Origin of the sequence: Sulfitobacter sp. G21635-S1 (assembly GCF_027213915.1) — a bacterium.
Lineage (GTDB): Bacteria > Pseudomonadota > Alphaproteobacteria > Rhodobacterales > Rhodobacteraceae > Sulfitobacter.
The window spans coordinates 112,090-225,666 of sequence record NZ_JAPWGV010000001.1 but is presented as its reverse complement, the minus strand read 5'-3'; the positions used below and the strand labels follow the sequence as shown (position 1 = coordinate 225,666).

103 protein-coding genes and 1 riboswitch (1 of these 104 only partly in view) are annotated in these 113,577 nt (G+C 62.5%); of the genes, 47 read left to right on the top strand and 56 right to left on the bottom strand.

Annotation, left to right across the window (positions count from 1 at the left end; translation table 11 throughout):
• The 5 genes in view from O4H53_RS01085 to O4H53_RS01065 are tightly spaced (at most 34 nt apart) and all read right to left on the bottom strand, a layout consistent with a single transcriptional unit that may run on beyond the window.
• Nucleotides 1–115, bottom strand: partial view of a DUF6505 family protein gene (locus O4H53_RS01085; protein WP_269360666.1) — the start only. 383 nt of this gene lie to the left of the window's left edge; the window shows 115 of its 498 coding nt (coding positions 1–115); its start codon is at nt 113–115; its stop codon lies beyond the left edge, outside the window.
• The gene (locus O4H53_RS01080) at nt 112–828 is read right to left on the bottom strand and encodes a biotin/lipoate--protein ligase family protein (protein WP_269360664.1); all 717 of its coding nucleotides are present in this window, start codon (nt 826–828) and stop codon (nt 112–114) included. Before O4H53_RS01080 ends, O4H53_RS01085 begins: the two co-directional genes overlap by 4 nt.
• Nucleotides 825–1,895, bottom strand: coding sequence for an Mrp/NBP35 family ATP-binding protein (locus O4H53_RS01075; protein WP_269360663.1), 1,071 nt, complete (start codon nt 1,893–1,895; stop codon nt 825–827). The genes O4H53_RS01080 and O4H53_RS01075 overlap by 4 nt, the downstream gene beginning before the upstream one ends.
• Nucleotides 1,896–1,898: 3 nt before the next feature.
• Nucleotides 1,899–2,102: a DUF6494 family protein gene (locus O4H53_RS01070; RefSeq protein ID WP_114276803.1), complete on the bottom strand. Its 204-nt coding sequence runs from the start codon at nt 2,100–2,102 to the stop codon at nt 1,899–1,901.
• Between the two features lie 34 nt (nt 2,103–2,136).
• Nucleotides 2,137–4,089, bottom strand: coding sequence for a 4Fe-4S binding protein (locus tag O4H53_RS01065; protein WP_269360661.1), 1,953 nt, complete (start codon nt 4,087–4,089; stop codon nt 2,137–2,139).
• Nucleotides 4,090–4,457: 368 nt separating this feature from the next.
• On the opposite strand from O4H53_RS01065, the gene O4H53_RS01060 reads away from it, so the two are divergent.
• From O4H53_RS01060 to O4H53_RS01020, 9 genes are all read left to right on the top strand, one after another.
• On the top strand, nt 4,458–5,009 hold the full coding sequence (locus O4H53_RS01060) for a DUF3305 domain-containing protein (RefSeq protein WP_269360660.1): 552 nt from the start codon (nt 4,458–4,460) through the stop codon (nt 5,007–5,009).
• Nucleotides 5,006–5,623 carry a DUF3306 domain-containing protein gene (locus O4H53_RS01055; RefSeq protein WP_269360659.1) on the top strand — a complete coding sequence of 206 codons (618 nt, stop codon included), beginning with the start codon at nt 5,006–5,008 and terminating at the stop codon, nt 5,621–5,623. The genes O4H53_RS01060 and O4H53_RS01055 overlap by 4 nt, the downstream gene beginning before the upstream one ends.
• On the top strand, nt 5,620–6,225 hold the full coding sequence (locus O4H53_RS01050; protein WP_443069503.1) for a TorD/DmsD family molecular chaperone: 606 nt from the start codon (nt 5,620–5,622) through the stop codon (nt 6,223–6,225). The genes O4H53_RS01055 and O4H53_RS01050 overlap by 4 nt, the downstream gene beginning before the upstream one ends.
• 50 nt (nt 6,226–6,275) lie before the next feature.
• Nucleotides 6,276–6,488, top strand: coding sequence for a twin-arginine translocation pathway signal protein (locus O4H53_RS01045; RefSeq protein WP_269360657.1), 213 nt, complete (start codon nt 6,276–6,278; stop codon nt 6,486–6,488).
• A 119-nt stretch (nt 6,489–6,607) separates the two neighbouring features.
• A complete protein-coding gene (locus O4H53_RS01040; RefSeq protein ID WP_269360655.1) occupies nt 6,608–9,595 on the top strand; it encodes a formate dehydrogenase subunit alpha in 2,988 nt (995 codons plus the stop codon).
• 11 nt (nt 9,596–9,606) lie between these two features.
• Entirely contained in the window at nt 9,607–10,200 is a 594-nt protein-coding gene (gene fdh3B / locus O4H53_RS01035) for a formate dehydrogenase FDH3 subunit beta (RefSeq protein ID WP_114276808.1), read from the top strand.
• A 99-nt stretch (nt 10,201–10,299) separates the two neighbouring features.
• Nucleotides 10,300–11,502 (top strand): formate dehydrogenase subunit gamma, encoded by a 1,203-nt coding sequence (locus O4H53_RS01030; protein WP_269360653.1) that lies wholly within the window; start codon nt 10,300–10,302, stop codon nt 11,500–11,502.
• A gap of 34 nt (nt 11,503–11,536) precedes the next feature.
• The gene (locus tag O4H53_RS01025) at nt 11,537–11,662 is read left to right on the top strand and encodes a hypothetical protein (protein ID WP_269360651.1); all 126 of its coding nucleotides are present in this window, start codon (nt 11,537–11,539) and stop codon (nt 11,660–11,662) included.
• A 21-nt stretch (nt 11,663–11,683) separates the two neighbouring features.
• A complete protein-coding gene (locus O4H53_RS01020) occupies nt 11,684–13,039 on the top strand; it encodes a sigma-54-dependent transcriptional regulator (RefSeq protein WP_269360650.1) in 1,356 nt (451 codons plus the stop codon).
• A gap of 519 nt (nt 13,040–13,558) precedes the next feature.
• On the opposite strand, the gene O4H53_RS01015 is transcribed toward O4H53_RS01020, so the two are convergent.
• Entirely contained in the window at nt 13,559–14,038 is a 480-nt protein-coding gene (locus tag O4H53_RS01015; RefSeq protein WP_205388301.1) for an Lrp/AsnC ligand binding domain-containing protein, read from the bottom strand.
• Nucleotides 14,039–14,258: 220 nt separating this feature from the next.
• Between O4H53_RS01015 and O4H53_RS01010 the strand changes: the two genes are divergently transcribed.
• Nucleotides 14,259–15,278: a 1-aminocyclopropane-1-carboxylate deaminase gene (locus tag O4H53_RS01010; protein ID WP_269360648.1), complete on the top strand. Its 1,020-nt coding sequence runs from the start codon at nt 14,259–14,261 to the stop codon at nt 15,276–15,278.
• A 51-nt stretch (nt 15,279–15,329) separates the two neighbouring features.
• Here O4H53_RS01010 and O4H53_RS01005 read toward each other — a convergent pair whose 3' ends face one another.
• Both O4H53_RS01005 and O4H53_RS01000 read right to left on the bottom strand, forming a co-directional pair.
• The gene (locus tag O4H53_RS01005) at nt 15,330–16,847 is read right to left on the bottom strand and encodes a malonate--CoA ligase (protein WP_269360647.1); all 1,518 of its coding nucleotides are present in this window, start codon (nt 16,845–16,847) and stop codon (nt 15,330–15,332) included.
• Between the two features lie 4 nt (nt 16,848–16,851).
• Nucleotides 16,852–18,105 carry a malonyl-CoA decarboxylase gene (locus O4H53_RS01000; RefSeq protein ID WP_269360646.1) on the bottom strand — a complete coding sequence of 418 codons (1,254 nt, stop codon included), beginning with the start codon at nt 18,103–18,105 and terminating at the stop codon, nt 16,852–16,854.
• A 220-nt stretch (nt 18,106–18,325) separates the two neighbouring features.
• Between O4H53_RS01000 and O4H53_RS00995 the strand changes: the two genes are divergently transcribed.
• The 9 genes from O4H53_RS00995 (at nt 18,326) to O4H53_RS00955 (ending at nt 30,081) form a co-directional block, all read left to right on the top strand.
• Nucleotides 18,326–18,982, top strand: coding sequence for a GntR family transcriptional regulator (locus O4H53_RS00995; protein WP_114276819.1), 657 nt, complete (start codon nt 18,326–18,328; stop codon nt 18,980–18,982).
• A gap of 263 nt (nt 18,983–19,245) precedes the next feature.
• Nucleotides 19,246–20,760: an ABC transporter substrate-binding protein gene (locus tag O4H53_RS00990; protein ID WP_269360643.1), complete on the top strand. Its 1,515-nt coding sequence runs from the start codon at nt 19,246–19,248 to the stop codon at nt 20,758–20,760.
• A gap of 69 nt (nt 20,761–20,829) precedes the next feature.
• Nucleotides 20,830–21,747 carry an ABC transporter permease gene (locus O4H53_RS00985; RefSeq protein WP_269360641.1) on the top strand — a complete coding sequence of 306 codons (918 nt, stop codon included), beginning with the start codon at nt 20,830–20,832 and terminating at the stop codon, nt 21,745–21,747.
• A gap of 8 nt (nt 21,748–21,755) precedes the next feature.
• Nucleotides 21,756–22,667: an ABC transporter permease gene (locus O4H53_RS00980; protein ID WP_269360639.1), complete on the top strand. Its 912-nt coding sequence runs from the start codon at nt 21,756–21,758 to the stop codon at nt 22,665–22,667.
• The gene (locus O4H53_RS00975) at nt 22,667–24,304 is read left to right on the top strand and encodes an ABC transporter ATP-binding protein (protein ID WP_269360637.1); all 1,638 of its coding nucleotides are present in this window, start codon (nt 22,667–22,669) and stop codon (nt 24,302–24,304) included. The genes O4H53_RS00980 and O4H53_RS00975 overlap by 1 nt, the downstream gene beginning before the upstream one ends.
• Nucleotides 24,301–25,890, top strand: coding sequence for a gamma-glutamyltransferase (locus tag O4H53_RS00970; RefSeq protein WP_269360635.1), 1,590 nt, complete (start codon nt 24,301–24,303; stop codon nt 25,888–25,890). Before O4H53_RS00975 ends, O4H53_RS00970 begins: the two co-directional genes overlap by 4 nt.
• Nucleotides 25,891–27,279 (top strand): M20 family metallopeptidase, encoded by a 1,389-nt coding sequence (locus O4H53_RS00965; protein ID WP_269360633.1) that lies wholly within the window; start codon nt 25,891–25,893, stop codon nt 27,277–27,279.
• A 4-nt stretch (nt 27,280–27,283) separates the two neighbouring features.
• On the top strand, nt 27,284–28,594 hold the full coding sequence (locus tag O4H53_RS00960; RefSeq protein ID WP_269360631.1) for a D-serine ammonia-lyase: 1,311 nt from the start codon (nt 27,284–27,286) through the stop codon (nt 28,592–28,594).
• Nucleotides 28,591–30,081, top strand: a complete 1,491-nt coding sequence (locus O4H53_RS00955) for an amidase (RefSeq protein WP_269360630.1) — start codon at nt 28,591–28,593, stop codon at nt 30,079–30,081. Before O4H53_RS00960 ends, O4H53_RS00955 begins: the two co-directional genes overlap by 4 nt.
• Before the next feature lie 20 nt (nt 30,082–30,101).
• Here the strand turns inward: O4H53_RS00955 and O4H53_RS00950 are convergent, their stop codons facing one another.
• Entirely contained in the window at nt 30,102–30,860 is a 759-nt protein-coding gene (locus tag O4H53_RS00950; RefSeq protein WP_269360628.1) for an IclR family transcriptional regulator domain-containing protein, read from the bottom strand.
• Between the two features lie 100 nt (nt 30,861–30,960).
• Between O4H53_RS00950 and O4H53_RS00945 the strand changes: the two genes are divergently transcribed.
• Nucleotides 30,961–31,668 (top strand): 3-oxoacid CoA-transferase subunit A, encoded by a 708-nt coding sequence (locus tag O4H53_RS00945; protein WP_269360627.1) that lies wholly within the window; start codon nt 30,961–30,963, stop codon nt 31,666–31,668.
• Nucleotides 31,665–32,354: a 3-oxoacid CoA-transferase subunit B gene (locus O4H53_RS00940; RefSeq protein ID WP_269360626.1), complete on the top strand. Its 690-nt coding sequence runs from the start codon at nt 31,665–31,667 to the stop codon at nt 32,352–32,354. Before O4H53_RS00945 ends, O4H53_RS00940 begins: the two co-directional genes overlap by 4 nt.
• 131 nt (nt 32,355–32,485) lie before the next feature.
• Here O4H53_RS00940 and O4H53_RS00935 read toward each other — a convergent pair whose 3' ends face one another.
• Both O4H53_RS00935 and O4H53_RS00930 read right to left on the bottom strand, forming a co-directional pair.
• Complete coding sequence (locus O4H53_RS00935) at nt 32,486–34,168, bottom strand: amidohydrolase (protein ID WP_269360624.1); 1,683 nt, start codon at nt 34,166–34,168, stop codon at nt 32,486–32,488.
• The gene (locus tag O4H53_RS00930) at nt 34,165–34,866 is read right to left on the bottom strand and encodes a TetR/AcrR family transcriptional regulator (protein WP_269360622.1); all 702 of its coding nucleotides are present in this window, start codon (nt 34,864–34,866) and stop codon (nt 34,165–34,167) included. The genes O4H53_RS00935 and O4H53_RS00930 overlap by 4 nt, the downstream gene beginning before the upstream one ends.
• Nucleotides 34,867–35,206: 340 nt before the next feature.
• On the opposite strand from O4H53_RS00930, the gene O4H53_RS00925 reads away from it, so the two are divergent.
• The gene (locus tag O4H53_RS00925) at nt 35,207–36,442 is read left to right on the top strand and encodes a serine hydrolase domain-containing protein (protein ID WP_269360620.1); all 1,236 of its coding nucleotides are present in this window, start codon (nt 35,207–35,209) and stop codon (nt 36,440–36,442) included.
• A gap of 73 nt (nt 36,443–36,515) precedes the next feature.
• On the opposite strand, the gene O4H53_RS00920 is transcribed toward O4H53_RS00925, so the two are convergent.
• On the bottom strand, nt 36,516–37,472 hold the full coding sequence (locus tag O4H53_RS00920) for a LysR family transcriptional regulator (RefSeq protein ID WP_269360619.1): 957 nt from the start codon (nt 37,470–37,472) through the stop codon (nt 36,516–36,518).
• Between the two features lie 102 nt (nt 37,473–37,574).
• Between O4H53_RS00920 and O4H53_RS00915 the strand changes: the two genes are divergently transcribed.
• The 4 genes from O4H53_RS00915 (at nt 37,575) to O4H53_RS00900 (ending at nt 41,808) form a co-directional block, all read left to right on the top strand.
• Nucleotides 37,575–38,015, top strand: a complete 441-nt coding sequence (locus tag O4H53_RS00915) for a tripartite tricarboxylate transporter TctB family protein (RefSeq protein ID WP_269360617.1) — start codon at nt 37,575–37,577, stop codon at nt 38,013–38,015.
• A 7-nt stretch (nt 38,016–38,022) separates the two neighbouring features.
• Nucleotides 38,023–39,540, top strand: a complete 1,518-nt coding sequence (locus O4H53_RS00910; RefSeq protein WP_269360615.1) for a tripartite tricarboxylate transporter permease — start codon at nt 38,023–38,025, stop codon at nt 39,538–39,540.
• Nucleotides 39,541–39,563: 23 nt separating this feature from the next.
• Nucleotides 39,564–40,520 carry a tripartite tricarboxylate transporter substrate binding protein gene (locus O4H53_RS00905; protein WP_269360613.1) on the top strand — a complete coding sequence of 319 codons (957 nt, stop codon included), beginning with the start codon at nt 39,564–39,566 and terminating at the stop codon, nt 40,518–40,520.
• 79 nt (nt 40,521–40,599) lie between these two features.
• Nucleotides 40,600–41,808 carry a CaiB/BaiF CoA transferase family protein gene (locus O4H53_RS00900; RefSeq protein WP_269360611.1) on the top strand — a complete coding sequence of 403 codons (1,209 nt, stop codon included), beginning with the start codon at nt 40,600–40,602 and terminating at the stop codon, nt 41,806–41,808.
• 224 nt (nt 41,809–42,032) lie between these two features.
• On the opposite strand, the gene O4H53_RS00895 is transcribed toward O4H53_RS00900, so the two are convergent.
• Nucleotides 42,033–42,833: an IclR family transcriptional regulator gene (locus O4H53_RS00895; protein WP_269360609.1), complete on the bottom strand. Its 801-nt coding sequence runs from the start codon at nt 42,831–42,833 to the stop codon at nt 42,033–42,035.
• A gap of 177 nt (nt 42,834–43,010) precedes the next feature.
• Between O4H53_RS00895 and O4H53_RS00890 the strand changes: the two genes are divergently transcribed.
• A complete protein-coding gene (locus O4H53_RS00890) occupies nt 43,011–44,330 on the top strand; it encodes an aromatic ring-hydroxylating dioxygenase subunit alpha (RefSeq protein ID WP_269360608.1) in 1,320 nt (439 codons plus the stop codon).
• 68 nt (nt 44,331–44,398) lie between these two features.
• Nucleotides 44,399–45,856, top strand: a complete 1,458-nt coding sequence (locus tag O4H53_RS00885; RefSeq protein WP_269360607.1) for a glutamine synthetase family protein — start codon at nt 44,399–44,401, stop codon at nt 45,854–45,856.
• 70 nt (nt 45,857–45,926) lie between these two features.
• Here the strand turns inward: O4H53_RS00885 and O4H53_RS00880 are convergent, their stop codons facing one another.
• The 15 genes from O4H53_RS00880 to O4H53_RS00810 form a co-directional block, all read right to left on the bottom strand.
• Nucleotides 45,927–47,399 carry an NAD-dependent succinate-semialdehyde dehydrogenase gene (locus tag O4H53_RS00880; protein ID WP_269360605.1) on the bottom strand — a complete coding sequence of 491 codons (1,473 nt, stop codon included), beginning with the start codon at nt 47,397–47,399 and terminating at the stop codon, nt 45,927–45,929.
• Nucleotides 47,396–48,448 carry a tartrate dehydrogenase gene (locus O4H53_RS00875; RefSeq protein ID WP_269360602.1) on the bottom strand — a complete coding sequence of 351 codons (1,053 nt, stop codon included), beginning with the start codon at nt 48,446–48,448 and terminating at the stop codon, nt 47,396–47,398. The genes O4H53_RS00880 and O4H53_RS00875 overlap by 4 nt, the downstream gene beginning before the upstream one ends.
• Before the next feature lie 17 nt (nt 48,449–48,465).
• Nucleotides 48,466–48,705, bottom strand: a complete 240-nt coding sequence (locus tag O4H53_RS00870) for a hypothetical protein (protein WP_269360600.1) — start codon at nt 48,703–48,705, stop codon at nt 48,466–48,468.
• A gap of 208 nt (nt 48,706–48,913) precedes the next feature.
• Nucleotides 48,914–50,224: an NAD(P)/FAD-dependent oxidoreductase gene (locus tag O4H53_RS00865; RefSeq protein ID WP_269360599.1), complete on the bottom strand. Its 1,311-nt coding sequence runs from the start codon at nt 50,222–50,224 to the stop codon at nt 48,914–48,916.
• Nucleotides 50,225–50,355: 131 nt separating this feature from the next.
• On the bottom strand, nt 50,356–51,267 hold the full coding sequence (locus tag O4H53_RS00860; protein ID WP_269360598.1) for a 2-hydroxyacid dehydrogenase: 912 nt from the start codon (nt 51,265–51,267) through the stop codon (nt 50,356–50,358).
• Nucleotides 51,267–52,640 carry an aspartate aminotransferase family protein gene (locus O4H53_RS00855; protein WP_269360597.1) on the bottom strand — a complete coding sequence of 458 codons (1,374 nt, stop codon included), beginning with the start codon at nt 52,638–52,640 and terminating at the stop codon, nt 51,267–51,269. Before O4H53_RS00855 ends, O4H53_RS00860 begins: the two co-directional genes overlap by 1 nt.
• Before the next feature lie 17 nt (nt 52,641–52,657).
• On the bottom strand, nt 52,658–53,503 hold the full coding sequence (locus O4H53_RS00850) for a GNAT family N-acetyltransferase (RefSeq protein ID WP_269360596.1): 846 nt from the start codon (nt 53,501–53,503) through the stop codon (nt 52,658–52,660).
• A gap of 135 nt (nt 53,504–53,638) precedes the next feature.
• Nucleotides 53,639–54,751, bottom strand: a complete 1,113-nt coding sequence (argE, locus tag O4H53_RS00845) for an acetylornithine deacetylase (RefSeq protein ID WP_269361056.1) — start codon at nt 54,749–54,751, stop codon at nt 53,639–53,641.
• Nucleotides 54,752–54,756: 5 nt separating this feature from the next.
• Nucleotides 54,757–55,137: a cupin domain-containing protein gene (locus O4H53_RS00840; RefSeq protein WP_269360595.1), complete on the bottom strand. Its 381-nt coding sequence runs from the start codon at nt 55,135–55,137 to the stop codon at nt 54,757–54,759.
• A 230-nt stretch (nt 55,138–55,367) separates the two neighbouring features.
• The gene (locus O4H53_RS00835) at nt 55,368–57,545 is read right to left on the bottom strand and encodes an FAD-dependent oxidoreductase (RefSeq protein WP_269360594.1); all 2,178 of its coding nucleotides are present in this window, start codon (nt 57,543–57,545) and stop codon (nt 55,368–55,370) included.
• Nucleotides 57,546–57,559: 14 nt separating this feature from the next.
• Nucleotides 57,560–58,873, bottom strand: coding sequence for an NAD(P)/FAD-dependent oxidoreductase (locus O4H53_RS00830; RefSeq protein WP_269360593.1), 1,314 nt, complete (start codon nt 58,871–58,873; stop codon nt 57,560–57,562).
• A gap of 11 nt (nt 58,874–58,884) precedes the next feature.
• Nucleotides 58,885–59,763 carry an ABC transporter permease gene (locus O4H53_RS00825; protein ID WP_114276850.1) on the bottom strand — a complete coding sequence of 293 codons (879 nt, stop codon included), beginning with the start codon at nt 59,761–59,763 and terminating at the stop codon, nt 58,885–58,887.
• Between the two features lie 31 nt (nt 59,764–59,794).
• Nucleotides 59,795–60,745 (bottom strand): ABC transporter permease, encoded by a 951-nt coding sequence (locus O4H53_RS00820; protein ID WP_269360592.1) that lies wholly within the window; start codon nt 60,743–60,745, stop codon nt 59,795–59,797.
• 79 nt (nt 60,746–60,824) lie between these two features.
• Nucleotides 60,825–62,492, bottom strand: a complete 1,668-nt coding sequence (locus tag O4H53_RS00815) for a peptide ABC transporter substrate-binding protein (protein WP_269360591.1) — start codon at nt 62,490–62,492, stop codon at nt 60,825–60,827.
• A 73-nt stretch (nt 62,493–62,565) separates the two neighbouring features.
• On the bottom strand, nt 62,566–64,230 hold the full coding sequence (locus tag O4H53_RS00810) for an ABC transporter ATP-binding protein (RefSeq protein ID WP_269360590.1): 1,665 nt from the start codon (nt 64,228–64,230) through the stop codon (nt 62,566–62,568).
• A gap of 390 nt (nt 64,231–64,620) precedes the next feature.
• Here O4H53_RS00810 and O4H53_RS00805 point away from each other — a divergent pair, with 390 nt between their 5' ends.
• Nucleotides 64,621–65,100, top strand: coding sequence for an Lrp/AsnC family transcriptional regulator (locus O4H53_RS00805; RefSeq protein ID WP_114277533.1), 480 nt, complete (start codon nt 64,621–64,623; stop codon nt 65,098–65,100).
• Between the two features lie 200 nt (nt 65,101–65,300).
• Here O4H53_RS00805 and O4H53_RS00800 read toward each other — a convergent pair whose 3' ends face one another.
• The 9 genes from O4H53_RS00800 to O4H53_RS00760 all read right to left on the bottom strand — a co-directional run bounded on the left by O4H53_RS00800 (nt 65,301) and on the right by O4H53_RS00760 (nt 76,834).
• Nucleotides 65,301–66,098 carry an SDR family NAD(P)-dependent oxidoreductase gene (locus O4H53_RS00800; RefSeq protein WP_269360589.1) on the bottom strand — a complete coding sequence of 266 codons (798 nt, stop codon included), beginning with the start codon at nt 66,096–66,098 and terminating at the stop codon, nt 65,301–65,303.
• The gene (locus O4H53_RS00795) at nt 66,095–67,045 is read right to left on the bottom strand and encodes a phosphotransferase enzyme family protein (protein WP_269360588.1); all 951 of its coding nucleotides are present in this window, start codon (nt 67,043–67,045) and stop codon (nt 66,095–66,097) included. Before O4H53_RS00795 ends, O4H53_RS00800 begins: the two co-directional genes overlap by 4 nt.
• Nucleotides 67,042–68,331: an aspartate aminotransferase family protein gene (locus O4H53_RS00790; RefSeq protein WP_269360587.1), complete on the bottom strand. Its 1,290-nt coding sequence runs from the start codon at nt 68,329–68,331 to the stop codon at nt 67,042–67,044. Before O4H53_RS00790 ends, O4H53_RS00795 begins: the two co-directional genes overlap by 4 nt.
• 131 nt (nt 68,332–68,462) lie before the next feature.
• Nucleotides 68,463–69,947: an aldehyde dehydrogenase family protein gene (locus O4H53_RS00785; RefSeq protein WP_269360586.1), complete on the bottom strand. Its 1,485-nt coding sequence runs from the start codon at nt 69,945–69,947 to the stop codon at nt 68,463–68,465.
• 5 nt (nt 69,948–69,952) lie between these two features.
• Nucleotides 69,953–71,479, bottom strand: coding sequence for a tripartite tricarboxylate transporter permease (locus O4H53_RS00780; RefSeq protein ID WP_269360585.1), 1,527 nt, complete (start codon nt 71,477–71,479; stop codon nt 69,953–69,955).
• 7 nt (nt 71,480–71,486) lie between these two features.
• Nucleotides 71,487–72,026: a tripartite tricarboxylate transporter TctB family protein gene (locus O4H53_RS00775; RefSeq protein ID WP_269360584.1), complete on the bottom strand. Its 540-nt coding sequence runs from the start codon at nt 72,024–72,026 to the stop codon at nt 71,487–71,489.
• A 63-nt stretch (nt 72,027–72,089) separates the two neighbouring features.
• Complete coding sequence (locus O4H53_RS00770; protein ID WP_269360583.1) at nt 72,090–73,025, bottom strand: tripartite tricarboxylate transporter substrate binding protein; 936 nt, start codon at nt 73,023–73,025, stop codon at nt 72,090–72,092.
• A gap of 80 nt (nt 73,026–73,105) precedes the next feature.
• Nucleotides 73,106–74,344 carry a Tm-1-like ATP-binding domain-containing protein gene (locus O4H53_RS00765; RefSeq protein WP_269360582.1) on the bottom strand — a complete coding sequence of 413 codons (1,239 nt, stop codon included), beginning with the start codon at nt 74,342–74,344 and terminating at the stop codon, nt 73,106–73,108.
• Between the two features lie 27 nt (nt 74,345–74,371).
• Nucleotides 74,372–76,834 (bottom strand): FAD-dependent oxidoreductase, encoded by a 2,463-nt coding sequence (locus O4H53_RS00760; RefSeq protein WP_269360581.1) that lies wholly within the window; start codon nt 76,832–76,834, stop codon nt 74,372–74,374.
• Nucleotides 76,835–77,081: 247 nt separating this feature from the next.
• Between O4H53_RS00760 and O4H53_RS00755 the strand changes: the two genes are divergently transcribed.
• The 6 genes from O4H53_RS00755 to O4H53_RS00730 all read left to right on the top strand — a co-directional run bounded on the left by O4H53_RS00755 (nt 77,082) and on the right by O4H53_RS00730 (nt 83,971).
• Nucleotides 77,082–77,864: an IclR family transcriptional regulator gene (locus O4H53_RS00755; RefSeq protein ID WP_269360580.1), complete on the top strand. Its 783-nt coding sequence runs from the start codon at nt 77,082–77,084 to the stop codon at nt 77,862–77,864.
• Between the two features lie 318 nt (nt 77,865–78,182).
• Nucleotides 78,183–78,971: an IclR family transcriptional regulator gene (locus O4H53_RS00750; RefSeq protein ID WP_269360579.1), complete on the top strand. Its 789-nt coding sequence runs from the start codon at nt 78,183–78,185 to the stop codon at nt 78,969–78,971.
• 144 nt (nt 78,972–79,115) lie between these two features.
• Nucleotides 79,116–80,471, top strand: a complete 1,356-nt coding sequence (locus O4H53_RS00745; RefSeq protein WP_269360578.1) for an aspartate aminotransferase family protein — start codon at nt 79,116–79,118, stop codon at nt 80,469–80,471.
• Nucleotides 80,472–80,723: 252 nt separating this feature from the next.
• A complete protein-coding gene (locus O4H53_RS00740) occupies nt 80,724–81,392 on the top strand; it encodes a haloacid dehalogenase type II (RefSeq protein ID WP_269360577.1) in 669 nt (222 codons plus the stop codon).
• A 98-nt stretch (nt 81,393–81,490) separates the two neighbouring features.
• Nucleotides 81,491–82,612, top strand: a complete 1,122-nt coding sequence (locus O4H53_RS00735; RefSeq protein WP_269360575.1) for a phosphotransferase enzyme family protein — start codon at nt 81,491–81,493, stop codon at nt 82,610–82,612.
• Between the two features lie 9 nt (nt 82,613–82,621).
• Nucleotides 82,622–83,971 (top strand): aspartate aminotransferase family protein, encoded by a 1,350-nt coding sequence (locus tag O4H53_RS00730; protein WP_269360572.1) that lies wholly within the window; start codon nt 82,622–82,624, stop codon nt 83,969–83,971.
• A gap of 40 nt (nt 83,972–84,011) precedes the next feature.
• Here O4H53_RS00730 and O4H53_RS00725 read toward each other — a convergent pair whose 3' ends face one another.
• Together O4H53_RS00725 and O4H53_RS00720 are read right to left on the bottom strand one after the other, a co-directional pair.
• Nucleotides 84,012–85,436: an amidase gene (locus tag O4H53_RS00725; RefSeq protein WP_269360570.1), complete on the bottom strand. Its 1,425-nt coding sequence runs from the start codon at nt 85,434–85,436 to the stop codon at nt 84,012–84,014.
• Between the two features lie 4 nt (nt 85,437–85,440).
• Nucleotides 85,441–86,073 carry a helix-turn-helix domain-containing protein gene (locus O4H53_RS00720; protein ID WP_269360568.1) on the bottom strand — a complete coding sequence of 211 codons (633 nt, stop codon included), beginning with the start codon at nt 86,071–86,073 and terminating at the stop codon, nt 85,441–85,443.
• Between the two features lie 76 nt (nt 86,074–86,149).
• Between O4H53_RS00720 and O4H53_RS00715 the strand changes: the two genes are divergently transcribed.
• The 4 genes from O4H53_RS00715 to O4H53_RS00700 are packed head-to-tail and all read left to right on the top strand — an operon-like array spanning nt 86,150 to nt 89,942.
• Nucleotides 86,150–87,469, top strand: a complete 1,320-nt coding sequence (locus tag O4H53_RS00715) for a TRAP transporter large permease (protein ID WP_269360566.1) — start codon at nt 86,150–86,152, stop codon at nt 87,467–87,469.
• A 30-nt stretch (nt 87,470–87,499) separates the two neighbouring features.
• Complete coding sequence (locus O4H53_RS00710) at nt 87,500–88,492, top strand: TRAP transporter substrate-binding protein (protein ID WP_269360565.1); 993 nt, start codon at nt 87,500–87,502, stop codon at nt 88,490–88,492.
• An 8-nt stretch (nt 88,493–88,500) separates the two neighbouring features.
• Nucleotides 88,501–89,004, top strand: a complete 504-nt coding sequence (locus O4H53_RS00705) for a TRAP transporter small permease (protein ID WP_269360564.1) — start codon at nt 88,501–88,503, stop codon at nt 89,002–89,004.
• The gene (locus O4H53_RS00700; protein WP_269360563.1) at nt 89,001–89,942 is read left to right on the top strand and encodes an ornithine cyclodeaminase family protein; all 942 of its coding nucleotides are present in this window, start codon (nt 89,001–89,003) and stop codon (nt 89,940–89,942) included. Before O4H53_RS00705 ends, O4H53_RS00700 begins: the two co-directional genes overlap by 4 nt.
• A gap of 35 nt (nt 89,943–89,977) precedes the next feature.
• Here the strand turns inward: O4H53_RS00700 and O4H53_RS00695 are convergent, their stop codons facing one another.
• Nucleotides 89,978–92,350, bottom strand: a complete 2,373-nt coding sequence (locus tag O4H53_RS00695) for a transketolase-like TK C-terminal-containing protein (RefSeq protein ID WP_269360562.1) — start codon at nt 92,348–92,350, stop codon at nt 89,978–89,980.
• 135 nt (nt 92,351–92,485) lie between these two features.
• On the opposite strand from O4H53_RS00695, the gene O4H53_RS00690 reads away from it, so the two are divergent.
• Nucleotides 92,486–92,959, top strand: a complete 474-nt coding sequence (locus O4H53_RS00690) for an Lrp/AsnC family transcriptional regulator (protein ID WP_269360560.1) — start codon at nt 92,486–92,488, stop codon at nt 92,957–92,959.
• A gap of 120 nt (nt 92,960–93,079) precedes the next feature.
• On the opposite strand, the gene O4H53_RS00685 is transcribed toward O4H53_RS00690, so the two are convergent.
• The 4 genes from O4H53_RS00685 to O4H53_RS00670 form a co-directional block, all read right to left on the bottom strand.
• Complete coding sequence (locus tag O4H53_RS00685; RefSeq protein WP_269360558.1) at nt 93,080–93,952, bottom strand: alpha/beta hydrolase; 873 nt, start codon at nt 93,950–93,952, stop codon at nt 93,080–93,082.
• Between the two features lie 63 nt (nt 93,953–94,015).
• Complete coding sequence (locus O4H53_RS00680; RefSeq protein WP_269360557.1) at nt 94,016–94,798, bottom strand: ABC transporter ATP-binding protein; 783 nt, start codon at nt 94,796–94,798, stop codon at nt 94,016–94,018.
• Entirely contained in the window at nt 94,795–95,739 is a 945-nt protein-coding gene (locus tag O4H53_RS00675) for a FecCD family ABC transporter permease (protein WP_269360555.1), read from the bottom strand. Before O4H53_RS00675 ends, O4H53_RS00680 begins: the two co-directional genes overlap by 4 nt.
• On the bottom strand, nt 95,736–96,725 hold the full coding sequence (locus O4H53_RS00670; RefSeq protein ID WP_269360554.1) for a FecCD family ABC transporter permease: 990 nt from the start codon (nt 96,723–96,725) through the stop codon (nt 95,736–95,738). Before O4H53_RS00670 ends, O4H53_RS00675 begins: the two co-directional genes overlap by 4 nt.
• Nucleotides 96,726–96,898: 173 nt before the next feature.
• Between O4H53_RS00670 and O4H53_RS00665 the strand changes: the two genes are divergently transcribed.
• Complete coding sequence (locus O4H53_RS00665) at nt 96,899–97,840, top strand: ABC transporter substrate-binding protein (RefSeq protein ID WP_269360552.1); 942 nt, start codon at nt 96,899–96,901, stop codon at nt 97,838–97,840.
• Nucleotides 97,841–97,951: 111 nt separating this feature from the next.
• On the top strand, nt 97,952–100,105 hold the full coding sequence (locus O4H53_RS00660; protein ID WP_269360551.1) for a TonB-dependent siderophore receptor: 2,154 nt from the start codon (nt 97,952–97,954) through the stop codon (nt 100,103–100,105).
• Between the two features lie 51 nt (nt 100,106–100,156).
• Here O4H53_RS00660 and O4H53_RS00655 read toward each other — a convergent pair whose 3' ends face one another.
• The 11 genes from O4H53_RS00655 to O4H53_RS00605 all read right to left on the bottom strand — a co-directional run bounded on the left by O4H53_RS00655 (nt 100,157) and on the right by O4H53_RS00605 (nt 108,719).
• Entirely contained in the window at nt 100,157–100,906 is a 750-nt protein-coding gene (locus O4H53_RS00655; RefSeq protein WP_269360550.1) for an ABC transporter permease, read from the bottom strand.
• Nucleotides 100,903–101,628, bottom strand: coding sequence for an ABC transporter ATP-binding protein (locus O4H53_RS00650; RefSeq protein WP_269360548.1), 726 nt, complete (start codon nt 101,626–101,628; stop codon nt 100,903–100,905). Before O4H53_RS00650 ends, O4H53_RS00655 begins: the two co-directional genes overlap by 4 nt.
• Nucleotides 101,625–102,305: a thiaminase II gene (gene tenA, locus O4H53_RS00645; protein ID WP_269360547.1), complete on the bottom strand. Its 681-nt coding sequence runs from the start codon at nt 102,303–102,305 to the stop codon at nt 101,625–101,627. Before tenA ends, O4H53_RS00650 begins: the two co-directional genes overlap by 4 nt.
• Nucleotides 102,305–103,243: an ABC transporter substrate-binding protein gene (locus O4H53_RS00640; RefSeq protein ID WP_269360546.1), complete on the bottom strand. Its 939-nt coding sequence runs from the start codon at nt 103,241–103,243 to the stop codon at nt 102,305–102,307. Before O4H53_RS00640 ends, tenA begins: the two co-directional genes overlap by 1 nt.
• Before the next feature lie 5 nt (nt 103,244–103,248).
• Nucleotides 103,249–104,235, bottom strand: coding sequence for a HesA/MoeB/ThiF family protein (locus O4H53_RS00635; RefSeq protein WP_269360545.1), 987 nt, complete (start codon nt 104,233–104,235; stop codon nt 103,249–103,251).
• Nucleotides 104,232–104,828 (bottom strand): thiamine phosphate synthase, encoded by a 597-nt coding sequence (locus tag O4H53_RS00630; protein ID WP_269360544.1) that lies wholly within the window; start codon nt 104,826–104,828, stop codon nt 104,232–104,234. Before O4H53_RS00630 ends, O4H53_RS00635 begins: the two co-directional genes overlap by 4 nt.
• A complete protein-coding gene (locus O4H53_RS00625; protein WP_269360543.1) occupies nt 104,825–105,598 on the bottom strand; it encodes a thiazole synthase in 774 nt (257 codons plus the stop codon). Before O4H53_RS00625 ends, O4H53_RS00630 begins: the two co-directional genes overlap by 4 nt.
• A gap of 3 nt (nt 105,599–105,601) precedes the next feature.
• Entirely contained in the window at nt 105,602–105,799 is a 198-nt protein-coding gene (thiS, locus tag O4H53_RS00620; RefSeq protein WP_067298097.1) for a sulfur carrier protein ThiS, read from the bottom strand.
• Entirely contained in the window at nt 105,783–106,778 is a 996-nt protein-coding gene (locus O4H53_RS00615) for an FAD-dependent oxidoreductase (protein WP_269360539.1), read from the bottom strand. Before O4H53_RS00615 ends, thiS begins: the two co-directional genes overlap by 17 nt.
• Entirely contained in the window at nt 106,775–107,584 is an 810-nt protein-coding gene (gene thiD, locus O4H53_RS00610; protein WP_269360536.1) for a bifunctional hydroxymethylpyrimidine kinase/phosphomethylpyrimidine kinase, read from the bottom strand. The genes O4H53_RS00615 and thiD overlap by 4 nt, the downstream gene beginning before the upstream one ends.
• Before the next feature lie 58 nt (nt 107,585–107,642).
• Nucleotides 107,643–107,743: riboswitch (TPP riboswitch) on the bottom strand.
• Nucleotides 107,744–107,864: 121 nt separating this feature from the next.
• Nucleotides 107,865–108,719: a LysR family transcriptional regulator gene (locus O4H53_RS00605; RefSeq protein ID WP_269360535.1), complete on the bottom strand. Its 855-nt coding sequence runs from the start codon at nt 108,717–108,719 to the stop codon at nt 107,865–107,867.
• 94 nt (nt 108,720–108,813) lie between these two features.
• Between O4H53_RS00605 and O4H53_RS00600 the strand changes: the two genes are divergently transcribed.
• Together O4H53_RS00600 and O4H53_RS00595 are read left to right on the top strand one after the other, a co-directional pair.
• Nucleotides 108,814–109,230, top strand: a complete 417-nt coding sequence (locus O4H53_RS00600; protein WP_269360534.1) for an ester cyclase — start codon at nt 108,814–108,816, stop codon at nt 109,228–109,230.
• 1 nt (nt 109,231) lies between these two features.
• A complete protein-coding gene (locus O4H53_RS00595; protein WP_269360533.1) occupies nt 109,232–110,287 on the top strand; it encodes an SDR family oxidoreductase in 1,056 nt (351 codons plus the stop codon).
• 30 nt (nt 110,288–110,317) lie between these two features.
• On the opposite strand, the gene O4H53_RS00590 is transcribed toward O4H53_RS00595, so the two are convergent.
• Nucleotides 110,318–111,121 carry an NAD(P)H-binding protein gene (locus O4H53_RS00590; RefSeq protein ID WP_269360532.1) on the bottom strand — a complete coding sequence of 268 codons (804 nt, stop codon included), beginning with the start codon at nt 111,119–111,121 and terminating at the stop codon, nt 110,318–110,320.
• A gap of 71 nt (nt 111,122–111,192) precedes the next feature.
• On the opposite strand from O4H53_RS00590, the gene O4H53_RS00585 reads away from it, so the two are divergent.
• From O4H53_RS00585 to O4H53_RS00575, 3 genes are all read left to right on the top strand, one after another.
• The gene (locus O4H53_RS00585) at nt 111,193–111,597 is read left to right on the top strand and encodes a winged helix-turn-helix transcriptional regulator (protein ID WP_269360531.1); all 405 of its coding nucleotides are present in this window, start codon (nt 111,193–111,195) and stop codon (nt 111,595–111,597) included.
• A gap of 223 nt (nt 111,598–111,820) precedes the next feature.
• Nucleotides 111,821–112,405, top strand: a complete 585-nt coding sequence (locus O4H53_RS00580; RefSeq protein WP_114276893.1) for an ANTAR domain-containing response regulator — start codon at nt 111,821–111,823, stop codon at nt 112,403–112,405.
• Nucleotides 112,402–113,508: an ABC transporter substrate-binding protein gene (locus O4H53_RS00575; RefSeq protein WP_269360528.1), complete on the top strand. Its 1,107-nt coding sequence runs from the start codon at nt 112,402–112,404 to the stop codon at nt 113,506–113,508. Before O4H53_RS00580 ends, O4H53_RS00575 begins: the two co-directional genes overlap by 4 nt.
• The last annotated feature ends 69 nt before the right edge of the window (nt 113,509–113,577 follow it).

Sequence of the window (113,577 nt, the reverse complement as noted above, 5' to 3'; positions counted from 1 at the left end):
CGAAGCCGCCCGACACGCACCATTCCCCGGTTCGCGCGGGGCTGGAAAACACGTTCATGTCGCTTTCGTCGAAATGAATCGCGCGGGCAAGTTTGCGCAGGTCGGGATGTGTCACGGGCTGGGCTCCAATATGGCGGTCAGCGGGATCAGATGGGTGGTGTCGGCGTCGCGCAAGAGCAGGCCAAAGTGCTCATCAACGCCAAGGTAGGTGCCGGTCTTGCCGCCCTGGGTTGTTTCCTCCCCGATGCCACAGGCCAGCCCGCGCCATGTGCTGTGCAGCGGGGCCACGCCCTCGCCGTCCCAGCGGCTGATCCAGTGCAGGCAGTGGCGCGCCCAAGCCTCGACCAATGCAGGCGGGGAGACCTCCGCGCATCCTTCGGCATATAGGGCGGTCTGATCGGGGCGCAGGCCGGTTTCGGCAAGGTCGGGATCGTCCGGCGGGTACAGCGGCAAGGTGAAGCCCACAACCAGCCAGTCGGGCACCGCGTCGGGGTCGGTGGTCGAGGCCATGCAGCGGAACCGCCCGCAGGAAGCATTGTTGATGCGAATGCCGCCGTCCCAGTCCAGATGCACGGCAATCTCGGGCGGGGCCAGCGCGCCCAATGCGTTCTGAAAGCCGATGCCACAGAGCGGCAGCATCGCCATCGCGTCGCGCAACGGCACCTCGGGAGCAAAGACCAGCGCCGCCTCGACCGTGTGACCGGCCAGCGCATAGACAACCAGCCCCGCGTCACAACCCGCCGCCGCACGTTTGGCGGCGTGGGCAAAGGCTTCCGCCGCCACGGGTTCACCCCACATCAGCGGGGGGAAGCGCAGCGCCTCGCTCATGCGGCGCCGCTTTCGATCAGCTGCTTTGCGATGGCCTGAAAGCTGGCCGCCTGTGCGCTGTCGGGCTGGCTGACGGTGATCGGCGCGCCACCGTCCGAGGCAAGGCGGATCTGCAGGTCCAGCGGCACCTCGGCCAGCAGGGGCACGCCCATCTTGGCCGCCTCAGCCGCCACGCCGCCGTGGCCGAACACATGTTCCTCATGGCCGCAGTTGGTGCAGATGTGCGTGGACATGTTTTCAATCATGCCGATGATCGGCACCTTGAGCTGGTTGAACATATCAATGCCCTTGCGGGCATCCAGCAGGGCGACATCCTGCGGGGTAGAGACGATGATCGCCCCGTCAACCTGCGCCTTTTGCGCCAGCGTCATCTGCACGTCGCCGGTGCCGGGGGGCAGATCGACGATCAGCACATCCAGCGCGCCCCATTGCACCTGCGTCATCATCTGTTGCAGCGCGCCCATCAGCATCGGGCCGCGCCAGACCACGGCCTGATCCTCGTTGGTCATCAACCCGATCGACATCATCGTCACACCGTGGTTGCGCATCGGCAGGATCGTCTTGCCATCGGGCGAGGCGGGCCGGCCGGAGACGCCCAGCATCCGTGGCTGGCTGGGGCCGTAGACATCGGCATCCAGCAGGCCGACACGCCGACCCTGTTGCGCCAAGGCGCAGGCCAGGTTGGCGGATACGGTGGATTTGCCCACCCCGCCCTTGCCCGAGGCGACGGCCAGGATACGGTCGATGCCGGGGATTTTCTGCGGGCCTTTCGGCTCGGCGGCACGCTGCGGCTTCAGGTCGGGCGGCGGGGCCTTTTCGCTGTGGCCGGTCAGCACGATGGAGACTTTGCCGATGCCATCGACCTGCGCCAGCGCGGCCTCGGCCTGTGCTTTGGCCTCGCTGTAGGCGGCGGCCTGGGCGGGCGGGATCTCCATGACAAAGCGCACCGCGCCCGTGGCATCCACGTTCAGCGCGCGCATCACGCCGCTGGCGACGATGTCGGTGTCGGTCGCCGGATCATTGACGGTCTTGAGCGCGGCCAGAACCGCCTCCCTGCTGGCTGGCACTTTTTATTCCTGCTCTGCTTCTGGGGCGGTGATGGTGCCGCTGACCTCATGGGTCAGGCCGAGTTCGGGGATGGTGATCACGGCCTTGACCGGCACGGACTGTCCCGCAACGGCCCCCTCGCGCATGGCCTTTTCGATGGCCTGCTGAGAGGTCACGCCGACCTGTTTGAGAAACTTGCGCATCGACATGTTGAAATCATCGCTCATGTGGGGCTCCTTTGGTTCTGGGAGAGGGGGCGGATCAGTGATCGCGCCGTTTGGAAAGGTAATCATCGGTGGTGCGGGGCCGGGGGCGCTCACCACCCGCCAGCGGGTTGTCGGTGGCATGATACTGCGCGTTGATGCGGCAATCATCACACATCTGGATCATGCGCAATTTGCCTTCGTCAGCAAACATCGAATGGTTGCGCAGCTTGTCGGTGATCCGGTCGATAGTGGATTTGACGCCAAAAAGCGTGCCGCATTCGACGCAGGGGAAGGGCTCCTCCTCGTGCAGCACGCGCTGTTCCAGTGCGGCACCTGTCAGGTTCAGCTGAGGGGCCAGGGTGATCGCATCTTCGGGGCAGATGTTGGCGCAGAGGCCGCATTGCAAACAGGCGTCTTCCTGAAAGCGCAGTTGCGGCAGGTCCGGGTTGTCCCCCAGCGCGCCGGAGGGGCAAAGCGAGACGCAGGACAGGCACAGGGTGCAGGCCTCGCGGTCAACCAAGACGGCCCCATAGGGTGCGCCTGCGGGCAGGGGCAGCACCTCGGCCTCCGGGTGCAGGGCACGGGCGGCCTGGCGGGTGATCTGGCGGCGGGTGCCCATGGGTCGGACCGGTGTGGCCACCGGGGCAGGGGCCGCGCTGTCGTACAGCGTGTCGGACATGGTGTCCGGGTCGGGCGTGTCGATCAGCAGCACGCGGGTGTCACCCGCAATGGCGCGGGCCAGTGCGATTTGCGTTTCAATCGCGTCGCGGTCGGATTTTGGACCCAGCAGCAGGCTGACCTCGGCAAAACCGGCGGCCAGCGCCGCCAGCGCCTCGGCATGACCAAAAGCCGCCAGCGCGGGCAGGGCCATGGGGATCACATCGGCAGGCAAGCCGCGCCCGTGGCGGGCCGACAGGCGGATCATCTCGGCCCCGTGGCTGTCGTCATGTACCATCAGGCGCGGGGCGGTGCCGCCCGCCTCCAGATAGGCGCGGGCCAGTGTCTGCACCCGCAGCATGGTGAAATCGACCGGCGGCGCGTCATAGCTGATGGCACCGGACGGGCAGGCGGCGGAACAGGCGCCGCAGCCTGCACAGATCATCGGATCGATGCTCACATGATCGCCGTCAGGCGTGATCGCCCCTGTCGGGCAGAGGTCCAGACAATTGGTGCAGGCGGTCTGCCCGGCGCGGCTGTGGGCGCAAAGCAGGGGCTCGGTACGCACATAGAGCGGCTTTTCAAAGGTGCCTACCATATGTGACGCGGCGAGTGTCGCGGCGGCCACTGCCGGAGGATGCGCAGGATCGGCGCGCAGGTAGCCTTCGCGTTTCTCGGGGGCGGGAAACAGTGGCTGGCCGCCGCGCAGATCGAGGATCAGATCACATTGGCTGACAGCCCCGTCCCGGGGCGCGCTCAGCCGCAGGGGCCCGCGGCCGGTGGGATCAACCTGTTGCAACGCGTCAATCACCACTTCGAATTGCCCCAAAGCGCCTTTGGCCCGGCGCAACCTGCCGGTGATGACGTCATAATCGCGGGTGTCCGGCATCTCTGCCGCGTCCTCAAGCAGCAGGGTAACGCCCAGAAAATCCTTGAGCTGTTCTGCCGCTGCAAAGGCCACATCACCCTGCCCAAGGATCAGGCACAATCCCTGTGAGGCAACATCGAGCGATTTTTCCACCGGGGCGGCCAGCAAGGCCTCGGCGGCGAGGGCGGACATTTTGGGCAGTTTCGACGCCGGGTCATCGGACCATCCGGCCCGGTCGCGCAGGTCCAGCAGGGGGGCAGGGGGCAGGCCCAGCTCATCTGCCAGTTCGGCAAATACCCGTGCTTCCTGGGTGCAGCATAAAATTGCATCCCCCGCCTTCAGGGCCTTGGCCGCGACATCAATCTGGCGGGTACACAGGGCGGAACAGGCTGCGGGGACCACCAGACCGGTGGCTTTGGCAAGTGCGGGGGAATCGATGGTCTGAGAGCCTTCGCAATCACATGTTATCAATGCCTTGGCCATGGATTTTCCCTTGTTGGGTCTGCGATTTCAGGGGCGCCGCTGCCGCTGATCAGGCCCTAGGCTAGACGGCTTTCGGCCACCGCCACAACCGCAATTTTCCAAGCCCGCGTCCGCAGCTGCGGTGCATGAGGAAATGCCGCGCAGCAGCATCGCATCGGGGTGATTCGTTTTCGGGTGCAGCATTATTTTCCTATAAAAACAGTCAGGTTGGACAATTCGTCCAAGAGGCACAGCAAGGGCCAGGTTGGCGGGCCAAACTGTCTGGCGACACAGGTTTTTCCGGCGATCCCCCTGTTTGACCTTCACAGGGGGCGGGCGGCTGGCGAAGGATGGTGAAAGGGAGGCGCGACTTGATTCACAATCCAGCCATGTACCGGACAATACCACTGGGTATCGTGCTGCGGCGCGCGCCCGGTGTGACCCGTTGGGCCAGGTGGAGCTGGAAGGCGACGGCTGTCCTGCCCGGCGCGCCGGATGCATCCTGGCGTGTGCTGCGCGAGAGTGACGGGACCACGGAATATCACGCGGCCACGGTGCCGCTGGACCTGCATGGTGCGGAGACTGAAGCCTATGTGCATGGGCTGGGGGCAGAGGTGCCTTGCGTCTATGTGGTGATGCGCCCGATTGCGGGCGCGCAGGATCACCCCTTTCAGATCCTGCTGGTCACCGCATCGCCCTATGAGGCGCAGGATTACTGCGACAGCGCTGAAGAGGTGGTTGAAAAGGTTGCCATGCCCGAGGGGCTGGAGGCTTGGGTCCGCGAATTTGTGGACCTGTTCCACGAGGAAGAGGCCTTTGTGAAGCGGCGGCGGAACAAGCAGACCGAAGGCGCCCGGCAGGATGGTATCGGCGATCCGCGTATCCATACGGGTGCGGATGTCTATGCCTCGCCGGGGCTGAAACGGGGGCGTGTCCTATGAGCGGTTTCTGGGATCGTCGCCGTGCTGCCGTTGCCGCCGAGGCGCAGGCCGAAGTTGCAGCCGCGCAGGAACAGGCGGCACAGGCGCAGGAAGCCAGCCTTGCCGCGCGCGATGACGACGAATTGCTGGCGGAACTTGAGCTGCCGGCACCGGAGGATCTGGTCGACGGCGAACAATTGCGGGCGTTTCTGCGGGCGCAATTGCCGCAGCGGCTGAAGCGGCGGGCCTTGCGCGCGTTCTGGCGCAGCAATCCGGTTCTGGCCTGTCTGGACGGGCTGAACGACTACGATGATGATTACACCGCCGCCGCGACGGCGGGGAAGGCCGTCAATACGCTTTATCAGGTGGGCAAGGGATTTGCCGCGCCGCTGACCGAGGTGCTGGACGGCATCGCACTTGAGGAAGAGCCAGAAGGTGAGGCGGCATTCGCCGCGCCGGTCGACACGCTGTCGGTGCCGGATGTGGTGCCACCCGCCGCCACATCGCCGGTCGCGACAGAGGTGCAGGCATTGGGCGATCAGGATGAACCTGACGACATGGTAGACAGCCCTGCGCCGGTCCTGCGGCGGATGCGGTTCAGTTTTGCAGCGGATGCGGAAAGCACAGGCGTATGAACCAGATGACATCCTCCCCCCTGCCCGAAGAAGACCGCCTGCGCGCGGACCTGTATAATTTCATCGGTTTGATCCTTTCTGGTCCGCCGGACCAGATGCTGCTGGGCCAATGCAGTGAATTGCAGGGGGATGGCACCGAGCTGGGGCAGGGGTTTGTTGCCCTGTCCAAGGTGGCACGGCTGAGCAAGCCCGCCGCCGTGGAAAGCGAATTCAACCGGTTGTTCATCGGGCTGGGGCGTGGCGAATTGCTGCCCTATGCCAGCTATTATCTGACCGGATTCCTGAACGAGAAGCCCTTGGCGCTGCTGCGGCAGGACATGGCCGCGCGCGGGTTGGCGCGGGCGGACAATGTGTTCGAGCCGGAAGACAATATCGCATCCCTGATGGAGATGATGGGCGCGATGATTGTCGGGCGGTTCGGTGTGGCAGCGTCGCTGACCCAGCAAAAGACCTTCTTTGGCAAACATATTGCGCCCTGGGCGGGACATTTCTTTGCCGATCTTGAGGGGGCGAAGAATTCGGTCTTTTTCGCGCCCGTGGGCAAGATCGGGAGGGCCTTCATGGAGATCGAGGCCGAGGCATTTCGACTGAGTATCAACTGACGGCTGGCAACGAACCAGCGCGAAACCGAGACGTAAAAGAGGAGGCATTGATGACACGCAAACCTGACGCGAAGCCCGAAAAGGCGGTCCGCAAGGACAGGCGAGACTTTTTGAAATTTGCGGGCACCGCCGCGCCATTGGCCGCCGTTGCCGTCGCCACCGGCGGGACCGAGGCCGGGGCCGCAAGTGTTCCGGATCTGTCATCGGACAAGATGCAGGACACCGAACACACCCGGGCCTATTACGCCAGCGCCCGTTTCTGACGGCGCCACCCATCGATGGCCCGGCACCGGGCCATGGACACCGGCACGCGCAGCACCCGCGCCCTGCCATCCATTAGCCACCAGATGCGGGTCTGATCCCGCGTTCAGGGAGTGAAGATATGTTGAGGAAAAAGACCAACGGTGTTGCACGTAGCGCCCAACGGGGGAGCATCCTGTCGGATGTCGCCCGTTCCAGGATCGACCGCCGTGCGTTTCTGCGCGGGTCGGGGCTGGCGATTGGCGGGCTGACGGCGATTGCCGCCACAGCAGGCAGCGTCAAACCGGCAACGGCGGCTTCGGCTGCGGGAACTGGCGCGATCGAGATCAAGAAATCCGTCTGCACCCATTGTTCGGTCGGCTGTACGGTAATTGCCGAAGTCTCGGGCGGTGTCTGGGTCGGGCAGGAGCCGGGATGGGACAGCCCCTTCAACCTTGGCGCCCATTGCGCCAAGGGCGCGTCGGTGCGCGAACACGCCCACGGCGAACGCCGCCTGAAATACCCGATGAAGAAAGTCGGCAGCGAATGGCAGCGCATTTCCTGGGAACAGGCGATCAACGAGATCGGCGACAAGATGATGTCGATTCGTGACACATCCGGCCCCGACAGCGTCTATTGGCTGGGCTCGGCGAAACACTCCAACGAACAGGCCTATCTGTTCCGCAAGTTTGCCGCCTATTGGGGCACCAACAACGTGGATCACCAGGCGCGTATCTGCCATTCGACGACCGTGGCGGGTGTTGCGAACACATGGGGCTACGGCGCCATGACCAACAGCTACAACGACATCCACAATTCCAAGGCGATCTTCATCATCGGCGGCAACCCTGCCGAAGCGCATCCGGTCTCGCTTCAGCACCTGCTGAAAGCCAAGGAACAGAACAACGCGCCGCTGATCGTCTGCGACCCGCGCTTTACCCGCACGGCGGCCCATGCGGATGAATTCGTACGCTTCCGGCCCGGTTCGGACGTGGCGCTGGTCTGGGGCATTCTCTACCACATCTTCGACAACGGCTGGGAGGATCAGGAGTTCATCCGCACCCGTGTCTGGGGCATGGACGAGATCCGCAAGGAGGTGGCCAACTGGACACCCGACGAGGTCGAACGTGTCACAGGCGTGCCCGAGGCGCAGCTGAAACGCGTGGCCCGCACGCTGGCCAACAACCGTCCCGGCACCGTGATCTGGTGCATGGGCGGCACGCAGCACACCAATGGCAACAACAACACCCGCGCCTATTGCATCCTGCAGCTTGCGCTGGGGAACATGGGTGTGGCCGGGGGCGGCACCAACATCTTCCGCGGCCATGACAACGTGCAGGGGGCAACCGATCTGGGTGTTCTGGCCGATACGCTGCCGGGCTACTACGGATTGTCCGATGGCTCATGGGCGCATTGGGCGCGGGTCTGGGAAGAAGACCTGGATTGGCTCAAGGGCCGGTTTGCCACGATGAAAGGCGCCGACGGCAAAGATGTGCCGATGATGGGGCTGACGGGCATTCCGGTGTCGCGCTGGATCGACGGCGTGCTGGAAGCGCGCGAAAATCTGGAACAGCCCGACAATACCAAGGCGATGGTGCTTTGGGGTCATGCGCCCAATTCGCAGACCCGCCAGAAGGAAATGAAAACGGCGATGGAAAAGCTCGACCTGCTGGTCGTGGTGGACCCCTATCCAACCGTCTCCGCCGTTCTGCACGACCGTACCGATGGCACCTATCTGCTGCCTGCCTCGACGCAATTCGAAACGTCGGGCTCTGTCACCGCGTCGAACCGGTCGCTGCAATGGCGCGAAAAGGTGGTCGAACCGCTGTTTGAATCGCTGCCGGACCAGACGATCCTGTACAAGTTCGCCGCCAAGTTCGGCTTTGCGGACCGCATGTTCCGCAACATCGAGGTGAACGGGGAGGAACCGCTGGTCGAGGATCTGACCCGCGAGTTCAACCGCGGCATGTGGACCATCGGCTATACCGGTCAAAGCCCGGAACGGCTGAAGATGCACATGGCAAACCAGCACACCTTCGACAAGACCACGCTGCGGGCCAATGGCGGCCCGGCGGATGGTGATTTCTATGGCTTGCCCTGGCCAAGCTGGGGCACGCCCGAGATGAACCACCCCGGCACGGCAAACCTCTATGACATGTCGCTGCCGGTGGCCGAAGGCGGTTTGACCTTCCGCGCCCGGTTCGGGGTGGAACGCGACGGGGACAACCTGCTGGCCGAAGGCGTCTATTCCAAAGGGTCCGAAATTCAGGATGGATACCCTGAATTCACCATGCAGATGCTGATCGACCTCGGCTGGGATGGTGATCTGACACCGGAGGAACGCAAGTCCATCGAAATGGTCGCGGGCTACCAGCGCCCGGAGGACGCCGGAGAAGGCACCGAAGAGGTGGGGGAAACCTCGCAACAGGGTGAAATGCCATCGGACTATGTGGAGGCCGTTGGCGGTGTGAACTGGAAGACCGACCTGTCGGGCGGCATCCAGCGCGTCGCGATTGCACATGGCTGTGCCCCCTTCGGCAACGCCAAGGCGCGCTGCGTGGTCTGGACCTTCCCCGATCCCGTGCCGCTGCACCGTGAACCGCTTTACAGCAACCGCCGCGACCTGGTGGCGGATTATCCGACCTATGACGACAAGACATTCTGGCGGGTGCCGACGCTCTATGCCTCCATCCAGAAGAATGACTTTTCGCAGGACTTCCCGATCATCCTCACCTCCGGCCGCTTGGTCGAATACGAGGGCGGCGGGGATGAAACGCGGTCGAACCCCTGGCTGGCCGAGCTGCAACAGAACATGTACATCGAGGTCAACACCCGTGATGCCAACAATCTGGGCGTCCGCGACGGTGCCGACGTCTGGGTCGAAGGCCCGGAAGGCGGGCGGATCAAGGTCATGGCCATGGTCACCGAACGGGTGGGCGAGGGGGTAGCATTCATGCCCTTCCACTTTGGCGGTCACATGGAAGGGGTCAGCCTGCGGGACAAATATCCCGATGGGGCCGATCCGATCGTGCTGGGGGAATCCACCAACACGGTACAGACCTATGGCTACGATTCAGTCACCCAGATGCAAGAGACCAAAGCGACTCTTTGCAAAATCATGCCAGCGTAAGGAGATAGACAATGGCCAGAGCAAAATTTCTCTGCGATGCCGAACGCTGCATCGAATGTAACGCCTGTGTCACGGCCTGCAAGAACGAGCACGAGGTGCCCTGGGGCATCAACCGCCGTCGGGTGGTGACCATTCAGGACGGCAAGCCGGGCGAACGCTCGATCTCGGTTGCCTGCATGCATTGTTCGGATGCGCCCTGTATGGCGGTCTGTCCGGTGGATTGCTTTTACCAGACCGACGAAGGTGTGGTGCTGCACTCTAAGGATCTGTGCATTGGTTGCGGCTATTGCTTCTATGCCTGCCCCTTTGGCGCGCCGCAATATCCGCAGGCGGGCAACTTCGGCTCGCGCGGCAAGATGGACAAATGCACCTTCTGCGCCGGTGGTCCGGAGGAAAACAATTCCCAGGCGGAGTTCCAGAAGTACGGGCGCAACCGGATTGCGGAAGGCAAATTGCCGATCTGCGCCGAGATGTGTTCAACCAAGGCACTGCTGGCGGGCGATGGCAATGTGGTCTCTGACATCTACCGCGAACGTGTGGTGGCGCGGGGCTTTGGCTCTGGTGCCTGGGGCTGGGGCACGGCCTACGAACAGAAGGGTCAGTAACCCGGGCGGCACGGGCCAGGTGCCCTTGCCGATGACAGATCTGGTGGCCCGCGTTGCTGCGGGCCGTCGCTTCACCGTTTTTCATGCGGGGGATTTCCCATGCTGCGCCATCTGATGGCATTGTTTGTTCTTGTACTGCTGGCCTTGCCCGGCGTCGCCTCTGCACAGGATGTGCGACCCCCCGACAACGCAGTCAATGTCGATGCGCCCCGCGCCTCGACCGGCGGGGCGCAAACGCTTCAGGACGTGCTGCGCCGTCAGCAGGGCCTTGCGGTTGACGACAGCTTCCGCCGCAACAACATCGGCGGCGATGCAGGCACCGCACCCGGGCTGGGGCCGCTGGGTGGCACCTCGGACGCCGAACAATGGCGCGCGCTGCGCTATAACGAGGCGGATGTGCGCGTGACCACCCTGAACACCACCGGCAAAGTGCTGGTGCAGGATGGGGGCATGTGGTGGCTGGATATCCGACGTGGTGCCTTGCCGACCTATGGCGGCTGGCTGCTGCTGGGCACGTTGGGCATTCTGGCGGTGTTTTTCCTGCTGCGCGGCCGCGTGCGGGTCGAGGACGGCATGTCGGGACGCACTGTCACCCGGTTCAAGGCGATTGAACGCTTTGCCCACTGGATGCTCGCAGGGTCCTTCATCCTGCTGGCGGTTACCGGGCTGCTGTCCCTGTTCGGCCGCAAGGTGTTGATTCCGGCCTTTGGCCACGGCTTCAACTCGGTCCTGCTGACGGGAACAAAATACATCCACGACAACGTCTCATGGGCGTTCATGATTGCGCTGGTGATGGTTTTCGTGATGTGGGTCTGGCACAATCTGCCCGACCGCACTGACCTGACCTGGGTCCGCTATGGCGGCGGCATCATCGGCAAGAAACACCCGCCCGCCAAGAAATTCAACGCAGGGCAGAAGCTGATCTTCTGGTCGGTGATCCTGCTGGGCGCATCGGTCTCTGTATCGGGCCTGTCGATGCTGTTCCCCTTCGACATGCCGCTGTTCGGACATACCTTTGCCGTGCTGAATGACACCGGCCTGCCGCAGGCCCTGGGGTTTGGCACATTGCCCGTCGATCTGGCCCCGCAGGAAGAGATGCAATATGCCCAGCTGTGGCATGCCATCATCGGTTTCGTCATGATGGCGATCATTTTTGGCCACATCTATATCGGGACGCTGGGCATGGAAGGCGCCTATGACGCGATGGGGTCTGGCGAGGTTGACGTGAACTGGGCCGAGCAGCACCACTCGATCTGGCTGGAAAAGGTCAGAGAGACCGAGCATCGGAGCCCTGCGGAATGATTGCCCCCGGGACCTACGCAAAAGGAAACAGGCGATGAAAGTGATGTTTGCAGGCTTTGCCGGGATCATGGTGATCGGTGTCGTGGCCTATTTCGGCCTGCACGAGATGGGCTTTTCCTCTCAGGACGTTTATTCCAGTGGCAATGTCAGATTGGACTGACCTGCGGGGATAAATTACGCCATGGCGGTACGGGACGAATACGGCGGCACGCTTGAGGGCGCGTCGGTTCTGATTATCGACGACGAGCCGGGCATGCGGCATTTCCTGACCAAGATTCTGGAACCGCGAGTGAAACGGGTGGCGCAGGCGGCCTCGCCGGCCGAGGCGACAAAGCTGCTGGATGCGGCGCATTTTGACGTGGTGGTGCTGGACAATGTCATGCCGGGCAAGACCGGGCTTGAGTGGGTCAACGAACAGCGCCGCAAGGGGTTCTATGCTGACACGATCCTGATCACCGCCTATGCGGATCTGGAAACCGCGATCGCCGCACTGCGGGCGGGCGTCAGTGACTTTGTGCTCAAACCGTTTCGGACCAATCAGATTCTGGGCGCGGTGTCGCGCACGCTGGACCGCAAGAACCTGCGCCGGGACAACACATTGCTGCGCCGCGAGCTGCATGCGGGAACAGCGGTGCAGATGCTGGGCAAATCGCAGGCCCTGGGGGCGGTGCGCCGCATGTTGACCCGTCTGGCGCCGCTGCCGACACCGGTTCTTTTCACCGGGGCCAGCGGCACCGGCAAAGAACTGGCAGCGCGCCAGTTGCACCAGATGTCAGACCGCAGCGACAAGCCCTTTGTCGCCGTGAACTGCGCCGCCATTTCACCGGACCGGATCGTGCCGGAGCTGTTCGGGTCGGTGGAGGGCAATGAGACGTTAAAGCCGGGGCTGTTACTGCTGGCGGACGGCGGCACGTTGTTTCTGGACGAGGTCGCGCAGATGCCGGAGGCATTGCAGGCGGCGCTCTTGCGGGTGCTGGAAGACCAGACCATCCGCCCGCAGGGCGGCGAGCGGGAAATACCGCTGGACCTGCGGTTCCTGTTTGCCACCAACGCAAACCTGGAAAAAGCGGTGGCAGAGGGCCGTTTCCGCGCCGATCTCTATCACCGGATCAATGTGGTCGAGATCGAGATGCCGCCATTGAAAGACCGGTCCGAAGACATCGTCGAACTGGCGGCATTGTTCATGGAGCAGTTTTCGACGGTCCTGGGCATGCCCGCGCTGCGGCTTGATGCGGAAACCCTGCTGAAACTGCGGCGCTATGACTGGCCCGGAAATGTGCGCGAGCTGCGCAATCTGATCGAACGGTCGGTCATCCTCGGCGCTTTCCCCGAGGGTTTTTCGGGCCATGGTTCCGTCGCCGGGACGCGGGCAATCGAAGATCTGGACCTGGTGATACAGCGGCATGTGTTACATGTGCTGGATCTGTGCAAAGGAAACCGGGCAGAGGCCGCACGGCGGCTGGGGGTGTCGCGCAAGACCATCGACCGCAAGATGGCGGTATGGGGTGAGGCGGGTATTGATATCGACCTTGCCTGAACCGGATTGCGCGGCGGCCTGCGGCCCTGGTTCCGCGCTTGGGAAAGGTGGAAAGGGCGCTGTCCGGACCTCCGCCGCGCTGGCCACGAAGCATAGTTTTGCATTCTGTAAGGCTGGTAATCTGAATTATGTAAAATTGATTCCGCTGCACAGCGTTTATATCCATCCCCGCCGCGACCAGTGACGCCAGTCAATTGGCGCTCCGGCCCGACGCTTGCGCGCCTGCATATGGGATTTGGCATTGTTTACTGTTTCCACCGCAGAAAGCCTGTCACCGGCAAAGCGCCAGACCGTGCCTGTCAAGGCTTGGTCGTCAGGTCCGGCAAGGCCTGCAATCTGCTGCTGGTATGGACCGTGTTAAACCTTCATTCAGAAATGCTGAAATGGGCTTGCGAAACGATCGCTGCATCCATCAGATCGGCTGAGGGCGCTACAGCACAGGGGCGGCAGAATGATCCAGGCAAGGATCAAGGCCGATGATCAAGGGTGTCGGCGTTGGGCCTGCCCGCCGCTGACATTTCAAAAATCCATCGGCGCATTCGCCTTTACTTCCTTGATCACAAAAAAGGTCCGGGCTTGCCGGACACCGGGAAGCGAGATCAGCTTTTGGGTGTGGAACCGATTGAAATCCGCAATGTCAGACACCCTGATCCGCAACAGGTAATCGAAATCCCCGGCCACCAGATCACAATCCAGGATCGACGCCTCCTTGGTGATCGCAGCCTCGAAGGCGGCAAAGCTTTCGGGGGTGGAACGGTCCAGGACGATGCCGACCATCACCAGCGCCCCAAGGCCGACCTTGTGTGGGTCAACCATGGCCCGCACGCCGGTAATGTATCCCTCATCGAACAGGCGCTGGGTCCGGCGGTGGCAGGTTGCGGGGCTGACATTGGTTCGCTGCGCCAGTTCTGCATTGGTCAGCCGTCCGTCCGCCTGCAGCAGTTGCAAAAGCGCCAGTTCAGTCCGGTCGAGCGCGCGGGATGGGTTATCTTTCAACATGTTACCTCTGAAACTCGGCGGAACGCACAGGGGTGCCGCCGCAGGCGGTGATTCGCTGGAATCACTGGATGACGTATTCTTTCAGAATGATCGAGATTTTTGAAGATTTTAGGAGGCTGTGATGGCTTCGGGCGCAAAAGTGTAGAAATGAGCCATATACTTTGAAAGGACATTTCACAAATCCGTTGCTATCACGGGGCGACCCAAACTGGAGATAGCCATGTCACTACTTGAAAAATTCGAACGGTATCCGCTGACCTACGGCAAGACCCCGATTGACCACCTGCCCCGGCTGACCGCCGCTCTGGGTGGCAAGGTCGAAATCTATGCCAAGCGCGATGACTGCAATTCCGGTCTGGCCATGGGCGGCAACAAGCTGCGCAAGCTGGAATATATCGTGCCGGATGCCATCGCATCGGGTGCTGATACGCTTGTGTCCATCGGTGGCGTTCAGTCAAACCACACCCGGATGGTGGCGGCAACCGCGGCCAAGATCGGCATGAAATGTGTTGTGGTGCAGGAAAAATGGGTGCCCCATTTCGACGCCGTTTACGACCGTGTCGGCAACATCCTGATGACCCGTCTGATGGGCGCGGATTCGCGACTTGTCGACGATGGTTTTGACATCGGCATCCGCGAAAGCTGGGAAAACGCGATGCAGTCGGTCCGCGATGCGGGGGGCAAGCCCTATGGCATTCCGGCGGGCGCCTCCGTGCACAAATACGGCGCTTTGGGCTATATCGGCTTTGCCGAGGAAGTGGCGGAGCAGGAAGAAGAACTGGGCTTCAAGTTCGATTACATCGTGGTCTGCGTCGTCACCGGCTCGACACAGGCCGGCATGATCGTGGGCTTCAAGAACCAGGGCCGCGCCGACCGCGTGATCGGGATCGACGCCTCGGCCACCGTGGAACAGACCCGCGCACAGGTCACGGAGATTTCCCGCAAGACCGCCGAACTGGTTGGACTTGGCCAGGAAATCACCGAGGATGATATCGTGATCAACCCCGATTACGCCTATCCCGCATATGGTGTCCCGTCGGATGAAACCAATGACGCAATCCGGCTTGCAGCACAGACCGAGGCGATGATGACCGACCCGGTTTACGAAGGGAAATCCATGCAAGGCATGATCGACCTGACCCGCAAGGGGTTCTTTCCCGAAGGATCGCGGGTGCTTTATGCCCACCTTGGCGGCGCACCGGCCCTGAACGGCTACAGCTATTATTACAAAGACGGCTGAACCGGCCGCGAATGCCCGATGTGGGCGGTTCTTGCCGCCCACGTCACCCCCTCAGCCGGAGACGAACATGTCCTTGTAGGTGTCCCGCAGCAGGTTTTTCTGGACCTTGCCCATGGTATTGCGCGGCAGGCTGTCGACCACAACCAGCCGGCGCGGGTGCTTGAAGCGCGCCAGCGGACCCTTGACCGCCTCCATGATCGCATCCGTATCGGGCGTCTTGCCCTGCTTTGATACCAGTACACCAACCACCGTTTCGCCAAAGTCCGGATGTGGCACGCCGATGACCGCGCTTTCCAGAACGCCGTCCTGCTCATCCAGCACCAGCTCGATTTCCTTGGGATAGATGTTGTAGCCGCCCGAGATGATCAGGTCCTTGCCCCGGCCTACAATGCTGACATAACCGTCGGCGTCGATCATCCCCAGATCCCCGGTGATGAAAAAGCCGTTGTCCCGCAGTTCCTCGGCGGTTTTTTCGGGCATGTTCCAGTAGCCTTTGAACACATTGGCGCCCCTCACCTCGATGACGCCAACCTCACCTTGCGGCAGGGCTTCGCCGCTGGCCGGATCGCAGACCTTCAGCTCGACCCCCGGCAGCGGAAAGCCGACAGTGCCGGCGCGGCGTTCACCCACATAAGGGTTGGAGGTGTTCATATTCGTCTCTGTCATGCCGTATCGTTCAAGAATTCGCTGGCCGGTGCGGGCCTCGAACTGCACATGTGTCTCGGCCAGCAGGGGCGCAGACCCCGATATGAAGACCCGCATATGATCAGCGGACTGCCGGGTGAAGCGGGCATCGTCCAGAAGTCGTGTGTAGAAAGTGGGCACACCCATCATCGTTGTGGCGCGGGGCATCAGGGACAGCACCTGATCCACATCGAAGCGGGGCATGAATATCATGCTGCCACCGGCGATCAGGGTCACATTGGTGGCAACGAACAGACCGTGGGTGTGAAAGATCGGCAAGGCATGCAGCAGCACGTCCTGCGCGGTGAACCGCCATTCCTTTGCCAGGGTCGCGGCATTCGACAGCAGGTTGGTCTGCGTCAGCATCGCCCCTTTCGATCTGCCCGTGGTGCCGGACGTGTAAAGAAACGCGGCCAGGTCATCTGCGCTGCGCTCAACGGTGTCAAAGCGATCCGTCGCGCTTTCCGCCTTTGTAACAAGCGACCCGGCACCTTCGGCATCCAGCGTCTCGACCAGCGCGCCCAGTTCATCTGCGACGGGCGTCAGCGCCGAAACCGCGCTCGGGTCACAGACCACCAGCGCCGCGCCGCTGTCCTTGATGAAATAGGTCAGTTCAGATGTGGTGTAGGCGGTGTTCAACGGCAGGAACACCAGCCCGGCCTGAGCGCAGGCCGCAAACAGCGCCAGTGCCTGGGGTGATTTATGCACCTGTGCCGCCACGCGGGCCCCCGGCTGCAATCCCAGTCCGGTCAGCACATGGGCGATCTGCGCGCTCTGTTTCAGGAATTCCGAATAGCTTAGCGTTGTACCGTCGATCAGGTGCAGAAAAGCTGCGTCGCGCCCCAGATGAGCACCGAACAAAGTATCGTAAAGCGGGTTTGGCATGGCGTTATCTTTCCGAGGTCGTCGCGTTGACAAATGTCTTCGCCAAGGCGGTGACTTCCGCGCTGGCAACGATCTTGCCCTTGGTGGCAAAGTTTTCGAGGTTCTGTGAGACGGCTGACAGGTCATAGAGGTAATTGACCATCACACCGCCTGAATTGGCCACCCCGTTGGCCGAGGAATCGGCATCGGCATGTACCGCATGGACAAGCGCGCCATTGCCCAGATGAAACCGCGCCACCGGATCATAGGGTGCATCCCCCCTGCCCTTTGCATCCAGCAGGTAATGCGCCGCCAGCGCGCGCCGCATTGCGGGCGTCTCAGGCATCTTGATGTCGTTCAGGGCCGCCCATTTGGTCAAAAGTGGGATCGGCGAGAGGGTGACAAAGGTCTTCAGCCCTGCCTGTTCCGCGGCAAGGTCCGCCGCCACCTGCTTGATCAGCGAATTGCCGAAGGAAATGCTGGCCAGCCCGGCCTGGCAGTTCGAGATCGAATAGAACACTGCCGTGTCGCAAGCCTCGGGGTTCAGCGCTGCGCGGTCTTCGGCCAGCAGCGCCTGTATGGATCCGGGAATGCCTTTGGTCAGCGCCACCTCGACAAAGATCAACGGCTCATCCGGCATGGCGGGATGGAAGAAGGCAAAGCAGCGGCGGTCCTTGGGTTGCAACCGGCGGCGCAGGTCGTCCCAGCTGTGAATGGCGTGGACCGCCTCATAGGCGATGATCTTTTCCAGGATATGGGCGGGGCTTTCCCAGCTGATCGGGCGCAGCACCAGAAAACCGCGGTTGAACCAGGATGCGAAAAGGTGCCGGAAATCCAGGTCAAGTGCCGCCAGTTCCGGGTCATCACCGGCCAGCGACAGCAGGTCGGCCCGCATCCTGACCAGTGCGCCGGTGGCACCCGGCGCGCGGTTCAGGCGACGGATCAGCTCCTGCCGCTGCGGCTCTGCCGCGTTCAGGAAGGCCCGGTAGGTCGCTTTTGACGGCGCCTGTTCATAGGCATCCAGCGCGGACCGCACGATTTCGGGGTCGATGTTCATGTCACGCGCCAGGTGCTGCAGGAAGGCCAGTTTGCCTGCATCATCAAGACTTGCGAATTTTCCCAGAATGTCCTGGGCAAGCGCCTGTTCCGTTGTTTCGCCGGCACTGCCAAGCAGATCGGCGGTGAGGGCCGCAATCGGGCGGGTTGACGGGCGATCCTGACCAAAGGGGCGGTAGCGCCTTTCGAACATGGTCGACAGCAAGTCAGCAAGTATCGTCATGGTGCAAGTCCTTATGGCGGAGTGCCGCAAGCGATGAGGTGCCGCGCGTCAGGGGCGGCGTGAGAAGTGCCTGTATTTTAGTCGCAATTTCTGCGCCTGACGGGGTAAACCGCCGGAGGTGATGGGTGGATCATAGACGCATCATGTTTTTCAGGTCAATTATTTTGTATACAAGATATAAATTATTGCGTTCTTCGGAGTGCCAAGCTAGTTTTTCTACATGGAACAACGCAGTGCGGTGAACATCGCAAACTCTTTGGAACAAATGATTTTCGACGGCACCTTTGCCGACGGTGATCGTCTGGACGAGGTGCGGCTGGCCGAACAATTCGGCGTGTCACGCACGCCGCTGCGCGAAGCGCTGCAACGTCTGGAAAGTTCAGGGCTGGTCACCCTGATCCCGCGACGTGGCGCATTTGTGCGTCAGCCCGGGCCCCTTGAACTGCTGGAGATGTTCGAGGTGATGGCCGAACTGGAAGCGGTCTGCGCCAGACTGGCTGCGCGGCGCATGTCCGATGATGCATTGGACGAGCTGCGATTGGCCAATACGCGCTGCCAGGCGGCTTCGGATGCGCAGGACACCGACCTGTATTATATGGAAAACGAAAAGTTCCACGCCACGATCTACCGCGAATCGGGCAACAGTTTTCTTGAGCAGGAAAGCCTGAAACTGCAAAAACGCCTGCGCCCCTTCCGCCGCCAGCAACTGCGCCTTCGCGGGCGGATGCCGCAATCGCTGACCGAACATGAGGCGATTGTGGAGGCGCTGACGGCAGGCGATTCCAACGCAGCAGCCAATGCGCTGCGCGACCACGTGAACGTTCAGGGCGAGCGGTTTCAAAGCCTGATGGCGGGCCTGAAAGCGGCTGCATCTTAGCGACCTGTCACGAGAATTTCATTCCGGCCTGCAAGAACTGCCTGTCTGAAAGGGGTGGAGACATCCTTACCATTGCCCCCGGGCAACGGGTGTACCAGCGATGCCCTGCCGACAAAGCCCAAATAAGCATCAGGCGGGTTGTTGCCGGGGATGTGTCACATGAAAATGCAGTATTTGCTTGACCAATTACAATCAGCCGATGTTGTATACAAAAACAAGAATAAAAATACATCATCCCGAACAACGTAACAGCGAGGACTACCATGACATTGAAAAACCTGATGACCGGCACTGCGCTGAGCCTGTTGGCCGCCGCACCCGCATTTGCGGACAAAGCCGACGACACGCTGCGTGTGGCCTTCACCAAGGAACTGGAATCGGTCGACACCTATTACAATTCTGCGCGCGAAGGGATTCTGTTCACCCGTGGCGTCTGGGACGCCCTGTTGTTCCGCGATCCGATCTCGGGCGAAATCTCGGGCAACCTTGCGACCGAATGGACCTGGATTGACGATGTCACCGTCGAATTCAAACTGCGTGAGGGTGTGACCTTTCACAACGGCGAGGTCTTCAACGCCGACGATGTGGTCCATACAGTCAATTTTGTCACCAACCCGGAAAACGGCGTCAAGGTGATGACCAACGTCAGCTGGATGAAGAGCGCGGAGAAGGTTGACGATTATACCGTCCGCATCATTCTGAATGCGCCCTTCCCGCCGGCCGAAGAATATCTGGCAAGCGTTGTGGTCATGTATCCCGACGAATATTACGCCGAAGTTGGCCCGACCGGCATGAACACCAATCCCGTGGGCACCGGCCCCTACAAGGTCGACAAGGTCGAAGCCGGCAAACTCTACGAGCTGAGCCTGAACGAAAACTATCACGACAGCCCCAAAGGCAAGGGCAAGATCGGCAAGATCGAGGTCAAGACGATCCCCGACATGAACACCCAGGTGGCCGAGCTGTTCAACGGCGGTCTGGATTTCCTGTGGAACGTGCCCGCCGATCAGGCAGAGAAACTGGCCGAGATGGACGACCGTTTTGACGTGGTCAACGCGCAGGCGATGCGCATCGGCTATATCACGATGGACGCCCAGGGCGCTGTCGACCCAGATGGCCCGATGACCAAGAAAGCGGTCCGTCAGGCGATCTATCACGCCATCGACCGTCAGGCGATTGTCGATGCGCTGGTCAAAGGTTCCTCCGAAATCGTGAACGCAGGCTGCGCACCGATCCAGTTCGGTTGCGACCTTACCGTCAAGTCCTATGACTATGTCCCGGAAAAGGCCAAGGCGCTGCTGGCCGAAGCCGGTTATCCCGATGGTTTCGAGATCGACTTCTACGCCTACCGCGACCGGCCCTATGCCGAAGCGCTCATGGGTTTTCTGAATGCGGTCGGGATCAAGACCAACTTCAACTACCTGCAATACGCCGCCCTGCGCGAGAAACGCACAAAGGACGAGGTGCCGATTTCCTTCCAGACATGGGGTTCCTATTCGCTGCCCGACGTCTCGGCGATCACCGGTGAATTCTTTACCGGCGGCGAGCTGGACGATGCGCATGACCCGGAAATCATCGAATGGGTGAAAGAAGCAGGTTCCATCACCGACCGTGCCAGGCGTGAAGAGCTCTACAGCAAGGCACATGCCAAGATCGCCGAAGAGGCCTATTGGGTGCCGCTGTGGACCTACAACGTGAACTATGTGCTCAGCAAAGAGCTGGACTACACACCCACAGACGACGAAGTCATCCGTTTCGCGGACTTCGCCTGGAAATAACCTTTGACGGGCCGCGCGGCATCTGTTGCGCGGCCCGTGCCTGTTTCTTTGCCCGGAAGGTGACGCACGATGGCCGTCTACATACTCAAACGTTTCGGTCTTGCCCTCTTGGTGGCCCTGACCGTTTCATTCATCAGTTTCAGCCTGTTGTTCATGGCAGGCGATCCGGCTGTTGCCATTGCGGGCGAAAACGCCACTTCGGAAGATATCGCGCTGGTCAACGAACGTTACGGCTTTGACCGGCCGATGATCGTGCAATACGGCGACTGGCTGGGCTCGGCCGTGAGAGGTGACCTGGGACGTTCGTGGTACTTTGACATGTCGGTGACCGAGCTGATCGCCGACCGCCTGACCGTCACCATGAAGCTGGGCCTCTTTGCCATCACGCTTGCGCTGGCGGTGGCGATCCCGTTGGGCGTGGCGGCGGCGGCCAATCCGAATTCGATAATCGACCGCTTTGCCCTGTTTCTGTCGGTGGTCGGCCAGGCCATCCCGTCCTTCTGGTTCGGCCTGATCCTGATTGTCATCTTTTCCATCAAGCTGCGGCTCTTGCCCGCCTCGGGCAACGAGACATGGCAGCACTTTGTCCTGCCCACCGTCGTGCTGGGTTATTACGCCACCCCTGCCATCATGCGTCTGACGCGGGCGGGGATGATGGAAGTGCTGTCCTCCGACTATATCCGCACCGCGCGGGCCAAGGGGCTGCGCACCCGCAAGGTGATGTTCAAACACGCCCTGCGCAATGCGATCATTCCCGTGGTCAGCCTGGCGGCGGTCCAGATGGGATTCATGCTGGGCGGCTCGATCGTGGTCGAAACCGTCTTTGCCCTGCATGGGGCCGGCTATCTGGCCTGGGAATCCATCGCCCGCAACGACCTGCCGACCATGCAGGCGCTGATCCTGATTTTTTCCACCTTCTATATTCTGTTCACCTTCCTGGCTGACGTTCTGAACGCATGGCTGGATCCACGGCTGCGCGTGGGCTGAGGATAGACATGACCGATACAACCACACCCACCGACCAGCCCCTGCAGGCCCCCCGCAACAAGCCACTGACACCCGGACAGGCGATGCGCCGACGCGCCCTGCGCCACAAGGGCCTGATGTTCGGTGCCGTTGTCATGCTGATTGTCCTGTGCGTTGCAATCTTTGCCCCGCTGCTGACCCAATATGACCCTTACCAGCAAAGCCTGCTGGCGCGAATGAAACCTCCGGTCTTTCTGGGCGGCACATCCGAACACTGGCTGGGCACCGACGGGCTGGGCCGCGATTTCTGGGCGCGGCTGGCCTATGGCGCGCGTATCTCGCTGATGATCGGCATTCTGGCCGCCGTCATCTCGGGCATCATCGGCTCGACGCTGGGCATTCTGGCCGGCTATTTCGGTGGCAAGGTCGACATGGTCGTGACCTTTCTGATCAACGTGCGTCTGGCCATGCCCGTCGTGCTGGTGGCTCTGGCCGTCGTGGCGCTGTTCGGCGGCTCGCTGGTTGTCGTCGTTTCGGTTCTGGGTCTGCTGCTTTGGGACCGCTTTGCCGTGGTGCTGCGCTCTGCCACGATGCAGGTGCGCGAACAGGAATATGTCGCCGCAGCCGAAGTGCTGGGCGCATCCTTGCCGCGCATCCTGTTCAAGGACATCCTGCCCAATGTGATGAACCACCTGATCGTGATCTTCACGCTGGAAATGGCCCATGCCATCATCCTTGAGGCGGCGCTGTCCTTCCTCGGGCTTGGCGTGCAACCGCCCACCCCCTCCTGGGGCCTGATGATTTCCGAAGGCAAGGACATGCTGTTGTTCGAACCCTGGCTGATCACCATTCCCGGCGTCGCGCTGTTCTTTCTTGTTCTTGCCATCAACATGCTGGGCGATGGCCTGCGCGATGTCACCGCACCGGAGGGGCGCAACTGATGACCGATCCTATCCTGTCCATCCAGAACCTGACCGTTGACCTGCCCAAGGCCGCCGACCGCGCCCATGCCGTCGAAAACCTGTCCTTGCAAGTGATGCCCAAGGAAATTGTCTGTATCGTGGGCGAAAGCGGCTCGGGCAAGTCGATCACCGCCTTCACCACCATGGGTCTGCTGCCGCAGGCGCTGTCGCCTTCGCAGGGAGAAATACGTTTTGACGGGCACGACCTGCTGAAACTGTCAAAACGCGCCCACAGCGACCTGCGGGGCCGTCGCATGGCAATGATTTTCCAGGAGCCCATGTCGGCCCTGAACCCCTGCTATTCCGTGGGCGACCAGATCGAAGAGATGTTCCAGCAGCACACCGATCTGGGTGCCGCCGAACGCAAGGCCCGCACGATCAGGCTGCTGGAAGAGGTGCACCTGCCCGACCCGCCGCGCATCTACAACTCTTACCCGCATCAGCTGTCGGGCGGCCAGCGCCAGCGCATCGTGATCGCCATGGCTCTGGCCCTGGACCCTGCGCTGCTGATCGCGGACGAACCGACAACCGCGCTGGACCTGTCGACGCAGCAGCAGATCCTGCACCTCTTCAAGGAGCTGCGCGAAAAGCATGATGCCGGCATCATGTTCGTCACCCACGACTTTGACGTGGTGGCCGAGATTGCCGACCGCGTCGTGGTGATGCAGCATGGGCGTATCGTCGAACAGGGCAGCGCCGAAGAGGTCCTGAACCGCCCGCAACACCCCTATACCCGCCTGCTGATCGACGCTGTCCCCCGCCGCACCCGCGATGTGCCCGCACCGATCACCAGTCACGAAGTGCTGAAGGTGTCGAACCTGAACAAGACCTATCACGTCGCCGGCGGCATGTTCCGTCCCGCGCGTACCGTTCATGCCTGCAAGGATGTGAACTTTACCGTCCATCAGGGCGAAACCCTGGGCATCGTGGGCGAAAGCGGCTCGGGCAAGTCGACACTGGTCAAATGCCTGATCCGTCTGGAAGACCCCGAAAGCGGTGTGGTCTCGGTCGAGGGCAAGGACATTGCCCTGATGTCGCGCCACGACCTGCACCCCTACCGCAAACACATCCAGATCGTGTTTCAGGACCCCTACGGCTCACTCAACCCGCGCCGCACCATTGGCGACCAGCTGGTCGAGGGGCCGGTGAACTTTGGCGAGAACCGCGCGAAGGCAATGGAACGGGCTCGCGAGCTGATGAAGATCGTGCGGCTCGATCCCGAGGTGCTGAACCGCTATCCCAACCAGTTCTCGGGCGGTCAACGCCAGCGGATCTGCATCGCACGCGCCCTGATGGTCGAACCGAAAATCCTGATCGCGGATGAAGCTGTGTCGGCGCTGGACGTTTCAGTACAAAAAGAGGTGCTGAAACTGCTGAACGAAATCCGCGACCGGATGGGGCTGACGGTCCTGTTCATCACCCACGACCTGCGTGTCGCGGCGCAGGTTTGTGACACGCTGATCGTCATGCAGCAGGGCGATGTGGTGGAACGCGGCACCGTGGAAGAGGTCTTTGGCGCGCCATCGCACCCCTACACCAGGATGCTGCTGGATGCGCAGCCGGGCAAACATTGGGATGTGCCCGACATCGCAACCCTGCCCCCGGCCGTCGCATGAGCGGGTCGTTTTCGCGCAGCCAGCAGACCCGCAAGCCGGGTGTCACCGCCACCTCGGGCGGTGTCGTCGCCGCCCAGCATGTGCGCGCCGCCGAAGTCGGGGCCGAAGTCCTTGCCGCAGGCGGTGACGCGGTCGACGCCGCCGTCGCCGTCAGCTTTGCCATCGGCGTGGTCGAACCCTGGATGTCCGGCCCCATGGGCGGCGGTGCCATGATGCTGTGGCGCGAAGGCGAAGGTCGCGCCCATGCGCTGAACTATGGCATGCGGTCCTCCGCTACACTCGATGTGGGCCACTATCCGCTGTCTGGCGCGGGCAAGGCCTCTGACCTGTTCCCATGGGAAGCCGTGGTTGAGGACCGCAACGTCACCGGTGCCACATCGGTCGCCGTGCCCGGCACGATGGCCGGCATTTCCGCCGCACACGGCCGCTTTGGCCGGATGCCGTGGGATAGGCTGCTGGCCCCTGCCGTGGACCTGGCCAAACAGGGCCTGCACGTAGATTGGTATGCCGCCCTCGTGATTGCCTCCAGCGCGCGTGATCTGGCGTTGGACCCCGATGCCGCCGCGCTTTATCTTGATGACGGCGTCTGGCCCAAGGGCTCCGGCTGGACCGCGCTGGCCGATCAGCGGCTGGACCAAAGCAAGATGGCCGAAACGCTGGAACAGCTGGCCCGGGAAGGCGAAGAGGCGTTCTATCGCGGCGACATCGCCGCCGCCCTCGTGCGCGATGTCACCGACAAGGGCGGCTTCCTGTCGATGGACGACATGCGCGATTACCGCGTCACTTGGTCCGACCCTCTGGCAATCCCTTTCCGTGATGGCACCATCCACGCCATGCCCGGCCTGACCGCTGGCCCCACGCTGGCGGACGCCCTGACCCGCTGGCAGAAAGGCTATGCCGCCACCGATGCAGACAGCCCCGCCGCCTATGTCGCCCGTGCCAACGGGCTGCGCGCGGCCTATGCCGAACGGCTGACCAACATGGGCGACCACGAAAGCGCCAAGGCCCCCGGTTGCACCACGCATTTTTCCATCGTGGACAGCGCGGGCAACATGGTGTCGATGACACAAACGCTGCTGTCGATCTTCGGCTCCAAGGTGGTGTCGCCCTCGACCGGCCTGAGCCTGAACAACGGCATCATGTGGTTCGACCCCGAACCGGGCAAGCCCAACTCTCTGGGTCCCGACAAAGCCTGTCTGATGAACGTCTGCCCCGTCATCGGCGAAACGCCCACCCGCCGCTTTGCGCTGGGGGCCTCGGGCGGGCGCAAGATCATGCCTGCGGTGGCGCAGATCAGTGGTCACCTGATGGAACAGGGCATGTCGATGCAGGACGCCATCGAAGCGCCGCGCATCGACGCCTCGGGCGGTGCGCAGGTTGTGGCGGACGAACGCCTTGCCGGTCCCGTGGCCGACGCGCTGGCGGACAACTTCCCGCTGGCGCTGGCGCAACGGCTGCCCTTCCCCTTTGCCTTTGCCTGCCCCGCAGGGGTGATGCGCGAGGGCACCAGCAACTCCGGCACCACCGAAACCATGTCCCCCTGGGGCGATGGCGTGGCTGAACCTGAAACCAAAAAGGCTCCTTGAATGACCCTGCAAGATTCTGCCCGCGCCAATATCGAAACCTATTTTGACAGCGGTGATTTCCAACGCGATCTGGCCACGCTGGTGTCCCGCCCGACCGAAAGCCAGGATCCGCGCGGCAAGCCGCACCTGCACGCCTATCTGCACGACGACATGGCCCCGATGCTGGGAGTCATGGGGTTTGCCTGCCGGTTCCACGACAATCCCGTGCCCGACGGCCCGCCCATCCTGACCGCCGAGCGGATCGAGGATGCAAGCCTGCCCACGGTCCTGACCTATGGCCACGGCGACGTGGTGCGCGCGCAAGAGGGCCAGTGGCGCGAGGGGTTGACCCCGTTCGAGCTGATCGAGGAAGGCGACCGCCTGTACGGGCGCGGGTCGGCGGACAACAAGGTCCAGCACCTGATCAACCTGCGCGCGATGCTGGCGGTGCTGAAGGCACAGGGACATCTGGGCTTTAACGCCAAGGTCATCATCGAAATGGGCGAAGAGGCCGGATCCCCTGGCCTGAAAGAGTTCTGCACCGCCAACGCCGACCTGCTCAAGGCGGATGTGTTCATCGCGTCCGACGGCCCGCGCCTGCGCCCTGCCGCGCCCACGATCTTTACCGGATCACGCGGCGGTGCCAGCTTTGACCTTGAGGTCAAGCTGCGCGAGGGGGCCAATCACTCGGGCAACTTCGGCGGTCTGCTGGCCGATCCCGCGATGATCCTGTCGCACGCCTTGGCCAGCATCACCGACGCGCGCGGCCAGATCCGCATCCCCGAATGGCGTCCCACCAGCCTGACACCCCGCATCCGCGAGGTTCTGGCCGCCCTGCCCGCCCATGACACCGGCATCGACCTTGACGCCGATTGGGGTGAAGCGGACCTGACCCCCGCCGAACGCGTGTTCGGCTGGAACAGCTTTGCCATTCTGGCGATGACAGCCGGCGTCCCCGCCGCACCCGTCAACGCCATCGCAGGATCGGCCCGCGCCACCTGTCAGTTGCGGTTCGTGGTCGGCACCGATGTGGACGACATCCTGCCCGCCCTGCGCCGCCATCTGGACCGCGAAGGGTTCGACAAGGTCAAGATCGTCGCACACAGCCGCAACAGTTTCCCCGCGACACGGCTGGACCCAGATCACCCGATGGTCCGTTTCGCCAGTGCGTCGATTGAAAAAAGCGTGGGCATCGCACCGGACATCCTGCCGAACCTTGGCGGCTCGCTGCCCAACGATTGCTTTGCCGAGGTGCTGGGCCTGCCGACGATCTGGGTGCCGCATTCCTATGCGGGTTGCTCGCAGCACGCGCCCAACGAACATATCCTGAAATCCCTGTCGCGTCAGGCGCTGGTGGCAATGACCGGGTTGTTCGCCGATCTGGCCGAACAAGGCCTGCCAAAGGATTGATCCGGTGCCCGTTGCCCCTCAGGACATGATCGCCCTGCGCGACACCCTGCGTGCGGGGCAGTCCGTTCTGTGGGTCAATCCCGCCTATGTGCCCGCCCCCGATCCCATGGCGCGCGCCGATCTGGACCAGGCCTGCGATGACTGGGCCATGCCGGCCCCGCTGTTGGCGCGCCTGTTCCCTGAATTGGAAGCCTCGGGCGGGCGCATCGCCTCGGACCTGATCGCGGCACCTGCCGGAGCCTTTGGCGATCATCCAGGCACCCTGTTGATCAAGGGCGACCACGCCCTGCCGGTGGCCGGGTCCATCAAGGCACGCGGCGGTCTGTTTGAGGTGTTCATCTGCGCCGTCACACAGGCCCGCGCGGCTGGAATACTTGGCCCTGACGATCCCGTAACCCGTCTGGCCGAGATGCGCGATTTCTTTGCGACCCGCACGATTGCGGTCGGCTCTACCGGCAATCTGGGTCTCAGCGTCGGCATCGCCGCCCGCGCGCTGGGGTATGCCTGTGTCGTGCATATGTCGAGCGACGCCAAGCCGTGGAAGGTCGACCGCCTGCGCAAGCTGGGGGTCGAGGTGGTGCTGCACAGGGCGGATTACACCACCGCCGTTGCCGCCGCGCGCGATGCCACGGCGGATGATCCCGACAGCTATTTCGTTGACGATGAATCCTCGGAACTGCTGTTTCGCGGCTACAGCGCGGCAGCGGCGGAACTGGCCGCACAACTGGATGCGATGGGCATTGCCATCGGCCCCGACCGCCCGCTGTGCCTCTACCTGCCCTGTGGTATCGGCGGCGCGCCGGGTGGCATCGCCTATGGCGCGCGGGCGATGTTCGGCCCCCATGCCCACAGCTTCTTTGTCGAGCCGCAGCAATCCGCCTCGGCCCTGTGCCAGATGGCATTCGACGCGCCATCGGTCCACGATCTGGGCCTCAGCAACCGGACCGAGGCCGACGGCATGGCGGTCGCCACCCTGTCGCCGCTGGTGCACGCGCGCATGCACGACCGTCTGGCGGGTGTCTGCACCGTTGGTGATGCCGACATGCTGCGCTGGGTCGCGGCGGGTCATGACCACGGGCTGCATTTCGAACCCTCCGCCACTGCCGGCTTCGCAGGGCCGCACCACCTGATGCACAGTGCCATGGGCAAGGCGTTCCGCGCGCAGCACATGGCCCATGTCGCGCCCGAAAACATCACCCACGTCGTTTGGGCCACCGGCGGCCTGTTCGTCCCCGACGCTGCCCACCGCGGCTTTCTGGAGGCTGCTGCCGCTTTGCCCGCGGCCTATGACCTGCCACAGGAGATCACCCCATGACCAACCCCGCCAGCCTTGACGCCATCGAGGCACGCCGCCTGATCGCGCGCAAACAATTGTCGCCGGTCGAGCTGGCCGAGGCGTGCATCGCGCGGGTCGAGACGCTGGACCATGCGGTGAACGCCCTGATCGCACGCGACTTTGACGGGATGCTGGAGGGGGCGAAAAAGGCGGAAACCGCCGTGATGTCGGGCGCGCCGCTCGGGGCGCTGCACGGGCTGCCCTTTGCGGTGAAGGACATGATCGACGTGGCGGGCCTGCCCACCACCTTCGGGTCCGAAGCCTTTGCCGACAACATCGCCACCGGTGACGACGCCATTGTTGCAGCGATGCGCGCAGCGGGTGGCCTGCCGATGGGCAAGACCAACACGCCGGAATGGAGTGCCGGTGCCAACACCCGCAACCGCGTCAACGGGGTGACAGCCAACCCCTACGACCTGACCCGCACCTGCGCGGGATCCTCGGGCGGCTCGGCGGTGGCACTGGCCTGCGAATACGCCCCTCTGGCCACAGGATCGGACACCGGCGGCAGCCTGCGCAACCCGGCGGCCTATTGCGGGGTTGTCGGCTACCGGCCCAGCCCCGGTGTCGTGCCGGGCAACAACCGTGCGGCGGGGCTGATCCCCATGCCCACTTCCGGCCCGATGGCGCGCAGCGTGGCGGATGCGGGGCTGATGCTGTCCGTGCTGGCACGCCCCGACCGCAACGATCCATTCACCACCGTGATCGACGGACGCACCCCGTGGGATGCGGCAAGCTTTGCCAACCTGCCGCGCCGCGATCTGACATCCCTGCGCATCGCGGTCACCGAAGATTACGGCTTTGCCCCCACCGAACGCCTGATCCGCGACCACTTCCGCGCGATCCTGCCCAAACTGGCACCCTTCATGGGCGACATAACCGAAGCCAACCCCGATTGCACCGACGCCGACCGCATCTTTTCGGTGCTGCGCGGGGTGCAGTTCCTTGGCGTCCATGCAAAACTTTACGACGAAACCCCCGATCAGGTCGGCCCCAACGTCGCCGACAACGTCCGCGAAGGCCGCAGCTATTCCGCCGAGGACGTGGCACAGGCGATCTTTGCCCAAGGGCGCTATCACCGCGACTGGCAGGCGTTCTTCGAGTTGCACGACTTTATCATCTCGCCCGCCGTCACCCTCAGCCCCCGCCCCTGGCGCGAGCTCTACCCGACCGAAATCGACGGAACGCCCACAAAAAGCTATTATCACTGGCTGGCAATGGCCTATGCCTCCACCATTCCGGGGCATCCGTCGATCACGATCCCCTGCGGGATGGACGCGAATGGCATGCCCTTTGGTCTGCAAATCGTCGGGCGTCGTCACGACGATCTGGGCGTGATGGCCGTCGCCGCTGAGCTGGAGGCGATCATCGCAGGCACCGATCTGGCCGTGCCTGCCCCCGACTTTGCCGCCCTGCGCGCCGCCCCGCCGCTGTCGCAGGCGGATGAATTCCTGACCTTCAGCTGACCGGGTGCCAGGTGGCTGGCCTATTGCAAGACCCGCCGCAGCCCTGACTGGGCTTCCCGCAGCGGGGCGATAAAGCGTTCGGCCAATTCCGACGCGGGCGCATCTGAGGCCGCGATGCCAAGGTTCAGCGCTGCGACGACGCGGCCGCGAATGTCGTAAAGCGGCACGGCGATTGACCGCAGACCGATTTCAACCTCCTGGTCGATCACCGAATAGCCCTGCGCGCGCACGACAGCCAGTTCCGCCATGATCGCATCAGGATCGGTGCGGCTGCGCATCGTGCGCGGTGCGAGGTCGGAAAGGTCGACCCATTTGAGTGCTTCCTCCTCGGGCAACGCGCTGAGCAGCACCCGACCCATGGAGGTACAATGCGCAGGCAGGCGCGACCCCGGCATCAGCCCGATGGACATGATCCGGGTGGCCGCCGAACGGGCGATGTAGACGATTTCGGTCTCATCCAGGATCGACACCGAAGAGGATTGCCCGGTGCGCGCGGAAAGCTGATCTAGCCAGGGTTGCACGATCTGCGGCAGCGGCAGGGCTGCCAGCGCCCCCATCCCCAGCCGCAGAACACGCGGCGTGAGCTGGAAATATTTGCCATCGTATTCCGCGTATCCAAGTTCGGTGAGCGTCAGCAAACAGCGGCGGGCAGTCGCCCGGTCAAGCCCTGTCGCGGCGGCTATTTCAGATACGGATTGGCGCGGCGTCTCGGCCCGGAAGCATTCGAGCACGCGCAGCCCCTTGGCAAAGGAGGCGATGAAATCGGTTCTGTGCACCATGCGAACAACTGATGGCAGCATGTGAACAAATGTCAACATGTGAACATTGAATCTGGTGCCGGTTCCGGTTCAGCGCGTATCAAAAGCCGAGGAGACATCAATGGACAAGACTTTCCCATCGCTTGCCGATGCAGTGTCGGTCATCCCGGATGGGGCGACCGTGATGATCGGCGGTTTTGGCGGCTCCGGCGCGCCAATCGAATTGATCCATGCGCTGATCGACCAGGGCGCGCGGCATCTGACGGTAATCAACAACAATGCGGGTAACGGCCATGTCGGCCTTGCGGCACTGATCGAACAGGGCCGTGTCGACAAATTGATCTGTTCCTTTCCGCGCTCGGCTGACCCCACCGTCTTTGCCGAAGCCTACAAGGCGGGGCGGATCGAGCTTGAGATTGTGCCGCAAGGCACCCTGGCAGAGCGGATCAGGGCAGGTGGTGCGGGCATACCCGCCTTCTACACGCCCACGGCCTTTGGCACCCAGGTGGCGGAAGGCAAGCCGACAGAGGTTTTTGAAGGCCGGTCCTATGTGCGTGAGCGCTGGCTCAAGGCGGATTTTTCCCTGATCAAGGGCGAGCTGGGTGACCAGCATGGCAATATGACCTACCGGATGGCGGCGCGGAACTTCAATCCGATCATGGCGACGGCAGCCACAACCACCATTGCCCAGGTATCGCGGATCGTGCCGCCGGGCGGGATCGACCCGGAACATGTCGTCACGCCGGGCATCTTCGTTCGCCGACTTGTCGAGGTGTCCGCGCCCGCACAGGAAGAAGAGCTTAACCGGGCGGAGGCCGTCTATCCATGACCGAAGTTTCCCACGCAAAGCTGAGCAATGCCCAGATCGCATGGCGCGCCGCGCAGGACATCGAGGACGGAGCCTATGTCAATCTCGGGATCGGATTTCCCGAAATGGTCGCGCAGTTCCAGCCTCCCGGACGGCAGGCCATCTTTCATACCGAGAATGGCATCCTTGACTTTGGCGCCGCCCCGGCCCGCGGCGAGGAAGACTGGGACCTGATCAATGCGGGAAAAAAGGCCGTCACGCTGAAACCGGGGACAGCCTTCTTTCACCATGCCGACAGTTTCGCGATGGTGCGGGGCGGGCATCTGGATGTTGCAATCCTTGGTGCCTACGAGGTTGCGCAGAACGGCGACCTGGCGAACTGGTCCACCGGCAGGGGCGGCATTCCGGCCGTTGGCGGTGCCATGGATCTGGTACAAAGCGCAAAGCGCGTTGCGGTGCTGACCGACCATGTGACCAAGGACGGCTTGCCCAAGCTGGTGTCTGAATGCACCCTTCCCCTGACCGGCGTTGCCTGCGTGACGCGGATTTACACCTCTCTTGCGGTGGTGGATGTGGTCGACGGGCGCTTTGTCCTACGGGAGAAAGTGCCCGCCGTGACCCTGGAAGAGCTGCAATCCGTCACCGGTGCGCCGCTGCATATCGACGGCGCTGTCGCTGACCTGATCTGCCCTGACGAACCAGCCTAAAGCGCCCCGCCTTAAACTTGAAACGCCGATACCCTGCCGCGCTTCGCGCTCTCGGGACATCGGCGATACTGAGTGTATCAGGTTAAAGGCGGGACGCTCCAGCCTCGGGATGAGGCGCGGCAATCAGCCAGTTACGCCCCTGGCCCCTGCGTCGCCTCAAAGGTGATCTGGCCATCGCAGATGGTCATCACCGGCCCGAGGCCAGGTATCTCTTTCGGGTCTGTTGCCGCGATATCGCCGCCAAGTATCACCAGATCGGCCAGCATCCCGGTGCAGATCCGCCCGGTGCGGTCATCCATGTGACCTGCAAACGCACCGCGCCAGGTAAAACCTTCGAGCACTTGCATGAGCGGTACGCGCTGATCCGGAACGCCGGGGTGGAAGGGTTCACGCGTGAGCGCTGCCGAAATCCCGACCAGCGGTTCCACGCGCACCACGGGCCAGTCCGAGGAAAAGGCATAATCGGCACCCGTTTCGATAACGTCGCGCCAGGCATAGGCAAAGGGCAAGCGGGCTTCGCCGATAACGGAAACAGCCGGTTCAAGGGGCAGACCCATAACCCCCGGCACGTGCAGCGGCTGCATGGAGGCTATGACGCCAAGTTCGCGAAACCGGGGCAAATCCTCGGGGTGGACCACTTCGAGGTGTTCGATCCTGTGGCGCGCGTCGCGTTTGCCGTTGGCTTCCTGTGCGGCCTGGACACCGTCAAGAACGATCCGCACAGCGCCATCCCCGATGGCATGTACGCTGATCTGCAGGCCGCGCGCGTCAATGTCGGTGGCAGCCTTGTTGAAATGCGCCGCTTCAAAGATCGGCTCACCCCGGTGACCGGGCTGGTTCGCATACTCATCCACAAGCACCCCGGTGCCGCTTTCCAGTACACCGTCGCAGAAAATCTTCACCCGGCCGGATTTCAGCTTGTCGCTGTTGAAATCTGCTGCAAGGCGGCTGGCCTCGTCGAGCGAGGACAAAGGTTTCTCACGCGTGAGGTGAAAGGGCACTTCAACACGGACCGTCAGTTCCCCGGCATCCTCGATCTCTTTCAAGAGCTCAAGAAGATATCGGTTTCCGTCCATGTTATGGATCGACGTAATCCCTTGCGCCGCACAGAAGGCCAGACCTTCCTTCAGCACCGCAATGTCCTGCGCGCGTTCTTCGGGCGTTGGCGGCGTTTCCGGCTCCAGCCCGTAGTTGCCCAGCATCTCGCGCCCGCCGCTGGTCCGCAGGGCACGCACCGGTCCGATGGCATTCTTTTCGCGCAGCTCTCCGGTGGCCATTCCGTCAGGGCCCACCACCACTTCGCTGCCCGCCCCGACATCGCGGCCCCGGGAGAGTCCTGCCTGCTCCAGCGCGGCGCTGTTGGCCCAGCCGGTGTGAAAATCAAAGGACAAGACAAGAACCGGGCGGTCGTGAACCATCTCGTCGATCAATTGCCGGGGATCCTTGCCGTGACCGGCAAGAAGCTCGTAGGTCGTGCCCTGCGCGACGAGCAATCCTTCGTCGGGATTGTCGGCAGCAAACTGGCGCAAGGCGGTTTTCGCGGCTTCAAGATCGGCGATTTCAGACATCTGCAGGAACCGTCTGCCATAGGCCCCGCTGAAAAGATGCAGGTGCGATTCCACAAAGCCGGGCAATACCGTCGCGCCGTCAGCGTCGATCACGCGGGTCTTTGGCCCGATCAGATCAGTCGTGTCTTCATGGCGCCCCACTGCCGCGATCTTGTTGCCCAGTAGGGCCAGTGATTGCGCGGTCGGCGCGCGCTCGTCCATGGTCAGGATCTGCGCGTTCCTGATGACAATATCTGCCTGGGTCATGTGGGGTCGCCGATTGTTGTTTTCAAAGTTGGCTCCGCGAGAAAATCAGGTGCAAATATCATTCTGCACAACGGCTCCAACCGCTGTGTCAGCGCGATGCGGTGATCCGCGATTGTCATGTCTTCTGATTTGATCAGGTCGAAGAAGGCCCCGCCCCAGATGTCGTAGAGGATCTGCACAAGATGATCGACATCCGCCGGATTTCCGTCGTGCAGCGTAAGGTCATAAGAGGAGAGCACCTGCCGCAACGCGGACATCAACTCGGTGTTCACGATCTGGTAGGATTGCGCCAGCTCTGTTGTCGGATAGCGGATTGTGTCAGCCTCGGCATAGCGCCAGATGCGTTTGCTGGCGATGCGCAATGTACCCTCCGCGAACTCGGAAAAGATGGTGACGAGCAGCGTGGCAAAGTCCAGATCCGTGCGCGGCACCAAGATCTTGCTGTGCTGACGTTCGCGGGCCGCACCCTCATGGATCAAGGCAATCAGGATGCCACCCTTGTTGCCGAAATAATTGAAGACGGTGGGCTGAGACACACCAACGGCCTCGGCGATGTCGGCCATTGTCGTTGCATCGACACCCTGGCTTGCAAACAGCCCTTGTGCCGCTTCGAGAATTTCCTCGCGGCGCCGGGCCTTCTTGCGGTCCCGCAGGCCTGGCGCGCCCTGCGCTGCCTCAATGCTTGTCGTTTGACCCATGGCATAAAGTCCTTCATGTAGTAAAAAATTTTATTGACTAAAATATTATTGTCAATACCAATTGGCCCACCTTAATTTGAACGGACGGAAACCGCGATGATCGAAACGCAGTCCCTTTCGGAAGCCTGTGCCGTGACCGCGCTTGCACGCATCGCGCTTAATTCTCTTGTCCCGATGGCACCTCGTCCGTGCCGGATGCGCAACTGGCAACCGCTGCCGCCTTTGCCGAGGCATCCAAACTGAGCCTGCCCAAAAAGCTTGTGGCGGCAGGGCCATCGTTGGCCCCCGCCTTCCCGCAGAGGCGAAAGAAATGAACCCCATGTCAAAAGGAATGAACACCATGTCCAAACTTCCCCGCCTGGCAGCAACGCTGTCTGTCACTACGGCCTGTGCCTGCCTTGGCTTTGCATCCTGGGCCCAGGATGCAGCCGATCCGGCGCGCTGGCTTTCGCCCACGATGATCAATGCCCGTGCCAGCATGTTCACGCCCACGCTGAACTATCTGACCTTTCAGCACATGGACCAGATGTTCGCGACCCGCACGGTTCCGGCAGGGTCCGAAACCTGGGAGCTGTCCGAAAACCCGATCTCGCTGGAAGGCAGCTACACCATCCTTGGCGAGACCTATGACCTTGAAGGCGCGCTTGAACAGACCCGGACCAATGCTTTGGTCGTGCTGAAGGATGGCGAGCTGGTCTATGAACGCTATCGCAACGGCAGCGGCCCGACGACGCGCTTCCTGACCTTCTCTGTCGCCAAGTCCTATACGTCGACGCTGATCGGCCTGGCCTTGCAGGATGGGCTGATCGAAAATCTTGACGATCCGGTCACCAAGTATCTGCCGGAAATGGCAGGCACCGGCTATGACGGCCCAAGTGTGCGCGATCTGTTGCGGATGCGGTCCGGTGTCGACTGGGAAGAGCGTTACGAGTTCGGCAGCGATACCCAGCTGACCAAGGTGCACGACAATGCGCTTGTCGCCTACAACTACCGCTGGTGTGATTACGCGGCGAATGAATCCGTCAAGGGCGCTACAGCGCCTGACGAACGCTTCAACTATGCCACGCTTGATACCAGCGTCCTGGGCTGCATCGTCGAGCGTGTCACCGGGCGGACTGGCGCCGAATACATGGCCGAAAAACTCTGGCAGCCGATGGGGGCGGAGTCTGACGCCTATTGGATCATGGATGGCCCTGATGACATCGGGCGTGAATTCTATGGGGCTGGCCTTGCTGTCACGGCAAGGGATCATGCGCGCTTCGGCCAGATGTTCCTGCAGGGTGGCATGGCCAATGGCACCCGCGTTCTGCCCGAAGCCTGGGTGACCGAGGCGACCGTGCCTGACGCCGGATATTCGCCAATCGAGGAAGGATCGCCACTTGGTTATCAGTACCAGTGGTGGACGGAAGCCGACAGCGACGTCTACATGGCGATGGGCCTGTTCCATCAATTCATCCGTGTCGATCCGAGCAACAAGATTGTCATCGTCAAGACAAGCTATACCGAAGCGCCGATTGGCAATGATGCGGAAAACGCAGAGCTTTTTGCGCAGATCACCGCGAAACTGACGCAATAAGGGGTTGGGGTCGGCCCCCTGCCGGCCCTTCCCTCCGCCTGGCATTTGTGGCGGCGCGTTTCGCCGGGCGTTGCTACCCTTCGCTGCCCGCGATCCATGCCTTTGCCGCATCCAGCATCGCCTCGCGCAGGTCGGCGACTTCGGGCATTTGCTGCAGTTCCGCCGTGGTCGCAAAGCCGATGTGGATCGACGGCAGCGCGAGGTCTGCCACCTCCAGCACCTTGAAATCCTGCGCATTGGCATGTTCGTTCAGCGCCACCCGCGGCACGCAGGTCAACATCCCCAGGGCCAGCGCCAGGTTGATCAACCCGTTCGGGTCCGCCGACACTTCCACCGCCGCCGTCAGTTCCGGGGCACCTGTGCTGCGCATCGCGGATTCCAGCACGATCCGGTTGTTCGACTCCCGCGAGGGCATGGCCCAGGGCCAGCCAACCAGATCCCGCGCTCTGGGTGCGTCCAGCCGGGCAACCGGATGGCCGGTCGGACAGATCAGGATCAGGTCCGTTTCCAGCAAGGGATCATAGGTCAGCAGCCGCGCGATGCGGGTTGGCACCTGATCCCAGTCCAGCCGCCCGACATAGCAATCCAGATTGCCCTCGCTCAGCGCCTCGACCATATCGCCGACCAGGCCGGTCTTGAGCTGGAACCGGGTTTCGCTCTGGCCCACGTTCAACCGGCGCAGCGCTTCGGGGATGATGTTGTACATCAGGGCCGAATTCGTGCCGATCCGCAGCGAAAGCGTCTGCCCCGCGTCCAGCTCGCGCACAAGCTGGTCCAATGTCGCCAGCCCCGACCGCGACCGCCGCAGCGCCAGCAACCCGGTATCGGTCAGCACCACCCCCCGCACCGAACGTTCGACCAACGGCACGCCCATGGCGAATTCGAGATCCTTCAACATCTGCGAGACTGCGGGCTGCGTCAGGTTCAGTTCCGCCGCCGCCGACCGCAGCGAACCGTGTTCATCAATCAGCTGCAACAGCCTCAGATGCCGCAGGCGCAGTCTTTCGTAATGAAGGGGTGAATGAGCCATCAGTAAAAGTTATCATATTCCAAGAAAGTTTAGAGTACTTCTTTCATCGGCAAGTGGATAGCCTTTGCGAACATTCGCGGAATGTGAACTCTGGGAGGGGCCATGAAACGCGCAAACGCCATATCGGGCATCATTCTGTGCGTGTTCTCGCTTGTCATGCTGGCTTTTGTCATTCCGGGCCAGATCAGCACCGGGCCATCCGGCATGATGTCACCACGGCTGGTGCCGCAAATGACGATGATCGGCATATTTGGGCTCTCCCTTCTGCTGGTGCTGGGCAACCTGCGCGGGGGCGAGGATGACCATCCGCCGCCCTTCTCGCGCAAGGAGTTGCTGGCGCTTTTGCGGATCTCCGCAGTCTTTGCCATAGCGATTGTACTCTATGAATTCTTCGGCGCGCTGATCGGCGCCTCTTCCCTCGTGATATTCGGGCTTCTTGCATTGGGCGAACGCCGCCCGCTGGTGATTCTGGCGCTGACCGTGGTGCTGCTGACCGGACTCTGGACCTTGTTCTACAAGGTCCTCGGCACGGCGATCCTGTGAGGGTGCAATGGAATATCTGATCCTGGGCATCGGGGATGTGTTCGGCGGCACCACGCTGCTTTGGGTCGCTGTCGGTGTGACCCTCGGCTATGTGCTGGGTGCCATTCCGGGGCTGGGCAAGGCCATCGGCGTGGCTGTTTCGATCCCGCTGACCTTCTACCTCGAACCGGTCAGCGCATTGGGCCTGCTGATCGGCATCGCCAAGGGCAGCGCCGCAGGCAGTGCAGTCTCCGCCATCCTGCTCAACACGCCGGGCGAGCCTTCCTCCGCACCAACCGCCTTTGACGGCTATCCGCTTGCCCGGCAGGGCAAGGCGCAGAAGGCGCTGAAGATGGGCCTTTTCGCCTCGGTCATCGGTGATTTCGTCTCCACCATCATCCTGATCCTGCTGGCAGCCCCCCTCGCCCGCTACGCCTTGCTGATCGGCCCGGTGGAGCTTTGCGCCATCCTCGTGTTCTCCCTGGTCTTCATCGGCGGCCTTTCCGGCAATTCGCTCACCAAAGGTCTGATTGCTGCCTGTTTCGGCATCTTCTTTGCCACCGTGGGGCTGGAAACCGAAACCTTTGTTCCGCGCCTGACCTTCGGCTACCTCGAACTCGAAGACGGCATTTCCCTGGTGCCCATGGCCATCGGCATGCTGGCGGTGGCCGAAATGATCGTACAGGCCGGAAACCTCGACACGCTGGACCGCGAAACGGCCGAGTTGCGCGACAGCAGCGATCCCCGCGACCGCAGAGTGACCCGCGAGGAATGGCGCCGCTGTGCGCCGGTCATCGCGCGCGGCACCTTCATCGGTGCCGCGATCGGCATCCTGCCGGGCCTTGGCGCCAGCGTCGGCTCCTTCCTGTCCTATGGCGAAACCCGCCGCGTCTCTGCCACGCCGGAAAAATACGGCACCGGCATGATCGAAGGGGTCGCCGCCGCCGAAAGCGCGGACAATGCCGTGGTCCCTTCCAGCCTGATCCCGCTCTTTGCCCTGGGCATTCCCGGCAGCGTCATTGCCGCAATCCTGATCGCCGCCTTCATCCTGCACGGGCTGACCCCGGGCCCCCTGATGTTCCAGCAACAGCCCCGGATGGTCGCGGGGCTTTATGTCTCCATGCTCTGCGCCAGCGCCATCCTTCTGGTGATCGGGCTGCTGGGCCAGCGGCTGTTCTCGTTGATCGTGCATGTTCCGCTGCGGCTGGTGATCCCCGGTGTCCTGCTGTTCTGCTGTGTCGGATCCTACATGGAAACCGGCAGCATCTTCTCGATCTTCATCATGCTCGGCTTTGCCCTGATCGGCTTCGTGGCGCGCAAGCTCGACTTTTCCTTCGTCACATTCCTGATCGGCTTTGTCATCGGACCCAAGCTGGAGCTCAGCTTTCGGCAGTCCCTGCAACTGCTGAAACACGACGCGTCGAACCTGCTGGGCCATCCCATCGCGCTGGTCTTTCTGTTTGCGGCGCTTGTCTTTGTCGTCATGTCCGGCCGCTCCTCGGTCACGCGCCGGGTGCAAATGCCACCAACAACCCAGGAACACTGAAACTGAAAGGGAGGAAACCAACCATGAAATGCTTTGAAAGACGCGCGATACTCGGTCTTGCCGCGAGCCTGGCCATCGCCTCGGCGGGCCTGCTGCCCGACCTGGCCGCAGCGCAGGATTATCCGACGAAACCTGTCACCATGCTGGTGGGATACGGTGCGGGCGGCCAGACGGACCTTGTTGCACGCGGCGCGGCGCGGGTCCTTGCGGAACAGCTTGGCCAGCCCGTCAACGTGGTGAACAAACCCGGTGCCGGCGGCGCTGTCGCCGCGCGCGAACTGACGCAGGCGGCCCCCGATGGTTACACCATCCTGTTCCATTCCAACTCCGTCGTGAACTCCGCGCCCTTCATCATGGATCAGGTGAATTTCACACCGGATGACTTTGAATATGCCGGCATGATCACCGCCTATCAGACCGGGCTGGTCGCCCATGTCGACGCGCCCTTCGACGATCTGCAGGGCTTCATTTCCTGGGCCAGGGAAAACCCGAACTTCGCCTATGCGGCGCTCAGCCCCGAAGCGCGGATGTACATGGACACCCTGGCCGAAGCCAACGGGCTGGAACCGAATGCCGTCCCGGTGCAAAGCGGCGGCGAGATGATCACCGCCTTGCTGGGCAAGCAGGTGGTCGCGGCCTTCTCCGGCGGGATCCACTACCGCTATCCTGATGAGCTCAAGACGATCTCTGCCACGACGACCTTCCGCCATCCTTCGGCACCCGATGTCGCCTCGATCGAGGAGGACGGCTATCCCATCGGCATGGACACGCGCACCACGCTGTTTCTGCCCAAGGGGACGCCGCGCGAGGTGCTGGAGAGGATCTCTGACGCGCTTTCCGCCGCCGCGGACGATGCCGACTTCAAGAAGGTCACGGACGGGGCAAACATCCCCATCATGTACATGAACCTCGATGAGGCGCGTGCAGAAATCGAAGCCACCTATGCAAAGCACAAGGGCATCCTGACCGACGGTTCCTGAACCCCATCGCACAGCGCCGCCCGGGCCAAAGCCGGCCCGGGGCACCCGCAACATCCTCTCAAACAGCATCAGAGGCCTCATGTTTCAGCCACTCAAAGGATTGAAGGTCATCGACCTGAGCCAGGTACTTGCCGGACCCTATGCCACCTACCAGCTTGCGCTCATGGGGGCGGAAGTCATCAAGATCGAAAAACCCGGCGAAGGTGACTGGACCCGCGTGCTGGGCCCCTTCCCGGACCTGATCGCGCGGCGCATGGGGCTGGGCTACATGACCCAGAACGCAGACAAGAAATCCGTCGCCATCAATCTCAAGACTGCAGAAGGGATCGAATTGATGCGCGGGCTGATTGCGGGTGCCGACATCTTTGTCGAGAATTTCAAACCCGGTGTCGCGGAACGGCTGGGTTTGGGGTTCGAGGCGGTGCGCGAGATGCAGGACCAGATCGTCTATTGCTCGATCTCCGCCTATGGTCAGACCGGCCCGCTGAGCGAACGGCCCGCCTATGACCACATCATCCAGGGCATGTGCGGCATCATGAAGACCACCGGCACAAAGGGCAGCGGCCCCACCAAGGTCGGCGCACCCTATATTGATTATGCCACCGGGATGAACGCGGCCTTGGGCATCATCGCAGGCCTGCGCGAGGCGGAGCGGTTGAAAAAGGCCGTGCACATCGACGTCGCCATGCTCGACACCGCGCTGATGATGATGGCCTCTCTCGCGACGCAACACCTGTCGTCCGGCTGGTTGCCGGAGCAGAATGGAAACGAAGCCTGGAGCGCCAGCCCCTCCTCCGGTGCGTTTGAAACCTCCGACGGTATGCTGATGCTTGCCGCGAACAACGACCCCCAGTTCCATCTGCTGTGTGCCGCCCTGAACCGCAAAGATCTTTCGGTAGACAGCCGCTATGCCAGCACCGCCGCGCGGGCGCGGAACAGCGGCCAGCTGCGCCGGGAGCTCGACGATATCTTCCTCACCAGACCGGCCGCCGAATGGGAACTGCTGCTTGCCGAATGGAAGGTCCCCGCCGCCAGAGTCCGTGGCCTCGAAGAAGTCCTGGCCGAGGATCACATCCAGTCACGCGGCATCATCAGCAGCATGAACATCAAGGGCGACACAGATCACGAGGTCTTTGTGCCGGGGCTCAGCTTTCTGGCCAACGGGGTGGCGCAATCCCCGGTGAACATCCCCAGCGCACTTGGCGCAGATACCGACGCCGTCCTGTCGGGCCTGAACCTCAGCCTGGAAAAGCTGGCGGAATTGAGAAAGAGCGGCGTCATCGAGTGAAAGTGGCGACCCTGACCCGGCGCCTTCGGCTTGTTCCGGGCCCTGGCTGGCATCGACTGACAGCAGCTTGATTCCGCTACAGCGTTTCGGGATTAACTTGAAACATCCAACATCACTTTTCGCGTTCGACCGCAGGGAGAGGCAGCGAACAAGTGATTCAGGTATATCCCGAAGCGCTATAGCAGACACCCGCGGCATTCGACACATGTTCCGAGCTGCCCCGATCAGCTGGCAGAAAACAGCCGTGACCGGCCCAACTCCTGCGCGACCTGCTGCAACAGGCTGATCGTCTGCAACCGGTCACCCTCGCTGCGGATGCCAAGGGTCGACATCGACGTGCCGACCACGGCTTTCAAGGCATTCACCCCGCCAATGGGGGCTGCAAAACCTGTCACCCCCGGTTCGAACTCGTTCTCGACGATGGCATAGCCAACTGCCCTGCAGTGCTGCACCCGGTTCAGAATTTCGGTGCGGTCCATGGTGGTATCCGGCGCATATTGTTCAAACGGAAGGCTGCGGATCGTCTCCTCCGCCCGGTCCTGCGGCGCAAAGGCCAGTATCATCCGGCCAATGGCGGTGTGGAGCAATGGCAAGCGGCTGCCGACGGTGAATCCGAAGGAAACCGCATCCTCCTGCGCTGTCGACTGTGCAACATAGACCGCCGAATTGCCGTCGGGAATGGCAAGCGAAACCGTTTGCCCGATCCGGGTGGAATAGCGGTTCAGCAGCGGCTGGATATGCGTGCCGAACTGATTGCCGCGCAGAAAACTGCCCGCAAGTATCAGCACCTGCGGTGACAGGGAAAAATGCCGCCCCTCCCGTTCGGCATAGCCCAGATGGACCAGCGTCAGGGTCAGCCGCCGCACCGACGCGCGGTCAAGCCCGGTCAGCTGCGCGATCTCGGCCAGCGTAAGCCTGGTATGGGTATCGTCAAAGGCTTTCAGGACGGCCATGCCCTTCACGAAGGTCGAGGAAATATCCCTGTCCGCAATCTCATGTTTCAATGGGTCTGGACGAAGGGTCACGGGCGACTCCTGGATTTCGCTTGGTTCTTTCAGATGACACATCCGTGGGCGCTATTAAACCAAAAGCCAAGATATCACCCGGGATGTCGCCATGAGGATTGTTAATGTAACATATGTGCGTTATTTAACCAAATGGAGCAAAGATACACCCAGCCGCCAATCTGAAGGAGACTTCCCATGATCAGCCAGGAACTGAACGAAACGCTCACAAGAACTGGTCCCGGGACAGAGGCGGGCGAGGTCATGCGCCGCTATTGGCAGCCTGCCGCGCTGACCGACGAACTGGCGGGCAAACGCCCGGTTGTGCCGGTCCGCCTGCTGGGTGAGGATCTGGTGCTGTTCCGTGACAGCGAAGGCGAACTTGGCCTGATCGCACGGGGCTGTCCGCACCGCGGGGCCGATCTTTGCTATGGTCGGCTGGAAGACAACGGATTGCGCTGCCCCTTCCATGGCTGGCACTTCAACCGCAATGGTCAATGCGTGGAACAACCCGGTGAACCCGAAGGGTCGCGGATGCATGAACAGATCCGGACGACATCATATCCGGTGATCGAAAAGAACGGGATCGTCTTTGCCTATATGGGGCCGGGCACGCCACCGGCCTTCCCGAATTTCGACTGTTTCCGCGCGCCGGAAAGTCACGTATTTGCTTTCAAGGGTCTGTGGGAATGCAACTGGCTGCAGGCGATGGAGGTGGGCATCGACCCTGCGCATGCCTCTTTCCTGCATCGTTTCCTGCAGGACGAAGACCCCGCCGACAGCTATGGCAAGCAGTTCCGCGACATGGCCGCCAACACAGAGATCCCGATGACCAAGCTGCTGCGCGATTATCCGCGCCCCGACATCACGGTCGAGGAAACCGATTACGGCATGCGCATCATCGCCCTGCGCCACATGGAAGACGGCCGCACCCATGTGCGCATCACCAACCAGATCTTCCCCGAGGCGATCTCGATCCCCATGTCGCGGGAGATGATCATCACCCAGTGGCATGTGCCGGTGGATGACGAGACCTGCTATTGGTATTCGATGTTCACCAGCTTTGACAAACCCGTCGACAAGCAGAAGATGCGCGATCAGCGGCTCAGGGAACATCGCCTGCCCGATTATGCCCCGATCAAGAACAAGCGCAACAATTACGGTTTCGACCCCGAAGAGCAGGCCCGCGAAACCTATACCGGCATGGGGCTCGACATCAACGTGCACGATCAATGGGCGGTCGAAAGCCCCGGCCGGATCTTTGACCGGACCAGGGAACATCTGGGCAAGACCGATGTTGCCATCATCAAATACCGGCGCATGATGCGCGCCGCGATCAGCAGCCTCAAGGATGGAAACACCGATGCGCTGCCCATGTGCAACGGCGTCGATGTCAGCAAGATCTACGGCCCGATCTCAAACGACACCATCGGCACGCGGGACAACTGGCAGGATGTCTTCACGCAAAGCGATGCCGAACGACGCGAGGCTTGCAAGGGATGGGATGCAAAGGTCTGATGGCCACAAGATGAATCGTACCGGTGGTTGACGCGCGGTTCCCTGATGCCGCCACCTGAAGGGCAGATATGAGCCAGTTACACGAAAAGATCGCCAGCGGCGCGCTTGCCCGGATGGGTCTGCTTGACGAGGATGCCATCGGCGCCGCCGCCGCCCTGGTCGAACGGGTCAGCGGCTCCGATGTCGAGACGGTGAGGGTGCTCTTTGCCGACCAGCACGGCATCCTGCGCGGCAAGACCCTCGTGGCATCGGCCCTGTCCTCGATCTTCACCTCCGGGGTTGCGATGCCCTCCACCCTTCTTCTGAAGGACACATCGCACAAGACTGTCTTTCCGGTGTGGTCGGATGACCCCGACATTCCCGGGGGCATGACCGGTGCGGGCGATATCCTTTTGCTGCCCGACCCTGCCACGTATCGCGAGTTGCCGTGGTCGTCGAACTCCGCCTGGATCTTCTGCGATCCGCATGGAAAAGACGGCGCCACCCTGGATTTCTCGCCGCGTGACGTGCTCAAGCGTGCGATTGCGCGCCTGGCCGAGCATAACATCGCATTGGTTGTCGGGCTGGAGGTCGAATTTCAGATCTATGCGCTGGTCGCGCAAAAGCTCGACCATGGCGATGCGACGATGCCCGGCCAGCCGCCTCAGACCCGCAACCTCACCCAGGGTTACCAGTTCCTGACCGAACAGCTTTATGACCTGGTGGAACCGGTGCTGGACGATCTCCGCCGCCATTGCCAGGCGCTCGGCCTGCCGGTGCGCTCGATGGAGATCGAAATGGGGCCCAGCCAGTTCGAATTCACCTTCGACCCTGCCGAACCGCTGACCCATGCGGACAACATGATGATGTTCCGCGCCATGGTGAAAGAGACCTGCGCGCGGCGTGGCCTGCATGCGACCTTCATGTGCAAGCCGAACCTCGCCAATGCCGCCGCCAGCGGATGGCACCTGCACCAGTCCCTTGTTGACATGACAACCGGAGAGAACCTGCTGGTGCCACCTGCCGCGGGGACGATCACCGATACGGCCAGTGGCTGGATTGCGGGCCTGCTGGAACACGCCCGCGCATCCTGCCTGCTGACTACGCCGACGGTGAACGGATACAAGCGCTACCGCCCGCATCAACTGGCCCCCGACCGCATCCAATGGGGCCGCGACAACCGTGGCGCTATGATCCGCGCCCTGATGGCACCCGGTGACCCCGCTTCGCGGATCGAGAACCGCGTGGCAGAGACAACGGCCAACCCCTATTATTTCTTTGCCAGCCAGATCCTGTCAGGCCTCGATGGTCTGAACCGCAATCTGCGCGCGCCCGACCCGGTGGAAACCCCCTATGACGGCCCGGCAACGCAACTGCCCGAAAGCCTGCTCAGCGCGATCCAGCATTTCGAAAACTCGTCCTTCTACCGTGAGGTGCTGGGCGATGCTTTTGTCGATTACCTCGCCTTCATCCGGCGCGCGGAATGGGACCGTTACCACCTGACCATCTCGGAATGGGAACAGGCCGAATATTTCGGGATCTACTGAAACGCCGCTGACGCGGGCCTGCCCGCTTTCCACCAGTTAACGGCAGGAAAGTGGGCAGGCCCCGGTGCGCTCACAGACCAGCGAAATGGAACGCCTTGGTTTCAAGGTATTCCTCGATCCCTTCCTGCGCGCCCTCACGCCCCAGACCGGAGGCTTTGACGCCGCCGAAAGGCGCCTCTGCATGGCTGACCACGCCGGTGTTCAACCCGACCAGACCCGCCTCCAGCGCCTCGCCGAACCGGAAGGCACGGGCCATGTCCGTGGTGTAGAAATAGGCCGCCAGACCAAAGGGCGTACCATTGGCCAGCGCCAGCGCCTCGGCCTCCGTCTCGAACCGGAACACGGGCGCGACGGGGCCAAAGGTTTCCTCGTCTGCCAGCTGCATGTCCACCGTCGCTTCCGACAGCACGACCGGATCGGCAAATTGCGCGGGAAGATCGCGCGCCTTGGTGGCACGCCGGGCCCCCTTGGCCAATGCATCCGCCACATGGGCGTTGATCTTGGTGATGGCGCTGGTGTTGATCATCGGACCAATGGCAATGCCCTCGGCTGTGCCGGGACCCACCGTCAACGCATCGACCCTGGCCGCCAATGCCGCGACAAAGGCATCGTAGATGCCGGATTGCACCAGAATGCGGTTGGCGCAGACACAGGTCTGACCGCCATTGCGGAACTTCGACTGCATCGCGCCTTCGACAGCGGCATCCAGATCGGCATCGTCAAAGACGATAAACGGCGCGTTGCCGCCCAGCTCCAGCGATATTTTCTTGAGCGTCGGGGCGCATTGCCCGGCCAGCAGCGCGCCCACGCGGGTCGAGCCGGTGAACGACAGCTTGCGCACCACGGGGCTGGCGGTCAGCGTTTCGCCGATCACCTCGGGGCGACCGGTCAGGATGTTCAGCACACCCCTGGGCATGCCCGCCCGTTCGGCCAGAACGCCAAGCGCCAGCGCCGAATAGGGGGTGAAATCGGACGGCTTGATGACCATCGTGCAACCTGCCGCCAGGCCGGGGGCCACCTTGCGGGTGATCATCGCGATGGGGAAATTCCACGGCGTGATGATGGCACAGACGCCAACCGGCTCCTTCATGGCAAAGATCTTCTTGCCCGGCACCGGAGAGGGGATGATATGGCCGTTGATCCGCCGCGCCTCTTCCGCGAACCAGCGGACAAAGGATGCGCCGTAAACCACCTCGCCGCGCGCCTCGGCCAGCGGTTTGCCCTGTTCGGCGGTCAGGATCCGCGCCAGGTCTTCGGCGTGGTCGTACATCAGTTGGTACCAGCGCATCAGGATGTCGGCGCGGTCGACATGGGTGCGCGCGCGCCAGTCTTTCATCGCCTCTTCGGCGGCGGCGATGGCGGCGCTGGTTTCAGCCGCCGTACAGTCTGGCATATGCCCGATCGCGTCACCGGTGGCCGGGTCGATCACCGGCATGTCCGCGCGCTCGATCCAGTCGCCGTCGATCAGCGCCGCTTCGCGCAGCAGGTCGGGATCGGACAGCTGGTCGCGCAGGTTGGTGGATGGTGTGTCGTGAACGGTCATGCTTTTCCTCCAAGCGCGGCAACAACTGCCGCCGTGATATCGTCTGTGGTGTTCTGACCGGGACGGGTGCCAATGCCCTGTGCGGTCGCTGTTTCGACGGCCTCCAGCACAGCGGCAGCGGCTTCGCCCTCGCCCAGATGCTCCAGCATCTGCGCCCCCGACCAGATCGCGGCGATCGGGTTGGCAATGTTCTTGCCCGCAATATCCGGTGCTGAACCATGCACCGGTTCGAACATCGAAGGCGCGCTGCGATCGGGGCAGATGTTGGCGGATGCGGCAAAGCCCAGCCCGCCCTGAATGGCCGCGCCCAGATCGGTCAGGATGTCGCCAAACAGGTTCGAGGCAACCACCACGTCCAGATCCTGCGGGTTCATCACCATCTTGGCCGCCATGGCGTCGATATGCATGTGGCTGACCGTCACCTCGGGATATTCGGCGGCCAGTTCGCGGGTCACCTCATCCCAGAACACCATCGAATACTTCTGTGCATTCGACTTGGTGACCGACGTCAGATGCTTGCGCCGGGCCTGTGCCTGCTCGAAACCAAAGCGCAGGATACGTTCGACACCTTGGCGGGTGAAAATCGACGTCTCGACCGCCACTTCGTTGTCACGTCCCTGATGCACGCGCCCGCCGGCACCGGAATATTCACCTTCGGTGTTTTCGCGGATGCACAGGATGTCGAAACCTTCGGCCTTCAGCGGGCCTTCGACACCGGCCAGCAGCCTGTGGGGCCGGATGTTGGCATATTGGTCAAAGGCCTTGCGGATCGGCAGCAGCAGACCATGCAGCGACACCGAATCCGGCACGCTTTCGGGCCAGCCGACCGCACCCAGAAAGATCGCGTCAAAGCCGCGCAGCGTTTCAATGCCATCGTCCGGCATCATCGCACCTGTCTTGGCGTAATATTCGCAAGACCACGGAAAGGTCTGTGTTTCCAGGGCAAAGCCAAAGCGGCCGGCGGCCGCGTTCATGACCTCCATGGCGGCGTCGGTGACATCGACGCCAATGCCGTCTCCGGGGATCAAAGCAAGATTATATGTGGTCATATCAGTTTCCTTGGTCTTCACAGGTCGATCAGGACCGATTTCATTCTGCGGCTGGCGGCACCGGCACTGCATCCCGGGCCGCAGGTCTTCAGCCCCGCACAGAGCCCATAGCCGGGATGGCCGACAAGAGCCAAGGCCACTTGCGCGCCCCCAAAACTCCGAAAGCGCACCACCCGTCCGGCATCGGCGCCATCGGCACCCCCGATAAACCGACAGGCTGGCAAGGCGGTCTGGTCTGCATCAATGGCAAGGTTCATGGCGCACCCTGAGAAGGAATTCTGCCTGCAAGATCGCGCGTTCGATGCGGCCAAAGCTGCCGAAAGCGCCGGATCCTCAGCATTTTACGCTGCACTCCCGGATTTCTCAGGCAGAAGATTTTGGCGCTGTCGGGCCCGAACCTTCAGATCGGCGCGGCCTGTATCCTGCCGCCCTGCATTGGGCAGAGCCATGGCCGCACAGCCACAATCAAAACTTGGATACTCTGCCCCATTGGGCATGATCAAAGCGGACCAGCCGGTACTGCGCCGTCTCGGTGATGGGGGCGCGGGCAAGTACCAGATCGGCGACCAGATGGCCCACCCCCGGCCCGATGCCAAAGCCGTGGCCAGACAGCCCCGCCGCCAGCGTCAGACCCGCAATGCCGATATCATTGTCGATCACCGGCACGCCATCCGGCGTGCTGTCGATATAGCCTGCCCAACGTGCCTGCACCGGTACAGTCGCAAGTACGGGCAAGAGCTTGCGCGCATTGGCCAGCGTCTGGTTCACCGTCGCAACCGAGGGGCGCGGGTCAAGGATGCGGACCCGTTCCATCGGGGTTTCCCGGTCCAGATCCCAGGTTGCCATGGTCTCGAAACCCGCCCGCCAGGCCTGCAACCCGCCTGGCAGCAGCGACCGCCAGCGTTTGGTGAACATCGGCAGGAAATGCCTGGCTTTGCGGATCATCCGGGGGGTCGGATCAACGTTGCCCTTGCCCGAAATCGCCAATGTATAACCGCCATCGCCACGCCGGGTCAGCGACACCGCAGAGGTATGCAGCGCAGGCGGCAAACCCTCGGCACCCGGGGCCACGGAGAGGATCGAACTGCGCACCGAGGCCTGGGGAAAGAAGATGCCCGACTGGTGCAGGAAACTGCCCGCCCAGGCGCCACCCGCCATCACCACCTGCGGCGTGCGGATCACGCCACGCTCGGTCACCACCGCCGAGACGGCCCCCGCTTCGGTTTCGATACCGCGGGCGGCACAGCCCTGCACCACGACACCGCCATGCTGCATCACGCCGCGTGCAATCTGCGGTGCGGCACTGGCAGGGTCGGCAATGCCATCGCTGGGCGACCAGACCCCACCGGCCCAATTCTGCCCCGTCGCAGCGCCCCTTTCGGTGGCCTCGGCGGCGCTCAGCATCCGGGTGTCGACACCTTCGCCCCGCGCAAACCGGCCCCAGCTGGCCCAGCCTTCGATTTCTGCGGCATCGTTGGAAAGATACAGCAACCCGCAGCGGCGAAAGCCCAGATCAACACCGATGTCCTGCGCCATGTCTTCCCACAGCGCCAGGCTGCGGGTGGAGAGCGGAAGCTCGCGCGCATCGCGGTTCTGCTGGCGGCACCAGCCCCAGTTGCGGCTGGATTGTTCGGCCCCCACGCGGCCTTTCTCCAGCAGCACCACTTTCATGCCCGCACGCGACAGCCAATAGGCGGCACATACGCCGACGATGCCTGCCCCGATCACCACGCAATCGGCAGCATCTGGAAAGGTGTCATTTGTCGTCAAATTCATCAACGGGGCAGGCATTGTATTCTCCGTACTTCTAGCCAGACCTTCATCATATCGCCTGCTGCGCGGCGTCGCAGGATATGGTCTTGTAATTGTTCATAAAAACGAAACCTGCGCGGCGCCGCCGGTTGCGCTCAATACCCCCGGTTCTGATCGACACACCCTGGAAGCGGGCTTTTGGTGCGCGTGGCGCGGACCACCTCCAGCGCATGCAGCGCGCCAGCGTGGTGATCGGTCACGGCCGCGATATGCGGCGTGACGATCACCCGCGGATCGCGCCAGGCCCAATGATCGGCAGGCAGCGGTTCAGGGTTGGTCACATCCAGCATCGCATGCCGCAGCGCGCCACTGTCCAGCGCGTCGCGCATTGCCTGCATGTCCAGCTGCGCCCCGCGCCCGGCATGCACCAGCGCCGCCGCTTCCGGCAGTTTCGCAAACAGAGCGGCGTTCAGAATGCCGCGCGTCTCGGCTGTCAGCGGCAGCAGGCAGATCAGAATATCGCTCTGGCCCAGAAACCTGTCCAGATCCTGCAGGCCATAAACCGGAACATCTGCCACCGCCCGCCCGGAGCGTGACCAGCCGCTGACCCTGAAACCCATGCCGCCGAGCGTCTGTGCCGCCAATGTGCCGATCCGGCCCATGCCCATGATCCCGACGCGGGCGTTCCGCGCATGCGATACCGCCTGCGGCTTCCATTGGCCCTGCCCTGCCTGTTCCAGATAGGTCGGCATCGTGCGGTGCAGCATCAATGTTGCCATGACCACCCAGTCGCGCACCATCTCCTCGATACCCGGATCAAGGGCGCGCACCAGTTCCATGCCTGCGGGCAAGGCAGGCATCTGGTCCACCCCGGCCCCGGAACTGATCACGACCTGCAAGTTGGGATAGCGCTGCAGATCTTTCGGGGGTGTCCAGCACAACAGATGCGTGACATCGGCCGGGTCGGTGACGGCCTCTTCGCCCACGATGATCTTTTCACCCGCCGCCTCAAAGGCCGCGACCCAGACCGCTGCGCGTTCGGCGCTGGACAGGAACAGCAATGCCATCAGCGCAACGCCTCGCGAATTTCGGGATCGTCCAGGGTGATATCCAGAACCTTGCGGGTCCGCGCCACGATCTCGTCTATCTCGTCTTCGGTGCAGCACAGAGGCGGCGCATAGGCAAAGATGCCCTGCGGGAATGACCGCACCACCAGCCCCTGTTCCCAGGCCCGGTCAAACAAGCGCGTTGCAGGCTGCACTTCGGGCGGCAGGGGTGTCTTGCGCGCCTTGTCGGTCACCAGTTCCACCGCCGCCAGCATCCCGCGTCCGCGCACATCGCCAACCAGGGGATGATCGCGCAGGGTTTCCAGCCCCGCCATCAGGCGTTTGCCTGCGCGTATGCCGTTCTCGAACAGCCCGCCCTCATAAAGCGCCAGCACCTCAAGCGCCACCGCCGCCGAGACCGGATGCGCGGAATAGGTGAACCCATGCCCCACAGCCTTGGCCCCTGCACCATCGGCAATCACCTCATAGACATGATCCGACATCAAGACCGCCCCCATCGGGACATAGCCCGAGGTCAGACCCTTGGCGCAGGTCAGCAGGTCGGGCACGATGCCCTCGTCGGCGCTGGCAAAAATCGGGCCGGTGCGGCCAAATGCCGTGATGACCTCATCGACGACAAAGAGAATGCCAAGTTCAGTGCACAGATCCCGCATCGCCTTGATCCAGCCCGGCGGCGGCACCAGCACGCCACCCGATCCCTGGATCGGCTCGACATAGAAGGCCGCAACGCGGTCCTCTCCGATCTCGGCCACCTTGGCGCGCAGCTCGGCCACCGAGGCCTCGATCACCGCCTGCGGATCATCGCCCCGCGGATTGCGATAGAGGTAATGCGAGGAAATCTTGTGCTGCCAGGCATAGGGCACGCCGAACCCGTCATGGAAACCGGGCAGCGCGGTCAACCCCGCGCCCATCGTGGTTGAGCCGTGATAGCCCTGCTCGACCGAGATGAACTGATCGCGCCCGGGCTTGCCCCTGGCCTGCCAGTAGTAGCGGACAAAGCGGATGGTGCTGTCCACCGCGTCCGACCCGCCAAGGGTGAAATAGACGTGGTTCAGATCGCCCGGCGCACGGTCGGCCAGGGCGGCGGCCAGCCGAATCGGGGGTTCCGACCCCAGATCGAAATAACCTGTGGCATAGGGCAGCCTGCGCATCTGCTCGGCAGCGGCCTCGACCACGCTTTCATGGCCATAGCCCGCGTTCACACACCAAAGGCCCGCAAACCCGTCCAGCAGCTCGCGCCCTTCGCTGTCGGTGACAGTCGCCCCCTTGGCCGACCGCAGGACGCGCACGCCGCGGGCCTCGTGGCCGCGGAAGGACGACACCGGATGAACAAGGTGCTGGCGGTCCAGCTCGACAAGAGAATTGGTCAACATTTGACTTCCCATTCAGGTTATCCCAGCGCCTGCGACACAAGGGCAAAGGTTTTGTATTCCGACGGCGCGCGGGTCCGCGCGTCGCGTTTCATGGCAATGCCGCCGCCAGCGGCTTGCAGGCCCAGCCGCGTTGCGGTCTCGCCCATGCCCGCGTCGGCGGGCAGGTCAACACGCAGGAAACCACCAGCGCAGCGGCGCGCCGCCTCGGCCATCAGCGCCGCAGCGCTGGCCGCGTCCCGTGCCACCACCGGCCCCAGCACCCGCCCGCGCCCGAAATCGCGCAGCAGGGCAAATCCGTTCTCGCAGCGCAGCACTTCGCCCTGCGCGGCAATCGCCCCCAGCAATCCCGCCCGCGACATGCCCGAGGCCTGCAAATCCAGCGCGGCCAGCGCCGGAATATCCTGCGCATCACCGGTTCGAACGGACAACTCAGGCGTCGCCGCCTGGGCAATCCCCTGCTGCTGGCACACTTCGCCACAGGCCACGAACCCCATCTTTTCATAAAGCGGCAGCCCGTCCGCAGTGGCGGTCAGACGCAATTCGCGCGCACCGCCAAGGGCAATCACCTGCTCCATCAGCGCCCGACCCAGCCCGCGTCCGCGCATCTGCGCATCGACGATGATCATGTTCATCGTCGCCACATCGCCGAAGGCAGAGCACAATGCAGTGCCCACAACTTTGCCGTCCTGTAGCGCCACAACCCCCCTGGAGACCGACAGCGTGAGCTGCCAGTCCTCGGCACGGTGCGGCCAGACGGCCTCCGTCGACAGACGCAGTGCGCCATCCAGATGGGCGGGCTCAAAGGCGGTGATCCGAACATCGTCTTGCGACAATCTGGCCGGTGCGGGTTTGATAGCAGTCATGAATTTTCCGTCCTGTTTGTGCCCAGTCTAGGCCCCCGCACACGGCAGTTTTGTTTTGATCCCCGCCCGTTGCGGCAGTTTTCTGCGGCGGCGCAGTTGCTCGGCCACAGAAAATGCCGCGTAGCGCAAAGCGGATCAGGACGCCAGATGACGCCCCAGCGCCAGGACCATCGCAATTGCCCCCGCAAGTTCGTCTTCGGTCAGATATTCCTCGGGCCGGTGCGCGCGTGCGATGTCGCCGGGCCCGCAGATGACCGAGGCGATTCCCGCCTGCTGGAACAGCCCCGCCTCGGTGCCGAAACTGACAGCACCCAGGGGCTTATGCCCCGAGATGTGCGCGGCCAGTGTGGCCAGCGGATGATCCGCTTCCAGCGACAGCGCCGGATAAGTCGACAGCCATTCGCCGCGCACCCCCGGCCCCAGCGCCGCCATCACCGGCTCCAGCAGCGTTTTGGGATCAACACCGGCAATCGCCCGCGCCTCCATGCTGGCTTCGGCGTGATCGGGGATGATGTTCAGCGCCTGACCGCCCTGCACCGTGCCGATCTGAAGACTGGAATAGGGCGGCGCGAAACGGTCATCCTGCGGCCCTTCACGCAGCGCCTCGGCCTGCTTGCGCGCAACGGACAGCGCAGGCAACAGCGCATGAATGGCATTGTCACCCTGATCGGGGCGCGAACTGTGGCCCGACCGGCCCTCGGCCACCAGCCGCAGCGCCGCCTTGCCCTTATGCGCCAGCACCGGCACCAGCCCGGTCGGCTCTCCGACGATGCAGCCCAGGGGCGGCGCGCATAGATCCGGCAGCACCGCAATCATATGCGGCACCCCGCGACAGCCCGCCTCCTCGTCATAGGACAGCGCAATATGAACAGGGGCGGACAGCTCCATACCGACCAGTTCGGGCACGGCGGCCAGCACCGCAGCCACATAGCCCTTCATGTCGCAACTGCCCCGCCCGATCAGCCGCCCGCCGTCACGGCGCAGGACAAAGGGATCATCCAGCCATTCCGGCTCGCCCGCCGGCACCACATCGACATGGCCCGACAATATATAGCCGGGCCGTGACGCATCCCCGATGGTGGCGAACAGATTGTACCGGTCGCCTTCCGGTCCCTTGAGCAGGTGAAAGGGCACCCCGTGTTTGCGCAGGTAATCCGCAACAAACTGCATCAACCCGTCATTGGGCGTGCCGACCACACTGGGAAAGCCGACAAGCTGCTCCAGCAGCGCGGCACCCGATGCCTGCATCACGCTCACTCCGTGACGGGGGTTGCGGTGACATAGATCTTGCGCAGGGTCTCCAGTGTTTTCCACTCGCCCACGAAGCCCGGCTTCATCACAAAGCTGTCGCCCGCACCAAAGCTGAAGGTGTTACCGCCGTCTTCGCTGATCTCGACGCGTCCGGACAGGATATGACAGAATTCAAAAGTTTCGCCCTTCATCGACTTTGTCGTGCCGGGCGTGGCTTCCCATACGCCGGTGCGAATCTGACCCCATTGCGCGGCTTCGGCCCAGGCTTCGTCCTGCGCCCATGTGCGAAAGGCAGGCGCGCCTTCGATCAGGCGGTCGGGGGCTGCCACATCTTCGCGGGGGGCGAATTCGGGGGCGGTATCAATCGGAACGATAAGGGACATAGTGAGGTCTTTCTGCTGGTGCGCCAACCGGCGCGTTGATCTGCCCGGACAAAATGCACCAGCCTGCCCGGCGATCTTGTCCAAAGTTGCCGTTCCGGCGGCAGGACCTGCCGGATGCTGCCCGCCCGACGCAATTTCATGCTCGCGATTCCGTAAATTGGGGGAAGCCCGGTGGCACATGTCAGGTGAACCATGGCCACGAACCGGCAAACCCCTGCAAACATGGAAAACTATGTTTCCCGGTCGTGGATCAGGATCTTATCGCCCGTTTCACTGACCGCACGGATGGTCAGTTTCCCGCAACCGGCAGGCGCATTGCGCGGGGCGCCATCGACAAGATCGAATTCGGCAAAATGCACGGGACAAACGATGTGACCATCCGCCACGAAACCATCCGATAAGGAAGCCACGGCATGCGGGCAGGCATCCGCAACCGCATGGACCTGACCATCGATGCGGGTGACGGCCAGTGCGCCAAGCTTGGGGTCATCGACGCGCAGCACCGCGCCCTCCGCCACAGCGGAACCCGCGACAAGGAAGCGTCCCGGCCCGGTTGGTTTAAGCGGCTGACGGCGCGCGGTCTTTGGTCGTGGTGCGGAATCGAAACGATGAATCTCCTGCGGGCGGTCGATGCCGATCGCAAAATCGCCAAAGTCCCAAAATGGCCGGTCCCCGTCCCCGGGTCCGCTGCAAAGGCGGGCTTTCGCAGTCGGGCGCCCGGCAATTTGAATCCGTTTGCCAAATTGATCCGACCAGAACCGCAGGGGCGCGCGGGCCGAAAGTGGCTGACCCAGCATGGCACGCACACAGGCGCGCGCCTGATCATTGGCGTTCTGCCAGCTTTCGATCCGCGCGAGGCCTGCCGGCCCGGGTTGTGACGCCACATCGCCAATCGCATGGATGAGCGGATTGCTGGTCGTGCCTGCGGCATCCGTGCTGATACCTCCGTCACAGGCGATCCCGGCCTGGCGACCCAGATCATCGCTGGGCGCGATCCCCACGGCGATCAGCAGCATGTCAGCCGTAATCTCACTGTCGCCGATCTTGGCGCGGACCGCGTTGTCATCCACAGCGAATTCAGCGCTGACGCCCAGGCGAAGATCAACACCATGGCTGCGGTGCAAGGCGGCAAGGTGATCGGAAACCGCAGGCGGCAACAGGCGGTGGGCCAGCGCCGGTCCACGCACCAGAACCGTCACCTCGATCCCGGCGGCACGGGCGGCGGCAGCGGCCTCCATCGCGATCCAGCCGCCCCCGAGGATCAGCAAGCGGCGTGGCGCGGCCAGGGCGATGGCCCGTGCGTCATCGCGGGTGCGCAACCTGTGCACGCGCGGACCGGACAGCGCCATCGGGTTTCGCGCCTGCCCGCCGGTCGCGAGGATCAGCCGCGCGTAGTCTCGATTGCTGCCATCGGCCAGGGTCACCCGGCAGCGATCCGCATCCACCCCGACAACCCGCTGGCCGAGGCTCAGGTCGATGTTCAGGCGCTTTGCCTCATCCGGGGTCATCGCATCGGTCTGGGGCACGCTCTGGAACAGCGTCTTTGACAGTTCCGGCCGCTCGTAGGGCGGATGCGCTTCGTCGCCGATCAGTTGCACCGGCCCGCGATGGCCTGCTTCGCGCAAGGAACGTGCCGCCATCGCGCCGGCCTGGCCCGCGCCCACGATCACGATTGGCCGGGGCTGCGGCAGTTCAAGCCGCTGGCCAAGCTCAATCGCGCCTTCGGTTTCGATGACACAATAGATGCCAAGATTGCGTTGAAACCGATCCACAAGCGTCCGCAAAACGTCGGGATCGCCCGGCAATTCGCCCTGCGGCAGCGTGGTAAAGCCGCATCTTCCACAATGGGAGACACCGCGCAGGGTGACATTCCCGATCCGGAAACGCTGGCCGAGCAGGTTGTATTCCGGAATACCCTCCGGGGCATCCGGCAAATCGACCACGATGTTCGGGCGAAAGCGGCGCGCATCCATGTTGCTTTGCGGAAGCATGCGGGACAATTGCGCCAGCGCCTGCCGGCTGATCAGATGCACCGGCGCCATGGTGTAGCGTGGCCGGGCCGCCGTACCGTCCGCCAGCGTCGTGCCGTGCCGCCGGACCTGAACCGCGCGGCCGAAATGCAACGACAGCATGTCACGGGCCGCCTCGCTTTCCGCATCCAGCCAGACCTGTCCATCGGATGAAATCTGGGGGCGGTCGTTGCGGATCCGTGCCCGGATATCGGGCGCCCGGTTCCAGCGGGGATCACGCACCGGATAGGCTGTCTCGCCTGTCTCCGCATCGAAAAGCCCATGGGTCCGGTCACCAACCGGCCCGCCCTTGACCATCCGGAGGGTCTCGCAGCGCTCGCCGCCCAGCGTGCTGAGCGGATAGCGCCAGAGGTCGGCCACAATTGCATCGTCGAACATCGCGGTCATCCGCTTTATCGTTTGCTACGCCACCATGCGATGCGGTCCTGCAGGGCATAGCCCCTGATGATCGCGGGCATGAACCACGGGTTGCCCCGGTAGAGCGGCACCGCAGCAGGCGGGCGGGAGAACAGCGCGGAACGGCCCTCTTCGCCATTGCCCAGCAACCGGTGCGCCGCGCGGGTGCCAACCCAGGGTGCCCAGACGACGCCCGAGCCGCAGAACCCGCTGGCATAGACGATCCCGTCCTTTTCAAAGATCCGGGGCAGCATGTCGCGGTTCATCGCCACATTGCCATACCAGCTGTGCGACAGATGCACCCCTTCCAGCTCTGGGAAGACTTCGGCCAGCCCCCGGCGCAGCCGCTGCGTCGGCACGGTGGCGTCGCCCCCATGCCCGCTTTCACGCCCGCCCAGCAGGATGCGTTTGCCGTCTGGTGTGGGGCGGTAGTAATAGCCCAGCTGCCGCCCCTCGCCCATCATCATGCGCTGCGGCATCAGCCGGTCCATCACCTCGGCTGGCAGCTCTTCGGTGACGATGATCCGGCTGCGCACCGGCACCAGACGCCGGCGCAGATAGGGGGCGGCACCATCGGTGTAGCCGTTGGTGCAGACCAGTACCTGCCGCGCCTCGACCGTGCCTGACGGGGTCTGAACGCGAAATGTCGCGCCCTCGCGCCGGATCGCCGTGACCGGGGTGTGCCCATGCACGGCGACACCGGCGGCCAGTGCCAATTGCAACAGGCCTGCATGAAACTTGCCCGGATGCAGCCCGCCGATGTCCTTGCGCACAACGCCGCCACGATAAAAGCCGGAGCCGATATATTGCTCCTGTTCCCCGTGGGGAACCGCATAGGTCTCGATCCCCAGCCGTTTCGCCAGGGCTTCGGCGCCCCGGGCCATGGTGTCATATTGGCCGAACCCCAAAGCCCCCTTGAACAAGCCGGTCAGCCGGAAGTCGCAGTCGATCTCCTCGCTGCGGATAAAGTCGTACAGGAATTCCCGCGCGGTCTTGCTCTCGGCTTCGATGGCATAGGCAGTGGCCTCGTCAAAGGTCCTTGTTATCGCGGCATGGCTGGGACGGATCGAGCCGCTGGTGATGCCGCCGTTGCGCGAGGATGCGCCCTCGCCCGGATGCATCGCGTCAAAGGCCGCGACCGAGCGGCCCGCCCGGGCCAGGGTCAATCCCGCAGCCAGCCCGGCATAGCCAGCACCGACAATGGCCACGTCCACCGACCGGGCGGGGGGCTGTACAGGCACCGGTCCGGGCGGGGCCGCTTCCCACCAGAACGGTGTCGCCTTGTCAGCAAGCCGGGATGTTTTGGCCATCGTATATCCTATCAGACGGTGTCGTTGCGGACGTCAAGCGCGTCGCGCAGACCGTCCCCGATAAAGTTGAAGCTGGACACCGCGATGGTGATCGCAATGCCTGGTATGATTGCAAGCCATGGCGCGCTGGCCAGGTATTGCTGCGCTCCGTTCAGCATGTTGCCCCAGCTTGGCAGCGGCGGCTGGATTCCGAAACCCAGAAAGCTGATATAGGCTTCCAGCAGGATGGCACGGGCCACTGTCAGGGTCGCGGCAACGATGATGGGCCCCATGGCATTGGGCAGGATCTCGCGGAACATGATATGCGACCGGCCCAGCCCCAGCATGCGCCCGGCAAGCACGAATTCCCGCTCTTTGAGCGAACGGACCTCGGCCTCGACGATCCGGGCGACCTCCATCCAGCTGGTCACGGCAATGATGATGGTGATCATCACCGGGCTGGGTTTCAGTGCTGCGGCCAGCGCCAGCAGCAGGAAGATGGTCGGGTAGGACAGGAACCCGTCGACCGTCCGCATCAGCACGGCGCTGATCCAGCCGCCGCGGTAACCCGCGATCACGCCGACCAGCGTGCCGACGAAGATCGACAGCACCATGGCGAAGAAGCCCACCAGCAGCGAGATCCGGCCAGCCATGAACAGCCGCGCCGCGATGTCGCGCCCCAGGGGGTCGGTGCCCAGATAGTGATCGCTGGCAAAGGGCGGCGCGAACCTTGCCCGCAAATCGATGTAAAGCGAGTCGTAGGGCAGCAGATAGGGGCCGACAACGCAGGCCAGCGTCAGAAGGGTGATCATCAACAGCCCCAGCAGCGCCAGACGATGGCTCAGGAAGCGGCGCAGCACCCGGCTCTGCCACCAGCGGCTGGGGGAGTGGGTTGCGGTCAGGGTGGTCATCTCGGTGGCTTCCTTCTCCTTGGGTCGGGCGTCAAGCCAGACGAATGCGTGGATCTACCAGCGCGACAACAATATCGGCAACAAGGTTGCCTGCGATGGTCAGGATGGCTGAGAACATCAACAATCCCATTACGACGGGGTAGTCGCTGTAGCCGAGGCTATCGAGGAACAGCCGCCCCATGCCCGGCCAGGTAAAGACGGTTTCCGTCACCAGCGCGCCGGTCAGGATCGAGGGCAGCTGCACCCCGGCCAGGGTGATCATCGGCAAAAGCGCGTTGCCGACGACATGTTTCATCAGCACCCGGCGTTCGGTGACACCTTTGGCGCGGGCGGTTTTCACGAATTCCTGGCTGATCGCATCCAGCGTTGCAGTGCGCATATAACGGCTCCAGACCGCGATATGGACCAGCGCCAGCACCACCGAGGGCATGATCAGGTGGTGCAGGTAATCCAGTACCGAACCGTCGCCGATGGAATACATGTTGCCCGCCGGCAGCCAGCCCAGTTTCAGCGAGAAGACGTAGATGCCGATCAGACCGAACCAGAAGGTCGGGATCGACAGGGCAACCATGGCGCCCACGGTCGCGGCATAATCGAAGGTCGAATAGCGGTGGGTCGCCCCCCGGATACCGATCCAGGTCCCGATCGCGATGGCGATGACGGTCGAGGAGCCCATCAGGAGGAAAGTGGCAAAGAGATGCCGACCGATCACGGTCAGGACCGGGTTCCCGTCGCGGAAGGATATTCCCCAGTCGCCCTGAAGCAGCCGCCAGGCCCAGTCGAAATACTGCACCAAAAGCGGGCGGTTCAACCCGAGCTGTTCGGCGAGCCGGGCCTTGTCCGCTTCGGTCATGCCGGGGTCGAGCGCAAATTGCGCCAGCGGCCCGCCCGGAATGAGGTTGAGTACGACAAATCCGATGATTGAAACGATCACGAGCAGCACGATGCTTTGCGCGAAGCGTTTGAGCAGGAATGCAGGCATATTCTCCTCCTTCCGGGACAGGTAGCGTTACATTGTGCCCGGTGTCCGGAGCGTTCTGCCCCGGACACCGGAGGTTAGGTCAGGCCCAGTACCAGGCCGCGGCGTGCCAGGATTCGGTCCGCGTGTTGGTATTGACCTCGAAGCCCTCGATGCCTGCCTTGCGACCATAGAGGTTGGTGTAGGCAAACAGCGGCAGGAACGGGAGGTCGTGCCGGATGATCTCCTGCACCTTGAAGTAGATCTCCCGCCGCTTTTCGGGGTCGAACGTGCGGCTGCCTTCCACCAGCAGGGCATCGACCTCGGAGTTGGAATACTGCGCGTTGTTCGACCCGCTGCCGCCCTTGGCCGCGATGGCATCGGTATGGAAGCGATAGGTCACATCCGGGTCGCCGCCGACCAGATAGGTGATGCCGACCATGGCCGAGTCGAATTGCGACTGGCCCCAGAAGTCGCCCCACATCACGGCGGGGGGCAGGTTCTCGATCTTCATCTCTGCGCCGATCTCGGCAAAGGTCTGCTGCAGGAACTGCTGGGTCTGTTCACGCAGGTGGTTGCCGACGGTGGTCGAGTTGTTGAATGACAGGCGCAGCCCGTCCTTTTCGCGGATGCCATCGGCGCCCGGCACCCAGCCGGCCTCGTCCAGGATCTGGCGTGCGCGGTCGAGGTTGAACTCCTGCTTCGGCAGATCTGGGTTGTAGTAATAGGACTGCGGCGGCATGAAGGTTTCGGCCGGGGTGGGCACCCCATAGTACAGCGCGTCGATGATCGCCGTCCGGTCCATCGCCAGATACAGCGCCTCGCGCACGGCCTGGTCCTTGAAGACAGGCAGCTCCTGGTTGAGATAGATCGATTCAACCGATCCCTTTGGTTCAACCGTCACTACCCGGTCCGCCAGATCCTTGGCCTCCTGGTAGTTGTCGGGCGTGATATAGGCGTTGCCGACGAGGTCGATGTCGCCGCTCTTGAACTGGGCGTAAAGCACGGTCATGTCGGGGATGTATTTGAAGATCAGCTCTTCGACATAGGGGCCTTCGCCGAAGTAATCCGCGTTGGCCACCAGTTCGAGCCGGTCCCCGGCAAGACGCTGTCCCCATTTGAAAGCCCCGGTGCCGACCGGCGCCTGATTGAACGCGGCCTCATTGGGGTTGGCCTCGGCCTCAAGAATATGTTTGGGCACCATGAAGGTTTCGGTCAGGAACGACAGATAGGGGGCAAAGGGTTCTTCCATCCGCCAGGTGATCTCGGTCGGCGAGACAACGGTGATGTCGCGGACCAGATCATGGCCGGTGGTCCGCCAGGCGCGGAAATCGGGGTTCACGATCAGTTCGAGCGTATATTTGACGTCCTCGGCGGTGAAGGGCGTGCCATCGTGCCAGGTGACATCATCGCGCAGGCGGATGCGCCAGTTCAGCCCGTCCTCGGAAATGCCGCCATTGTCCTGGCTGGGCACTTCACTGGCAAGGTTCGGCCCGATGACGCCATCGACACTGATGCGGAACAGCGCGTCGAAAATCGAGAAGTTCACGCCGTCATCCACTTCGATATGGGGCATCAGCGGATTGAACACGGTCGGTTCCTGCGACAGGCCGACAACGATACGACCCGTCGGCGCTGCCGGAGGTGTCTGGGCGAAAGCGGGCTTGCCCAGCAGATGTGGTGCGAAAAGGCCCGCAGCGCCCCCGGCGCCGAGAACCCGCAGAGCGTCGCGGCGTGAGAAGCCTGCGCTGGTTTTGTTGAACTTGGTCATTGTAGTCTCCCATGTGTTGGATTTATCGGGTTGGTTTTGTGACGTTTCTTGTGACGGCTTTGGATATCGGCGCTCAGCCCTCGGCTGCGGCCAATTCGGGGCGGTTGCTGCTTTCGCCGGGAATGGCGGCCACCAGCTCGCGGGTGTAATCGGATTTCGGGTTGAGAAAGATCTGCGACGGCGGGCCCATTTCGACGATCCGTCCGCGCTGCATGACGGCGATATCGTCGCAAATCTGGCTGGCGACGCGCAGGTCGTGGGTGATGAAGACCATCGAGATCCCGGTTTCCCGCTGGACCTTGTCCAGCAGTTCCAGGATCTGCGCCTGTATCGACACGTCGAGCGCCGAAACAGCTTCGTCGGCAACCAGCAGCGTCGGCTTGAACATCAGCGCGCGTGCAATGCCGATCCGCTGCCGTTGACCGCCGGAAAACTCATGCGGGTAGCGCCCGTAGGCCCCGGTATCCAGCCCGACCAGATCCAGCAGGGCGCGGGCATCTTCGCGGGCCTTGGCATAGGGCATCCCGTGGGCGGTTGGCCCCACGGTCAGGATCCGCCCGATCGTCGCGCGCGGGTTCAATGATGCAAAAGGATCCTGAAAGATCATCTGGATGCGCTGGCGCAGCGGGCGGAACTCGGTCTCTGCCATCGGGGCGATGTCACGGCCTTCGAACAGGATGCGCCCCCCGTCGCAGTCCATCAGCTTGGTCAGCAACCGCCCCAGCGAGGATTTTCCCGATCCGCTTTCACCCACCACGCCCAGCGTCCGGCCGCTGGCCAGTTCAAAGGACACGTCACGTACGGCAGGCACCACACGCTGGGTGCGCAGCAGGGCGCTGCCGCTGCGATAGGTCTTGGTCAGCCCTTCGACCTTCAGCACCGTATCGCTGCCTGCGGATTGCAATGACGGGCGGTCCTTGTCGGTCAGATGCGGCACGGCGGCGATCAACCGTTTGGTATAGGGGTGTACGGGCGCCTTCAGAACCTGGTCTGCGGTGCCCCGTTCGACAACATGGCCTTTTTCCATCACCACGACATTGTCGGCAATCTCGGCCACGACGCCAAAATCATGGGTGATGAACAGCACGCTCATGCCCTTGCGGCGCTGGATGTCGCGGATCAGTTCGAGGATCTGCGCCTGGGTGGTCACGTCCAGCGCCGTGGTCGGTTCATCCGCGATCAGGATCGAGGGTTCAAGCGCCAGCGCCATGGCGATCATCACCCGCTGGCGTTGCCCGCCGGACAGGCGGAATGGATATTGGTTGTACATCAGCGCAGGGTCCGGCAGCCCCACTTCGTCCAGCAGTTCCACCGCCCGTTTGCGCCGTGAGGCCTGTGTACCGATCCCATGCGCCCGCATGGCCTCGTCTACCTGCGCGCCCACCGTCATCAGCGGGTTCAGCGCCGACAGCGGGTCCTGAAAGATCATCGACACCACCCGTCCGCGCAGGCTGCGCAGAGATTCCGCATCCATGCCGACAATTTCGAGCCCGTTCAGCGTGATGGAGCCGGCGCTGACACCGATCACACGGGGCAGAAGCCCCATGATGGTATTTGCGGTCACCGATTTGCCCGACCCCGATTCACCGATCACACAGAGGATCTTGCCACGTTCGAGATCGAAAGAGACTTCCTCGACCGCATGGGCACGTTCCATGCCATGGGGCAGGTTGACGGTCAGACCGCGCACCGATAGCGCCAGTTCATGGCTGTCGTCTGTCTGGGGGCTTGCTGTCATGCTGCACTTTCCTTGCGTGTGAACCGTTGTGTAGTCCTCGCCGATAATCCAAGTATTGTGATCCCAATCGGGGGGCAGAGTCACCAAATCACCACGTGCAGACGGCAGGATAAACTGATCTGATGTCCGGGTCTGGCAGATTATTCTGCGCCGCATATGGCACCTTTTTCGGTGCATGATGAGGCGAAGGATCCCCCTGGCCCGGTCGGTGTATTGCCCGCGCCCGAAGGATATGTTGAAGTTTTGTCAAAACATCCGCTGTGAAGCTTGCACAGGAAATGGGCATTCCGGCAAGTGGGACAGAAATCCTTCGGCACCCGCCCGCACGAAACAGATGACGGCCCGCCCTATGCCACGTATTACTTCCCCAGGACGAATTGGAGCGCCTGCATGACCCTCGACAAGATCGACATCAGGATTCTCTCTGAACTCCAGAAGAACGGCAGGATCACAAATGTCGAACTTGCCGAACTGGTTTACCTGTCGCCCAGCCCCTGCCTGATGCGGGTCAAGAAGCTGCAGGCCGAAGGGTACATCACCGGTTACGCGGCACAGATCGACGTATCGAAACTTGGCCAAAGCCTGATGGTTTTCACGGAAATCACGCTGAAAAACCACCGTCAGATTGATTTTGCCCGCTTCCTTGCCGCGATGGAAAAGATTGACCAGGTGATCGAATGCCACCTTGTGTCCGGTGGGTATGATTACCTCGTAAAGTTCGTCACCGCCGGGATCACCGAGTATCAGACGATCATGGAAAACCTGGTTGAACGGGACATCGGCATCGACAAATATTTCAGTTTCGTCATCCTGAAATCGCCCATCGTCAAGAAACATCTGCCGCTTGCCTCCTTCCTCGGAGAAGACTGACGCCGCTCTGCCGGCGGGCGGACCCCTTGCCGGGTGCGCCCTGTTCTGACTGCCGGAGACATCCCGTCAAAACGGGCCTCAACCCGGGGTCAGAGCCTCATCGCCCCTGCGACAGCCCTGCGCTGACGCAGGAGGGCGACGCGGTAAAGGGTGATGCCACCGGCGACGATCTTGCGCTTGCGGCCCCTGGCCCGCAGACCTTACGCCGGGTCGGAGAAAGACAGCGTCGGCACGTCCACCGCTGTGGCACCGCCATCAACGGTCAGCACCGCGCCGGTGATCATCGCGGCCTCTTCCGAACAAAGGAAGGCAACGGCGGCGGCGATGTCCTCGCCGGTGGCGGGGCGGCCAAGCGGGACGTCGCGGGTAACCAGGGCATAGGCCTCCTCTATTCCGCCAAGGGCGCGACGCTCGACCAGTTCGCGCATCTCCATGTCGGCCATTTCGGTGCGCACCCAGCCCGGACAGATCGCGTTGCAGCGCACGCCTTTCACGCCGAAATCACGCGCAATCGATCTGGTCAGGCCAATCAGTCCGTGTTTCATCGTGACATAGCCACAGGACTCGGGTGCCGCTGCCAGCGCGGCAATCGAGGCCATCATCAGCACGTTACCACGGGTTTCGATCAATGCAGGCATCGCGGCCCGTGCTGTGACCAGGGCGGTGTTGAGATTGGCCTCGACCGAAGCGCCCCAGTCTTCGTCCGAAATCTCTGTCAAGGTCCCGTAGCCGAAACCGCCGGCGTTGCAGACCACCGCGTGCAACCCGCCAAAGCGGTCGCGCGCGAGCCTCACAAGGCTTTCCATATGCGCGCGCGAGGCGGCGTCACCCGCCACGGCCACGCCGCCGCAGCTTTCCGCGACACGCTCTATCGGTTCGGCACGGCGGCCGGTCAGAATGACATTGGCGCCTTCGGCAGCAAGCCGCCTGGCCGATGCCGCGCCGATGCCGGTGCCAGCGCCGGTCACGATGACGGTCTTTCCGGTGTAACGGTTCATCTGGTTGCTCCTTTTTCAGACAGGTAGGCCCGGGCCAGCGCCCGCGCATGGGTGACAAACCGGGTGTTGCGCGCCCCGGAGCCGTCTTCGTTCATGCGGGTGATGATCCAGCCGACATAGGTTGCGGCGCGCAGGACAATGAAGAGATCCAGCGCCGCAAGATCGAGATCGCGCACTGACAGATAGCCTTCGATCAGCGCGGCCTTGAGACCGTCGTAGTTCGGTTCGTTCTGGTTGCGGATCAGCGTCGTTGCGATGTCGAACAGTCTGTAGCCAAAACCGCCGTCGTCAAAGTCGATCAGCTGCAGCCTGTCGCCATCGACCATGATGTTTTCCCGCACGAGATCGGCATGGATCAGGCCGAAATCCAGCTTGTCGCCAATCTGTGCCAGCCGGTCGCGGGCGGTGTCGCGCAGCCGCATGAACAGCAACCGGTCCGCGTCAGAGAGCGTGGGATTGTCCCAGAACCTGTCCCAGACAGGTGTCTCTCCGACCAGACCCGCGCGGTCCCAGCTTTGGCGGGTGAAGCCTTCCGGCCGGGACCAGCTGTCAGAAACCTCATGCAGGCGCGCCATTTCGCGGCCGATGTTGCGAAACAGCGTGATGCTGTCCTTGACCTGAAGGGCAACCCCGGTCTTGCCGACAGGGGCGCCGGGCAGCCATGTCAGAACGTCAACGGCATGTGCGCCAACCATGTGCAGCAACGCGCCGGAGGCCGAGGGCACCGGCCTGGGCACATGCAGCCCGCCGCGATCCAGCGCCGCCATCCACATCAGTTCAGAGCGCAATTCCGCCTCGGTGCGGTAGCCCGGGCGGCGCAGCCTCAGGGCATAGGTGCGATCTGCGTGATCGACGCGGAACACCTGGTTCTCGCGTGCTGCGACCAGCGACCAGGAAGCCCCTGCGAACTCCCAGAGCGCCAGCGCCTGTTCGACAATGGCGTTCATGGTTGCAATGGCGTGCTGGACAGGACCTCATCCAGCGTTTCGATCAGCAGATCGACATGTTCGGTCGAAAACGGCAGGGGCGGCCGGATCTTCAGCGTATTCTTGTGCCGCCCCAGCTTGGACAGGATGATGCCACGGTGGCGCAGCGCGTTGATCACCTGATCGGTAAAGGCGCTGGCCGGAGCCTTGGTTTCGCGGTCCAGCACCATCTCTGCGCCAAAGACCAGACCCGAGCCGCGCACGTCACCGATGCAAAGGTGCTTGTCTTGCAAGGCTTCAAGGCGACCGCGGGCATAGGCTCCGACCGTTCTGGAATTGGCCAGCAATTGCTTGTCCTCGATCTCTTCCAGCACCGCCATGGCCGCAGCACAGGATACCGGGTTGCCGCCAAAGGTGTTGAAGTAGCGATAGCCGCCCCGGAAGGTTTTCAGGATCTCTGCCCGCGTCACCACACCGCCGACCGGGTGGCCGTTGCCCATCGGCTTGCCCAGTGTCATCACGTCAGGCACCACGCCCATCTTCTGATGCGCCCACATATGGGTGCCGGTGCGCGCGAAACCTGATTGCACCTCGTCGCAGATCAGCAGCCCGCCGGCCTTGCGCACGACGTCGGCGACCGGTTTCAGCCAGCCATCGGGATGATCGGGGAACCCTTCGTTCAGGAAATAGGGGCAGATCACCAGCGCGGCAAAGCCGATGCCGCTTTTCTCGTGTTCCGCGATCTGCTCCGCCACAGAATTTGCAAAGATCGTGCCGTCAGGGTCGGGATTGCGGTAGCTGTCAGGAGCCTCGACAAAGCGGAAATACTGGCCAAGGCCAAAGCCGACCGTGGGCCGGTTCGACTGGCTGAGCTGGCTGACCAGCGCGGTATTGCCGTGATAGGTGGCATCCGTCGCGATGATGCCGCGTTTGCCGGTCATGCCCTCGGCCATGCGCAGGGCGATGTCGTTCGCCTCGGACCCGGTGCAGGTCAGGATGGCGCTATCGAGTGCGGCGTCCATCGTGCCGGTCAGCTTCTCGACGTAATCGAGAATGCCGTCATGCAGATAGCGTGTATGTGTGTTCAGGGTTCCCGCCTGCGCGCAGATCGCCTCGACCACGCGGGGGTTGCAATGGCCCACCACCGGCACGTTGTTGTAGCAGTCCAGATACTTGCGGCCCTCGGCATCCCAGAGCCAGACGCCTTCGCCTTTCACCAGATGCAGCGGGTCATCATAGAAGGTCGAGACATTGGGGCCAAGCAAGCGGGCCCGGTCGGCAAGCAACCTTGGGGTATCACGTTTCATTCTGGTCCTCTCCTGACGGTCACGGACGGGCAGCGCGCCGGGTGCGCGCATGGCTTTCGGATGGGTTCAGCATATCGGCCGGTACTGCGTTCAGGCCGGCCGCATGCGCGCGCGGATTGCGGTGGTATCGGTCATAGCGCAATCCATGCGGTCTTGAGGTCCATGTATTTTTCCATCGCGTGCAATGACTTGTCGTGCCCGTTGCCGGATTGCTTGTGCCCGCCCAACGGGACGGTCAGATCGGAACCGCCGTAGGTGTTCACGTGAATGACGCCGGAGCGGATGCGGCCGATCATCCGGTGCGCCCGCGACAGGTTTGATGTCCAGACCCCGGCGGCAAGGCCGAAGTCGGTGCCGTTGGCGAGGCGGATCGCCTCGTCCTCGTCCCTGAAGGTCGTGACGGCAAGCACCGGTCCGAAGACCTCATTGCGAAACAGGTGGTCCGTCGGTTTGACGCCGGAGATGATCGTCGGCTGCATGTAGAAGCCGCCGGTGTCTTGCAGGATTTGTGCGCCGCCGGTGCGGCGCTCGGCGCCCTCGGCCTCGGCACGGGCGACAAAGCCGAGGTTGGCCTGCAGCTGCACATCCGAATGCACCGCGCCGATCTGGCTGTTGAGGTCCAGCGGATCGCCCACCACGAAGGCCTCGGCTTGGTGTGTCAGGGCTTGCACGAAATCTTCCGCGATGTCTTCCTGCACCAGCAGCCGCGACCCGGCCACGCAGACCTGGCCGGAGTTCCGGAAGATGCCCCCTGCCGAGATTGCCGCAGCGGCGGCCAGATCGGGCGCGTCATTGAAGACGATGTTGGGGGATTTGCCGCCCAGTTCCAGGTAGCAGCGTTTGAGGTTGGAGCGCGCCGAATATTCCAGCAACCGCCGCCCTGTGCCGCCGGAGCCGGTGAAGACAAGCACGTCGACATCCATGCTCAGCGCTAGCGCCGCTCCGGCAGTGGCACCCCGGCCGGTGACGACGTTGAACACGCCGTCGGGCAGGCCGGCCTCGCTGGCAAGTTCGGCGATCCTGAGCAAGGTCAACGACGCGGTTTCCCCCGGTTTCAGCACCAGCGAATTGCCCGCAGCAAGCGCCGGGGCGATTTTCCAGCTGCCGATCATCAGTGGAAAGTTCCAGGGGACAATCGCCCCGACCACCCCGACCGGGCCGTGATGAACCAGCCCCAGGACATTGTCCGCTGTGGGCGCGATCTGGCCATAGATCTTGTCGATGGCCTCTCCATAGTAGCGGAAGGTGTTGGCCGCCGAGAGCGCCTCGGCCTTGAAGGCCATGCCGATCTCTGTCCCGTTGTCCCGCACGCCCAGCACCGCAAGCTCCAGTGCGCGGGCCTCGATCAGGTCTGCCAGGCGCAACAGAACCTTCTTGCGTGCGGCAGGGGCCATCCGCGACCAGCGGCCATCCTCGAACGCCTCGCGGGCACTGCTGACGGCCCGCGCGACATCCGCTGCGCTGCCGTCGGCGATCTGCGTCAGGACGCTGCCGTCGATCGGCGAGATGACCTCCAATGTCCCGCCCTCGGCAGCAGGCACGCTGCGGCCGCCAATGAAATGTCCCTGCAGGGGAACATCTGTTGCGCGGAGTTTGTCAATTGACGCTTGATCCATCGGGTTCAACCTTGCTGGCTAGAGTGTTCGTGATCAGGGCCGATCGGGTCGGGGCCGTGCTTTGCCTTGTGCTCGCGGATCAATGTGCGCAGGTGCAGGATCAGCACCAGGAGGAGCATGACAAAGAGGATCGCCGCAATTGGCCGGCTGACAAAATCCAGCGGTGTCTTCACGGCGGCCATCGCGGTGCGCAATTTGACCTCCATGATGCCGCCCAGCACGATGCCAAGGATGATCGGCACAATCGGCAGGTTGAGCCGCTTCAGGATCAGGCCGAAGACGCCGAACCCCATCGCGATGACGCAATCGGTGGCAGAGTTGCGCAGCGAATAGACCCCGATGAAGGACAGCGTCAGGATCATCATGCCCAGAAACCGGGTCGGAATCTGCATGATCCGCAACAGCAGATTGGTCGAGAACAGCAGGAAGACCAGGACGATCACGTTCAGAAGGATCAGCGCCATATAAAGCGCCATGACGAAATCGAGCTGATCGGCAAACAATTGCGGCCCGGGGATGACGTTGTGGACATAGAACACCGTCAGCATCATCGCGGTCAGTGCCTCACCCGGAATGCCAAGGGCAAGCAGGGGGATCATCGCCGCCGCAGGCACCGCGTTGTTGGCCGCTTCCGAGGCGACGAGCCCCTCTGGCGACCCCTTGCCGAACAATTCAGGGGTTTTCGAGGATTTCTGCGCATAGGTGTAGGACAGGAATTGCGCCGTGAATTCACCGACGCCGGGGATCATGCCCATCAGCACGCCCAAGGACGACGACACCGTCGCGATGCGCTTGATGCCCAGAAGTTCCTTGAAACCGGACATCATGCTGCCGCTGACGGCGGCTTTTTCCGGCGTGTGGTCGCGTTCGATCAGCAACAGGAAGGCCTGACTGATGGCAAAGAGGCCCAGCACCACCACGATCAGATCGAAACCGGAGGCCAGCCATGACTGATCGAAGGTATATCGCTTTGTGTATTTGACCGGCTCCAGCCCGACGGTGTTCAGAAAGATGCCCAGAAAGGCCAGCATCCCCGCGGCAAAGGTCTGCCCCCGGTGCGCCACGACGACCAGCAAAATGCCGAGAAACGCCGCCAGAAAGATCTCCCTGCTGCCGAAATGCGGGGCAATCCATGCCAGGAGCGGTGACAGGACGATCAGACAGAGGATGGAGAAGACACCGCCAAAGAACGACGCGGTATAGGCGAGGGAAACCGCCCGGTGACCTTCGCCGCGCTTGGTCATCGGGTAGCCGTCATATGTGGTCAGCGCGTTGACGGGCGTGCCGGGCGTGTTGATCAGGATCGCGGGAATGGCGCCCCCGTACATCGAACTGCCATAGATGCCGAGCAACAATGTCAGACCGACGATGGGTTCAAAGGAAAAGGTGGCAGGCAGAAGGATGGCGATGGCAATCGCGGGGCCGACCCCGGGCAGGGCGCCGATGACAACGCCGCCGATCGAGCCGATCAGCAGGGCGACCATGACGTCCCAGTGGGCGAGGATTGCGAGGCCTGAAATCAAGGTGTCCATATCGGCCTCACAGATAGATCATTGCAAAGGAGCGGATGCCGTCCGGGAGATATTGGTAGATCTCACCAGCCGGGATCTTTACCTGCAGAAAGCCGCGGAAGATCAACGCGGTGACAACGCCGAACAGGACGGCGGAGAGGATGAATTTCCACCCTCTGAACCCCGCGCGTATTGTCAGGAAAAGGGTGAAGACAATCGTCGATGGCAGGTAACCAAGCTGCGGCACCAGCACCACGTAGATGAAGAAATACAGGACATATTCTGCGGCCCGCAGCCAGAACAGGACTTCGGTCCATCGCCCCGCAATGCGCGGCGAGACGAGCGAGCCGAGCAGGTGGAACGCGCCAAAGACAAACATGCCCACGACCCCGATGCCCGGCCAGAGTGCTGGCTGGCTATACCACTTTGTCCGTTTTGCGATGACTGTCTGTTCTCCGAGTTGCGAGAGCAGAAAAGCTGCAAAAGCCAGAAACAGGACCGCAAAGACAAGGTCTCCGGGGCGCCGATACCGTTGGAACAAGTCTTGGAACATCTTCAGCTTGGCCATGAGAGTGCTTTCTTGCTTGGAGCGGACGGACCGGGAGGGGCTGAGCCCCCCGGCCGCATCGGGTTAGTTGTCGAGCAGTTGCTGGATCTCGGTGTTGACCTCGATGTCCTGCGCAATCTGGTCGGAGGCCTGTGCCGCATCTTTCCAGTAGATCAGCGCCCCGGTGTCCTGGGCCAGCTTCTTGGCGGCGTCGGTTTCCAGCGCAGCCTTTGCCGCGGCCTCGATCTTGTCGGCGGCCTCTTGCGGGGTGCCTTTGGGCAGGAACAGACCGTTCCACAGTGACAGGGTCAGGCCAGGAACCAGTTCCGCAATTGTCGGCGTATCGGGTGTCACGGGTGTGCGGGCTTCGCCGATGCTGGCCAGAATCTTGAGATCGTCGATGCACGGCAGCAGCGTCTGAAGTGTCGCGTTGACGATATCGACGTCGCCGGAGGCAAGAACGTTGCAATCCAGCAGGTCAAAAGCCGCTTCCGAAGTGAAATCCCAGCCACTTTTCTGAGCGCCGGCAAAGGTCACCTGAGTTGGTGCGAGAAAGCTGCCGTAATGTCCCAGAGAGACATCGTTTGTTTTTGCATATTCCGAGAGTTCTTCCCAGGTGTCGTAGGGCTGGCTGGCCAGGGTCGCGACCACAAAGGGATAGGTCAGGAAAATGCCCACCGGGTCGAATGGGTTCGGGTCGAGTTCCGGAATGCCAATGGTGGGGCCAACAACAGGAACGTCGATGACGAAGGAACCGACAGTATAGCCGTCCGGTTTGGCACCGGCCACTTCAACAGCACCTGGGAAAGGGCCGCCACCGCCGCCGGGTTTGTTCACGACCGCGGCGGGGACGCCGTACATTTCCTGGAATTTGTCGGCGATCATCCGGGTCAGGACGTCTTCGAGATCTCCGGGAGGGAACGGGACAATGAATTCGACCGGCTTTTCAGGATATTCGGCAAAAGCCGCGGTTGCGCTCAGCACAAGGGCCAGCGCGGTATGTGTTATCATCTTGTTCATGGTTTTCTCCTTGGTGTTAGACTTCAGTTTTGTCAGTCCAGACTGGAATTGGCTGGACCGGGGCTTTTTAACGGGGCTTTTTAAGGTGCACGCGGCACGATGCCGTCGCTGACCCATTGATCGAAAATATTCAGGGCAATTGCCGAGAATTCCGTGTCGTTGATGTGGGCCTCGGTTTCGGTCACCGCGACAGAGTCGGCTGCAGTCTCGCGCAGCTCTGACACGAAGGCGGCCAATCCTTCGGGATCGTGGCAGTCACCGCCGGGGCGGTCCCATTCCTCGATCCCGCCACGGGGAATGATCAGATGGGTCGGTGCGGCACTTTCCCCCAGACGCTTGTTAAGCTCGCGCGCGATCTCGCGGCGCTCTTCCTGATTGTAGAAGGTATTCTTGACCAGCTTGTTGTGCATATGAATTGGCCGGTCCGCGAAACGTTCGGGAATGTCCTGCCAACCGGCAAAGTCGATCAGGTCCATGCAGCCGGGCGCGACAAGTTGCGGAATGCCTGCGCGGCCGGCAGCCCGGTGCCTGTCGCGCCCGGCATTCACCACCGATCCCGCAAGAAGGTTGCCAAGCTCGGACCCTGCGAAGTCGAAGACGCAGACAAAGGCCTTTTGTGCGGCGAGCTGTTCAAATGCCATGCCGCCCATACCCATGGCGTGAAAGACCGCGACCTCATAGCCGCGCTCTTCCAGTGCGGGTTTCAGCTGTTTGATGTATTTCAGGCAGGAGGTGCCAAGAGAGGTGACGCCGATCAGGGGGCGTTCGACCTGGACCGGCTCCGCCGCGCGGGCCGCACCGAGAACCGCCCCCGCCGCCTGCGCCAGCGATGCGCGGCAGATCGCGTTCATGCCGTATAGCCCGCCAGCCCAGAGGATCATCTGGATGTCCGGTGACAGGCGTTCAGCCGGAATGAGCGCCGAGAAGGAGACCGTCGAGACAACGTATTTTGGCATCCCGAGCGGGAGTGCCTGACAGACATCCAGCGCAAGGTCGGTTCCCATCGTGCCACCCAGGATGATCACGCCGTCGATCTGACCCGCATCGACCAGCCGCCGGGCCAGAACCTGCGCGCCGGCAGACATGATGTTCATCGCCACATGTTCATTGCCGCTTTCGATCGCGGCTTCGATGGAGCTGTCCCCGGCCTCGGCAACCTGGTGTTTGGAGATGTCCGTCGGCGTCTCGGGATTGCCAAGCACGCTGACATCCATGGTCAGGATGGCGCCGCCAAGACTGCGAATCTTTTCCGCAATAAACTCAAGCTCACTGTTCTTTGTGTCGTATGTTCCGATGACCAGTATTGTTTTGTCGGTCACATCGTTTCTCCCTGTTGCTGGCGGACCTCAGCTGCGCATGATGGCGCCTGTCCGATCGTAGTAAGGCGCGAGCTGCACGCGCAATGGATACATTTTCCCGGCGATCTGAACCTCGAAACCGCCCTCGTCGATCCAGGCCTTTGTCACCCCGTCGTCTTGATGCAGGCTTGCCAGGCCCACCATCGCCTCAAGCCGGAACCCCCAATCCCCTGATGTCACATGGCCCACGAGGTGACCTTCGCGCCAGATCGGTTCATTGTGGATCAGGTAGGGACCGGATGTGGCATCGACGCCCTCGACGATGCATGACAGGGTGCGGGACCTTTGCGCAGGCCCGTTTGCCTGCTGTTCGGCCAGGACATCCTTGCCCAGAAACGCATCGTCCTTGTTCAGGTCGACGGCAAAGCCAAGGCCCGCTTCATAAGGGGTACCCCCCTCGCCGATATCCTGGCCGAAGTGGCGGAACCCTTTCTCAAGACGGCAGGAATTCATCGCGAACATCCCCATATGGCGCAGCCCGAGCGGCCGGCCGGCCGCCATCAGAGCGTCATAGACATGGAGGGTGAATTCGGTCGGAAGCAGCAACTCATAGCCCAGCTCGCCCAGGAAGGAGCGCCGGATCGCCCAGCCGCGGGCATAGGCGATGTCAATCTCGCGGGCCGCGCCAAAGGGGAAAGCCTCGTTTGAAAGGTCGTCCCCCGTAAGGGAGGCAAGAATCTCGCGCGATTTCGGGCCGTGCAGGGTGATCAGACCATAGGCCGAGGTCGCGTCGAAAATCTCGAACCGCCAGGCCGGATCGGCATGATCGCGGATCCAGGCGGGATCACGGGTCTGGCCGGGATGGCCGGTGATCACCATGAAACATTCAGGCGCAATCCGGGTCACGGTGACGTCGGCCTCGATGCCGCCGCGGGTGTTCAGGAACTGGGTATAGACCGAGTTGCCAATGGGCACGTCCATCTGGGCACCGCAGACCCGGTTCAGCGCATGCACTGCATCCGGCCCCTGCACCTGGATCTTGGCATACATTGACTGGTCGATCAGCACCGCCGCATCGCGCGCGGCCAGGCATTCTTCCTGTACCAGCGGGGACCAGTCCTTCCACCACAGGTTCGGCTCTTCGTTCCAGCCTTTCTTTTCGGGGTCAAAATACATGGGTATTTCCCAGCCGATACGCTCGGCAAAGGTGGCACCTGCACTGGCCAGCCGATCATGCAGCGGAACCTTCCGGATCCCGCGCGCCGAGTGGACCTGCCGACCGGCCCAGGATACGCCGTAATGGAAGCCCACCGCTTCTGCTGCCCGGTCCCGGTTGTATCTGGTGTTCGACTGGAACGGATGGGCACGCCGCGCCAGCATCGGTCCCATGCCGCGCGAGGGCGCGCCGTCAATCATCCATTCCGCCATGGTCAGCCCGACGCCACCGGAATTCAGGATGCCGTTGGAGTTCATGCCGGTTGCAAGATAAAGCCCCCTGACCTCGGCGGTCGGGCCCAGATAGGGGCGGCCGTCCGGCGTGAAGCTTTCCGGCCCGTTAAAGAAGGTCTGGATGCCCATTTCGGACAGGGCCGGCATGCGCTCGAACATCTTTTCAAGGTTGGCCTCGACATGCTCCATGTCGAAGGGCAGCTCGTCGAATTCGAAATCCTCCGGAATACCGTCCACACCGTAGGGCTTGCCCTTCTGCTCAAAGGCGCCGATCAGCAGTTTGCCGGTGTCTTCCTTCCAGTAGCTGCGCTCTTCGGCGATGTTCAGGATCGGCTGGGTCTTTGGCAGCCCGGCGACCGGCTCGGTCACGATGTAGAAATGCTCGGCGGCGTGCAGCGGTACGGTCACGCCCATGGCCTTGGCGAAAAGGTGGCTCCACATGCCGCCCGCCAGCAGCACCTTGTTCGTTGCAATCGCGCCCTTGTCTGTTTCCACCCCGATCACCTTGCCGTCGCGCAGGATCAGATCGGTAACCTTGGTGCTCTCGAATATCTGCGCACCGTGCATCCGCGCGCCCTTGCTCAGCGCCACGGTCACATCCAGCGGGTTCACCTGGCCGTTGGAGGGTACGAAGAAGGAGGATTTCACGTCATCGGTCCGGATCAGGGGCCATTTCTCGTTCAGTTCCTCGACCGACAGCAGATAGGATTCGATGCCCATACGGGCCGCGTGGTCGTGGCTGCGCAGCAATTGTTCGTGACGCACTGCCCCCAGGGCCAGATTGATGGTGCCGTTGGGCTTGTAGCCGGTCGCCTGGCCGGTCTCTTCTTCCAGCTCGCGGAACAGGCGGGCGGTGTATTTGCCCAGCTCGGTCTGGGCGGTGCTGTCACGCAGCTGTCCGACGATGCCCGCTGCGTGCCATGTTGTGCCGCTGGCCAGTTTGCGCCGCTCGATCAGCACCGCCGGAACGCCCCGCTTTGCCAGATGATACAGCGTCGACACACCGATAATGCCGCCACCTATGATAACAACCGGGGCGTTTTCCGGGATGTTACTGGTCATGCAATTCAGGCCTTCCACCCCGGTACGGACGCGAGGTTCAGAAATTTCAATGTCCACCCCGGGTAAGATCGGAATCGGCTCTCGGGGCAATTTCACGACAGCATGACGCCATGGGTTTCCTACTCAAAAGGAAAAGCACCTTTGGTGCGAATAACGCACCACCATGGTATTTTGGTGGCCTATTGCCGCGCGCAGGCGCTAGGTTCCGAGGGAGATGCCGGTTGGTCAGCAAATTCTGGGAGGCGCAATGTCAACGGTCGACAAGGCAATGGAACTCCTGCGTCAGTTTTCCCTGGAGCGGCTGGAGATCGGCTTGAATGAACTTGCACGGATGACAGGCGAAGACAAAGCTGTCGTCCGCAGGCTGCTGATATCATTGACGAACAGCGGTTTCATTGAGCAGAATCCCGAAAATCGAAAGTACTTTCTCGGCTCGGGTTTTCTCGCGTTGGCGCGTCTTCGCGAGGCCACTGTGCCGATGATCAAGGCCACCCAGATCGTCTCTGAGTGGCTGTGCAAGAAGACCAGTGAAACGGTTCATGTCGGCATACCCGGTACCTCCGGTATGTCGACCGTGGCCTACAACCTGCCGTATCGCGGCAATGTCATCAATTTGCGGCCTGCTGACCGGTATCCATTCCATTCCTCGGCATCCGGCCTGGCCTATATGTCGTTTTGCACCGCGGAAACGCAAAGACGTCTGCTTGCGCTTCCGCGCGAAAGGCTGACGCGTTTTACGGTGACCGATCACGATGAACTTCTAAAGGTGATCGCGGCAACAAAGGCGCGCGGCTATGCCTATTCCCGAAATGCTGTTGAAGTGGGCGTCGCAAGCGTTGCGATGCCGTTCTTTGTCGATGCGACGGATCCGGCCGGCACAATCGCCATTGCGGTCCCGGATATGAACCTCACTGCCGATCACCGGGCGACACTTGTAAAAAACATGCAAATCGCTGTCAGAAAGCTGGAGTTCGCGCTGACCGGCACGTCTTCTGTCCAGGCGCCAGAACATACAGACCAGGCAGGATAGCGGGACGCCCGGCAGAATGGTCTGCCTTTGTGATGATCCAATCGCTGGCAAAGCGCGTGTTTCTGCCCGCTGGTTGTAACGCCTCTGCTGAACAGCATCAGATACCTTCGGTATATCACCGGCTGCGCTGTCAGGGTCGCGGCTCCCTTCAAAGTCAGGGTCGTCACATCACGTCATGCCGTGTTGCTCTCGCGGTGTTTCACTATTCTCTACAGCGTTTCAAAAGATGTTGCAGTTTCATTTCTTTTCTGTCAAAACCCACGCATGAGGATGGAAAATATGGCTGTTGCACCCCCGGAGAAGACCAGGAACGCGTCCATGAAGACGATAGACAAAGCGATGAATTTGCTTGATTTCTTTGTCCCGGACACCCCCGAATGGGGATTGACTGACCTGTCTCGCGCCGCCGGGATGGACAAGGTCACCGCCATGCGCATTCTCAATTCTCTGGCGACGAAGGGGATCGTCGAACAGCACCCCCAGACGCGCAAGTACCGGTTGGGAACCGCCGTGCTGCGGTTGGCGCGCATTCGTGAAGCCTCTTTTCCGGTTGTCGCGCTCTTGCAGCCGATTCTTGAAGAACTCTCAGACCGGGCCGGGGAAACGGCACATGCCTCCCTCGCCCATGGCGCGTCCCTGACAACCATCGCGATTGCAGAGCCGCGCATCGCGACCCGCGCGTTTGTCGACCCGTCGCAGCCGCTTCCGCTTCATGCCACGGCCTCGGGTCTGGTGTATCTTGCACATGTGGATGCCGCGACCTTTCAGGATTTCGTCGGTCGCATTGACCTGCACCGCTATACTGCAAATACGCTGAGCACGGCGGCGCAGCTGGAATCCCAACTGAGCCTGATCCGGGAAAAGGGCCATGCGATTGCGGTCGGGAGCTATCAGGACGATGTCATTGGTATCGCCGCCCCCATCTTTGACTGGCACGGCAATGTCACGGCAACACTGGCCGCCGCCTGCGTCGCAAGCCGAATGACGGACGAGAACCTGGCCCAGATCGTCGAATGTGTCCTTGCCGCTTCGGTCAGGGCAACAAGTGCCATGGGCGGCGATCCATCCAGAATTTCCGCTGCCAGGGCCAGGGAGGTTGCATCTTGAAACCCAAGAAACCCGTCCCGGATTTTGCCGATGTCATCTCTGGTACGCTTTTTGAGACACATGCGCTCAGCGAAGCAGCGCCTGGCTTGCGGCCCGGCCCTTTGAACTGGTTGACCCTTCCGCTTGCCATAATGGAGCCCCGCTATGATTAAGACCAACTTCCTGAAAGAAAACAACGCACGCCACCTGTGGCATCCGATGACCCACCCCGCTGACAGTCTTGCCAACCCGCCGGATATCATCGTCGGCGGTTCGGGCGTGGAGATCACCGACGTTGACGGGCACAAGACGGTCGATGCGGTTGGCGGGCTTTGGAACGTGAACCTCGGCTATTCCTGCGCTCCGGTGAAACAGGCAATTGCCGACCAGCTTGAAAAGCTCCCCTACTACTCGATCTTTCGCGGCACCTCCAACGATGCCGCGATCGAGTTGAGCTATATGCTCAAGGAGTTCTTCGCTGCCGATGGGGTGACCCGCGCCTTTTTTACCTCGGGCGGATCGGATTCCGTCGAGGTGTCCCTGCGGCTGGCGCGGCAATACCATAAGATCCGCGGCGAGGCCGGGCGGGTGAAATTTCTCAGCCTGAAGAAGGGCTATCACGGCACGCATACTTTCGGGGCGTCGGTCAATGGCAACGCCAATTTCCGCACCCAGTACGAACCCTTGATGCCAGGGTGCTTCCATATTCCGGCCCCCTACACCTATCGCAACCCCTTCAATGAGACGGACCCCGAAAGGCTTTCGCAGCTCTGCCTTGCGGCACTTGAGGATGAGATCAAGTTTCAGGGGGCCGAAACCATTGCCGGTTTCATCATGGAGCCCATCCTGGGGGCCGGCGGCGTGATCCCGCCCCATGAAAGTTTCATGCCCGGCGTGCGCTCGCTTTGCGACAAACATGGCATTCTGCTGATTGCAGATGAGGTGATCACGGCCTTCGGGCGGACCGGCAGCTGGTCCGGCTCGCGTCATTGGGGCGTGCAACCGGATATGATGTGCACGGCCAAAGCGATCACCAACGGCTATTTCCCCTTTGGGGCGGTGATGATTTCAGACCGGGTTGCCGAAGTGTTCGAGACCGACACCAGCGGCAAGGGCGCCGTCGCCTCGGGCTATACCTATTCGGGCCATCCGGTCGGTGCGGCGGCTGCGATTGCCTGCCTGAAGGAAACCGAACGCCTTCAGGTCAAGAACAATGCGGCTGCACGGGGGGCGCAGATGTGGGATGGCCTGAAGCTGCTGCAACAGAAGTACGACATGATCGGCGACATCCGCGGTGGCCATGGCCTGATGTCTGCGCTCGAACTCGTTTCGGATCGCGCGACCAAGACGCCGGTGGACAAGAAAACCATCGGGACGGTGCACCGCGTCACCTATGAAAACGGCACGATGATCCGGGTTTCCGGAAACAACATCATCCTGTCGCCGCCTCTGATCCTGACCCAGCGCGATGTCGAGACGATCCTTGCATCGCTCGACGCAGGCCTTGCTGCCGTCGCCTGACGGTTGTCACCTGTCCGGCTCCTGCCCCCTCCCTCTGCCTGTCGGCAGGAGGAGGGGGAGAGACCGGCGTGGACGATTCGGCCTCCTGTGCCGGGGTGACCCTGACGTTTCACAACGCGTTCCCGCAAAAGCCCGTGCCGGATTGGTGTGAATTTTGGTGACCATGTGCTGCAAGTCGTGCCACTGCGGCACATTCTGCCAAATGAATGATCTTATGCTGTTGCAGGAGTTCAACTGACAGGACACAGAAACATGGAACGCTTCCGCCCGAAATATGTCACTTTCGACACCCATGGCACGCTCATCAACTTCCAGATGGCAGAGGCCGCCCAAGAGCTGTACGGCCACCTTCTGGACGCGCCGCGCATGGAGGAATTCATCAAGAACTTCCAGGGCTATCGCTTTGACGAAGTGATGCAGGACTGGAAACCCTACGCCGACGTCGTCCACAACGCGCTGGAACGTGCCTGCCGCCGCAACGGTGTCGCCTTCAATTCCGAAGACGCGCTTAAGGTCTACAACAAGATCCCGACCTGGGGTCCGCATGCGGATGTCCCGGCGGGGCTGGCAAAGCTGGCCAAGGAAATTCCACTGGTCACCATCACCAACTCGATGAAGGTGCAGATCACCCATAATATCGCCAAACTCGGCGCGCCGTTTCATGCGGTGCTGACCGCTGAAGAAGCAGGCGCTTACAAGCCGCACTTCAAGGCCTTTGAGTACATGTTCGACACGCTGGGTTGCGGCCCCGAGGACGTCACGCATGTATCCTCGTCCTTCCGCCATGACCTGATGTCGGCCTATGATCTGGGGATCAAGAGCAAGGTCTGGGTCAACCGGGGTCACGAACCTGCCAACCCCTTCTACGAATACACCGAAATCCGGGATATTTCGCAGCTGCCGGGCGTTTTCGGCATCTGATCCGGCTGCGCGATCCAAGACCGCGTCGCGCCTTCCCTGGCGCGCCGCATCCTGCTGAACGGCAGACGTAAATGCCACGGGTCCAAGGATTATTCGAATTGGAAAATTGCACTGATCCAGACGCGGCAGGCAGGCAGGGGCAAGCACAACAGCCTGCCACGACGCAGACCTATTTCGAGGCCGCCTCTGCCATCCTTGCCCTGCCGTCGGGCACGATGGAACCCGACATCTCGGCAGAGCTGTTGCAGCGTCACTTTGGGTTGAGTGGCAAGCTTGAAATCCTGTCCTCAGAGGTTGAACGCACGGTGGCGGTCGATCTGGCGGATGGGCGCCGCCTGATCCTGAAGACATCAACCAGACCCGAGGCGCGGGACAGCTTTGCCTTTCAGGCCGAAGCGATTGCAGGGCTGCGGGGGGCTGCGGGCTTTGTCGTTCCGGACATATTGCCGACACTTGGCGGCAGCCTGACCTTTGCCGAAGATGGCATTTGCGGCTATCTGCAAACCCGGCTCGACGGTGTTGCCCTGCACCAGATGCAGGCAACGCCCGACCTGTTGTTCCGGACCGGCAGCGCGCTGGCCCGGCTGGATCTGGCCCTCGCTCCCCTGCCCCTGCCCGCAACCAACCGCCCGATCCTGTGGCATGTCGGTTGCTGGCCACGGCTGATGAATTACGCAAAACATTTGCCCCCCGGGCCGGTTGCCGTGCAGGTCGCCGATGCGATGAAAGACTATGTGGAAACCATCGCACCGCAGACCGGTGATCTGGTCTGGCAGGTCACCCACAACGATCCCAGCCCTTTCAACATGATGGTCACGGATCAGGCTCTGGGCTTTATCGACTTCGGCGACGGCTGCCACAGCCCGCGCCTTCAGGATCTGGCCATTGCCGCAAGTCATGTCGTCACCGACCCGGACTTGCTGTTGGGTGGGGCTGAATATCTGATTGCCGGCTATGCCTCGGTCCTTCCGCTGACGGCGCTGGAGGAAAGCCTGATCATCGGGCTGATGCGTGCACGGCAAAGCGCATTGATCCTGATCAATTACTGGCGGGCCCATCTGTTTCCGGATGACGCCGCATACATCAAAAAAAACGTCCAGCGTGCCGAGAATGGCCTTGCCATACTTGCGTCGCGGACCGCCCCGTCCTGTCGGCCGGCCATGCAAACAGCCCTCGCAACGCTTCAATCACAATACCCCTCACGTCCCTCTGCAAAGTAGGAAACCGTCATGACCAGAGATCTTATGCCGAACCGCTACAGACCCGGGCAATCCGCCCTTCCCCCGCGCGAGGCTGCTCTGATTGCGCGACGCGATGCTGTTCTGGGGGCTTCCTACCGGCTTCAGTATCGCCAACCGGTGCATTTTGTCCGTGGCGAGGGCATGTGGCTCTATGATCCGGACGACCGGCCCTATCTGGATTTTTACAACAATGTGCCGTCGCTTGGTCACTGCAATCCGGAAGTGAACACCGCGATGGCGGAACAAGCGGGCCGGATCAGCGCCAACACCCGCTATCTGGAGCCGCAGCTGGTCGATTATGCCGAGCGGCTGGTCGCCACCTTCCCCACCGGGATTGATCGGGTGGTATTCACCTGTACGGGCAGCGAATCCAATGATCTGGCCCTGCGCATCGCACGGCTTTGCAGTGGCAACGAGGGGGTGATCGTCTCTGATTATGCCTATCATGGTACCAGCGCAGCGGTGGCCGCGGTCTCGCCGAACCTGGGCGATGCGGTCGTGTTGAGCCCGAATGTGCGCATGGTGTCGCTGCCCGGCCCCGCCGGTGTGCCGGAGGCGCAGGCCGCTGCATTTTTCGAGGCGCAGGTGCGCGCCGCCGTCGAAGACCTGAACCGCCGCGGTATTGGCGTGGCCGCCCTGTTGATCGACAGCATCTTTTCCAGCGATGGCGTCTGTGTGGACCCCCCGGGGTTCATTGCAGGGGGCGTGGCAGCGGTACGAGAGGCCGGAGGCCTGTTGATCGCGGATGAGGTCCAGCCGGGCTTTGGCCGGACCGGCAGCCATATGTGGGGGTTCGAACGACACAAGGTTGTGCCGGATCTGGTGACCCTTGGCAAACCGATGGGCAACGGCTTTCCCATCGGTGCCGTTGTGGGGCAGCGGGAACCCTTGGACCGCTTCGGCAACACCGCGCGCTATTCGAACACCTTTGCCGGCAACACGGTGGGCATCGCGACGGCCAATGCCGTGATGACGATTTTGCAACGGGACCGGATCCAGCAGAACGCCCTTGCCATGGGCCAGCGCCTGCGCGCCGGTCTGGAAAAGATCGCGCAGCAGCAACCGGGCATTCGCGCCATCCGCAACGCCGGCCTGTTCTTTGGCGTGGATATGGGCGGTGAAGATATGGCGCTACACGCGCAGCGGGCTTTTGCCCTGGATGTGGTGAACACCCTGCGTGACGACGGTGTGCTGGTCAGCACGACCGGCGAGAACGAAGATGCGCTGAAGGTGCGCCCGCCGCTCATCTGCGAGGCCGAACATGTCGACCTGTTCCTTGCTGCGGTTGACCGGGCACTGGCAAAGGTCGCAGATGCCAGGAACCAGGGCCTGAAATAACCCCGATTGAGACCATGGTCAGGCTGCGTACCTGCCCTGTCTATGCGGGGCGGGCCCGCCAGGGCGAGGCAACTTCGATCTGCCGGGCAACTTTCAGGACAAGGGCATCATCTGCCATCTTGCCGATCAGCTGCGACGCGATCGGCAAACCCTCGGGTGTCTGATGAACGGGCAATACAATGGCAGGCATCCCGCTGGCATTGAAAGGTGCGGTGAACGGGCTCAACTCGAAGAGACGGTCCAGAAAACCGTCAAGATCGGTCGCCGTCATGGGAAGTGACTTGTGGGGCAATGGCGGCGTTGCCGTTGCCGGGGTGACCATCAGGTCAAACCGGTCGAAATAGGCGGCAAGGCGGCGGACTTCGCGGTTGATCACGGCGGTGCGCTGCAGGTGATCGGAGAGCGACACCTGTCGCGAATACCGCAGGGCGGCGCGGGTCATGGGTTCAAGGCCTGCCAGTTCCTCTTCTCCCAGTTCACCGGCACCGGGGAACAGCCCGGCAAGCGAGGCCAGAAGCACGCGGATCATCGCATCGGTCAGCCCCTGAACATCGAAATCGGGCAGCGCCTCCTCCACCTCATGGCCAAGTCCGGACAACAGCCGACCGGTCTTTTCCGCGGCGGCGGCGCAGACGGGATCTATGGGTTTTCCGTCCAGCCGCGTGGTGACCAGACCGATGCGCAGGCGGCGGGGCGCCTGTTCGATCAAAGCCTCGAAAGGTGTTGAGGGTTTGGCGGTAAAATAGGGTGCGCCGGTGTCGGGCCCTGCGGTCACGTCGAGGATTGCGGCGGTGTCGCGCAGGCTGACAGCCACCGCATGTTCATGGCTGATGCCGTGGTTCGGATCGCCCCGATGCGGCCCGAAAGGGTTCAATGCGCGGCTCGGCTTGAAGCCCACCAATCCGTTAAACGCCGCCGGGATGCGGATCGAACCTGCACTGTCCGTCGCATGGGCGGCGGGCATCATCCCACTTGCAACCGCGGCACCTGCCCCCCCGCTGGACCCGCCCGCCCCCCGTTCGAGATCCCAGGGATTGCGCGTTGTGCCCCAGGCGGCACTGTCGGTTTCCAGCGTCAGGCCAAATTCCGGCGAGGCACTGCGGCCGAGCAAACCGAACCCGGCGGCGCGCAGGCGGGACACCAGCGTTGAATCAAAGTCAAAGACGGTGCCCTTGAAACGCTCCGACCCGTTGGACAATGGCAATCCACGCACCGGGGCATGCAGGTCCTTGATCAGATAGGGCATGCCAAGGAACCGGGGCGTATCGCCCGCTTCGACACGCGCATCCAGCGCGTCAAGCGTCTCTTCAAACGCTGTCACAACAACGGCATTCACCCGGGGATTTTGCGCCTCGATCTCCCTGATCGCGGTTTCCAGAACCGCGCGCGGTGCGATCTGACCCTCTGCGACAAGCCCCGCGAGCCCGACCAGATCGTGGCTCATCCATTCGTCACGTGTCAGCATGATTTCATCCCTGTCCTGGCAACCGGCCATCGCCGCCGGTCACAATGTTCAAAAGCGTCGCATCCTCCGCACTGACCGAGATCAGCGCATGGCCCATGCTGGCGTCGTAATAGGCGCTGTCCCCGGCAGCGAGCCGGATCGGGGCATAGAGGTTCGAATGCAGTTCGACTTCGCCGGTCAGCACAAAGATCATCTCTTCCCCGGGATGGGACACAAGGTGGTCGAATTCTTCCACCGCCCGCGCCTTGACCACGACAAAGGTCGCGTCCATCTGCTTTTGCTTCAGCCCCATGGCAAGGGGTTCGTAAACATAGGTCGCCGCGTCGTGGCCCACACGTTCCGCCGCCCGTGTCACATTCAGGCGGCCCATGGACGGGACCGGCGGCTCTTGTGTTGCGTTCTCTCCCGCCAGCAAGGTCGTGAGGTCAACATCCAGCCCGCGCGCGAGCTTGAGCAGCCCGTCGAAGGTCGGCGACAAGTTGGAATTCTCGATCTTGGAAATGGTCGATCCCGCCATGCCCGCACGGTCGGCAACCTGTTGCAGGGTCATCCCCTTGCCCTGCCGCAACCTGCGGACCTTTCTGCCGAAAGCGCTCAGCGCCTCTTGAGTCTCGACCGGAGCTGCCTTCTCTGGCATCAATATTTCCTTTCGGAATGTTTTTCCTTGACATATTTCGTATACGAAAGTGAGGATGGGCGCAAGGAGTATCACTTTGGCAGCCCTGCTCATCATTGCCTTTATCGGGTTCGCGATCATGGGTGGCGTGGCGATCAGCTATGTCGCCGGATCGGCGGCCGTCCTTGCCTTCATCGCGACGGGGTATGGCAACTATCTGGCAATCATGCCGCAACGGATCTTCAGCCAGATTGACGTGTTCACCTTCCTGTCGATGCCGCTTTTCATCCTTGCCGGAGAGCTGATGACACGGGGCGGCGTGACCCGGGTGCTGATTGATCTCGCAATGCTGATCGTCGGGCGTTTCAAGGGCGGGCTGGGCTATGTGAACATCGCGGCCAGCGTCTTTCTCGCGGGCATTTCGGGCTCCGCCGTGGCCGATGCCGCGGCAACGACCAAGACTCTGGTTCCGGCGATGGTGGACCGCGGCTATCGGGTTGATTTCGCGGCGGCCCTCACGGCGGCCAGCAGTGTCATCGGGCCGATCATACCCCCCTCTATCGTCATGATCTTCTACGGCGCACTGATGAACGTCTCGGTCGCGGCGATGTTCGCGGGCGGCATCGTGCCGGGTCTGCTGATGGCGGCTTTCCTGTTCGCCTACAACGGGTTCGTCGCCCGGCGCGACGATCACCCCGGCGGTGCGCAAACAGAGCTGCCGCCGTTCCGGGACACGGTCATTCGCGCGGTCCCCGCCCTGCTGATCCCCATCGTGATTGTCGGCGGCATCGTCTTTGGCGTGGTCACCCCGACAGAGGCCGCCGCATTGGCCGTGGCAATCACCGTCATGCTGGTCTTCGTCTACCGGCTGCTTGACCGGGACCGCCCCCGCGCGGCATTGCGCCACACCCTCGCGGAAGGATCAAAAGCGGTCGAGACGGCGGCGATGCTCACGGGGTCGATCTTCATGATCCTCTTCGCCGCGGCGGTCTTTGGCTATCTCATCGGCATCATGCGCCTGCCCGAGACAATCGCAGCCACGGTCACCAGCCTTGATCTGGGACCGACCGGGTATTTCCTGATCGCCAGCCTGGTGATGTTCGCCGCAGGCATGGTGATGGATGTGACCATGGCGCTTGTTCTGATGGTGCCTGTCCTGATCCCGGCTGCCATCCTCGCCGGGGCCGATCCGGTGCATGTGGGCGTGGTCAGCTGCCTCAACCTGACGCTTGGCCTGATCTCACCGCCGTTCGGCGGAATACTCATGGTTGTCTCAGCCGCCAGCGGCGTTTCCTACCTGCGGCTGTCGCTGGCCATTCTCCCCTTTCTCGCAGTCCAGGTCGCGCTGCTGATCCTTCTCATTCTCGTCCCCGAACTGACCCTCGCACTGCCGCGACTGCTCGGGCTTATCAACTGAATCCGCACCCTTAAACCAAGGAGAACCACAATGAAGAACATGTTCCGCAAGACATTCTCGGGTCTGGCGCTTGGCGCCGTTCTCACCCTACCGGCGCTGGCACAGGAGGTCCGGATCGCGGTGCAATGCCCCGCCGTACCTGCGTGCTCTGACTGGGTTTACGCCGAAGACTTTGCCGCATCTCTGCGTGAAGGCGGGATGGAAGCAACCGTCTTTGTCGGCGCGAGCCTGGGCAAGGACCCCGAGATCGTCGACCAGCTGTCGCAGGGTCTGCTCCAGTTCGGCGTGACCAATTTCGTGATGATCGCGCAGGTCGATCCGCGCATCCTGGGGTTCCTGGCCCCTTACGTCTTTGACGATTCAGCCCAGTTCTTCCGGGCGACGCAGGGCACCGACAGCCCGCTTCTGGACGGGATTCGCGAAAACATGAAAGGTCAGGGCGTGATGATCGCGGGCTTGCCGGGCCTTGGCGGTCAGATGGGTCTGTTCAACACGAAAAAGGATGTGGCCTCCGTCGCGGATGTCGAAGGGCTGCGCCTTCGGGCCATTGACGCCACGCAGGTCAAGCTGTTCGAAGCCTGGGGCGCGCAGGGTGTTGTGGTGGACATGCCGGAATTCGCAGGTGCCGTGCAGCAGGGCATCGTGGACGGTTATTTCAACCCGCCCGCCGTCCCGCTGATCTTCAAACATACCGAGTTCCTGACACATTTTACCAATCTCAAGGCCGGCACGCCTTTCCGCGCCGCGCTGATGTCGGCGGATTGGTACGAGGGGCTGGATGAGGCGAGCAAGGCCACCGTCGATGCCGCAATCGAGAAGGCGAACGCCAACAACAAGGAATGGACCTTTGCCGCCGAAAAGAAAGAGATCGAGATGTTGGAAGCTGCAGGCGTGACCGTGACGACGCCTTCGGACGAGGCACTGGAAGAGTTCAAGAACCGGAGCCAGGCCGTCTGGGATGAACTGATGCCGGAAGGCTCGGTCGCCGAGATGCAGACCCTGGCAGACGCATCGCGCGAATGAGGCAAATCGTGAAACTGAGCGCGGGGCTGGATCGCTTCTGCCTCGCGCTGGCCAAGGCGGCCCTGGTCGGGATCGCCCTGGTCATTCTGCTGCAGGTGACAGCGCGGTATGGCATGCGCAGCCCCTATGCCTGGACCGAGGAACTGGCCCGCTACCTGATGGTATGGGGCGGTCTGTTGGGTGCAACCTGCGCATTCCGGCGCGGTCTGGACCCCGTTATCGTATCCGTGACCAGCGCCTCCTCCGCGCGGCACCAGCTTCTGGCCCGGGTGGCCCTGGTGGCGGCCCTGGCGATCTTCCTTGTGCCGGTGCTGCATTATTCCTTCTTCGGCCCCAATCTGAACATCGAGCGGGGCTTTGTCTGGCGCGGCATGGGGCGCAGTTCACCGGGTCTGGGCCTCAACATGGCGCTGCTGGGTTCAGTCATCCCGATCACCTGCGTCATTCTCCTGATCCATTGCGCCGCCCGGGTCGTGAGCCCGTTCCCGGCACCAAGAGGCGACGCGACATGAGGGTCATTACGGCAAAGGACGTTCTGGGCCGGATCACGGTGGCCGAGCTTGTCCCGGTGATGGAAGCCGCGATGAAGGACATCTCCGCGGGCGAAGCGCTGCACCCGCCCCGCTTCGTCGTGCCGATCAACGAGGCCGGACGCATGGGCATGATGTATGGCGCATTGCACAATCCCCCGCTGCACGGCGCGAAGGTGCTCAGCCTTTACCCGGATGCGCCGCGCCACGGTTTGTCCAGTCATCAGGGCTTTGTGCTGCTGTTCGAAAGCGAACATGGCCGTCCGGTTGCCGCCATCGAGGCGGACGCGCTGACCGCGCTGCGGACTGCCGCCGTGTCGATGCTTGCCACGCGCAGGCTGGGCCGTGCCGATCCGCGCATTTTCACGATCTGCGGCGCAGGCGAACAGGCAGAGTACCACTTGCGCGGGGCCCTGGAATGTTTCGATCCGTCGGAAATCCGCATCTGGGCCCGCCGTCCGGAGGCCGCCCGGGATTTTGCCGCCCGTTTCCCTGACGCGCCCGTTCCCGTCCGGGTCTGCACCTCGCTTGTCGAGGCGATCACCGGCGCCGATGTGATCACCACTGCGACAGCCGCCCGCTCGGCCTTTCTTGCGGGCGCTGACCTTGAGCCGGGCCAGCACCTGAACCTTGTCGGGGCGAGCCTCGCCGACATGCGCGAAGTCGATGACACTGCCGTCGCCCGGATGCTGATGTTCACGGATTCGCTCGACAGCTCTTCACGGGAATCCGGTGAAATCATGGAGGCACGGGCCGCCGGTGCCATCGGCGCGGCCTATCAAGTGACTGAGCTTGGCGCTGTGCTGGCCGGTGCTGCGACCGGCAGAACATCCGCCACCCAGATCACCGGCTACAAGTCCCATGGATTGATCGTTCAGGACCTCGCGGCGGCCTGGCATATCGCGCAAACACTGGCGTGAGATGTCGGGCGTGAACCGCCTCCGGCACCTAGCCGTCAGGCAGCATTGATCCTGCGGCCATGGGTCAACCCGCTGATCTTTTCAACGATCCCGTCGCTGTCGATGCCATAGTGCCTGTAAAGGTCGGCAATCGCACCTGTCTGGCCAAAGTGTTCGACCCCCAGAGGGATCGTCTTGTGACCCCCGACAGCGCCAAGCCAGGACAGCGTGGCCGGATGCCCGTCGATTACAGTCACCAGACTGCAATGGGGAGAGAGTTCACCCAGCAACCGCTCCACATGGCTTTGCGCATTTGCCTGCCCGCGTGCCCGCGCGCGCTGCGCAGCGGTCCAGCCGGCATTCAGCCGATCCGCCGAGGTGACTGCAAGAACGCCGACATCGCGCCGGTGTTCGGCCAATTCGCCCGCCGCCTTGATCGCCTCTGATGCAATGACCCCCTGATAGGCGATCACCACCTCGCAGTTTGGCCCCGGAGGCCGCAACCAATAGGCCCCGTCGACCGCGCCCTGCTGCCAAAGGTCATCGGCGCGTTTGCCCGGCTGCTCGATAGGGTTCGTCGAGAGCCGCAGATAGACCGAGCCGCCGGTCTCATCGCGCAGCCAGGTACGTTCGTCGGGGTCGCCTGATCCGTCCTTTTGCAAATAGCCAAAGGCCCAGGCCATGATCTCGGCCAGCTCATCGGCAAAGGCGGGTTCAAAGGCGGCCAGACCATCCTGGCTCATCCCGATCAGCGGGGTGCCGATGGACTGATGCGCGCCGCCTTCCGGTGCCAGCGTCACGCCGGAGGGGGTGCCAACCACCATGAACCGCGCGTCCTGGTAGCAGGCATAGTTCAGCGCATCGAGGCCGCGGGCCACAAAGGGATCATAAAGCGTGCCAATCGGGATCAGGCGTTTGCCAAACAGCGAATGGGACAGGCCCGCAGCCCCCAGCAGCAGGAACAGATTGTTCTCTGCGATGCCCAGTTCGATGTGCTGCCCTTCCGGAGTGAACTCCCATTTCGCGGTGGAGGGGATGCGATGTTCGATAAAGGCATCGGTCTGTGCGGTGCGGGCAAAAAGCTTGCGGCGGTTCACCCAGGGGCCCAGATTGGTGGTGCCGGTCACATCCGGCGACATGGTCACGATACGCTCGGCCAGCTTGCTGTCACCCTTGGACAGATCATCCAGAATCTTGCCAAAGGCCATCTGCGTCGAAATCTCCCGCTCGGAAGAAAACTGTATCTCCGGGACAGGCAGCACCGCGTCGTCATAGCGCCTGCGCCCCCGGGCAAAGAACGGCACCGTGTCGAGGAAGGATTGCAGGGCTGCCACATCTTCCACTGCGGCAAACTTCTCCCACTCCTGTCCTTGCGGCACGCCCATATGTGCCTGCCAACCTGCCATCTGGGCCTTCGTCATCAGACCGCCATGGTTGTCCTTGTGTCCGGCAATCGGTGTCCCCCAGCCCTTGATCGTATAGGCCAGAAAACAGGTGGGCCGGTCATCGGTGACGCTTGCAAAAACCTCTGCCATGGTGGTCACGCAATTGCCGCCAAGGTTCTCCATCAGCGCGGCAAGCGCCTCGTCGTCACGCTTGTCGAGCAGGCGGGACACAGGCCCCTGATCGCCAAGGTCCTCCATCAGCCGTTTGCGCCAGACCGCGCCGCCCTGATAGGTCAGCGCCGAATATTGCTGGTTCGGGCAGGCGTCGATCCAGGCGCGCAGCGCATCGCCACCCTCCTCGGCAAATGCCGCGCGCTGCAGGGCGCCGTATTTCACGCGGATGACGTTCCAGCCGAATGCCTCGAAAATCTTTTCGATCCGTTCGAACAGGCCCTCGCGAACCACGCCGTCCAGCGACTGGCGGTTATAGTCGATGATCCACCAGCAATTGCGCAGGTCGTTCTTCCAGCCTTCCTGCAAGGCCTCGTAGATGTTGCCTTCGTCAAGTTCGGCATCGCCCACAAGCGCCACATGCCGACCCTGGGTCAGCTCACCACCCCAGGACTTGGCGGTGATGTAATCCTGAACCAGCGCGCCAAAGGCCGTGATCGCCACACCCAGCCCGACAGAACCGGTGGAATAATCCACATCATCCACGTCCTTGGTGCGACTGGGATAGCTTTGCACACCCTGAAAGCCGCGAAAGTTCTGCATCTTTTCCAGCGTCTGGTTGCCCATCAGATATTGCATCGCATGAAAGACCGGCGAGGCATGCGGTTTGACCGCCACCCGGTCCTCGGGCCTGAGCGCGGAAAAGTAGAGCGCGGTCATGATCGACACCATCGAAGCCGAGCTTGCCTGATGCCCGCCCACCTTGATCCCGTCCTGTTTCGGGCGGATGTGATTGGCGTGATGGATCATCCAATGCGACAGCCACAGGAGACGATCCTCCAGTATTTTCAACGCGGTGGCTTGTTGTAACATTGTGCTTGCTCCGGGGCGACAGTTCAGGTTGCGTATCCACGCGATATTAGCACCACGGATATGCCGTTTCTCACCTATTATTCATTCGATTATATGCTAGGTTGATCATTATCACCAATATTTGGCTATTCTCCGATGTTATCCACCAACCTGGACAGTTTCGACATCGAAATCCTGCACGAGCTGCAGCGCAACGGGCGTGCCACGATAAACGATCTTGCGGAAAAGATCGGTCTCAGCCCCTCGCCCGTCGCGCGGCGGTTGCGAAACCTTGAAAAGGCGGGGGTGATTTCCGGCTATGCCGCCCTGATCGACGAGGCGGCGCTGGGTTTCGAATTTTCAGTTTTTGTCTCGGTCAAGCTGGACCGTCAGGTCGATGATGCCCTGGCCCGGTTCGAAACCGCTGTGCGCGGCTTTCCCGAAGTCGTTGACTGTTGGCTGATGACAGGCAATCGCGACTACCTCCTGCGCGTCTCGACACGCGGCCCGGCTGATTTCGAGCGGTTTCTGACTGGCAAATTCACCAAGGTTCCCGGCGTCGCCTCCATCGAAAGCTCGATTCCCCTGCGGCGTGTCAAAGCCGGGCTGTCACGCACGCTGGACCGGTAGCAGCCTCAGCGGCGGGTTAGAGCGCCCGACCTTAAACTTGAAACACGAATACCCTGCCGCGCCTGCGGCGCTGCGGGGACATTCGTGATACAGGGTCATTCAGATGCAAGGTCGGGCGCTTTAATCGACTGAAAGGGCAAAGGCCCAGCTTAGCGCGCGGTTCACCGCCACGGGCAATACGGACATATGGGTCTCGCCTGCATATATCTCGAACCGGGTCGTGACCCCCCGCGCCGAGAGCGCTGCTGCCATCTCTTCCGCAGCGGCGACGGTGCGGGTCCTGGCCTTTTCCGCCATGCGCGTTTCGGCTTCGGGTCCATTGGCCTGAAACGGTGCCAGCACATCACCTTCCCATTCGCCAGCCGAAAGATGCACCCGCAGTGGCCGACCATCGGCATCAAAGCGGTTCAGATGATCGAGGAGAAAGCTGTCTTCCCAGGTGATTGCCGGGCTTGCCGCAATCCAGTTGGCAAAGGCATCGGGGCGGGTAAACATCAGCCAGAGCGCGAACAACCCGCCAAAGGAATGGCCAAAGAGCGATTGCCGCTGGGGATCGAGCGGGGTCCGGCGCTCGACAAAGCTGCGCACGTCTTCCAGCAAGAACCGCGCCATCTCGGCGCCGCCGCCGGTCCTGACCTTGGGGCCATCGGGGGTGAAGGGCGGATAGACCTGCCCCGGTGGCGGCCCGAGGTCCCAGCTGCGGCGAAAGGAATCGTAAGCGTCGTCGGTCGGATAACCCACGGCAATCAACACGCCCCAGCCAAGGTTGGTGCCAGTGGGCCAGAAGGCCTGCGCGCGCATCGCATCTACGGCTGTGCCAATCACGGCATTGCCATCCAGCAGCCATAGCGCCGGCCAGCCCGAGGCGGGTGCTTTGCCGGGTGGCACCCAAAGGAACACGCGACGGATTTCGCCTGTCACGCGGTCCCTCAGATCAAACCATCGTGTCCCGCCTGATATGGCCAGACCTTCTGCCACTACATTCTGCATCATGCTAAAGCTCCTGAGGTTGAAGGGGGGTCCGGCGGCGCAACGGTATGCCCGGCCAGACCCCTGCTATTCGCGTGGATAAACAACGGGTTTTTGAAAGACGGGATCGCGGGCCACTTCCGCCTGCAAATCATAGAGGGCTGCAACCGTATCCGGTGTGATCACCTGCTCTGCCGGGCCCGCGCAGACCAGCTGGCCGTCGCGCAGCCCCAGCAGATGATCGCAGAACCGCCCCGCAAGGGTCAGCTCGTGCAGCGCCATGACAATGCTGCGCTGGCGTTCGTCCGCAAGCTGGCGCAGCAGGCGCAACAGCGACAACTGATGCTGCAAGTCCAGAAAGGCGGTGGGTTCGTCCAGCAGGATCACCGGCGTGTCCTGCGCCAAGGCCAGGGCCAGCCAGACCCGCTGCCGCTGCCCGCCCGACAGGGCGCTCAGGCGGGTGGCGCGCAGATCGGACAGGCCCGTCGCCGACAGGGCGCTTTCGATGGCGTCATGATCGGTGCCCGACAGCGGCCGGAACGCCTTGCGCCAGGGTGTGCGCCCCTTGGCGACCAGCCCGGCCACGCTCATATCCGGCACCAGCGGCGGGTTCTGGGGCAGATAGGCGATGCTTTGCGCGCGTTCGCGCGCACCCTGGTCTGTCAGCGGATGGCCCTGAAATTCAATCTGCCCCGCATCAGGGTGCTGTATGCCCGCAAGACACCGCAGCAGGGTGGATTTGCCACAGCCATTCGGGCCGACAATCCCGGTCAGCCCGCCCTTGGGCAAAGCGACGGAAAAACTGTCATAGACAGGGCGGTTCCCAAGACGCAGCGAAAGGTCTTCGACGTTGAAAAGAGGATCATTCATGCCCGGGTCTCCTGCCGGTCGCGCCACAGAAAGAAGATCAGATAGGGGGCACCGATCACGCCCATGACCAGACCCGTCGGAAAGACGGCAAAGGGGGTAATCAGGCGCGCCATCAGATCCGCCGCCACCAGCAAACAGGCGCCGGTCAGCGCGGCGGGCCATGTGGCCGGTGCTTCGGCGCCGCTGATTGCGCGCGCCAATGGGGCTGCGACAAAGGCCACGAAACCGATGGGGCCAACGGCCAATGTGCTGGCCGCTGTCAAGGCGGTGACAAGGCCCAGCACCAGAACCCGCATCCGTGACAGATCAACCCCGAGTGACGCCATCACGTCATCGCCCAGCCACAGCAATCCCAGCCGGTGCGCGCGCAGGGCAACCAGCGCCCCACCCGCCAGCAACACCAGCCAGACCCAACCCGCCGTTGCCAGATCGGCACGCGTCAGAGACCCCGAAAGCCAGATCATCGCGCGGGCGGCCTTGGCATCCGGTGCCAGCACCAAAAGAACCGTCGTGGCCGCCGCCGCCGTGGCCCCGATCCCGATGCCGAAGAGCACAAAGGCCAGCGCCCCGCGCCCCTGTGCCAGCAGCGCCACGCAAACCACCGCAATCCCCGCCCCACAGGCCGCCCCCGCCAGCAGCGGCAGGTCCAGCAACAGCGCAATGGCAAAACCAAGCCCCGCCCCCTGCGTCAGCCCGATGATATCAGGCGTGGCCAGCGGATTGCGCGTCAGCCCCTGCATCAGCGCACCCGCCATTCCCAGCGCCATGCCGGCCCCCACCGCAATCAGCAGGCGCGGCAGGCGCAACCCGTAGATCAGGAAATCCTGCCGGTCCAACAGCCCCTGCACCAGCGCCGAGGGGCCAAGCCAGTTGCGCCCGCCTGCCAGTGCCAGCCAGACCAGCACGAGCAGCAAGGCGGGCAAAAAAACGGCCCGCCTCATGTCCGCACTCCGGCGCCGCGCGGCAGCAGCCGGGTCAGCACCATAACCAGCCCGACGCCGCCGAACATGGCCAGGATCAGACCGGCATCAATCTCGCCCGGGCGCACGATCACCCGCCCCGCCACATCGCTGGCCATCAACACCGCCGCGCCCAGTGGAACGCAATAGCCATAGGCCCGCCGCAACGCGGGCCCCGCCAACCCGCGCGCGACAAAGGGCACCAGCAGGCCCAGAAAGGCGATCGGCCCGACGATGGCCACCGATGCGCCGGACAAAACCGTGACCAGTGCCAGCGTCAGCGAGATGGTAACCCGTGGATTACGCCCCAGACTGTGGCTTTGATCCGCGCCCAGCGTCAGCAGCGCCAGCCTGTTGCACAGGAAGATGCCTGCACCCAAAGCGCCGCAGATGGTCAGCAGGGGCACAGCTTCGCCCCGTGACACAGGCGGTATCGCCCCTGAAACCCAGTGCAGATAGCGCGCCTGCGATTGCGCATCGGTCAGGATCAGCATCATCGCTAGCGACAGGCACAATGCTTCGATGGCAAGCCCCGCCAAAGGCAGGCGCAACGCGATGCCTTCGCCGCCCAGCCCGGCGTCGCCACCGGCCAGCAGCCACAACGCCAGCCCCGCCAGACCGGCCCCGGCTATGGCCGATACCATCACCACCCCCGCACTGGCCGACGGCACGAACTGCGCTGTAGCCACGGCCATCAGCGCCGCCCCGGCATTGATGCCGGTGATGCCCGGATCGGCCAGCGGATTGCCCGTCAGGCTTTGCAGCATCAGCCCCGACACCGCCAGTGCCGCGCCCACTGTCATGGCACAGACCGCGCGAAATCCGCGCCCCGACAGCAATCCTGCATCGCCGTGCAACAGCGCCTCGGCCGACATCTGCGCCGTGCCGAACCGCAAGGCGCAGATAAGCGCCAGCGCAAAAACACTCCACAACAGCAGGTTCATATACAGGGGGCGCAGCGGGGCCATGGTTTTCCATCAACATCAGAGGGTGTTGGCGGGCGCAGGGCTGGCTGTGCTGCAGATAGCCCCGGAAACCCTGCGCCTGCAACCCCTGCCAATGGCTTGACAGCGCAACGGCGCCCATGGAATGTCCGCGCACCCAGCAGACGCCAGGTTTTCCCCTCACCAAGGAGAGTTTGATGCGCGCCGTACTGCTGTTTTGCCTGTTCATGATCACCCTGCCTGCCGTGGCAGAGCCGGTCGAGATCACCCACCGTTTCGGCACCACCCGCATTGACGCGCCGCCGCAGCGGATCGTCTCGGTTGGCTATCACGAGCAGGATTTTCTCTATGCTCTGGGCCTTGCGCCCGTGGGGGTGCACGAATGGTTCGGCGCGCGCCCCTTTGCCACATGGGTCTGGGCGGATGCCGCGCGCAAGGCTGTCGGTGCAGAGCCGCAGGTGCAGCGCGGGTTCGAGATTGATCTGGAATGGGTCTGGAAATTGCAGCCCGATCTGATCGTCGCCAGCTTTGCGCCCATGGACGCCGCCACCTATGCGCAACTGTCGCGCATCGCGCCCGTGGTCGGCCCGCCGGAAGGTTTCCCCGACTGGGGCGCGCCCTGGCAGGAAGAACTGCGCCTGATTGCCCGCGCCACGGGCCGGGATGACCGCGCCGAAACGGTGATTGCCGATGTCGCCACCGTGCTGGCCGACACCCGCGCCCAATACCCGGCCTTTGACGGGGCCAGCGTGGCGGTGGCCCATGTCGCGGGCACCAAGCTGGTGGGATATGGCCCTGCAGACGGCGCCAACCGCTTCGTGGCCGACCTGGGGTTTGAGATCCCTGCGGAATTCGAAACCCTGGCAAGTGCGGCAGGCAATTTTTCGGTCAGCCTGGAACGGATCGACCTGTTTGAGCGCGATCTGGCCCTGTGGCTGGGCGATACAGCGGGGCGAGAACTGATCGAGGCGCTGCCCGCCTATCAGGCCAGCGCCCTTGCGCAATCGGGCCGGTCGGTCTGGGCCGATGAAGACGAAACCGGCGCGATGAGCTTTCAGACACCGCTGTCGATCCCCTGGGCCGCACAGCGCCTTGCCCCGAAATTTCAACGCGCGCTGCAAGGGGAAAAAGCGGATTGACACCCGCAATCAGAGCCGTAGGTTGCGCCCACCCAGGTCGCTCCCAGGTGAGTGCTGATCTCTTCATCAGCATATTGCGCATCTTGCATGCGCCGCTTGACAGGACCCGAGATGACAGATTTCCCCGCCCCCCGTTTCCCCCGCATATCGCTGAATGGCATTCTGGCAGGCTGCACGGCGCTGACCTGCATTGCATTGGCGGCGCAGACCGCGCAGGCGCAGGATGGCGATGCGGTGAAATTGCCCTCGATCCTGTTACGTTACGAACTGGATTACTCGGGCCGGGTAGACGGATATCTGGCGCCTGCCACCGAAACCGGGGTGAAATCCGGCGTGCCGCTCAGCGAAGTTCCCCAGTCGATATCCGTTGTCACCTCGACCGAGCTTGAGGCCCGCGCACCCGACGAGGTCGAAGACGCAATTGCCTATGTGCCGGGGATCAACCCCTCGACCTGGGGCACCGACGACCGGTTCGATCAGTTTTCGATCCGTGGCTTCGACATGGGCACAAATGCACTCTACCGCGACGGGCTGCCGCAGAAGGCGCTGAGCTTTTCGGGCTTTACGACCGATCCCTTCATGATCGACCGGGTCGACGTGCTGCGTGGCCCGGCGGGTGTTCTGTACGGGTCGAACGATGCCGGCGGCATGGTCAATCTGGTGACCAAACGGCCGGTCTTTGACCGTCTGGCGGAAGGGCGGCTGAGCTATGGCAGCAATAACACCGCCGAGGCCGGTTTCGACTGGTCCGATACAATCAGCGCCGATGGCACCATGGCCGCGCGCGTCACCGGCCTGCTGCGCAACGGCGAAACCGAGATCGACGGTTCGGACAATGACCGCGCGTTCCTGGCGGGCGGGTTCACCTGGGCGCCGTCGGATAACACCACCCTTACCCTGCTGGGCCACGTACAGCAGGACGCCAGGACACCGCTGATCTTCTCGCCAATCGCAGGAGAAGACTTTGACCCCGCCTTTGGGTCACTGCCCGCTGATTTTGCCTATCGGCAATCGGACTACAACCACTTCGAGACCACCCAGGAATCACTTGGCTGGGAGCTGAGCCATCAGTTTGGAGAAGGCTTCCTCTTTAACCAACGCGTCCGTTTCGCCCATCAGACCACCGATTACGCACATCTTGATTACAGCTATGCGGATGCCTCGGGCCTGCACTATTACGCGTTCCGGAACGACGAAGACGCCAGGACCTTTGGCATCGACAACAACGTGAAATGGGACAGCCAGCTGTTCGGGGCGGACAACAGCCTGATTGCCGGCGTCGACTATCAATACAGCCGTGCCAATGTCACACAATTCTACGACGGCACCATCTATACCCTGCCCTACGTCAATCCGGTCTTTGACTTTCCCGTGGCCGATCCGGCATTGTCGTCGCGCGACCGCAGTGTTTACGAAGAAACCGGCGTCTACCTTCAGGACCACATGAAGTTTGCCAATGGCACCGCGCTTACCGCCGGGCTGCGCTACAGCCGGTTCGAAAACGAAGCCACCGACCTGTTGTCCGGCACCACCAGCAGCCAAAGCGACAGCGCGGCAACAGGCATGATCGGCATCACCCACGAATTCGCCAACGGGTTGACGCCCTATCTCGGCTATTCCGAAGGCTTTATCCAGAACGTCGGCACAACGATCACCGGCCAGACCCTGGATCCGTCGAAAAGCCGGCAGTGGGAAGCAGGTCTGCGCTATCAACCGACGAACGATCTTATGTTCAGCGCCTCTGTCTTTGATCTGCGCAAGACAAATGTGAAAGATTACGACCTTTCAGACCCGACCTTCTCAAGCTTTACGCAGGTGGGTGAAGTGCGCTCCAAAGGGCTTGAGCTTGAAGCGCGGGGCCGGCTGGCCGCCCATACCCAGGGCATTCTGAGCTATAGCTACCTCGACTCGGAAATCACCAGGTCTTCGGACCCGTCCAAGCTCGGTAATGCCAATGCGATGGCCCCGATGCATCAGCTGTCGCTCTGGCTGGATTACGATGCTTCGGCGCTTGTTCAGGGTCTGAGCCTTGGCGCAGGTATCCGCTATGTTTCGGAGTCCTACTCGACACAGAACAACCTGCGGATCACACCCAGCCACACCGTGGCGGACATGGCGGTGACCTATGCCACAAGAAACTTTGACATCAACTTGAACGTCAGCAACCTGTTTGACCGTGACTACTTTGGCGTCTGCTACGATGGCTATGGCTGTGCCAAAGGTGAGGGCCGGGCGATCAAGGTTTCAATCAGCCGACAGTTCTGAGTTCGATGTCGCAGGGCCGGGCCGTTGACCCCGGCCCGCCTCCGGATGCTTTCATGACCGCGACCTGCCCTGAGCATACCAGGTCAATCTGTTGGCCAGGATGCCAACCGAGACATGCAGGATCACGGTCAGACATGCGAGCACGATGAGACTGGCAAACATCAGGTCAATCTTCGCCCGGCCATTGGCGAGCAGCATCAAATAGCCAAGCCCCCGGGAGGCCCCGACCCATTCGCCGATCACCGCCCCGATCGGCGCATAGACCGCGGCAAGCCGCAGACCGGTGCCAAGGCTGGGAAGTGCTTGGGGAATCTGAATGTGCCGCATGAATTGCCAGGTGCCGGCGCGCATCGAAACCGACAGATCGCGGTATCCGGCATCTATGCGCGTCAGCCCGTCATGGAAGGCGGAGGTGACAGGAAAATAGATGATCAGCACCGCCATGACGATTTTCGATCCCATGCCATAACCGAACCAGAGCGTCAGCAAGGGGGCCAGTGCAAAAACCGGCACGGCCTGGGTGAAGACAAGAATGGGCAGCATCAGCCGTTCGGCGGTCTTTGAGATCGCCAGCTGAATGGCTGTTGCAACACCAAGTACCGTGCCGATCAGCAACCCAAGCATGACCTCGATTGCCGTGATCCATGCATTTTCGGCGATAATCACACGGCTCTTGTATGCGGCCTGTGCGACCCGCCAGGGCGACGGCAGGATGAAATGGGGGGCGCCGGTGGCAACGACCAGCACCTGCCACAGGCCCAGCCCGATCACCAGGGCCAGAAGGGTATCGCGCAGCTTCATGCGGCCATACCCCGCAAATGGGCAAGCAACCGGGCCTGACAGGCGAGCGTTTCGGCGGCGTTGATCTCTCTCAATGCGGCAGTTGCAGGGGGTGGCCAGTTTTGCGTCCCTTGCGCCGACATGACGGTAATCTGATCCGCCAGACGGGCGGCCTCGGCGGGATCATGGGTGATCAGCAAAACGGTGCGGCCCCTGAGAACCTCGGCCGCCAGTTCCTGCATGTCGGCGCGTGTGCCGGCATCAAGCGCCGAAAACGGCTCGTCCAGAAAGACGATGGGCCGATCCTCGAACAAGCTGCGCGCGAGGGCGGCGCGTTGCCGCATCCCGCCGGACAGGGAGGCGGGTTTCTGGCCTGCATGGTCTGACAACCCGACCCGGTGCAGAAGATCGCGGGCACGCCCGATGTTCGGGGCCGTGCCCCGCAATCGCGCACCGATACAGACATTGTCCAGCACCGAGAGCCAGGGCAGCAACAGATCCGACTGCGCCATATAGCTGATACGACCTGCCAATGGCATGCCATCCGTGGCCGCAATTGAGCCGTTGAATGTGCCGCCCGTCTCAAGATCGAGGATCAGCCGCAGGATCGTCGATTTGCCAACACCCGACCGACCCAAAAGACAGGTCCATTGTGCACCGGGGATCTGCAGGTCGGTGTCAAACAGAACCCGGTCACCGATCCGGTGCTGGCCCTTCAACATGATCCCCGGTGCCTTGGTCATGCGCCGTCCAGACCCATTTGCCAGAACCCGACCTCCAGTTTTGTCGCCTTGGTAAACCGGTCCTGCAGCGCCGCGGCCCGCGGCGATTGGGGCAGATCACCGACCCGGCGCGCCACGGCAGCGTCGATCATCGCGCCAACCCTTGCGCATACCGCCTGATACTCGGGGTCCGCATAGGTTGCGATCCATGCGGCATAGGGTGTGTCCGGGGCTTTGCTGCCCGCCAAGCGCAAGCCGATTTCACCGTAGCCCATGACACAAGGGGCCAATGCCGCCATGAGATCCAGAAAGTCGCCCTGAACGCCGGCATCCATCACAAAGCGGGTGTAGGCTAGGTTCTCGACAGCTTCCGGCGCGGCAAACAAGGTGGCCTCGTCAATCCCTTCGGCCGCGCAAGTCTCAACATGCAGCGACATCTCGTGATTGACCAATGCGTCAACCGTGCGGGCGCAGATTTTCATTTCCTCAAGCGTTTCCGCTTTGACCACAGCCAGCGACCACGCGCGGGCATAATGGACCAGATACACATAATCCTGGATCAGGTAATGGAGGAACGCGGTACGCGGCAGGGTGCCATCGCCCAGGCCCTCGACGAATGCGTGATGCATGTACGCCTGCCACGCAGCAGCGCTCCCCGCGCGCCAATGCGCGAATGTCTTGCCATAATCCGGTGCCATCAGTTCGCCGTCACGTCGATGGCGATGCTGGACACGGGGTTTTGCGACGGGATCAGCCCGGCCTCATGCAAGAAGGCCTCGAACCTGGCATACCGACCCTCATCCATGGCTGTTGGGCGCAGGGCAAAACGTGGCAATGTATCAACCCAGGCCCTGGCGTTCAGCTCGTCCTGCAACTCGGCCGAGGTGCCGGAAAAGATTTCCCAGCTCTTCTCGGGATTGTTCACCATGTACTGCGTCGCCTTTTCGGTCGCGGCCAGAAAGCGGGCAATCCTGTCTTTGTCCATCGTCTCGGAATTGGCGACGTAGATAAGCTCATCGTAGGAAGGAAGGCCTTCTTCCTCGACGAAAAAGCAATTGCCCCCGACGCCTTCGATTTCCATCTGATTGAGTTCAAAGTTGCGATAGGCACCGATGACCGCATCGACCTGACCAGACATCAGGGAGGGGGACATCGACCAGTTTACATTGACCATTTCCACATCTTCCAGGGACAGCCCATGGTGGCGCAGGATTGTCCCCAGCACCGCCTCTTCGACCCCGCCGACGGAATAACCAACCTTTTTGCCTGCCAGGTCAGCAGGGGTCCGGATCGGTCCGTCCGCGAGGGTCAGAAGGCAGTTCAGCGGTGTGGCGACCAGGGTGCCGACCCGTTGCAACGGCAGGCCTTCATGTATCTGCAGGTGAAGCTGCGGTTGATAGGACACCGCCAGATCGGCCTGTCCGGCCGCCACCAACTTTGGCGGATCGGACGGATCGGCTGGGGCGATGATTGCAACTTCTAGATCCTGTTCCGCGAAATACCCCAGTTCCTGCGCCAGAATGATCGGTCCGTGATCTGGATTGATGAACCAATCGAGCAGCACACTCATCTCATCGGCGGCCATCAGGGGAGAGGCCGCAAAGGAAAGTGCGGCAGTCAAATGGGTCAGTTTCATATCGGTTATCTTCCTGTTGGCGGGCTGTCGCCCATTGCGATTAAGGTGATGTCGCCGCCCCAATAGGAGCGAAGATGACGGGCGGCCTGCCAGGCGCGCAAACCGGTTCGGCAGGCAAAGACCGCGCGCTGACCGGCGGTCGGCGTTGGCCGTTGATCGGCGAATTGCGCCACGGTGAGGCGCCGCGCATCTGTGGTGACCGCGATCACGGCTTCATCCTTGCCGCGCAGTTCGACAACAAAGTCGCCGCCGGTCACCTCGGAGGCGGCGACGAAGGTGAAATCCGCTGCAGGGTCCGGTGCGGTGTCAAACCGGAACCCGCTGGATCGGAAATTCTGCATGTCAAAGCGGATCAGCTGGCCCAATGGGGATGGTTTCTGGCCGATCAGATATGCCAGGGCCATCTGTGCCTGAGCGGCCCCGATCATGCCGACAACGGGGCCCATGACCCCGGCAGTGGCACAACTTTCCGCGCGGTCAGGCAGGTCAGGAAACACGGCGCGCAAGGAGGGTGCCGTCTGGCAAAAGCCGCCCACATAGCCGCCCAGTCGCAAGACAGATGCGCTGATCAGGGGGACGCCCAGTGCCTTGCAGGTATCGGACAGGATATAACTGGTGGCAAAACTGTCGGCGCAATCCAGAACAAGCGTGGCCCGGGACACCAGTGAAGCCGCATTCGCGGGGTCCAGCGGGGTCTCGACAGTGTCGATTGCGCAGGCCCCGTTCAAAGCCCGCAGGGTTTCGGCGGCGACAGAGACCTTGGCCCGACCGACATCCGCCTCGCGGAACAGGGTCTGCCGGTGGAGGTTGGACAGCGAAACCAGGTCACCATCCACCAGGGTCAGCCGCCCCACCCCGGCGCCAGCCAGATATTGCAATACCGGTGCCCCCAGGCCGCCGACACCCACCACAAGGACATGTGCAGCCTGGATTGCCCCCTGCCCTGCAAGACCCACTTCGGGCAGGCAGATCTGACGCGCATATCGGCTCATCTTGTCGCCCTCAACCAGGCGCGGACACGCTCCTCGGGGTATTCGTTCAAGGTGATGTCGGTGACAGCAGCGACCACATCGGCGCCTGCCTCGAATGCCCCCGGCGCGCGGTCGACCGACATGCCGCCGATTGCGATCAAGGGTGTCTTCCCGATCAGCCCGCGCCAGGTGGTCAGCTTTGCGAGACCCTGTTCATGCCATTTCATTTTCTTCAGGATCGTCGGATAGATCGGACCCAGGGCGATGTAATCAGGGGTCAGCGCCATCGCGCGCGCCAGTTCTGCCCTGTCATGGGTGCTGATCCCCAGCCGCAGCTTTGCGGCGCGGATGGCAGCCATGTCTGCGTCATCCAGGTCTTCCTGCCCCAGGTGGATGTAATCGCAACCGGCATCAATTGCGGCCTGCCAGTAATCGTTGACGATCAAGGTGCAGCCATGCGCCACGCAGATCCGTTTCGCACGCTGGATATGGTCGCCTATCACATCCGGCGCTGCGTCCTTGATCCGCAATTGCACCAGTTTGATGCCAAGCGGAACAAGCCGTTCGATCCAATCCGCACTGTCGAAAATCGGATAAAAGCGATCCAATGTCATTCGAGGAACGCCTTTCCGATCACCGGGGTCGACGGGGCCGCCATGTCACGCGGGCCCATCGGGTCGGCGGCATGGGCCAGCTGTCCGGCCCGGATCGCACTTGCAAAAGCCTCTGCCATGGCGGCGGGGTCACCTGCCTTGGCCACGGCTGTGTTCAGCAGGACAGCGTCAAAGCCCATCTCCATCGCGGCGGCGGCATGGGACGGCAAGCCAAGGCCCGCATCAATGACCAATGGCACATCCGGGAAATGGGCGCGCATGGCGCGCAGGCCAAAGACATTGTTCAGCCCGAGCCCCGACCCGATCGGCGCACCCCAAGGCATCAGCACCTCGCAACCCGCGTGCAGCAACCTGTCGGCCACGACCAGATCCTCCGTGGTATAGGGAAACACCTGAAACCCGTCCTCGGACAGAATGCGCGCGGCTTCGACAAGGCCAAAGACATCGGGCTGCAAGGTGTCTTCTTCGCCAATGACTTCCAGCTTGATCCACCTGGTATCAAACACTTCACGCGCCATATGTGCAGTTGTCACCGCCTCTTTGACACTGTGGCACCCGGCGGTATTGGGCAGGATGTGCACACCAAGTTGGCGAATGAGCTGCCAGAAGTCCTGACCGGCGCGGTCCTGACCGGTTTCACGGCGCAAGGACACGGTTGCCACGCCGGCGCCGCTGCGTTTGAAGGCATCCGCCAGGATTGCAGGGGACGGATATTGTGCGGTCCCCAGCATCAGGCCATTGGGCAATGTCGTGCCGTAAAATTCCGACATGGCCTAGCCCCCCTGCATCGGGGCAAGGACCTCAACCGCATCCCCCGGAGAAAGCGCATGATCCGGGCGGGCCGGTGCGGGCACAAATTCGCCGTTTACGGCAGTGGCAACTTTGGCATCGCCAAAGCCTTCGGCCAAAAGCAGATCGGCCAGGGTCGCAACCTGCGCGTCGATCGGGGCTCCGTTAAGCAGCAGTTTCATCCATCACCTCAGGCGTTTTGTTGTCAATGATCAGATCGGCCACCATCCGCGCCAGCGCCGGAGCCAGAAGAAAGCCGTGCCGGAACAGGCCGTTGGCCCGGATCAGGTTTCCGTTGCGCCGGATGCGCGGCAGGTTGTCGGGAAAGGCAGGACGGCTATCAACGCCGATTTCCAGCACCTCGGCCTCCCCGAAGGCGGGGTTCAGCGCATAGGCGGCGCTGAGCAGTTCCAGCAGGGCACGCGCGGTAACATGCTTGCCTGCATGCCCTTCGATCATCGTCGCACCCAGCATGAAAACACCGTCGCCACGGGGCACCAGATACAGCGGAACCCGGGGATGCAGCAGGCGGATCGGGCGCGATATGCTGACATCGGGGCAGGAAAGAACCAGCATTTCGCCTTTGACACCGCGCAGGTCACACAGTCTGTCCCTGGCCTGATATCCCCGGCAATCGATGGTCAGGCCGCGTTGTGCATATCTGTCGGGGTCGGCATCTTCCTGAACAAATACCGCACCATCCGCCAGGAGACTGGCGCGTAATCGGGCAAGTGCGCGGCGGGGGGCAAGGTGGGCTTCGCTCTCAAAGAACAATCCCTTGGTAAATCTTCCACCCAGATCGGGTTCCAGGTCTGAAATCTCTGCTCCGCTCACCTGGCGAAATCCGGTGGTGCGCCGGGCAAAGCGGGCAAGATCGGCTGTGTCGCGCATCGACGATACAACAAGCGAGCCGCACCGGTGGACCGCGCCGGTCTTGGCCTCCCACCAGTCTGCGGCTTCGCGTCCCAGCCTGACAACGGGTTCCTCGGCGCTTTCGCCTTCGCAGAACGGGGCAAGCATGCCGCCCGCCCACCAGGAACAGGCATGGGGGCCAATATCCTTGTGCCGGTCCACCAAGACCACACCGACCCCGCAATCCAGCAGTGTCCGCGCGACGCAAAGACCGGCAACGCCGCCCCCTATGATCGTGACTTCGGTCATTTCCATTGACCATGGAAGTGATGAACGGGGCCATGACCCTTTCCGATGTGCAGGGTATCGGCGGCCATGATCGCCGCCTGAAGATATCCGTGCGCCGCTTTCACGGCATCCTCAAGGTCGCGCCCCTGTGCAAGATAGGCTGCAATCGCGGCGGAATAGGTGCATCCCGTGCCATGGGTGTTGCGCGTGTCGATCCGGGGCGCGGCAAACGTCGCGACCAGGCCGCTTTCATTGACCAGCACATCGGTGCAGGTGCCGCCAACGCTATGCCCGCCTTTCATCAATACGTTCCTTGGCCCCAACCCGACCAGCCGTTGCCCTTGTTGCACCATCTCTTCGAGCGTTGTGGCGGCGGTTGTGCCCAGCAACCGCGCGGCCTCCGGCAAATTCGGGGTGAGCAGGCCAGCCTGCGGCAGGATCTGCGTGATCAGGGCCGTCACGGCGGCATCCTGCAACAGCGCATCACCCGATTTCGCGATCATCACCGGATCAACGACACTCAACCCGTCGAACACAGCCAGGCGTTCCGCGGTGGCCGCAACGATCGGTACGGAGAACAACATCCCCAGTTTGATCACATCGACATCCAGATCCGACAGGACCGCGTCGATCTGCGCGGCAACAACATCGGCGGGGATCTCATGCACCGCTGTCACGCCTGTTGTGTTCTGGGCGGTCACCGCGGTGATGACACTCGCGCCATAGGCCCCGGTTGCCGAGATCGCCTTGATGTCCGCCTGAATGCCGGCCCCGCCGCCACTGTCAGAGCCGGCAATGGTCAGGACAATCGGTGTGTGGTTCGTCACGGGCACGTCTCCAGGGTACGGGCGTGCCAACGCAAGAATGAGTTTTGTGCGATCTGTTTCGCACAATCTACCCGTTCCCTACGCCGGTATGACCCGGATCAGGTTCGACGGGTCGGTGCATGCACCTCTCAGCCCGGATGGGCCCCCCGACGGATGATTTCGTTATCGCTTCGTCGTCGCTGACGGGCGAAGCAATGCAATTCTGTGACATGGGTAGGACAGGATATCGCGAACTTCAACAGCCGATTTTCCGGCCCCTCAGATTGCCGCGCACGGCACCTCAGCGCCCGCGCGCACCGGCCCGAAGCAACGTATCGCGCAGCACATCGAAAAACGCGCGCAGGTGGGGCTGGCGCAGGGTCTGGGGGCGGGTGACCAGAAACACATCCATCGGCGGCAGGTCTGCCGCGCCGAAAGGCTGCACCAGACCCGCCGCCAACAGATCAGGCAGAACCGCCACACCGTATCCGCTGGCGCAGGCCTGAAGCTGGGCCGAGAAGGAGGAGACCCGGAAACGCGAGGATACGAAGCCTGCTGCCCGTGCCGCGCGCAGATGGGGGGTCTGATCAAAGGGCGGCGAAAGGTCGATCATCGCGGCATCGCCCGGCCCGGCATTGGCAGGCAGGCGGCTGGCATATTCGGGCGCGCAATAGACGCCATAGGAAAGCGACGCGACCTTGTTGTAAATCAGCGATGGTTCGCCCAGGTGAATGGTGCGGACCGCGATATCGACACTGCCGCGCGCGACCTTTGTCAGGGTCGCATCCACCAAAAGATCGACACTGCATCGCGGATGCAGATCGATATAGCGGTCAATTGCCTGCGTCAGCACGGGCACGAAGCCGTCGCCTGCTGTGACCGTCACACCGCCGGACAATTCGCCGTTGCTGCTGACGGTCTGTTGCTGCAGATCGCGTTCAAGCCGCTCTGCAGTGGCGGTCAAAGCGGCCCCCCTTGCAGTCAGGCGCAGGCCCTCGACGCTGCGCTCGACCACGGGTTCGCCGATCTCTTCCTCCAGCCGGGTGATGCGCCGCGACAGGGTCGAGGCCGCCATGCCCAGAACCTGGCCGGCCTGCAGGAAACTGCCCCGCCGCGAGATGGCCAGAAGTACGCGAAGATCATCCCAATCGGTCATGGTTCATTTTGCATGCACGCAAAACGATTGTCCATTGCTGTGTGTTCTTGGAATGCGCTGCCCGTCGTAGATTGGACCGGCAAAGGAGACACAGATGCAAATCCCATTCAACTTTACCGACCGCGCCACCAAGGCATTCAACACACGTGACCTTGACGCGCTGCTTGCCTTGATGTCGGAAGATTTCCACTTCGTCGATCCGATGACCGAAACCCGTGGCCGCGAGGAGACCCGCATACGCGAACAGGCCTTGTTCGATGCCTTTCCCGATGTGAAGGTCCAGATGTCACCCGTTGTCTGGAACAACCGGCATCTGGCAATGACCGCCGAGTTCACCGGCACCTTCACAGGGCCTTTCGCCATGGGGGGTCACATGATCCAGCCAAGCGGAAAGCCCTTCCGGTTCCGCTTTGCCGGGTTCTTCACCTTCAACGAGGAACATGCGACCCACGAAGAGGTGTTTTACGACCGTATTGCCCTGATGCAGGCCCTTGGCCAGGACCTGGGCTGAGATGGTGGGACGCGACACAAAAGTTGCCTTCGTCACCGGGGCGACCGGTCTCTTGGGCAACAATCTGGTCCGCGCGCTGCTGGCAGAGGGGGTTCAGGTGCGGGGTCTGGCCCGCTCGGCCGGGAAGGCGCGGCAGCAATTCGGGGCGTTGGAGGGGCTCGACATCGTCGAAGGCGACATGCAGGACATACCGGGGTTCGCCGGGGCCCTGGCAGGCTGCGACACGCTGTTCCACACCGCGGCCTATTTCCGCGACAGCTACTACGGGGGCAGGCACTGGGAGATGCTGAAGGCGATCAACGTCGATGCAACCGGCCAGCTTCTGACGGCGGCGCATGAGGCCGGTATCCGCCAGATCGTGCATACCAGTTCCATTGCTGTGGTGGACGGCAAAAAGGGACAGGTGGTGGACGAAACCATGAAACGGCCCGCCAAGGGTGCGGATGATTATTACCGGTCCAAGATACTGTCGGACCAGATTGTCATGGAACATCTGGAGAAACATGCCGACACTTTCGGCGTTTTCGTCATGCCCGGCTGGATGCACGGACCGGGTGACCGGGGGCCAACTGCAGCAGGGCAATTCACCCTGGACTTCATGCAGGGCAAGCTGCCCGGCATCCCGCCTGCCACCTTTGCCTTTGTCGATGCGCGCGACGTGGCCCAGGCCGAGATCCGCGCGCTGCGGCAAGGCCGCAGGGGCGAGCATTATCTGGCCGCCGGGCGACATGTGGCGATGGCAGAGCTGATGCAGCTTTACGAAAAGACCACCGGCGTCGCCGCGCCAAAGCGGCGGATTCCGGCAGCCGCCCTCTGGCTGATCGCGGGGCTTCAAGAGGGTGTGGCCCGCCTGACCGGTCGCCCCGCGCTGCTGAGCCTCGCTGCGGTGCGCAACATGCGCAAGGAATTTGACCACAGCCGTTTTGATCCGGCCAAGTCGCGCTCGGAACTGGGGCTGTCGTTCCGCCCGATGGCGCAGACCATTGCCGACGAAGTCGCCTGGTACCGGGACAATGGCATGTTGCCTGCCGGTTCCGGGCGCGCGCGCCGGGCATGAACGGGCGCACCCGGAACACGGCTGTTTCGCTCAGGGCTGGGCCATCGCCTGCGCCACCGCACTGGCAATTGTCAAAGCGTCCTGCGGCTCTGCCACCAGTTTAACAAGATCGGTGTTTTCGACCGCAAGGTATCCGGCGGTAGCGGCGGAAGCGATGGACATCAGCATCGGGGACTGGAAGGGGAGCAACGGCATCTGCCCAAGCAGTTCCCGCTCTGCCTCGAAGGTATTCGGGACATATGGAACGCCGAGGGTCCCGGCGATGTCCGCCGCCGAAATCGCTGATGTCCCGGCAAGCTCGTAGCTGCGGCCGACATGGGCATCCGGCGCCTTGAGCACGCTCACCGCAGCGGCGGCCAGATCGTTGCGCGCAACGGCAGAGATGCCCCCGTTCCCGAATGGCGTGGTGATCTTCCCGCCGCGCGGAGCCACAAGCGCACCGACCAGTTCGGCGTAAAGTCCGTTGCGCAGAATGGTCCATTTCATCCCGCTGGCCTGCAGCGCGCGCTCAGTCCAGCGGTGCGCAAGTGCAAAGCCGAGATGCACGCCACTGACGTGCAGACTGCTGTAGATGACATGGCCGACACCCTGCGCACGCGCCGCTTCCACCACGGCGCCGTGGCGGCGCATGACGACATCGTCCTCGGCATAGCCGGCCGAGGTCAGGAAAAGCGTGTCGACGCCGGAAAAATCCAATGTTTCGGGGTGGTCGAAATCCATTTGCCTGTCGGCCTCCGGCGCGCGGCTTGCTGTCCGCAGGTCCAAACCTGCATGTCTGGCCTGGTGTGCAATTTGCGAGGCGAGTTGCCCCGAGCTGCCGGTAATCAATATCATGATGCTTCCTTTCCGTGTTGGTTCCCGGCTAACCTAGGGAGGCCATCAGGGGCACGTAAGGAGGCACTTGGATGTCGGTTACGAACACGGTTGTGCGCAGGGCATCGTTGGAATCCTGCGGGTCGGACGACCACGAAGATTGCGGGCTGGAGCTGATCCTGGTCCGGTTGGGCGAGCAATGGACGGTCAGGGTCCTGGCGGAACTGGCAGGCGGACCGCTGCGCTACCGGGTGCTTGAACGGGCGCTGGACGGCATTTCCCAGCGGATGCTGACCCTGACCCTGCGGCGCCTGGAACGTGACGGCCATCTGCTGCGGCATGTCGAGCCGACCGTGCCGCCCAAGGTCACCTATGAACTGACGGAACTGGGCCATGCCTTTGCGGCGCAGGTCGCGACGCTGGTGGAGTGGAGCCGGCAACACAAGGAGGCGATCAATGCTGCCCAGGATACATTTGACGCGTCGGGACGGGACTGACCGGCAGCCCGCCCGGCGCCCTGCCCCCTCCATTTCCACAGGCTGAACCAGCGCGCCACACCGCTTCCGGGCGGAGTTGGCTGAAAGTTGGTTTATTGCTGACGCGTTGGATATGCACATGTGAAATGCATAACGCCCAATCCATAGGCAGAGTGCTGAAAAGCGGCCCGGATCGGTTGAATTCAAATTGCGTCGCATTCCTCTGCGTGATGACGTCCGGCCCATGCAGCGGATTCTCAAGATCATCATCGTTGAAACAGACCCCTCGCGCGCCGCGTTGATCGAGGAAAGCCTCGCGCATGCGGGGCAGTACGAATTGCTAACGATCACCGATATGTCCCGGCTGACGGCGGCGATTGCGGATCATAATCCGGATATCATCCTGATCGACTTGGACAATCCCTCCCGCGACTCGCTTGAGGAACTGAGGCTCGCCTCGGCCCCGCTGGAGCGCCCGGTGGCATTGTTCGTTGATCAGAGCGACGCAAACCTGACCAAGCTTGCGATAGAGGCTGGTGTTTCCGCCTATGTCGTCGACGGGTTGCGGGCGGATCGGTTGAAACCGATCATTGATGCCGCTGTGGCCCGCTTCACCATGTTCCGCCAGATGCGCAACGAATTGGCGACCACCAAACGCGCCCTGGAAGAACGCAAGGTGATCGACCGGGCCAAGGGCTTGCTGATGAAGGCCCGGGGCATTGACGAACAAGCCGCCTACGACCTGTTGCGGCGCGCGGCGATGGATCAGGGCCGCAAGGTCTATGACGTTGCCGAGGCGCTGGTGACCACTGCCGGGCTTTTGTCATGACCGCGAAGCTGCCCGTCGCATTCTTGCCGCTGATCGACGCCGCGCCGCTGATCGTTGCGGTCGAGCTGGGCTTTGACAGGGACGAAGGGATCGCCCTGGACCTGAGGCGGGCGCATTCTTGGTCCAGCCTGCGCGACATGGTGTCCTTTGGTCAGGTCACGGCAGCGCAGATGCTGGCACCGATGCCGGTGGCAACGGCGCTGGGGCTTGTTGGCACCGGTGCGGCGCTTGCCAGCGTTGCGGTGCTGTCCACCAATGGCGAGGTCATCGGTGTCAGCAACGCCATGGCGCAGCGCATCCGCGACACCGGATACAGCTTTGCCACAGGATTTGGCGATGCCCGCGCCGCCGGACAGGCGCTGATCGCTGCGGCGGACGGGCCGCTCCGGATCGGCGTGCCCTTTCCTTTTTCGATGCATGCAGAGCTTTTGTACCACTGGCTGACCGCCCTGGGCCTGCCCGCCCCCGCCGCCGTCGACATCCGCACAGTGCCGCCACCGCTGATGGCCAGTGCCCTTGCGGCGGGTGAACTGGACGCCTTTTGCGTGGGCGAACCCTGGGGGTCGATGGCGGTTGAAACCAATGCGGGGGCCCTGTTGCTGCCCGGCAGCGCGATCTGGCCCGGCGCGCCGGAGAAGGTGCTGGGCGTGCGGGCGGACCTGGCCGACGCCAGCCCCGAGCCGCTGCGCGCGATGATCCGCGCCCTGTGGCGCGCAGGCGAATGGCTGAGCGATCCGCAAAGCCGCACGACCGCCTGCGCGTTTCTGTCCCGGCGCGACTATGTCGATGTTCCCGCCGAGATGATCGACCGCGCCCTGTCCGGTCATCTGACCCTCACGTCACGCGGTGACAGCCGGATCGTGCCCGACTTTGTCGGTTTTGCCCAGAACACCCCGCAGCAAGACCATGCCGCCTGGATCGCCGGACGTCTGGCCGCGCGGCTGGGGCTGGACCGGGCTACCGCGCGACAGGCCGCAATTGCCACCTGGCGCACCGATCTGCACGACACGGCGCTGCGGGCGATTCCCGGTTACAGCCCGCGTCCGGATGCGATGACCCATTCATTTGATGGTCAAGAATTCAGCCCCTCCCTGCAGGAGTGACCGAAAATGCAGCAGATTTCCGCTGCAACGCAGAAAACTGCCTTTCTGCGGCCGCAAATTCCCCTTCGG

What these genes read in the sequence shown, in the direction of transcription:
- O4H53_RS01080 (WP_269360664.1), bottom strand. Translation starts at nt 828, where the DNA reads ATGAGCGAGGCGCTGCGCTTCCCCCCGCTGATGTGGGGTGAACCCGTG.
- O4H53_RS01070 (WP_114276803.1), bottom strand. Translation starts at nt 2,102, where the DNA reads ATGAGCGATGATTTCAACATGTCGATGCGCAAGTTTCTCAAACAGGTC.
- O4H53_RS01065 (WP_269360661.1), bottom strand. Translation starts at nt 4,089, where the DNA reads ATGGCCAAGGCATTGATAACATGTGATTGCGAAGGCTCTCAGACCATC.
- O4H53_RS01060 (WP_269360660.1), top strand. Translation starts at nt 4,458, where the DNA reads ATGTACCGGACAATACCACTGGGTATCGTGCTGCGGCGCGCGCCCGGT.
- O4H53_RS01055 (WP_269360659.1), top strand. Translation starts at nt 5,006, where the DNA reads ATGAGCGGTTTCTGGGATCGTCGCCGTGCTGCCGTTGCCGCCGAGGCG.
- O4H53_RS01050 (WP_443069503.1), top strand. Translation starts at nt 5,620, where the DNA reads ATGAACCAGATGACATCCTCCCCCCTGCCCGAAGAAGACCGCCTGCGC.
- O4H53_RS01045 (WP_269360657.1), top strand. Translation starts at nt 6,276, where the DNA reads ATGACACGCAAACCTGACGCGAAGCCCGAAAAGGCGGTCCGCAAGGAC.
- O4H53_RS01040 (WP_269360655.1), top strand. Translation starts at nt 6,608, where the DNA reads ATGTTGAGGAAAAAGACCAACGGTGTTGCACGTAGCGCCCAACGGGGG.
- fdh3B (WP_114276808.1), top strand. Translation starts at nt 9,607, where the DNA reads ATGGCCAGAGCAAAATTTCTCTGCGATGCCGAACGCTGCATCGAATGT.
- O4H53_RS01030 (WP_269360653.1), top strand. Translation starts at nt 10,300, where the DNA reads ATGCTGCGCCATCTGATGGCATTGTTTGTTCTTGTACTGCTGGCCTTG.
- O4H53_RS01025 (WP_269360651.1), top strand. Translation starts at nt 11,537, where the DNA reads ATGAAAGTGATGTTTGCAGGCTTTGCCGGGATCATGGTGATCGGTGTC.
- O4H53_RS01020 (WP_269360650.1), top strand. Translation starts at nt 11,684, where the DNA reads ATGGCGGTACGGGACGAATACGGCGGCACGCTTGAGGGCGCGTCGGTT.
- O4H53_RS01015 (WP_205388301.1), bottom strand. Translation starts at nt 14,038, where the DNA reads ATGTTGAAAGATAACCCATCCCGCGCGCTCGACCGGACTGAACTGGCG.
- O4H53_RS01010 (WP_269360648.1), top strand. Translation starts at nt 14,259, where the DNA reads ATGTCACTACTTGAAAAATTCGAACGGTATCCGCTGACCTACGGCAAG.
- O4H53_RS01005 (WP_269360647.1), bottom strand. Translation starts at nt 16,847, where the DNA reads ATGCCAAACCCGCTTTACGATACTTTGTTCGGTGCTCATCTGGGGCGC.
- O4H53_RS01000 (WP_269360646.1), bottom strand. Translation starts at nt 18,105, where the DNA reads ATGACGATACTTGCTGACTTGCTGTCGACCATGTTCGAAAGGCGCTAC.
- O4H53_RS00995 (WP_114276819.1), top strand. Translation starts at nt 18,326, where the DNA reads ATGGAACAACGCAGTGCGGTGAACATCGCAAACTCTTTGGAACAAATG.
- O4H53_RS00990 (WP_269360643.1), top strand. Translation starts at nt 19,246, where the DNA reads ATGACATTGAAAAACCTGATGACCGGCACTGCGCTGAGCCTGTTGGCC.
- O4H53_RS00985 (WP_269360641.1), top strand. Translation starts at nt 20,830, where the DNA reads ATGGCCGTCTACATACTCAAACGTTTCGGTCTTGCCCTCTTGGTGGCC.
- O4H53_RS00980 (WP_269360639.1), top strand. Translation starts at nt 21,756, where the DNA reads ATGACCGATACAACCACACCCACCGACCAGCCCCTGCAGGCCCCCCGC.
- O4H53_RS00975 (WP_269360637.1), top strand. Translation starts at nt 22,667, where the DNA reads ATGACCGATCCTATCCTGTCCATCCAGAACCTGACCGTTGACCTGCCC.
- O4H53_RS00970 (WP_269360635.1), top strand. Translation starts at nt 24,301, where the DNA reads ATGAGCGGGTCGTTTTCGCGCAGCCAGCAGACCCGCAAGCCGGGTGTC.
- O4H53_RS00965 (WP_269360633.1), top strand. Translation starts at nt 25,891, where the DNA reads ATGACCCTGCAAGATTCTGCCCGCGCCAATATCGAAACCTATTTTGAC.
- O4H53_RS00955 (WP_269360630.1), top strand. Translation starts at nt 28,591, where the DNA reads ATGACCAACCCCGCCAGCCTTGACGCCATCGAGGCACGCCGCCTGATC.
- O4H53_RS00950 (WP_269360628.1), bottom strand. Translation starts at nt 30,860, where the DNA reads ATGGTGCACAGAACCGATTTCATCGCCTCCTTTGCCAAGGGGCTGCGC.
- O4H53_RS00945 (WP_269360627.1), top strand. Translation starts at nt 30,961, where the DNA reads ATGGACAAGACTTTCCCATCGCTTGCCGATGCAGTGTCGGTCATCCCG.
- O4H53_RS00940 (WP_269360626.1), top strand. Translation starts at nt 31,665, where the DNA reads ATGACCGAAGTTTCCCACGCAAAGCTGAGCAATGCCCAGATCGCATGG.
- O4H53_RS00935 (WP_269360624.1), bottom strand. Translation starts at nt 34,168, where the DNA reads ATGACCCAGGCAGATATTGTCATCAGGAACGCGCAGATCCTGACCATG.
- O4H53_RS00930 (WP_269360622.1), bottom strand. Translation starts at nt 34,866, where the DNA reads ATGGGTCAAACGACAAGCATTGAGGCAGCGCAGGGCGCGCCAGGCCTG.
- O4H53_RS00925 (WP_269360620.1), top strand. Translation starts at nt 35,207, where the DNA reads ATGTCCAAACTTCCCCGCCTGGCAGCAACGCTGTCTGTCACTACGGCC.
- O4H53_RS00920 (WP_269360619.1), bottom strand. Translation starts at nt 37,472, where the DNA reads ATGGCTCATTCACCCCTTCATTACGAAAGACTGCGCCTGCGGCATCTG.
- O4H53_RS00915 (WP_269360617.1), top strand. Translation starts at nt 37,575, where the DNA reads ATGAAACGCGCAAACGCCATATCGGGCATCATTCTGTGCGTGTTCTCG.
- O4H53_RS00910 (WP_269360615.1), top strand. Translation starts at nt 38,023, where the DNA reads ATGGAATATCTGATCCTGGGCATCGGGGATGTGTTCGGCGGCACCACG.
- O4H53_RS00905 (WP_269360613.1), top strand. Translation starts at nt 39,564, where the DNA reads ATGAAATGCTTTGAAAGACGCGCGATACTCGGTCTTGCCGCGAGCCTG.
- O4H53_RS00900 (WP_269360611.1), top strand. Translation starts at nt 40,600, where the DNA reads ATGTTTCAGCCACTCAAAGGATTGAAGGTCATCGACCTGAGCCAGGTA.
- O4H53_RS00890 (WP_269360608.1), top strand. Translation starts at nt 43,011, where the DNA reads ATGATCAGCCAGGAACTGAACGAAACGCTCACAAGAACTGGTCCCGGG.
- O4H53_RS00885 (WP_269360607.1), top strand. Translation starts at nt 44,399, where the DNA reads ATGAGCCAGTTACACGAAAAGATCGCCAGCGGCGCGCTTGCCCGGATG.
- O4H53_RS00880 (WP_269360605.1), bottom strand. Translation starts at nt 47,399, where the DNA reads ATGACCGTTCACGACACACCATCCACCAACCTGCGCGACCAGCTGTCC.
- O4H53_RS00875 (WP_269360602.1), bottom strand. Translation starts at nt 48,448, where the DNA reads ATGACCACATATAATCTTGCTTTGATCCCCGGAGACGGCATTGGCGTC.
- O4H53_RS00870 (WP_269360600.1), bottom strand. Translation starts at nt 48,705, where the DNA reads ATGAACCTTGCCATTGATGCAGACCAGACCGCCTTGCCAGCCTGTCGG.
- O4H53_RS00865 (WP_269360599.1), bottom strand. Translation starts at nt 50,224, where the DNA reads ATGAATTTGACGACAAATGACACCTTTCCAGATGCTGCCGATTGCGTG.
- O4H53_RS00860 (WP_269360598.1), bottom strand. Translation starts at nt 51,267, where the DNA reads ATGGCATTGCTGTTCCTGTCCAGCGCCGAACGCGCAGCGGTCTGGGTC.
- O4H53_RS00855 (WP_269360597.1), bottom strand. Translation starts at nt 52,640, where the DNA reads ATGTTGACCAATTCTCTTGTCGAGCTGGACCGCCAGCACCTTGTTCAT.
- O4H53_RS00850 (WP_269360596.1), bottom strand. Translation starts at nt 53,503, where the DNA reads ATGACTGCTATCAAACCCGCACCGGCCAGATTGTCGCAAGACGATGTT.
- argE (WP_269361056.1), bottom strand. Translation starts at nt 54,751, where the DNA reads ATGCAGGCATCGGGTGCCGCGCTGCTGGAGCAGCTTGTCGGCTTTCCC.
- O4H53_RS00840 (WP_269360595.1), bottom strand. Translation starts at nt 55,137, where the DNA reads ATGTCCCTTATCGTTCCGATTGATACCGCCCCCGAATTCGCCCCCCGC.
- O4H53_RS00835 (WP_269360594.1), bottom strand. Translation starts at nt 57,545, where the DNA reads ATGTTCGACGATGCAATTGTGGCCGACCTCTGGCGCTATCCGCTCAGC.
- O4H53_RS00830 (WP_269360593.1), bottom strand. Translation starts at nt 58,873, where the DNA reads ATGGCCAAAACATCCCGGCTTGCTGACAAGGCGACACCGTTCTGGTGG.
- O4H53_RS00825 (WP_114276850.1), bottom strand. Translation starts at nt 59,763, where the DNA reads ATGACCACCCTGACCGCAACCCACTCCCCCAGCCGCTGGTGGCAGAGC.
- O4H53_RS00820 (WP_269360592.1), bottom strand. Translation starts at nt 60,745, where the DNA reads ATGCCTGCATTCCTGCTCAAACGCTTCGCGCAAAGCATCGTGCTGCTC.
- O4H53_RS00815 (WP_269360591.1), bottom strand. Translation starts at nt 62,492, where the DNA reads ATGACCAAGTTCAACAAAACCAGCGCAGGCTTCTCACGCCGCGACGCT.
- O4H53_RS00810 (WP_269360590.1), bottom strand. Translation starts at nt 64,230, where the DNA reads ATGACAGCAAGCCCCCAGACAGACGACAGCCATGAACTGGCGCTATCG.
- O4H53_RS00805 (WP_114277533.1), top strand. Translation starts at nt 64,621, where the DNA reads ATGACCCTCGACAAGATCGACATCAGGATTCTCTCTGAACTCCAGAAG.
- O4H53_RS00800 (WP_269360589.1), bottom strand. Translation starts at nt 66,098, where the DNA reads ATGAACCGTTACACCGGAAAGACCGTCATCGTGACCGGCGCTGGCACC.
- O4H53_RS00795 (WP_269360588.1), bottom strand. Translation starts at nt 67,045, where the DNA reads ATGAACGCCATTGTCGAACAGGCGCTGGCGCTCTGGGAGTTCGCAGGG.
- O4H53_RS00790 (WP_269360587.1), bottom strand. Translation starts at nt 68,331, where the DNA reads ATGAAACGTGATACCCCAAGGTTGCTTGCCGACCGGGCCCGCTTGCTT.
- O4H53_RS00785 (WP_269360586.1), bottom strand. Translation starts at nt 69,947, where the DNA reads ATGGATCAAGCGTCAATTGACAAACTCCGCGCAACAGATGTTCCCCTG.
- O4H53_RS00780 (WP_269360585.1), bottom strand. Translation starts at nt 71,479, where the DNA reads ATGGACACCTTGATTTCAGGCCTCGCAATCCTCGCCCACTGGGACGTC.
- O4H53_RS00775 (WP_269360584.1), bottom strand. Translation starts at nt 72,026, where the DNA reads ATGGCCAAGCTGAAGATGTTCCAAGACTTGTTCCAACGGTATCGGCGC.
- O4H53_RS00770 (WP_269360583.1), bottom strand. Translation starts at nt 73,025, where the DNA reads ATGAACAAGATGATAACACATACCGCGCTGGCCCTTGTGCTGAGCGCA.
- O4H53_RS00760 (WP_269360581.1), bottom strand. Translation starts at nt 76,834, where the DNA reads ATGACCAGTAACATCCCGGAAAACGCCCCGGTTGTTATCATAGGTGGC.
- O4H53_RS00755 (WP_269360580.1), top strand. Translation starts at nt 77,082, where the DNA reads ATGTCAACGGTCGACAAGGCAATGGAACTCCTGCGTCAGTTTTCCCTG.
- O4H53_RS00750 (WP_269360579.1), top strand. Translation starts at nt 78,183, where the DNA reads ATGAAGACGATAGACAAAGCGATGAATTTGCTTGATTTCTTTGTCCCG.
- O4H53_RS00745 (WP_269360578.1), top strand. Translation starts at nt 79,116, where the DNA reads ATGATTAAGACCAACTTCCTGAAAGAAAACAACGCACGCCACCTGTGG.
- O4H53_RS00740 (WP_269360577.1), top strand. Translation starts at nt 80,724, where the DNA reads ATGGAACGCTTCCGCCCGAAATATGTCACTTTCGACACCCATGGCACG.
- O4H53_RS00730 (WP_269360572.1), top strand. Translation starts at nt 82,622, where the DNA reads ATGACCAGAGATCTTATGCCGAACCGCTACAGACCCGGGCAATCCGCC.
- O4H53_RS00725 (WP_269360570.1), bottom strand. Translation starts at nt 85,436, where the DNA reads ATGCTGACACGTGACGAATGGATGAGCCACGATCTGGTCGGGCTCGCG.
- O4H53_RS00720 (WP_269360568.1), bottom strand. Translation starts at nt 86,073, where the DNA reads ATGCCAGAGAAGGCAGCTCCGGTCGAGACTCAAGAGGCGCTGAGCGCT.
- O4H53_RS00710 (WP_269360565.1), top strand. Translation starts at nt 87,500, where the DNA reads ATGAAGAACATGTTCCGCAAGACATTCTCGGGTCTGGCGCTTGGCGCC.
- O4H53_RS00700 (WP_269360563.1), top strand. Translation starts at nt 89,001, where the DNA reads ATGAGGGTCATTACGGCAAAGGACGTTCTGGGCCGGATCACGGTGGCC.
- O4H53_RS00695 (WP_269360562.1), bottom strand. Translation starts at nt 92,350, where the DNA reads ATGTTACAACAAGCCACCGCGTTGAAAATACTGGAGGATCGTCTCCTG.
- O4H53_RS00690 (WP_269360560.1), top strand. Translation starts at nt 92,486, where the DNA reads ATGTTATCCACCAACCTGGACAGTTTCGACATCGAAATCCTGCACGAG.
- O4H53_RS00685 (WP_269360558.1), bottom strand. Translation starts at nt 93,952, where the DNA reads ATGATGCAGAATGTAGTGGCAGAAGGTCTGGCCATATCAGGCGGGACA.
- O4H53_RS00680 (WP_269360557.1), bottom strand. Translation starts at nt 94,798, where the DNA reads ATGAATGATCCTCTTTTCAACGTCGAAGACCTTTCGCTGCGTCTTGGG.
- O4H53_RS00675 (WP_269360555.1), bottom strand. Translation starts at nt 95,739, where the DNA reads ATGAGGCGGGCCGTTTTTTTGCCCGCCTTGCTGCTCGTGCTGGTCTGG.
- O4H53_RS00670 (WP_269360554.1), bottom strand. Translation starts at nt 96,725, where the DNA reads ATGGCCCCGCTGCGCCCCCTGTATATGAACCTGCTGTTGTGGAGTGTT.
- O4H53_RS00665 (WP_269360552.1), top strand. Translation starts at nt 96,899, where the DNA reads ATGCGCGCCGTACTGCTGTTTTGCCTGTTCATGATCACCCTGCCTGCC.
- O4H53_RS00660 (WP_269360551.1), top strand. Translation starts at nt 97,952, where the DNA reads ATGACAGATTTCCCCGCCCCCCGTTTCCCCCGCATATCGCTGAATGGC.
- O4H53_RS00655 (WP_269360550.1), bottom strand. Translation starts at nt 100,906, where the DNA reads ATGAAGCTGCGCGATACCCTTCTGGCCCTGGTGATCGGGCTGGGCCTG.
- O4H53_RS00650 (WP_269360548.1), bottom strand. Translation starts at nt 101,628, where the DNA reads ATGACCAAGGCACCGGGGATCATGTTGAAGGGCCAGCACCGGATCGGT.
- tenA (WP_269360547.1), bottom strand. Translation starts at nt 102,305, where the DNA reads ATGGCACCGGATTATGGCAAGACATTCGCGCATTGGCGCGCGGGGAGC.
- O4H53_RS00640 (WP_269360546.1), bottom strand. Translation starts at nt 103,243, where the DNA reads ATGAAACTGACCCATTTGACTGCCGCACTTTCCTTTGCGGCCTCTCCC.
- O4H53_RS00635 (WP_269360545.1), bottom strand. Translation starts at nt 104,235, where the DNA reads ATGAGCCGATATGCGCGTCAGATCTGCCTGCCCGAAGTGGGTCTTGCA.
- O4H53_RS00630 (WP_269360544.1), bottom strand. Translation starts at nt 104,828, where the DNA reads ATGACATTGGATCGCTTTTATCCGATTTTCGACAGTGCGGATTGGATC.
- O4H53_RS00625 (WP_269360543.1), bottom strand. Translation starts at nt 105,598, where the DNA reads ATGTCGGAATTTTACGGCACGACATTGCCCAATGGCCTGATGCTGGGG.
- thiS (WP_067298097.1), bottom strand. Translation starts at nt 105,799, where the DNA reads ATGAAACTGCTGCTTAACGGAGCCCCGATCGACGCGCAGGTTGCGACC.
- O4H53_RS00615 (WP_269360539.1), bottom strand. Translation starts at nt 106,778, where the DNA reads ATGACCGAAGTCACGATCATAGGGGGCGGCGTTGCCGGTCTTTGCGTC.
- O4H53_RS00605 (WP_269360535.1), bottom strand. Translation starts at nt 108,719, where the DNA reads ATGACCGATTGGGATGATCTTCGCGTACTTCTGGCCATCTCGCGGCGG.
- O4H53_RS00600 (WP_269360534.1), top strand. Translation starts at nt 108,814, where the DNA reads ATGCAAATCCCATTCAACTTTACCGACCGCGCCACCAAGGCATTCAAC.
- O4H53_RS00595 (WP_269360533.1), top strand. Translation starts at nt 109,232, where the DNA reads ATGGTGGGACGCGACACAAAAGTTGCCTTCGTCACCGGGGCGACCGGT.
- O4H53_RS00590 (WP_269360532.1), bottom strand. Translation starts at nt 111,121, where the DNA reads ATGATATTGATTACCGGCAGCTCGGGGCAACTCGCCTCGCAAATTGCA.
- O4H53_RS00585 (WP_269360531.1), top strand. Translation starts at nt 111,193, where the DNA reads ATGTCGGTTACGAACACGGTTGTGCGCAGGGCATCGTTGGAATCCTGC.
- O4H53_RS00580 (WP_114276893.1), top strand. Translation starts at nt 111,821, where the DNA reads ATGCAGCGGATTCTCAAGATCATCATCGTTGAAACAGACCCCTCGCGC.
- O4H53_RS00575 (WP_269360528.1), top strand. Translation starts at nt 112,402, where the DNA reads ATGACCGCGAAGCTGCCCGTCGCATTCTTGCCGCTGATCGACGCCGCG.